The organism is Microbacterium oxydans (genome assembly GCF_000956525.1).
Lineage (GTDB): Bacteria > Actinomycetota > Actinomycetes > Actinomycetales > Microbacteriaceae > Microbacterium > Microbacterium oxydans_A.
In genome coordinates this window covers 110,677-217,695 of sequence record NZ_JYIW01000022.1, presented here as the reverse complement: position 1 = coordinate 217,695, position 107,019 = coordinate 110,677, and the positions used below count along the sequence as shown (strand labels likewise).

Here is a 107,019-nt window from a genome sequence, read left to right as displayed (position 1 = left end):
AGATGTGGTATAAGAGACCGTCCTGGGTCCCTGAGCTTGTCGAAGGGCCCCATCCCCACGCGAAGGATCACCGCATGACCCGCTTCGACGCCCATGCCGCCGAGCTTCTCGACGGCCTGATCACCCTGCGGCGCGAGTTGCACGGGGCCGTCGAGGTCGGACTCTACCTGCCGGAGACGCAGCGGATCCTGCTGCGCGAACTCGCCGACCTCGGGCTCGAGGTCTCGGTGGGGGAGTCGTTGTCCTCGATCACGGCTGTGCTGCGCGGGGGTCGGCCGGGACCGGTCGTGCTGCTGCGCGGCGACATGGACGGGCTGCCGGTCACCGAGGCATCCGGTCTCGATTTCGCCGCTGTCTCCGGAGCGATGCACGCCTGCGGTCACGACCTGCACATGGCCGGGCTCGTCGGTGCTGCCCGACTGCTCGCTGCGCAGCGCGACGACCTCCCCGGCAGCGTGATCTTCATGTTCCAGCCGGCCGAGGAAGGGCCGGGCGGGGCTGAGCCGATGCTCGCGGAGGGCGTGCTGGATGCCGCGGGCGAGCGCCCTGTCGCGGCGTACGCGATCCATGTCGACAGCGCCGTGCCGTCAGGGCAGCTCGTCACGCGCGAGGGAGCGATGATGGCGAGTGCCAACGCGCTCGAACTCGTCGTTCGCGGCACAGGCGGGCACGCCGCCTTCCCGCATCTGGCGATCGATCCGGTGCCGGTGGCTGCGCAGCTGATCCTGGCGATGCAGACGTTCGCAGCGCGGCGGCTGCCGGCCACGGATCAGGCCGTGATCTCGGTCACGACGCTGTCGAGCGACGCCGAGGCCGGCAATATCCTTGCGGCATCCGTGAGCATGGAGGCGAACATCCGCACGCTCTCCGCCGCGACGCTCGAGGTGGTGAGCACCGAGCTTCCTGAGATGCTGACGGGCATCGCAGAGGCGAACGGATGCACGCTCGACACCGACTTCATCGCTGCGTACCCGGTCACGGTGAATGATCCGGCCGAGACGCGTGAGGTGCTCGCGGTGCTGGACGAGATCGTCGGTGCCGAGCGGGTCGTCCGCCGCGAGGCTCCGTACATGGCGTCCGAGGACTTCTCCTATGTGCTCGACGAGGTGCCGGGGGCGATGATCTTCCTCGGCGCAGCATCCGCCGATGGCCCGAAGCCGCTGCACTCCGACGACGCGATCTTCGACGACGGCGTGCTCGGGCTACAGGCGACGGTGCTCGCCGAGCTCGCCTGGCGGCGCCTCGCCCGCGGCTGACCCCCGCTCCCTGAGCCCTGCCCCCTGGGTCCCTGAGCCTGTCGAAGGGCCCGGCCCCGTGGGTCCCTGAGCTTGTCGAAGGGCCCGGCCCCGTGGGTCCCTGAGCCTGTCGAAGGGCCCTGCCCCGTGGGTCCCTGAGCCCGTCGAAGGGCCCTGCCCTCTGCGAGTTGTCCACACCCCCGTCTCACACCTCGATCTCGAGGGACCATGGCTGATGGCGTGGACGTACATTCTCCGATGCAGTGACGGCTCCTTCTACACGGGCAGCACGAACGGTGAGCTCGACTCCCGCGTGTGGCAGCACAATCACGACGACGCCTTCGCAGCGAACTTCACCCGCAAGCGGCGCCCGGTCGTTCTCGTGTGCGCCGAGCGCTTCGACACGGTGGATGCCGCGTTCTTCCGTGAGAAGCAGCTGCAGGGCTGGAGCCGGGCGAAGAAGATCGCGTTGATCGAGGAGCGCGGTCATGACCTGCCCGAATTGTCGAAGGCGCGTGGGCGGGACGCTTCGACAGGCTCAGCGACCCAGGGTGCACGGTCTCCGTTGGGTCCCTGAGCCTGTCGAAGGGTTGGGATGCGCTTCGACAGGCTCAGCGACCCAGGTGGGCTCAGCGACCCAGGTGGGTGCAGCGACCCAGGACGGTCCAGCGACCCAGGAGGTGCACCGGGTGTACACTCGCCGGGTGCTGAAATCGAGGAGCGCCCGTGGGGCGCAGAGCGGAGGCACCGGCGCGTTCTGCGTCGGTGGCAGAGGCTGACGACCAGCCGGAGGCGGATGCCGTCTCCGGGGTTCCGTCACATCCGGTGACCCGCTCGGGCGCCGACTCTCCTTCCCTCATCGACTCGCCGTCGCGGCGAGCACCCAAGAAAGCACTCTTCATCATGCGTCCCATCGACGAGCGCGCCATCCGCGCATCCTTCCGCAATGCCTCCCGCAAAGAGGTCTCCGACATGAACCTCCCTGCCGGCTTCGGCGACATCGACTTCGGGAAGCTCGACTACCTCGGTTGGTCCGATCCGAAGTCGCCACGTCGCGCCTATGTGGTCGTCGAGGTCGATGACGGTTTCGCTGGCGTGCTGCTGCAGCAGGCCGAGCAGCGTTTCGCGACACGTGCCCAGTGCTCGTGGTGCGATGACGTCACGCTCCGCAACGACGTGCAGCTGTTCACCGCCCGCAAGACCGGCCCGGCCGGACGAAAGGGCGACACCGTCGGCACCCTCGTGTGCGCGAACTTCGACTGCTCCACGAATGTGCGCCGGCTCCCGCCGCTCGCGTACGAGGGCTTCGACCGCGAGCTCGCGCGCGACCTGCGCATCCTGCGTCTCGGCGAGCACGTCAGGGCGTTCATCGACGGTCTCGACGCCTGACGCCTGACGCCTGACGCCTGCGGGTGCGGGCCCCCACACGGGCCTGCACCCGCCACCGCACGTCCACAATTCAGCAAGAACGTCCGACAACGGGCCGAAACGCTCCGGATCGGTCGCTTCGCGGCGCACTCTTGCTGAATTGTGAACGCCCGACCCCCGGCACCCCGGCCGGGTCAGACCGACGGCACGATCTCGATCGTCGTCACGGTCTCCTCGTGGTCGCACGCCTCGCCGACCCACAGCCGGATCCGCCCCGGCTCCACGCGACGAACGCCGTCGATTCCGGTGAACGCCAGGCAGTCCGACGGAATGTCGAACTCGACTCGCTGCTCAGCACCAGGCGCGAGCGCCACGCGACGGAACCCGATCAGCTGGGCGACCGGTCGCGCAACGCTCGCGACCTCGTCGTTGGCGTAGAGCTGCACGACGTCTGTCCCTTCGCGAGCGCCGGTGTTCCGCACGACGACCGAGACCCGGAACGTCGCGCCGGCCTCGACGGAGGGGTCCGCCTCCAGGTCGGCGTGCGCGAACGAGGTGTAGCCGAGCCCGAAGCCGAACGGCCGCACGGGAGTCGGGTCGACACTGGTCACGTCGGTGCGTCCGCCGAGGATCGGATGCAGATACGAGTACGGCTGCGCGCCGGCGGATCTCGGCAGCGAGACGGGCAGCCGTCCGGACGGAGCGGCCAGACCGGTCAGCACCGCGGCGATGGCGGGGCCGCCCTCCTCGCCGGGGAAGAACGACTGCAGCACTGCCGCAGGGAGTGAACGCTCGGCCGGTCGCGGCACGGATACCGCCGCCGGCGAGTTCACGGACCCGATGCCGGCGGTCGCGCCGCCCGGGGTCGCACGCTCCGGCAACGCCCAGTCGAGGGCGTACGGTCGCCCGGTGATCGCGACCAGGACGACGGGTGTGCCGGTGGCGATCACGGCCTCGACGAGTTCGCGCTGCACACCTGGCAGGTCGAGGGTGTCGACGTCGTTCCCTTCGCCGACTGTGCCTCGCCCGAAGAGGCCTGCACGATCGCCGACCACGACGATGGCCAGGTCGGCCGCAGCGGCATCCGCGACCGCAGCCGGGAATCCATGACGGTCGTCGCCCTCCGCATCGCAGCCGACGCTGTGCGTGAAGGTTGCAGCGGGAAGCTCCCTGCGAAGCCCGTCGAGCACCGTCGGGAGTTCGATGGCCGCCGGAACCTCCGGGTGATGCGCGAGCACGTGGTTCACGAACGAGTAGCAGCCCATCAGGGCTTCCGAGCTGTGCGCGTTCGGGCCGATCACCGCGATGCGCTGCGCCCCTGCGGGGTCGAGCGGGAGCACACCGCCGTCGTTGCTCAGGAGCACGATCGATTCCTCGGCGAGACGGCGGGCGATCGCACGGTGTCCATCGGGATCGAGGTCGATCGACTCCGGCGGGCTGGAGAAGTCGGCGTCCAGCAGCCCCAGGTCGTCTTTCTCGGTCAGCACGCGCCCGACGGCTCGGTCGAGGATGTCTGCGGACACCACCCCGTCGCGCACGAGGCCGGCGAGCGTCGTGTACGCGTCGGGGGAGGGCAGCTCGACGTCGATCCCGGCGCTGATCGCCAGCGTCGCGGCCTGTGCGGAGTCGGCGGCGACACGGTGCATGGTGCGCAGGAAGTCGACCGCGAAGTAGTCCGAGACCACCACGCCGTCGAATCCCCAGCGCTGGCGGAGCACCTCGTCGAGGTAGTGCGGATCGGCCCCGACGGGCACGCCGTCGATGTCGGTGTACGAGTTCATCACGCTACGGGCGCCGCCCTCACGCACCGCCATCTCGAAGGGCGGGAGCAGGATGTCTTCGATCTCGCGTCGTCCCGCATGCACCGGTGCGTGATTGCGCCCTGCTCGTGACGCCGAGTACCCGACGAAGTGCTTCAGGGTGGCGTGGACGCCCTGCGACTGCATGCCGCGGACGTAGGCCGTGCCGAGCGTCCCGACCACCAGGGGGTCTTCGGCGATGCACTCGTCGACGCGCCCCCAGCGCGGGTCGCGGATCACGTCGAGCACCGGCGCCAGGCCCTGGTGGATGCCGAGTGCGCGCATCGAGGAGCCGATCGCGACGCCCATCTCGTGCACGAGCTCAGGGTCGAACGATGCGCCCCACGCGAGCGGGGTGGGGAAGGTGGCTGCCTGCCACGCCGCCAGCCCGGTCAGGCACTCCTCGTGCACGATCGCCGGGATGCCGAGACGCGTCTCGCGTTGCAGGCGGGCCTGCTCCGCCCACAGCCATCGCGCCCGCTCGACGGGGTCGACGGGCCGCGTGCCGTACACCCGGGTGAGGTGCCCGATCCCGTGGGCGCTCGCCTGGTCGTACCGGGTCGACGTCTGCTTCTCGCCGGACATCGGCGCGACCACCTCGTCGCCCTGATCGACCCAGAACCCGACGAGCTGCGACTGCTTCTCCTCGAGCGTCATCTGCGCCAGGAGCGCCTCGACGCGGGGTGAGAAGCGGGTGCGGGACGGGGACTGCGACACGGTGGTCTCTTTCTGTGGGGATGCGACGGACATGGTCAGCCCTTGACCGCGCCGGTGAGTCCGCCGACGATGCGACGCTCGAAGAGGCTGAAGAAGATCAGTGCTGGGATCATCGAGAGCGACGTGAACGCCAGGACCTTCGCGGTGTCGACCGAATACTGCGAGGCGAACGACTGCACCCCGAGCGGAAGCGTGAACGCCGAGGCGTCGTTGAGCACGAACAGGGGGAGCAGGTAACCGTTCCAACTGCCGATGAACGCCAGGATGCCGGTCGTGATCACCCCTGGCAGCGACAGCGGGAGCACCATCCGCCAGAAGAAGCCGATCCGGCTGCATCCGTCGATGAAGGCCGCTTCCTGGATCTCGTCGGGGATGGCCCGCAGGAACGGGACCAGGATGATGATCGTCGTCGGCAGGGCGAACGCGATCTGAGGGAGGATGACGCCGCCGAGCGAGTTCATGAGCCCGAGGCTGCGGACCACGATGTACAGCGGCGTGATCGCGACCGTCAGCGGGAACATCAGGCCTGCGGCGAAGAAGGCGTAGAGCACTCCGCGTCCCGCGAATCGGTAGCGGGCGAGCACGTATGCCGCCATCAGCCCGAGTGCGACCACACCGATCGTGGTGGCGAGGGCGACGATCGTGGAGTTCAGCACCTGCCGCCAGAAGATGCCGCCGGTGATCACGTCGAGGTAGTTCGAGATCACCCACGGCTGCGGCAACCCTGAGGGGTCGGTCGTGATCTGCGAGTTCGTGCGGAACCCGCCGATGATGATGTACGCGATCGGCGCGAGCATGAGTCCGACGACGATCAGGGCGACGAAGTACACGGTCGGGTTGGCCCAGGGCAGTCGCGCCTTGGCCGGTCGACCCGGCCGCTGCGTGACGAGCAACGAGGTGGCGGTCATCGCGTGATCCTCTTCTTCCGTGCAGGGGTGCCGGTGATGGCTCCATCGGTGTCGCGCTTCAGCACCGCGCGCTGATAGATCAGGGCGACCACGAGCGAGATCAGGAACAGCACGACTGCGACCGCGTTGCCGTAGCCGAAGTTGCCGGCATTGCGGCCCTCCGAGACCATGTAGGTCGCCATCGTGGAGGTGCCGGCTGTCGAGGCGATGTACTGCCCCCAGATGATGTAGACGAGATCGAACAGCTGCAGCGAGCCGATGATCGACAGGAACGCCCAGATGCGCACGGTCGGTGCGAGCAGCGGCAGGGTGATGCGCCACTGGATCTGCCAGTATGAGGCTCCGTCGATCGCCGCCGCTTCGTGCAGCTCTTCCGGGATGCCCTGGAGCCCTGCGAGGAAGAGGATCACGGCGAACCCGACGTACTTCCAGGTGATGATCGCCATCAGGGTCCAGATGGCGATGCCTGGGTCGGAGAGCCAGTCGTTCGCCAGGAAGCCGAGTCCGATGTTCTGCAGCAGATCGTTGAAGGCGCCGCTGGTCTGCAGCATCAGGCTCCACCCGGTGCCGACGACGACCTCGGAGATCACGTAGGGGATGAAGATCAGGACGCGGATCAGTGACTGCCCCCGCATCCGCCGGTTCAGCAGCAGGGCGAGCAGGATCGCCGCGGGGCCCTGGAGCACGAGGGAGAGCACCAGGATGACGCCGTTGTGCGCCAGCGCGTCGTGGAACAGCGGGTCCTGCAGGATCGTGAGGTAGTTCTTCAGTCCGACGAAGTCCGTCGGCGGACCGTATCCCTGCCAGCTGAAGAAGCCGTAGTACGCGGCCATCAGCACGGGGAAGATGACGAAGGCGAGGAAGACGAGGAGGGCGGGCCCGGCCAGAAGGATCACTTCCAGCCGGGCGGCCGCCTTATGCCTTGGCTGCGGCATCCTGGACGGCCTTGACGAGGTCCTCCGGCGTTCCCTGGCCGGCGAGCATCGTGACCACGGCGACGTTCAGCGCGTTGCCGACGTTCTGGCCGTAGACCGTGTCGAGCCATTGGGTGGCGTAGGGGGCTGCGTTGTAGGCCGTGAGGATGTCCTGCAGGTACGGCTCGGTCACGCCCTCCTGGGCGACCGTGTTGACCGGAGGGGCGTTGAACGCCTTGTAGTAGGCGGTCTGCACGTCGGAGGTGCCGAGGTAGTTCAGGAAGTCGACGCAGGCTGCAGGTGCATCCACCGAGCAGGAGTAGCCGTCGACGCCGCCCATCATCGATCCCGGCTCGCCCTCGCCGCCCTCGACCTCGGGGAACGGGAACCAGGAGAGGTCGGCGAGCGGCTTCTTCTCGGGGGTCAGCGAGCCGATCACACCCGGGTCCCACGCGCCCATGAGCTCCATCGCGGCCTGGTGGTTGGCGATGAGACCGGCCGAGCTTGCTGCGCCCTGCTGGGCGGTGGTCGTCAGGAAGCCGGCATTGAACGGCTCGGTGGCCGCGAAGTCCTGCAGATCCTCGCCGGCGCGCACCCAGCAGTCGTCGTCGAAGCTCATCTCGTCCGCCGCCTTGGCGAGGGTGTCGGAGCTGCACTCGCGCAGCGCGAACCAGTAGTACCAGTGGGCCGCCGGCCACGCATCCTTCGCGCCGAGCGCGATCGGGTCGATGCCGGCGGTCTTGAGCGCCTCGGTCGCCGTCTCCAACTCGTCGATGGTGGTCGGGTTCTCGGTGATCCCGGCCTGGTCGAAGAGGTCCTGGCTGTAGAAGAGACCGCCGGGGAGCACTGCGACGGGCATCGCGTAGATCTTCCCGTCGAGGCTGCTCGCGGAGTACGCGGCATCCGAGATCTCCTCGGCGGCACCACCGGCGATCGAATCCGTGATGTCCTTCAGCTGGCCGGCCTTCACCATCGCCGCCATCTTGCCGCCGCCGCGCTGCAGGAAGATGTCGGGGGCGTCGCCGGAGTTCAGCGCCGTCTGGAGCTTGCCGTCGAGGTCTTCGTTCTGCACCGACTGGATGTCGATCGTGACGCCGGGGTTGGCCTTCTCGAAGTCGGCGACGGTCTGCTCCCAGAACTTCACGCCAGGGCCGGTGGTCGAGTTGTGCCAGAGCGTCATCGCCGAGTCTCCGCCTTCATCCGGAGTACTGGCCGTGCACCCACTGAGTGCGAGAGCTCCGACGGCCGCGATCGCGGCCACGGAGGCAAAGGAACGCCGTGTGCTGTTCATGTGATCGTTCTCCTCATCGAGACGGTGCGCTCCGCGTCGATGCGGGCGCCGCGGCTGGGGCGAGCCGCTTCGGGATGCAGTCTGCTGTCGATCCGGAAGCTCGTCAAACGTTTTCGAAAACAGTTTCCATCCACCGGTTCCGTGCGGTTACGCTGAGCAATCATGAGCGGGAGAACCACGATCCACGACGTCGCGAAGGCCGCGGGCGTCTCGGTGTCGACGGTCTCGAAGGCGGTCAACGGCCGGTACGGGATCGCGGATGCCACGGTCACCCGCGTCCTCGATGTGGTGCAGCGTCTCGGGTACGAATCGAGCCTGGTCGCGAGCAGCATGCGGGCCCGTCGCACCGGTGTGATCGGGGTGCTGCTCGCCGATTTCGAGCCGTTCAGCGCCGAGATCCTCAAGGGCGTCGGCGCCACCGTGCACGACACCGCCTTCGACCTGCTCGCCTACAGCGGCTCTCGGCATCGCGCGGGCGAGGGCTGGGAGCGGCGGTCGTTGAGCCGCCTCTCCGGCACCCTGATCGACGCCGCCATCATGGTCACCCCGACGGTCGTCGGCACATCGGCCGACATCCCCGTGGTCGCGATCGACCCGCACACCGGCCGCGCCGATCTGCCGACCGTCGAGTCCGACAGCTTCGGCGGGGCGCTGACGGCCACCCGGCATCTGCTCGAGCTCGGCCACCGCCGGATCAGCTTCCTCGGCGGTCGCCCCGATCTGCGTTCGGCGGGTCTGCGCGACGCCGGCTATCGACGTGCACTCGCGGATGCCGGCATCGCGGTCGATCCGGAGCTGATCCGTGCCGGACGCTACGAGCTCGGCACCACCAGGGATTCCGCGCGGATCCTGCTCGCCGGTCCGTCTCGCCCGACCGCCGTGTTCGCTGCGAACGACCTGTCGGCCATCGCGGTGATCGAGGTCGCGCATGAGCTCGGTCTCCGGGTGCCGGACGACCTCTCGGTGATCGGCTTCGACGACGTCCCGGAGGCATCGCGGCGGGCACTGCCGCTGACCACGATCCAGCAGCCGATGCGCCGGCTCGGTGCGGTCGCGGCCGAGATGGTCTTCGAGCTGCTCGAAGGGCGGCCGGTCGAGGAGATGCACGTGACGCTGCCGACGCGCCTCGTGGTGCGCGCGACCACGGCGCCGCTCAGGCCCGGCGCGGAGTGACGGCCACCGCCCGCACGTGCGCGAGCGCCGGACCCTCGAGCGCGGCGGACAGGCGTGCGAACTCGTCGAAGCTTCGTCGTCCAGGCCAGTCGGCAGGCAGCATCGTGGGCGGCAGGCCCGGGTCGACGTACGGCAGCACGCGCCAGCTGTCGATCAGCTGCACGTAGGCGGCGAAGGGCTCGGCCGGCAGGGTGGCGAGCGACTCCTGGAACGCCCGGTGCTCGGCCCGCAGCGCATCGAGGTCCCACCACGTCGCCGCAGCGTCGACCAGCGGCAACGCGGTCTGCGGCGTCGAGGCCTGGAACAGCGTGACCCAGGCGCGGGCGTCGAGCTCGTCGACGATCTGGGCGACCTCGTCCTGCAGGTGCCCAGGGCAGATCCAGAGCGCCGGCGACACGATGCCGGCGCCGATCCACTGCAGTCGTGTGCGCAGCCGATGACGAACGCTGCGGGCGCTCTCCGGGATCGAGAACGACACCAGGCACCACGGGTCGTCGTCGTGCATCTCGCGCATCTCGAAGATGCGACGGTCGCCGCGTTCCAGCATCCGTGCGGCCGCCGGGTTGAGTCGGTACCCGGCGACGCCGTCGCGTTCGGCGAGCAGCAGCCCCTTCTGCTTCAGGCGCGTGATCCCGGTTCGGGCCTGCGCGGTCGGGATGCCGAGATCCTCCGACAGCGTCACCAGATCGGCGGTCGAGATCCAGCCGCCGAGCGGACGCAGGAACAGCCCGACCACCGTGCGCAGCAGCGACGCCGTGCTGCCGGGGCGGGCATCGATGTCGTCGAGCACCGCATCCGCCCCGCGCGGATCGGTCGTCATGCCCGCAGCGCGTCGCGGATCGCCAGCACCCCGACGGCGGTCTCCGCGAATGAGGTGCTCAGCGGCGACAGTCCGAGACGGATGCCGTCGGGGAACCGGAAGTCGGGGATGATGCCGTCGTCCCACAGCCGTGCGGCCACGGCACGGAAGTCGGGGTGCCCGATCGTGACGTGACCGCCGCGCACCGCGGCGTCTCGGGGACTCAGCAGCCGCACGCCGAGCGGGGCGAGCACCTCGTCGTACGCCTGCACGGCGAAGTCCGTCAGCGCGATCGATTTGGCACGCACCGCACCGATCGACGCGTCCTCGATCAGATCGAGCATGCCCTGCATCGCGAGCATCGAGGTGACCGGCGGCGTGCCGCTCAGCAGCTGTCGGATGTCGTCGGACGGCACGTACTCCGGCCCCATCGCGAAGATGTCGGACGCACTCCACCACCCGTGGATCGGCTGCTGGAGCACTCCCTGCAGGCCACGGCGGAGGTACGCGAACGCGGGCGAGCCAGGACCGCCGTTCAGGTATTTGTACGTGCACCCGACGGCGAGGTCGACACCCCAGGCGTCCAGCTGCATCGGCACGACGCCGACCGAGTGGCAGAGGTCCCACATCATGAGCGCGCCGGCGGCGTGCACGGCATCCGTGATCGCCGGCATGTCGGCCAGGGCGCCGGAGCGGTAGTCGACGTGGCTCAGCGAGACGAGGGCGGTGCGATCGGAGACCACGGCCTGCACGTCGGCGACCGTGACGCCGTGCACCGGATCGGGCTCGATCCAGCGGACCGTCATGCCGGTCTCGGCGGCGACTCCGGCGACCAGGAAGCGGTCGGTCGGGAAGTTGCCCGCCTCCATCACGATCTCGTCGCGCCGCGTCTCACCGCTGGTCCCCTGAGCCGCCCCGCTGGTCCCCTGAACCGCGCCACTGGGTCCCTGAGCCGCCCCACTGGGTCCCTGAGCCTGTCGAAGGGCCGCCCCCCTGCTCCCCTGACCCGTCCCACTGGTCCCCTGAGCCGCCCCACTGGGTCCCTGAGCCTGTCGAAGGGCCGCCCCCCTGCTCCCCTGAGCCGCACCACTGGGTCCCTGAGCCTGTCGAAGGGCCGCGCGCAGCAGCTTGTAGATGAGCACGCTCGTCGAGTCGGCGACGACGGTCTGTCCGGGGGCGGCGCCGAGGGCGAGCGCGCCGATGCGGTCGCCGAGCTCCATGGGCAGTGCCATCCACTGCTCGTCCCAGGAACGGATGAGCCTGGTGCCCCAGTCCTCGCGCACGAACTGCGCGATCTTCTCGGGGATGTCTCGCAGCGGACGCCCGAGCGAGTTCCCGTCGAGGTAGGCGCTGACGCCGGGCGCGTCGACGAAGGCATCCAGGTGCGCGTGCAGCGGGTCGGCGGCGTCAAGTTCGCGGGCGCGGTCGAGGAGATCGGTCATGTCACACCTTCAGGTCGTCGGCGATGAGGGGGCGGGCGTGCAGTGGATCGGCGGTCTCGGGCGTCGAGCCTGGGAAGAACAGCAGGACGGATGCCGGATCGAGCGGGTCGACCGGGGCGAGGGCGCGCAGCAGCGCTGCATGGTCGAGACCCGCGTCGCGGAGGGCTGTGAGCTCGTTCGCGTTCAGGTCGACCGGCGTCGGGCCGTTGCCCATGTCGGTGCCGTAGTGGAGTATGCCGCCAGCGGCATGGAAGCGCCGCACATTGTCGAGGGCGATCGTCAGGTCGGCGCCGCTGTGGATCGCGAGCGTCGAGATCCAGGAGACGGATGCCGCCTGTGCGGCGATCTCCGCATCGTCGAGCCGTTCGGTGAACGGGGCATGGGCGAGCTGGGCAGCGCCGAGCCGCGCTGCGCGCTGTGCCTCGCCGCGGCCCTCCGCGTGGGCGACCACCGGCAGACCGCGTGCCGCGGCGAGCTCGACGATGGTGCGGAAGAGTGCGTCGTCGAACACCGGCCCCGCGTGCGCGTTGCTCGCGATCTTGATGCGGCTCGCACCGGCATCCGCCATCTCGGTCACGGCGGCCGCTGCGGCATCCGCATCCGCGATCTCCCGCACCGAGCCATCGGGCGCCCACTCCCGATCGGACGGATAGCCGCCCACCGGCGTCAGGAACGCCCCGGCGAACGCGATGTCGACCGCGGCCGGCGTTCGCAATTCAGCAAGAACGCCGTCGCCGCCGCCCGAATCGGCCTTCGAGGCCGTGTCCGATCGCGTTCTTGCTGAATACTGCACCGACAGGCGGGCGACCTCCTCGGGGTTCGCCCCCAGGTCGACCACCCGCCCGAGCGCCGAACCGGTCAGCAACGTGTGATCGACGAGCTGCAGGTGCACGTGGTGGTCGGCGAATCCGCCGGTGATCACGCCATCGAGGCGCGGCAGATCGGCCGTCGGCGCGAGGTCGTGCAGGCGGACCTGCCCATCGACGAGGTTGACTGCGCCCTCGCGCCAGGCATCGCCGTCGAAGAACGTGATGGCGTGCATCAGCCGCCGATCTCCGTCCGCACCGTGTAGAGCTCGGGGAAGAACGTGAGATCGAGGGCGCGCTGCAGGAAGCCGACGCCGCTGGATCCGCCGGTGCCGACTTTCATGCCGATCGTGCGGGCGACGGTCTTCAGGTGGCGGAAGCGCCAGAACTGGAAGTTGTCCTCGAGGTCGACGAGGTCTTCGCAGGCTTCGTAGAGGTCCCAGTGCTCCTGGTGGTGCTGGTAGATCTCGCGGATCGCCGGCACCAGGTCGGGCGTCTCGCGGTAGGGCTCGCGCACGTCGCGGTCGAGGACGGATGCCGGGATCGGGAGTCCGCGGCGCGAGGCGTAGCGCAGGAACTCGTCGTACAGGGTCGGCTTCTCCCACTCGGCGGTGAGCAACGCGAGGTTCGCCGGGTGGTCGCTGAAGACGCTGAGCATCTTCGCGTTCTTGTTCCCGAGTGCGAATTCCACCGCGCGGTACTGCACGGATTGGAACCCCGACGAACTGCCGAGCGAGCCGCGGAACTGCGCGTATTCGGTGGGGGTGAGCGTCGCGAGGATCGCCCACTGCTGCGTCATCACGTCCTGGATCTTCTTCACGCGTGCCACGCGCTTCAGCGCTTCGCGCAGGTCGTCGCTCGCGAGCAGTTCGCGCGCCGACGACAGCTCGTGCAACAGCTGCTTGAGCCACAACTCGGTGGTCTGGTGCTGGATGATGAACAGCAGCTCGTCGTGGTGCTCCGGGACGCTGACCGGATGCTGCGCCGTGAGCAGCTGGTCGAGGGACAGGTACGAGCCGTAGCTCATCCGCCCCGACATATCGGTGACGATGCCGGCTTCGAGTGCGCGCTCGTTCTCGGTGCTCATGGGTCGCTTCCTGTCGTGACGGGCAGATAGAACATATAACAAATCTGCCGACCGTCACAATGGTGAAATATGGGAAGCCTTCCTCGACGAGGTGGCGTCGGGTGGATACCGTCGGGCTATGGGTGACAGCATCGAGGCGCAGACGTTCACGCGCCAGGACCGCACGCAGTTCCGCGCCAAGGCCGAGCGGTGCCTCGACGCCCTGGCAGCCATGCTGGCTGATGGTCGATTCGCAGCCGTGGACGCCCCGGACTCGCAGCTCGGTCTGGAGATCGAGTTGAATCTGGTCGACGAGCATGGTGCTCCGGCCCGAGGGAACGATGCGGTGCTCGATGCGATCGCTTCGCCGGCGTTCCAGACGGAACTCGCGCGTTTCAACGTCGAGATCAATGTGGCGCCGCGACCGATCGGAGGCAGGCACCTTCAGGAGCTCGAGACCGTGCTGCGCGGCTCGCTCGAGGTCGCCGATCGCCGGGCCCGGTCGGCCGGCAGCGGCCTGGCCATGATCGGGATGCTCCCGACGCTCGACGAGACGCACTTCACCGAGCGCTGGTTCTCGGCCGATCCCCGATACAGCCTGCTCGGTCAGCAGATCCTCTCGGCGCGGGGCGAAGACATCGAGCTGCAGCTCGACGGGGTCGCTCTGAGCGACGATCAGCAGGACGAGCAGCTCGCGATGGTCTGCGACACGATCCTGCCCGAGGCCGCCTGCACCTCCGTGCAGTTGCACCTGCAGGTCGCCCCGGAGTCGTTCGCCGCGTACTGGAACGCGGCGCAGGCGATCGCCGGTGTGCAGGTGGCACTGGCAGCGAACTCGCCGTTCTTCGCCGGCAAGGCGTTGTGGCACGAGACGCGGATCCCGATGTTCGAGCAGGCGACCGACACCCGTCCGCAGGAACTGAAGAATCAGGGTGTGCGGCCTCGCGTCTGGTTCGGCGAGCGGTGGGTCACGTCGATCTTCGATCTGTTCGAAGAGAACTCGCGCTACTTCCCTGCGCTGCTGCCCGTGTGCGCTGACGAGGATCCCTTCGAGGCGCTCGAGGAAGGACGCGCCCCGCAACTCGCCGAGCTGCGCATGCACAACGGCACCCTCTATCGCTGGAACCGTCCGATCTACGACGTCTCGGATGGCACCGCGCATCTGCGCCTCGAGAACCGGGTGCTGCCGGCGGGACCGAGCGTCGTCGATGTGGTGGCGGACGCCGCGTTCTACTACGGGCTGGTGCGCAGCATGGCCGAGGCGGAGCGTCCGATCTGGACCCAGATGACGTTCGACGCAGCCGCCGAGAACCTTCGCGCGGCTGCACGCGGCGGCATCGACTCTCGGCTGTACTGGCCGGAGGTCGGCTGGATCAGCCCGAGAGAGCTCGTGCTGCGGCGGCTGCTGCCCGCGGCCGCCGAGGGACTGGATGCGTACGGCGTCGACCCTGAGGTGCGCGATCGGTATCTCGGCATCATCGAGCAGCGGTGCCTCACCGGTCGCAACGGCGCGGTCTGGCAGCGGGAGAACGTGGCGGCCCGCGAGCGATCAGGCGCGTCACGACCCGAGGCTCTACACGGCATGCTCGCGGACTACCTGGAGCGGATGCAGGCCGGCGAGCCCGTGCACACCTGGACGCACTGACACGCTGACCCTGCGCGGCGGGGTGCGGCGGGGCTTGGGGTGCATCGGGTGCGGGGGTGTCGCATGTGGTCGCATCAGGAGCCGTGATGCGGCCATCTGTGACACCTCCGCAGAGGCAGGTGCCGCGAATGGTCGCCTCGTTGGGAAGGATGCGGCCATCTGTGACACCTCTGGCCCTTCGACAGGCTCAGGGACCCAAGGGGTGGGGGTGGATTGGCCTTCGACAGGCTCAGGGACCCAGGGCGTGGGGGTGGCTTGGTTGGCCCTTCGACAAGCTCAGAGACCCATGGGTGGGGTGGCTTGGTTGTCCCTTCGACGGGCTCAGGGACCCATGGTGGGGGTGGCTTGGTTGTCCCTTCGACAGGCTCGGGGACCCGGGGGATTCAGGGGCCCCAGGGGCTATGCCAGCGGAGGGGTGCGCGGGGGAGGAGTGCGGCGTTCGCCGGGGGCGCCGGCCGCCTCGAATGCGGCGGCGAGCCGGAGCAGCGCCGTGTCGTCATATGCGCGCCCGGCGAAGGTGAGCCCGATCGGCATCTCGATGTCACTCATCGTCCCCATCGGGACCGTCACGGTCGGGATGCCGAGGTGCCGCACGGCGAGGTTGCCGTTCGCGATCCACACACCGTTCCGCCAGCCGAGGTCAGCCGATGCCTCGTGCACGTCCATGTCGGCCGGGCCGACGTCGGCCACCGCGGGGAACACGACCGCGTCGAGCCCGAGCCCGTCCATCCACTCCTCGAGGTCTCGTCGCCGGGTCTCCTCCAGGCCGCGCAGCCCATCAGCCAGCTCGGGCATCTCGGTGAAGGAGGCGTCCGGATGCGTGCGCACCCAGTCCGGGTACTCCGCGATGTCGTCATCGAACCCGGTGTAGCGGTCGGGGAGTGCTCCGTCCGGATGCGGGAAGATCGCGAGGCCGTCGACCTCGGCCAGCGTCGACAGGGCCGGGTCGCCGTTCGCCTGCAGGAAGTCCTCCCACGCCCATGCCGACAGGTCGACGATCTCGCGGTGCAGGTACTCGGGCGACGCGAGTCCTCGGTTCGCGATCGTCGGCGCGCCTGGGCGGTCGCCCTCGTAGTTGGAGACCACAGGGAAGTCGACCTCCACGACGGTCGCGCCGGCTGCTTCGAGGTCGCGTCGTGCCGACTCCCAGCGTTCCATGATCGATGCTCGCGTCTCGATCCGCTGCCCGGTCGGGCCGCCGATCCCAGGGGTCGGGGCGGCCCCGGCATCCGGATCGGCGTTGATGTACATCCTGGGGATGCCGATGCGGGCGCCGTCGAGGGACGCATCCGCTGCCAGCGCCCGGTACGACTCCGGCCGCACTGACGAGGAGCGCGGCAGCGACACCCACGGCTGCGCGCGCCAGAAGTCGCCGCGGGTCTCGGCGTCGTCTGCGACGATCACGTCGAGCACCTCGAGCAGGTCGGCCATGGAACGGGTGTGCGGCACGACCACGTCCATCGTCGGCACGAGCGGCCAGTTGCCCCGCACCGAGATCACGCCGCGGGAGGGTGTGTAGGCGCAGAGCGCGTTGTTCGTGGCGGGGCCCCGGCCGCTCGACCAGGTCTCCTCGCCGAGACCGAAGGCAGCGAAACTCGCCGCAGTCGCGGTGCCGGAGCCGTTCGAGGAGCCGGACGCGAAGGGCGCGGTGAGGAAGTCGCCGTTGTACGGGCTCTCGGCGCGGCCGTAGACCCCGCGCTGCATGCCGCCGTTCGCCATCGGCGGCATGTTCGTCAGCCCGAGGCAGATCGCTCCGCCCGCGCGCAGCCGCTCGATCGTGAACGCGTCGCGCTGCGCGACGAGGTCGGCGAACGCTGGGCTGCCGGCTGCGGCGGTGAGCCCGCGCACGAGGTAGCTGTCCTTCGCGGTGTACGGGATGCCGTCGAGGGCACCGAGTGTCTCGCCGTTGGCACGTCGGGCATCGGATGCAGCGGCCTCCGCCTCCGCCTCGGGATTCGCGACGACGACTGCGTTGAGCGCGGTCGCGGTGTCCGGCGCGTCGAAGGCTGCGATGCGCGCCCGATACGCGGCGACCAACTCGACCGCGGTCGTCTCGCCACGCTCGAGTGCGCTGCGCAGCTCGGCGATCGATGCCTCCGCGACCTCGAAGGCGGTCATGCGACGGCCGGCTGCTGCTGCGTGATGCAATGGATGCCGCCGCCGCGGTCGAAGAGCGGACGGGCGTCGACCGTGACCACCCGGCGCCCGGGATACGCGGCCGCGAGGATCTCGCGCGCCGCGGCATCCGCCCGCTCCTCGCCGAAGCCGCACGCGACGACGCCGTCGTTTGTGACGAGGTGGTTGACGTAGCTCCAGTCGACGAAGCCCTCGGCATCGCGCAGCGTCGCTGGGGCGGGCAGCGCGAGCACCTCGAGGCGGCGGCCGGCGGCATCCGTCTGCTGTTCCAGATGCGCGCGAAGGTCGCGCGTGACCGCGTGGTCGGGGTGCTCCGGGTCCTGCTGCTCGTGCAGCAGCAGTGTGCCGGGCGAGGTGAAGGTCGCGACGATGTCGACGTGCCCGTTCGTGCCGAAATCGTCGTAGTCGCGGGTGAGTCCGCGGGGGAGCCACACCGCTTTCGTCGCGCCGATCGTTCGCGCCATCTCGGCTTCGACGCGCTGTCGGTCGGCGAAGGGATTGCGCCGAGGGTCGAGCTGCACGGTCTCGGTCAGGAGCACGGTGCCCTCGCCATCGACGTGGATGCCTCCGCCCTCGTTCACGAGCACGGAGCTGACGAGCTCGGCGCCGACGGCGCCTGCCACGACGCGCGCATGCTCCGCGGCCTTCTGCCACTCTGCCCAGTCGGGCGCGCCCCAGCCGTTGAAGATCCAGTCGACGGCGCCGAGCACTCCCGGTCGCTCGTCGTCGACCACGAAGGTGGGTCCGGAGTCGCGCATCCAGAACTCGTCGACCGGCGCTTCGACGATCTCGATCCCGCCGCCCAGCATCCGCCTGGCGCGAGCGACCTCGCTCGGATCGACGACCATCGTGACCGGCTCGAACTCGGCGACCGCGTGTGCCACGGCCGTCCAGGTGGCGTAGCCCTCTTCGCGCTCGGCGTCGGTCTCGCCCAGCGTCTGGCCCTCGGCGGGGAACGCCATCCAGGTGCGCTCGTGACGTGCTGTCTCTGCGGGCATTCGCCAGGCCATCGTGGTCTCCTCGCAACGGATCCGGTTATTGAACATGCGATCAACAGGTGCTACGGTAGCCCGTGATGAACACGACGTCAAGAGTCCCGAGCCCCCGGCGCATGTCGCCAGAGCAGCGCGACCGATCGATCCTCGACGGGGCGATCGGCCTCGCCCGCGAGAGCGGTCTGGAGAGCCTGACGGTCCGCGCGGTCGCCCAGCGAGTGGGCGTGACGCCGGCGTTGATCGCGCACTACCGCCCGGTGATGGACGCATTCCTCGGCGACGTGTTCGGCGAGATCGTGGGCGCCGAGCGCGTCGAGGTGATGGCCGACTTCGACCCCGACCTCGGCGTGCGCGACAACCTCTTGCACATGGTCGAGACACTGCTCGACGGCGACCGCGACGACGTCACGCTCGTGTGGGTGCAGGCCTGGGCGCTCGGCGTGCGCAACGAGACGCTCGCAGCACGCGTGCGCACCGAGATGGACCTGTGGCAGAGCGCGATCGAGCAGCGCCTCGCCGCGGCCGTCGCCACCGGGGAGCTCGCGGCATCCCGCACCGACACCGCCGCCTGGCTGCTGCTCGCGATGGTCGACGGCATGAACGCTCACTCGCTCGTGAAGTGGGCCCCGCACGACCGCGCCGACCTCGCGCGCCGCGCGCTCTCGGTCGCGCTCGACCACGCAGACGATTCACTCACCCCTCCGAGAACCTAAGGAACGCATCATGGATGCTGTGCGCATGCACGCGGCCTCTGCCGAGTCGACCGCGATCATCGACGCCGTGCTCGACTACTCGCGGCGACGGATGCTGGCCGCCGACGTGCCGCTCGACAAACCGCAGACCGAGGCGGAGCTGAACCGGCTCATCGGCGCCACCATCACGGATGCCGGACTCGGGGCGAACCGGGCGCTCAGTCTGTTCGAGCACGTGCTCGCCCCGGCCTGTCTGACGACGAGCCATCCGCTCTACCTGTCGTTCATCCCGACCGCGCCCACCATGGCGGCGATCGCGTTCGACCTGGTCGTGTCGGCATCCGGTCTCTACGGCGGCAGCTGGCTCGAGGGCGCCGGGGCCGTGCATGCCGAGAACGAGGTGCTGTCGTTCCTCGCCGCCGAGTTCGGGCTCCCGGAGACCGCCGGCGGTGTGTTCGTGCAGGGCGGCACGATCGGCAACCTCTCGGCGCTGGTCGCCGCCCGTGAGGCCGCGAAGGCGCGACTGCTCGAGGCCGGGAAGGAGTTGCCGCGGCGGTGGAAGATCGTCTGCAGTGTCGAGGCGCACTCCTCGAACAAGTCGGCAGCGCGGGTGATGGATGCCGACGTGCTGCTCGTGCCGGCGGGCGACGACGGTGTGCTGCGAGCGGATGCCGTGCGCGCGGCGCTCGCCGAGCATGGTGACGAGATCTGCGCTGTGGTCGCGACCGGCGGCTCGACGAACTTCGGGATCGTCGACGACATCGCAGGCATCGCCGCGCTGAAGGACGAGTTCGACTTCTGGCTGCACATCGATGGCGCGTACGGTCTGACCGCCATGCTGGCGCCGGAGGCGAGGCACATCTTCGCCGGTGTCGAACGCGCCGACTCGGTCATCGTCGACCCGCACAAGTGGCTGTTCGCTCCGTTCGACTGCTGCGCCCTGATCTACCGCGACCCCGAGAACGGGCGTCGCGCGCACACGCAGCATGCCGAGTATCTCGACATCCTCACCGACGTCGACGAGTTCAGCCCCTCGGACTACTCGATCCAGCTCACGCGGCGCCCGCGCGGCCTGCCGATGTGGTTCTCGCTCGCGACGTACGGCGTCACTGCGTACCGCGATGCGGTCAGCGCCACGATCGCCCTGACCGCGCGTATCGCCGACGAGATCGCCCGCCGCCCCGAGCTGCGTCTCGTGCGCGACCCGCAGCTGTCGGTGGTCGTGTTCGAGCGCGACGGCTGGGAGCGTGCCGACTACGATCGCTGGTCGGCCGCACTGCTCGACACGCAGCACGCCTTCGTGGTGCCGAGCTCGCACCAGGGCCGTCCGAACACGCGCTTCGCCATCCTGAACCCGCTCACCACCTTCGAAGACCTCGTCGGCATCCTCGACACGATGAAGTAGGCGGGGCGTCCGGCTCAGGGCGATCTGACAGTCTCGGCGGGTCGGGGATCAGCATGCCCCCAGCGCATGATCACGGGGCTGGTGACGTCCGCGTAGTCCACCAGGATGGTTGCCGAGTCGCGCGGGCGGCATTCGTCGAGGTAGATGCGCTGGCCGCCGACATACCGCGCATTCTCAGGGGAGTCTGGGTCCGGCGGCGACCCGTCGCGTCGACTCATCCGGCGCGCTGACTCGTGGAATGGCACATCGAGGTACACCGTGAGATCCCAGATGTCTCGAAGCTCGGGTCGGTGCAGGAAGATTCCGTCGACGACGAGCACGGCCTGACGAGGAACGTCGTGGCGAGGTGCCCGCAGAACGGCATCCGTGTCGACATCATGGGTTGCTGCGAGGTAGGTGCCTGATCCGGCGCGGAACGGCTCAGTCAACTCTCGGTGGAAGGCGACGTAGTCGTACGAGTCGAGCCAGAATCCCTCGGGTGATGAACGGCCTCGCTGATATCGCCGGTCCCGAGTGTGGTGAAACCCGTCAATGGAGACCCGCACGGCGGCCCGCGTCTTGCGAAGTTGCTCGACGAGTCGCTCAGCCAGAATCGTCTTGCCTGCGCCATCCACGCCGTCGATGCCGACGATCACGTTCGCGGCGCCTGGACCGTCGGGCGGCAGGAACCCGGCGAGTCGCTCGACCAGGCTCGAATTCGTCAGTGGCTGCGTCATCATCGTCTCCCTCTCGGCAGCGAGCCTGCCAGGCGCGGGTGCGACGGTTCTGCAGGCTCGCGCGACGTGCAGGGAGAAGTGCGGGTTGCAGGAGTATCCGCCCCGATTCTCCCTGCAGGTCGCACATCTTCCTGCACGTCGCGCGAGCACAGAGTACGCCAGGCAGACCGACTGAACGGGTGCCGTCAGCGCGTGGTGTGCGCGTTCAGGAACTCGATCGTCTGCTGCAGCGCGGTCTGCGCATCCGGCAGGTCGAGGTGGAACTGGTATTCGTGCGGCAGCTGCGGCTCGTGCGGCGCCGGCCAGAACTGGGTGGTCACGTCGACGCCGAGTTCATCGAGGCGCTGCGCCATCGGGATCGACTGCAACCAGGTGAGGCCGTCGCCGTTGCCACCCGAGATGTACGTCGTCGGGAAGTCCTTCGTGATCCAGTCGACCGTCGACATCGTGGCGCCGGTCGAGTCCTCGGCCCAGGTCTTGGTGCCCGAGTACGCCCACATCGCCGACTTGAAGCCCCAGCCGGCGATGCCGTCGAGCCTGGCGAGGGCGGCGAGGTCGTACACGCCGCAATTCAGCACGGTGGCGACGAGCTGATCGGCGGTGATCGCGGGCGCGATGTCCATGATCTCGGCGTAGTCGGTGCTCGTGATGAGCGTCGCCATCTGGCTGGCCAACTGCGCGCCGGCCGAGTCTCCCGCGAGCACGATCTGGTTCGGGTCGACGCCCAGCTCCTCGGCGTGCGCGTCGATGTACGCGAGTGCGTCATTGAGCTGATGCACGGCGAGCGGATACACGCCCTCCGGTCCGATCGTGTAGTTCACGGCAATGGTCGTGTACCCCTCGGCGGCGAGGATGCGCAGGTACGGGTCGACGTTCTCCTTCGCTCCCGAGATCCAGGCGCCGCCGTGGATCCAGACGACGGTCGGCAGCGGGCCGGTGGCGGATGCCGGAGCGAAGACGTCCATCGTGGTGTCGGCGCCCGCATCGCCGTATGCGACGTCGAGCTGCTCGGTGAGCTCGGTGTCGGGGACGTGTTTCTCCATCTCGGCGGCGGTCTCATCGCCGCCCTTCGTGAACACGGCGCGGATCAGCATCGCCGACGGCCATGGGGTGAGCGACCCGATGATCGCGACCACGGCCGCGATGGCGACCACGATTCCGACGGCGATCTTCGTGCGTCGCCACGGTCGACGGGCCTTCTTCGGGTGCTCGGACCCTTCGGCGTGCGCGCTGCTGCTCAATGGAACCCCTCCCTGCGCATCAGTGTGCCAGTATTCCGGCCGCGCGCACGAGCAGAGGACGAAGGGGCATATATTGCACTTCAGGCGATAGAGTGCAAGAATGCACTCTATGAACGACAGTGCAGGTTCACTGCGGGACATCCGCAAGCGCGAGACGATCCGCTCACTCACCGATATCGCGCGACGGCTGACGATCGAGCACGGCTTCTCGGGCTTCACCGTCGAAGACCTCTGCGCCGAGGCCGGGATCTCGCGCCGCACCTTCTTCAACTATTTCGAGAGCAAGGAGAACGCGGTCTTCGGCTTCACCGAGATCGATCCGCGCCTGCTCGAACTCGATGAGGAGTTCGTGGCGATGGAGGGCGATCTGCTCGACGACTTCGTCGCGCTCATGCTCCGCCGGTGGGCCCTGATCGATCCGCTGTCGGATGCTCCGGCGCTGATGTCGGTGATCGAGAACGAACCGCGGCTGCTCCGAGGCGCCTTCGATCGCCTGGCCGAGACCGAGCGGCGAGACGTCGCGCTCATCGTCCGTCGCGAGGGGGAGGACGAAGCGCTGCGCGCCGAGGTCGTCGTGCACGTGACAGGCGCCCTGGTGCGCATGTGCGTCGACCAGCTCCTCCACCACCACTCCACCGAGTCCATCGAAGACCTCATCGTGCGGCGCCTCGACGTCGCGCGAGCAGCCTTCGCGGCAGCATCCGCCGCCTCATCCGTTCCAGCATCCGCACCGAGATCCCCTCAGCGCTCCGCGCCGACCTCCGCCCCGAAAGAAGACTGAATGTCCGCCACCGCAACCAAGGATGCGCCGTTCCTGCTCACCAAGCGCCGCATCTGGATCATCTTCAGCGCCCTGATCGCCGGGATGCTGCTCTCCAGCCTCGACCAGACGATCGTCTCGACCGCCATGCCGACCATCGTCGGCGAGCTCGGCGGCGTCGACCACCAGGTCTGGATCACCACCGCCTACCTGCTCGCGACCACGATCGTCATGCCGATCTACGGCAAGTTCGGTGATGTGCTCGGGCGTCGCAACCTGTTCCTCATCGCGATCGCGCTCTTCACGCTCGCCTCGGTCGGCTGCGCCTTCGCTGGCGACTTCTGGATGTTCGTCGTCTTCCGCGCCCTGCAGGGACTCGGCGGTGGCGGTCTGATGATCCTCTCGCAGGCGATCATCGCCGACATCGTGCCGGCCAACGAGCGCGGCAAGTACATGGGTCCGCTCGGTGCGGTCTTCGGCCTCTCCGCCGTCGCCGGCCCGTTGCTCGGCGGATTCTTCGTCGACCACCTGACCTGGCAGTGGGCGTTCTACATCAACATCCCGGTCGGCATCGCGGCGTTCATCATCGCGCTCGTCGCCCTGAAGCTGCCGAGCAAGAAGGCCCAGAAGCCGATCGACATCTTCGGCGTGATCTTCCTCTCGATCGCCACGACCTGCCTCATCTTCTTCACCGACTTCGGTGGCGACAAGGAGTTCGGCTGGGCGTCGATGGCCACCTGGGCGTGGGGTGCCGGCCTGGTCGTCGCCGCCACCGCCTTCGTGATCACCGAGTCGCGTGTACAGGACCCGATCATCCCGCTGAGCCTGTTCCGCAACCCGATCTTCATCAACGCGACGGCGATCGGACTCGTGCTCGGCATCGGGATGTTCGCTGCGATCGGCTTCGTGCCCACCTTCCTGCAGATGTCGTCGGGCACCTCGGCCGCCGAGTCCGGCCTGCTGATGATCCCGATGATGGTGGGCCTGATCGGCACGTCGATCTTCTCGGGCATCGCGATCTCGAAGACCGGGAAGTACAAGATCTACCCGATCGTCGGCACGATCCTCACCGGCATCGCGATGGTCTCGATGACCACGCTCTCGGCCGAGACGCCCATCTGGTTGATCTGCGTCTTCCTGTTCGTGTTCGGCGCCGGCCTCGGCCTGATCATGCAGGTCGTCGTGCTGGTGGTGCAGAACGCGGTCCCGTCGAACGAGATCGGCACCGCGACGAGCACGAACAACTACTTCCGCGAGGTCGGTGCATCGCTCGGCACTGCGGTGTTCGGCACGCTCTTCACGACGCGTCTGACCGAGAACCTCGTGGGGGTGTTCGCGGGCGCCGGAGCATCCGCCGATGACGCAGCCCAGTCGGCCGCGACGATCGACCCGGCCACGCTCAACGCCCTCCCCGACGAGGTGCGCGACGGCATCGTGACGGCATATGCGGATGCGCTGGCCCCCGTGTTCTGGTACCTCGTGCCGTTCATCGGCCTGGCGCTCGTGCTCTCGCTGTTCCTGAAGCAGATCCCGCTCTCCGACCAGGCGGGTCTCGTGGCCCGCGGCGAGGCGATCTCGGGTGAAGAGGCGGAGCGCCTCGAGGCCGAGCAGCGGTCGGGTTCGGGCGCTGGCTCGACGCTGACGGCCACACGGCCGGATGCGGCGACCGAGCGGAGCGACCACGACGGCGGCCCCGAACGGACGGATCGCTGACGGCATCCGTCTCCGCTGACGCCTTCGGCTCCGCTCACTCCGGTGGGCGGGGCCGAAGCCGTCTCAGCCTGCGAGCCCTGCGATGAGCCGCCGCAGGCCGTAGTCGAATGCGCGGTCGACGTCGCCGCCGAGCCGGAAGGCGCCGGACAGCTCCATCTGCAGGAACCCCGTCGCCCACGCGGTGAAGAGACGGGCGGCGTCGAGGGCGTCGTCCTCGCCGACGACGGCGGTGGCCGCGCGGATGAGCGGTGCGGCTGAGCGCTGCAGTGCGTCGTGCGGAGCGGCAGCGCTGAACATGAGGCGGAACGCCTCCGGATGCTGCTGCGCGAAGCCGCGGTACGCCCGGGCGATCTCGGTGATGTCGGCATCCGTGGCATCGAGGCGAGCGGTCAGTTCGTCGATCGCGGACTCGGCGATCGCGGTGAGCAGGGCATCGCGGTCGCGAACGCGCTTGTAGAGCGAGGGCGCACGCACGCCCACCTTCGTGGCGACGGCCTGCATCGTGACGCTCGCTGGTCCGTTGGCGTCGAGGATCTCGCGGCCGGCGGCGATGATCGCATCGAGCGAGGTGCGGTCGGGTGTCGGCATGACGTCTCCTTGATAGCTATTGACAATAGCCATGATAGCTACGTAACGTAGCCATCGCAATCATCCTGAGAGGATCCGTCATGAAGCTCGCACCGCACCTGCACCGTCTCGGCAACGACATCGTCGCCTCGTACCTCATCGATCTCCCCGAGGGCGTCACCCTGATCGACGCCGGGTTGCCCGGCCACTGGAACGACCTCACCCGCGAGCTCGCCGAGCTCGGGCGCCCGATGTCCGACATCCGCGGGGTGGTGCTGACGCACGGCGACGGCGACCACATCGGGTTCGCCGAACGCCTGCGCCGAGAGGCGGGGGTGCCGGTGTTCATCCACGCCGCCGATGCCCACCGGGTCCGCACCGGAGAGAAGCCGAAGACGCCGATGGGGCCCGCGCGGCTCGGGCCGACGCTCGGGTTCTTCGCCTACAGCATCCGCAAGAACGCACTGCGTACGCCGCACGTGTCCGAGGTGACCGAGGTCGCCGACGGGGACGTGCTGGATCTGCCGGGCGCACCCGTCGTGATCGGGATGCCCGGACACTCGCCGGGGAGCATCGCGGTGCACGTGCCGGCCGCGGATGCCGTGTTCGTCGGTGATGCGCTCACGACTCGTCACGTGCTCACCGGGCGGACAGGCGCTCAGCCCGCACCGTTCACCGACGAGCCTGCCGACGCCCTGGCATCCCTCGATCGGCTGGCCGAGGTCTCCGCGTCATGGGTGCTGCCGGGGCATGGGGCGCCGTGGCACGGAACGCCAGCCGATATCGCGGCCGCGGTGCGCGCAGCGGGCTGACGAACGCGGGGGATGGCTCAACGCCCGGCGAGTACCGCAGCCGTGTCGGTGACCGTGATCTGCGGCGGGTACAGCCCCATCACGTGCAGGGCGGCTGCGTGGTTCTCGGCGCTCGACCCCGCGCAGGCATCGGCGGCGATGGTGACGTGTGCGCCGGCGTCTGCTGCGGCCAGCGCCGTGGAGATCACGCAGCAGTCGGTCGAGACACCGGCCAGCACGACGTGCGCGCCATGCCCGACGATCGCCTCGATCTCGGAGCCCCACTTGCCGAAGGTCGGCAGATCGAGGGTCGGATGCTGCGACAGCGCGACCGCATCGGGAACCAGGTCGAACAGCGCATCAGTGGGAGGCTGGTCCGCGAACGGCCATGCGGCGAAGTACTCGCCCCACGAGGTGGAGCGGTCGGCCGTCGGCATCCACCTGGTCACGAGCACGCGCTCGCCGAAGCTCTCGGCGAGTGCGGTGATGCGCGGCATGGCTTCCGCGAAGAACGGTGATCCCCACGCGGAGTCGGGCGAGGCGAAGATCGCCTGCGGGTCGATCACCACGAGCCACCCCGCCCCCTGGGTCGAAGGGCCCGCCTCTTGGGTCCCTGAGCTTGTCGAAGGGCCCGCCCCGGCCCCTTGGGTCGAAGGGCCCGACCCTTGGGTCCCTGAGCCCGTCGAAGGGTCCGACCCTTGGGTCCCTGAGCCTGTCGAAGGGCCGGTCACACCTGCTCCTGCCGCCGGATCTTCCCGGCCCGCGCGACGTACGTCACGATGAACGACAGCACGAGTGCGAAGAAGACGCCGAGGTTCGCATACGCCCACTCGCCGTCCTTGCCGCCGATCAGGAACAGCAGGTAGCCCTGCCAGTTGTTCCACGGGGCGTCCGCGGCGAAGTTGTTGACGACGAGACCCCACCCGATCACGCTGGTGACGACCATGGTGCCGATCGAGGTCCAGTCCCAGGCGCCGTATCGGCCCCGACTGTCGAAGAGGGCTTCCTCGTCGTAGTCCTTCTTCCGGCGCAGGATGTCGGCGATCAGGATCCCTGCCCACGAGGCGAGCGGCACGCCGAGGGTGATCAGGAAGCTCTGGAAGGGTCCGAGGAAGTCGGTCGCGAAGAACACGACGAAGATCGTGCCGATCGTGAGGATGACGCCGTCGATCGCGGCCGCCGACGGGCGGGGGATGCGGATGCCGAGGCTCAGCAGGGTGAGCCCCGAGGAGTAGATGCCCAGCACGGCGCCCGAGACGAGCGCGAGCACGGCAGTCAGCAGGAACGGCACGAGCACCCAGACCGGCAGGATCGAGGCGAGTGCACCGATCGGATCGGCGGCGATCGCGTTCATGAGGTCGTCGTTCGAGCCACCGAGCAGCAGGCCGAACACCACGAGGATCACGGGGGCGACCGAGCCGCCGATGGTGTTCCAGGCGACGATCGCTCCGTCGGATGCGGTGCGCTTCTGGTACCGCGACCAGTCGGCTGCGATGTTGATCCAGCCGAGCCCGAAGCCGGTCATCACCATGACGAGGGCGCCGATCACCTGGCCGATGCCGCCGTCGGGGCGCGCCAGGACTGCTGCGAGGTCGATCTGCGGTGCCGCGAGGATGATGTAGAGCACGGTCACGGCGCCGGTGATCCAGGTCAGCACCGACTGCATCCGCATGATCGTGTGATACCCGAGCACGGATGCTGCGACGATCAGCGCCGCGACGATCATGGTGGCGATGATCTTCACCACGACGCTGTCGCCGTCGCCGCCGAGCTGCGTGATCACGGTCGCGGTCGCGAGCACGGCGAGGATCGCGAGGAAGGTCTCCCAGCCGATCGACGTCAGCCACGAGACGATGCCGGGCACCTTCTGCCCCTGCACGCCGAACGCCGCACGCGACAGCACCATGGTGGGTGCCGAGCCGCGCTTGCCGGCGATCGCGATGAGCCCGCAGAGCAGGAACGACACCACGATGCCGATGATCGACACCACCGTCGCCTGCCAGAACGAGATGCCGAAGCCGAGCACGAACGACCCGTACGACATGCCGAACACCGAGACGTTCGCGGCGAACCACGGCCAGAAGAGGTCGCGCGGCTTCGCGGTGCGCTCGGATTCGGGGATGATCTCGATGCCCGCACGCTCGATGAGAGCCGGCTTGATGTCCGTCATGAGCAATATCTTGGCACTGCGCGGGGTGGCCGGAGCGCGTGAGAGGTCAGAACACGCCGCTGATCCCGGCCGGGCGGCGGCGTGTTCTGACCTCTCGCCGGCGTCAGGCGGTGAAGAACGACTCCGCTGTCCTGGCGAGGTCGTACAGGTCTGAGACGCCGGCGAGCTCGCGGGCGGAGTGCATCGACAGGATCGGGATGCCGACATCGACCGTGCGGATGCCGAGGCGCGTCGCGGTGATCGGGCCGATCGTCGAGCCGCAGGGCACCGCGTTGTTCGACACGAACTCCTGCGCGTTCACGCCGACGCGGTCGCACCAGGTGCGCCAGGCTGCGGTGCCGACGGCATCCGTCGCATAGCGCTGGTTGGCGTTGATCTTGAGGATCGGCCCCGACCCGAGCACCGGCTGCACGACCGGGTCGTGCTTCGCAGCGTAGTTCGGGTGCACCGAGTGTCCGACGTCGCTCGACAGGCACCACGACGAGGCGTAGGCCTGCCGGCGTGCCGATGCGTCGGCGCCCAGCCCGGCGTACATCCGCTCGAGCACGTCTTCGAGGAACGGGCCGGCCGCGCCCGAGCGCGACCCCGACCCGAGTTCCTCGTGGTCGAAGGCGGCGAGCACCGCGATCGGAGCCTTCGTGCGGGGCGTCCGATCGGCGATCTCGACCATCGCGACCACGCCGGCATGCACCGACGCGAGATCGTCGAGGCGGCCGGACGCGAAGAAGGCGTCGTCCTTGCCGAACACGGCGCCCCTGGCGGAGTCGGCGATCACGACGTCGTAGCCGCGGATATCGGATGCCGAGACGTCTGCCGAGGACGCGAGCTCGGCGAGGATGTCGGCCTGCGTCGGGTCGCCGAGGCCCCAGACGGGCTGCGTCTCGTTCTGCTTGTCGAGGGAGAGGCCGTTGTTGACCCCGCGGTCGAGGTGGATCGCGAGCTGCGGCAGGCGGAGCAGGGGGCCGGTGTCGGCGAGCACGACGCGGCCGTCGGCGAGAGCGAGGCGGCCGGACAGCCGCAATTCACGGTCGAGCCAGGAGTTCAACAGCGGACCGCCGTAGACCTCGACGGCTGCCTGCAGCCAGCCTCGCGAACCGGTCGTCGGCTGCGGCTTGAGCTTGAAGCCGGGGGAGTCCGTGTGCGCGCCGAAGATGTGCGACGGCGTGGTGGCCGCGGCATCCGTCGGCACGACCCAGGCGATCGTCGCTCCGTCGCGGACGACGACGAATCGTCCACCGGCCTGCGCGGGCCAGGCCTCCTCCTCCTGCAGTCGGGTGAAGCCGGCCGCTTCGAGACGGCGGGCGACCTCGGCTGCGGCGTGGTAACTCGATGGTGAGGCGGCGACGAAGTCGGCGAGGTTCTCTGCGTGGGCGAGGGCGACCGGGGTGACTGGCATGGGTGCCTTCCTGGAGTTCGGGCGTGCTTCGAGCGTAGTCGCGGAGGCTGTGCGATCCGTGCCGAGCGGCGCGCGCCGAGGGCGTTTGCCTCGCGTTCACATCCCGGGGGTATGGTGATCCCGATAGCGCCTAGGGTTCCGGGGTTCGCGCCCGACTGGTCCGAGCGGCGCCACGGTTCTCCTCCGCAGGGGAGCCGTCATCTGACAGGACAAAAGCCCGGAGGACCCTGTTCGTCGCGCCCCGCGTCGGATGGAAGGGTCTGCACCGTGTCTCCTCTCGCCTTCGTCCTCGTGTTCGGTGCCGCGCTGTCGCACGCGGCGTGGAACATCGTCGCCCACGGCATCAGCAGGGCGGGGGCCGCGTTCCTCTGGTGGGGAGCCGTCGCGAGCACGGTCGTCTGGATCGGCGCGGTGCCCTTGACCGGCGGACTCGGCACGGACGACCTCGGGTCATTCGCTCTGGGCGTCTCGGTGTCGGCGGTGCTGCACGTGGCGTACATGGCTGTGCTGCAGCGCGGCTACCGCGAGGGCAACCTCTCGACCGTCTACGCGACCGCCCGCGGGACCGGGCCGTTCCTCTCGGTGATCGTCGCCGTGCTGATCCTGGGGGAGCGGCCCTCGGGGGTCGCGCTGATCGGCGTCGCCGCGGTGATCGCCGGGGTGGTCGCGATCGGTCTGGTCGACCGTGGTCGGGGCGACGGCACGAGGCGCGGTCTCGACCTCGGCCTCGTGTTCGGTCTGCTCACCGGCGTCGCGATCGCGACCTACACGATCTGGGATGCGCACGTCGTGCGCACCTGGGAGCTGTCGCCCGTCGCCTTCATGGTGGGGACGACGCTGCTGCAGGTGCCGTTCTACTCGATCGCGGTGCGACAGCGATGGGATGCCGTGTGGGCGCTGGGTCGAACGCAGTGGCGGCGGATCGTCGTGTTCGGGGTGCTGTCTCCGCTGTCGTACATCCTGGTGCTGACCGCGATCCAGATCGCTCCGGTCGCGCTCGTCGCGCCGCTGCGAGAGGTGAGCGTCGTGCTCGTGAGCCTCTTCGGCGTCGTCGTGCTGCGCGAGTCCCGGCCGGGGTGGCGGATTGCGGCGTCGCTGGTCGTGGTCGGTGGGATCGTGCTGCTGGCTGTGTGAGGTGGGTATCAACTGTTCGCTGATCGTATTCCGGAATATCGGTTTGGTCTGGGGTTTTCAGGGTCTGAATGTCGGTGGCCCCGGGTTGAATCGGAGGTATGAACAGCACTGAGGAAGCCTTGGAGCGGGTCGTCGCCGACCTGGATCTGGTGCTGTCCGAGGCTGCGTTCGGCCTCCTGTCGGATGACGCGAAGATGCGCGTGTTGCGGCTCGCTGGTGCGGCGCAGCGGCGGGTGGACGCGGTGGTCGTTGAGACGGTCGCATCGGTGCCCGCTCGCCCTTCGGGATCGGGCGATCTGGCGTTCTGTGGGCTGTTCGGATGTCGGACGATGAGCGAGTTGTTGCAGCGGGTGTTGCGGGTGGACGCGTCTGGGGCTGGGCGGGTGGTGAAGGCCGCGTCGTCGGTGTTCCGGGAGGTGGACCTCTCATCGGGCGGATGGCAGGCAGCCAGGTGGCCGCGCCTGCGGGAGGCGTTGCTGGACGGGACGATCGGGGTGTCGGGGTTGTTGGCGGCGGTGGGCCCGGTGGATGCCGCGCAACGGCGGGTGAGTGAGCAGTTGCGGTGGCGGGCGGATGCCCAGCTCGCGGCACTTGCACGGGGGATGGTCGCAGTGGATGACGGGGAAGATGTCGCGGACCCGGATGCTGCGGTTGGCGACGCTGATGTCGCGGGCGATCCGGGTGCTGCGGGGGGTGGGCCGCCGGCGACGCCGGAAGACCTGCGGGCGTATGCCCGGGTGATCATGGCGTACCTCGACCCCGACGGGGCAGAGCCCGCGGAAGAGCTCGCGATGCGTGGGCGGGGGATCCGGTTCGGGCGTGCCAAGCACGGCCTGGTCCCGATCCACGGTGACCTGCTCCCGGAGACCGCGGGGGCGTTGCAGCGGCAGTTCGACGCGTACTTGAACCCGAAAGTCGACGGGCCACCGGTGCCCGGGGTGCGGTTCGTGCCATCCGGCGACACCGCCGATGCCACCACAGCGGGTGCGGGTGCTGGTGCCGACAGTGGCGGGTATGTGCGAGGCAGTGACGAGCGGCGTGATGATGACGTGTTGCCGTCGGGGGATCCGGGCGGGATGGTCGACACCCGCACCCGGCCACAGAAGCAGCATGATGCGTTCGCGGCGATCCTCGGCATCGCCGCCCGTCACGATGAGACGCCGAAACTGGGTGGTGCGGCGCCGACATTGCTCGTGTCCGTCACCGCGGACGACTATGCGACCGGCCGCGGATGGGCGTATGTCGACGGCATCGACACCCCCGTCTCCGTCGCGACCGCCCGGCACACCGCCTGCGGGGGGACGGTGCAGCGGGTGCTGTTCGACCCCGAAGGACGCATCATCGGCATCGGGACCACCGACCGCATCTTCACCACCCACCAACGGCGGGCGATCGCTCTCCGTGACAAGGAATGCTTGATCCCCGGGTGCCACGTGCGCGCGTCGTGGTGCGAGATCCACCACGTGCACGAACACGCCAGAGGCGGACCCACCCATACGGACAATGGTGTCGCGTTGTGTTGGCATCATCACCGCACCCTCGACACGAGCGGGTGGGAGATCCGTATGGGCAACGGGACACCCCAGGTTCGCGGACCGGCCTGGTGGGACCCCGCCCGACGATGGCGCACCCCACAACCCGCCCTCACCCACGCACTCACCGGCTGAACCCCGATGGTCGGAGTTGCGCGGTGCTAGAAGATGCTGATCACGAGGTGCTTGCCCTCGTCGACTGCGCGACGGTGCACGCCGTCCAAGGCATCCCAGGCCGCGGCCAGCTCGGCACGCAGCACCGCGGGGTCGTCGCGCCAGATGTTCGGGTAGATGCCGGCATCCGAGAAGGCCGTGAAGTCCGCCGCAGCGATCACAGCATCCCGATCCAGCGCATCGAGCGCCTCGATGATCGGGAGCAGCTCATCGTTCTCGGTGCATCCGACGAAGTCGTCGCCGCCGAACACGTGCACGCCGACGATCGATTCGCTCAGCGGGTCGTCATCCAGAGGAGACGCCGCAGGTGCGCCGGCGAGCAGGAAGTGCAGCCCGTCCCACATCTTGTCGAGGTACACGGTCGGCGCCCCACCGGACTCGAGATCCTCGAGCGTCGACACCAGCACCTCCGGCGCGAGCGACACGAGTCGGTCGAGCGTCAGCTCATCCACGAGCGTGTACGCCGCACGCATGCCCATCAGCAGACCCCCCGGAGTGCATTGTCGATCGATTCGATTTTAGGCGCACGACTCCGCACGCTCGAATCCGGCCGTCACGTGCCGACCGCTCGCATGTAATGTCCATCGGTCGAGATGCCGGATGCCGCCACCGTGAACCGCACGACCTCACTGAGGTAGCGGTCCTCCGAAGCCTCGAAGATCACGCCGTCCGCGTCGCGCGATGTGCGACTCAGCCGCAGGATCGGCGTGCCCTGCGGCACACGCAGCAGGGCGGCATCCTGCTCATCCGCGGCAACCGCGTCGATCACGTGCTGCAGGCCGACGATCGGATGCCCCTGCGAACCCAGGTACTCCGTGATCGACACCGCATCGAGATCGACCTCGAACAGTCGCCGTCCGACGGCCTCGGTGTAGAAGAGCCGCTCGAGCATGGTCGGACGCCCGTCGAGCAGCCGGAGCCGCACCACGCTGACGATCGTGTCGTCAGGCCCGACGCCGAGTGCCGCGCCATGATCGCCGGCCCGCCGCAGGCTCAACTCCTGCGTCTGCGCCCCCGGGGTCACGCCGATGTCGCGCGCCCAGCGCGTGAACGGCACCGACACATCGACCGCCTGACTCGCCTTGCGGGCGACGACGCGCGCCGGCCTGCCGCGACTGGTCTCGATCAGACCCTCGGCGCGAAGCGCAGCCAGGGCGTTGCGGATCGGTCCGCGAGAGGTCTGCCAGCGCGCGGCCAGTTCCGCTTCCGTCGGCACGTCGTCGCCCGGACGCAGCGCCCCGTCCGCGATCTCGCGCCGCAGGTCGTCGGCGATCTGAGTGTAGACAGCTTCGGTCACATAGGTACATTACTTGATCAGCTCGGGCTGCGGGCTCGCATTCGCGCAGCGTTCATCCAAGGAAATGCTTGGTGAACGCGCCCTGAACTCTTCCGAGTTAGGTATATTTCTCGGCCTTCCGCCTGAGAGAGTCTTCCGTGGATCGCCCCTCCCACCTCTGAAAGGTCCTCATGAAGCTTCGTGCTCTGCCCGCCCTCGCGGGTGTCGCGCTCCTCGCCCTCGGCCTCGCCGCCTGTTCCGGCGCAGCCGATGCCACCAGCACCCCCGGCTCCGACGAGTCGTCGTCGGCAGCCGGCGGCTTCGCGGTCGACGAGAACACGCTCGTCTTCGGCGTCGTGCCGGACTCGGTCGACACCGAGACCAACTACCAGCCGCTCATGGACTACATCGCCGAGATCACCGGCAAGACCGTCGAGTACCACGAGTCCACCGACTACGCGGCCCTCATCGAGGCAGCCGTCGCCGGCAAGGTCGACGTCGCCTCGTTCTCCGGCTTCACCTACGTGACCGCGACCAACAACGGCGCGAAGCTCACCCCCATCTCCTCGATCGTCACCGACGAAGGCCAGGAACCCGGCTACTTCTCGCAGGCGATCGTGCCCAAGGACAGCGACATTTCCAGCATCGAGGACTTCAAGGGCAAGAAGGTCTGCTTCGTGGATCCGTCCTCCACCTCCGGCTACCTCTTCCCGTCGTACAACCTGCTCGAGGCCGGCATCGACCCGAAGACCGACATCACCCCCGTGTTCGCGGGCAAGCACGACGTGAGCGTGCAGAAGGTCGGCGAAGGCGTCGAGTGCGAGGTCGGCTTCGCCGAGGACTCCGAGGTCGAGAAGTCGGATGCCGTGAAGGTCATCGACGAGACGATGGTCCCCGGTGCTCCGCTGGTGTACTCATCGACGCTTCCCGACGACGTCTCGAAGAAGCTGATCGACGGCCTCGCCGAGATCACGATCGACGACATCATCGCCGCCGGTATCGACGGCGCCGACACCGACGCGTTCCGCAGCGTCTTCTATGCCACGAAGCCGGTCGACGACGCCTACTACGACGTCATCCGCGACATCTGCAAGGAGACCGAAGCGGAGCAGTGCAAGGCCTGACGGCCTGAGCACCACCGCTTCACCCGGCACTTCGACAGGCTCAGTGACCCAGACCTGGGTCCCGCACTCGGGTCCCTGATCCGCACCTGGGTCCCTGAGCCGCCCTTGGGTCCCTGAGCCTGTCGAATGGCCCCCGGTTCCGCCCTTGGGTCCCTGAGCCTGTCGAAGGGCCCCCGGGTCCCTGAGCCTGTCGAAGGGCCCCCGATTCCGCACTCCACCACCCCGTAGGAGCCCGACATGACCACGCCAGCCCCTGACGCCCTCGTCCGCCTGAGCGGAGTGACGAAGACCTTCGGCTCCACGACCGCCCTCGACGACGTCTCGCTCGAGGTGTCACGCGGCGAGATCGTCGTGCTGCTCGGACTCTCCGGGTCGGGCAAATCGACCCTGCTGCGTCACCTCGACGGCCTGGAGCTCCCCACCTCGGGCGAGGTCGAGGTGCTCGGCTCCCCGGTGCCGGCCCTGCGCGGACGCGCACTGCGTTCGCTGCGCAGCCGCGTCGGGTTCATCTTCCAGCAGTTCGAGCTCGTGCCATCGCTCACGGTGCTCGAGAACGTGCTCACCGGCTCGCTGTCCCGAGTGCGGGGCCCGCGCCTCGGCCTCTGGGGCTACTCGAGGTCCGCGAAGCTGCAGGCGCTCGAACACCTCGACCGCGTCGGCCTGCTCGACCGGGCCTACCAGCGCAGCGACACGCTCTCGGGCGGACAGCAGCAGCGCGTCGCGATCGCCCGCGCGCTCATGCAGAAGCCCGACATCCTGCTCGCCGACGAGCCGGTCGCCTCACTCGACCCGGAGTCCAGCGACCAGGTCATGGCTCTCATCCGCGAGATCGCGGCCGACGAGGGGCTGACGGTCGTGTGCAGCCTGCACCAGGTCGACCTCGCGATCTCGTGGGCCGACCGCATCGTCGGCCTCCGCCACGGCGCGGTCGTGCTCGACACCCCGACCGGCGACCTCACCAAGGCCGAAGTCATGGAGATCTACGGCCGCGTCGCCACCACCACCGCCGAGATCACGGCGGTCGCGATGGAGTTGGCGGATGCGTCGACGCAGGTGCACGCCTCATGACGGTCATCGGCGGCGCTTCGACAGGCTCAGCGACCCAGGGGAGTGGCGCTTCGACCCAGGGTGGTGGCGCTTCGACAGGCTCAGCGACCCAAGGGGGTGGCTCAGCGACCCAGGGGGGTGGCTCAGCGACCCAGGGTGGTGGCTCGGCGACCCAAGGGGGTGGCTCAGCGACCCAAGGGGGTGGCTCAGCGACCCACGGGGGTGGCTCGGCGACCCAGAGGGGTCGGGTGCCGAAGCGTCCGATCTCGCCCGAGCGCATCGCGGCAGCCCTCACCCTCGTCGCACTGGTCGTGCTCGGCATCCTCGCCGTCGGCGAAGTCGGCATCTCGATCCCCGCGATGGTGCAGAGCTGGGGCAACGCCGAGAACTTCATGGTCCGCGTCGGCGGGCTCTCGTTCCCCGAGCCCGGCGACCTGCTGTGGCTGATCGCCCTGACCGTCGGCCTCGTGCTGGTGGGCACCCTGCTCGCCGCCGTGCTCTCGGTGCCGATCGCCTATCTCGCCGCCTCCAACACCGCACCGGGCAACGGCTGGCGCGCGGCGGCACGGTTCATCGGCGTGCTCACCCGCGCCCTCCCTGACGTCGTGCTCGCGATGGCCTTCGTGCTGATGTTCTCGCTCGGCACGCTCCCCGGCATCCTGGCGATCGGCATCCACTCGATCGGCATGATCTCGAAGATGTTCGCCGACGCCATCGAGCAGATCGACGAAGGTCCTCGCCTCGCGATCCGCGCAGCCGGCGGCTCGAAGATGCAGGAGTTCAGCGCCGGCATCCTGCCGCAGGTGCTGCCCAGTTGGGTCGCGACCGTGCTGCACCGCAATGACATCAACCTGCGAGGCAGCGTCGTGCTCGGCTACGTCGGCGTCGCCGGCCTCGGCCTCGAGATGTCGTACGCCTTCAAGGCGCTGAACTACGGCAAGGGTCTCGGCATCGCGCTCGTCATCTTCGTCCTGTGCGTCGTCATGGAGATCGTGTCGAGCCTGGTGCGTGGTGCGATGCTCGGCCAGGAACGGCAGACGCGGTCGTGGATGGACCGCATCGTGCACCCGCGACTGCGGGCGAAGCGCGACGCCGCAACGGACCGTGTGGCCTGGGCCGCGAGTCCGCAGTCCGCAGTGCGCCGCCCGTGGACCGCCCAGCGCGTCCGGAACACCACGGCCGGCGGCATCGCCGTGCTCGTCGTGCTCGGCAGCGTCGTGGTGAGCGACATCAACTGGATGGACTTCGTCACGTTCTGGGCCAAGCTCCCGGAGACCGCGGCGAAGTTCTGGCCGCCCTCCTTCGGCAACTACGACGCCTCGGCGATGTTCACCGCCATGCGCGACACGGTCGCGATCGCGCTCGCCGCGACCGTGCTGACCCTGCTGCCGTCGTTGGTGCTCGGCTCGCTCGCCGCGAGCAACGTCGCACCGAGCAGGGGAGCCCGCGGCATCGCCCGGTTCCTGCTCGTCGGCATCCGTGGCATCCCCGAGCTGATCCTCGCGATCGTGCTCGTCGTGATCACCGGTCTCGGACCGCAGGCGGGCGTCATCGCACTCGCGATCGGCGGCATCGGACTCCTCGGCAAGCTCATCGCCGACTCCTTCGAAGAAGTCGACCGCGGGCCCGAGCGTGCGCTCCGCGCCGTCGGCGCCACTCGGCTGCAGACCTACGCCTCGGCGACGGTGCCGCAGGGGATGCAGGCGCTGATCGGGCACAGCTTCTACATGCTCGACACGAACATCCGTGCGGCGACGATCCTCGGCATCGTCGGCGGTGGCGGCGTCGGCTACTACCTGCTCAACGCCAGCCAGGGGTCGCGCTACGAGACGGTCACCGCGATCGTGCTGATGATCCTGGTCACGGTCCTGGTGGTCGAGGGCCTCGCGATGTGGATGCGGAAGGTGTTCCGATGAACCCTGCACCGGACGCACGCGCCGCCACGGCTGATGTCGTCGTGGTCGGCTCCGGCATCGTCGGACTCGGCGCGGCCTATGCGGCGGTGCGCCGCGGACTCCGCGTGATCGTGGTCGACCGCACGGACGGGCCGAGCGGCGCGACGATCCGCAACTTCGGCCACCTCTGCATCGGTGCGCAGACCGGCGAGGCCCGCCGCTACGCCGACCTCTCCCGCGAGCTCTGGCTGCGGCTCTCCGCCGATGCCGGGTTCTGGCTGCGCGAATCGGGCACGCTCGTCGCGGCACGGCACGACGATGAGCTCGCCGTGCTCGAGGCTGCCTCGCTCCACGAGGACCCCCGCGGCGGCATCCGGATGCTGGATGCAGACGAGCTGCTGCGCCTCGCCCCGCTGCGGCGCGAGGGCATCGTCGGCGGCGCGCACATCGCGACCGACCTGCAGACAGATCCGCGTGCCGCCGCCGGAGCGATCGTCACTCACCTCGCGGCGCTCGGCGTCGAATTCCGGTTCCGCACCGCGGTCACCGCGCTCGCCGCAGGCCGGGTCGACACCACGCGCGGTGCGATCTCGACCGAGCACACGGTCGTCGCCGTGAACCACGACATCGACCAGCTGCTGCCCGAGATCGCCGAGCGCCGCGGCATCCAACGCTGCGCGCTCGACATGATACGTGCCGCGGTGAGCCTGCGGCATTCGCTGCCTGCCCCGCTGCTGACCGGCTGGTCGCTGGTGCGCTACGGCCGCTTCGCCGATGCGCCCGAGACGGCGCAGCCGACCGCGCGTCTGCGCGAGCGCCTGCATGCCGAGCGGCCGGACCTCGCGGCCCTCGACCTCAACCAGATGTACACGCAGCTGCCGGACGGCTCGCTCATCATCGGCGACTCGCACGCGACAGCGACGACGACGTCGCCGTTCCAGCCCGAGGCGGCGTTCAGCGCCTTCCTCGCCGAGGCGGAGGCGCTGTTCGACATGCCGGCTCCGCGCGTGCTGGAGCGGTGGCAGGGCGTCTACGCGAAGGGCTCCACGGAGTTCCTCGTCGAACGGGGTGACGACGGGGCGCTGGTGCTCGCCGCGACCACCGGCATCGGAATGACCACGGGTCTGGGGCTCGCAGAAGAGAATCTCACCGCCGCCTTCGGGTGGGCACCCGCACTGGAAGGAACATCATGACCACTCCGCTCGACCTCGCCCCGATCGAACTCGTCGTGCTCGACATGGCCGGAACCAGTGTGCTCGACGACGGTGTCGTGGAGCAGGCGTTCCAGCGTGCAGCAGCACGCACCGGCGTCGCGGATCGGATGCCGTGGGACGAGGCGCTCGACCACGTGCGCGTCACCATGGGGCAGTCGAAGATCGACGTCTTCACGCACCTCGCCGGCGGCGATGTCGCAGCGGCCACCAGGGCGACCGCCGCGTTCGAAGACGCGTACGCCGAGATCGTCGCCGAGCAGGGGGTCGCCGAGATCCCCGGTGCGGCCGACGCGATCCAGGGGTTGAAGGATGCCGGTCTCACGGTCGCCCTGACCACCGGGTTCGCTCCGGTCACCCGGGACGCGCTCATCGACGGGCTCGGCTGGCACGACCTGGTCGACCTCGTCCTCTCTCCGGTGGATGCCGGACGCGGTCGCCCCGCCCCCGACCTGGTGCTGACGGCGTTGCTGCGCACGCGGACCTCGTCGGTCGGTGCAGTCGCGGTCGCCGGTGACACCACGAGCGACGTCGAATCCGGTCGCCGCGCCGGTGCAGGCTTCGTCGCCGGCGTGCTCACGGGTGCACACGATCGTGCCGCGTTGACCGCAGCCGGTGCGGACGCCGTGCTCAGCGACATCACGGGTCTCCGGTCCGCCCTCGCCGAGCGCGGACTGCTCGGCACCGTGGTGGCCGGCGCCGCCGCGACCGCCTGAACCGGTCGACGACATGGGCACGCTGCTGATCCGTCCCCCAGGCCATCGACGTGACGTCACGCTGCGGCCGGCAGCCACGGCGATGGTGTGGACCGGCGTCGATCACCCGCACGAGACGATCGCGGTGCCCGGCGTCGCGCTCGGCGACCGCGACGTGCTGGTCGCGATCGAGATGTCGACGATCTGCGGCTCCGACGTGCACACGGTGCGGGGGCGCCGGTCCGCGCCGACGCCGCTCGTGCTCGGCCACGAGAGCGTCGGCCGCGTGATCGCGGTCGGCGACGAGGGTGCGCTCGCCGTCGACGGGAGCCCCCTGCGCATCGGCGACCGTGTCGTGTGGTCGATCACGATCTCGTGTGCGAGCTGCGACCGGTGCCTGCGCGGGATGCCGCAGAAGTGCCGCACGCTCGGCAAGTACGGCCACGACCGCGTCGGCGCGCACGGCGACCTGACCGGTGCGTTCGGCAGCCACATGCAGCTGCGCGCCGGCACCGCGATCGTCCGGGTGCCTGAGGCGCTGCCCGCCGCCGTGCTCGCCCCGGCGTCCTGCGCGACGGCCACTGCCTGGGCCGCCGTCGCCCGCGCAGCGCGGTGGCGAGACCTCGAGGGCGCTGCGGTGCGGATTCACGGCGCCGGACTCGTCGGACTCTCGGCGGCGGCGATCGCTGCCGAGTTCGGTGCCGACGTCGAGGTGCGCGACCCGAACCCGCAGCGCCAGGCGCTCGCCGCCAGGTTCGGTGCCGAGGGCCTGGATCGCGAGCCCGATGTGGTGATCGAGGCATCAGGGCATGCGGTGGCCGATGCGCTGGAGGGTGTCGCGGTCGGCGGCATGGTGGTGCTCGTCGGCAGCGTGTTCCCGGCCGACCCGGTGCCGTTCGACGCCGAGAGCATCGTGCGACGGCTCGTCACGATCGCCGGCGTCCACAACTACACCGGCGCCGAACTCGTCGAGGCGGTCGCCTTCCTCGCCGGTCGCGGTCGGGCGTATCCCTTCGCGGATGCCGTCGGCGCCGTGCGCCCGCTCACCGACATCGATGCGGCGCTCGCCGCGGCATCCGAGCGGGACGCACCGCTGCGGATCGGACTCGTGCCGGGGCGCTGACCCGTCCTGGGGTGCGGTTGCACTCGCGATATGGTCGCATCGACCCGGAACGCCCCCGTTCATATGTGTCCTGGGCACATATCCCTGCGATGGCTGCGCTGGAAAGCTGGATCGACGACCACATCGCCGCTCCACCATCGACGCCGGAGCGCGCGTCGCAGAAGGGACCCCACGATGATCGATGACGAGCTCCGCGCCCGACTGGAAGCACTGGGCGGGATGGATGCCGGTCCAGGCTCCCTCGCCGGCGTCGTGGTGGTGGACGTCACTCGCGTCGTCGCGGGTCCCTACTGCTCGATGATCCTGGCCGACCTCGGCGCGACCGTCATCAAGGTCGAGCACCCCGACGACCCCGACTACACGCGCACCTTCCCGCCGCTCCTCGAGCGCGAGGGCGGCGAGGGCTTCAGCGGATTCTTCGCGCAGTACAACCGCAACAAGCTCGGCGTCTCGCTGAACCTGCGCCACCCCGAGGGGAAGACGGCGCTCGAGCGGTTGGTCGCGAAGGCCGACGTGCTCGTCGAGAACTTCCGCCCCGGCACCATGGACCGCCTGGGCCTCGGCCACGAGCACCTGGGCTCGATCAACCCGCGCCTCGTCTACGCGGCGCTCAGCGGCTACGGGCAGACGGGTCCGTACCGGGGGCGCCCCGCCTACGACAACAGTGCCCAGGCGACCGGTGGCCTCTGGTCGATGAACGGCCCGGCCGGCGGTCCGCCCACGCGCGTCGGCACGATCATCGGCGATCTCGCCGCCAGCCTGTACGGCGTGATCGGCGTCCTCGCCGCCGTGCGTCACGCCGAGCGCACGGGGGAGGGTCAGCTCGTCGACGTGTCGCAGCAGGACTCCGTGCTCACCCTCACCGAGAACGCGGTGGTCTCGTACACGACCGAGGGTGTCGTACCGGTGCCGCTCGGCAACCAGCATCCGTTCGTCCGCCCCTATGAGCTGTTCGCCTGCCAGGACGGCTACGTGTTCTTCGGCGGGTACACCGACAAGTTCTGGAAGATCTCCTGCGAGACGTTCGGTTCGGCCGACGACTACGCGGCCAATCCAGACCTGCACCGGATGGCTGACCGCTTCGACGCCGTCGTCTACGCGCAGCAGGTGAAGCCGATGGTCGAGCGCTGGTTCGCCGGACGCACCAAGGCCGAGCTCGAGGCGCTCGCGGGAGACCTCGTGCCGCTGAGCGCTGTGAAGGACATCGCCGAGGTCGTCGCCGACCCGCAGATCGCGGCGCGCGACATGGTCGTCGAGGCGGAGTACGAGGGCTACGGCCCGCTGCGCACCTTCGGTTCGCCGGTGAAGCTCGACCGCACGCCGCCGCGCGCTCGCGGTCTTGCGCCGGACACCGGCGAGCACACCGACGCGGTCTTCCGCGACCTGCTCGGCTATGCGACCGACGAGATCGAGGCGCTGCGCACCGCCGGGACGATCTGATGGCGGGCATCCGTCTCGACCGCGACGGCGCACTCGCCGTCATCACGATCGATCGACCCGAGAAGCTCAACGCACTCACGCTCGCGATGTACGAGCAGCTCGGCGAGGCGTTCGCGGAGGTGCGCGACGACGCGCGCATCGGTGCGGCGATCCTCACCGGCGCAGGGGAGCGGGCGTTCTGCGTCGGTGCCGACCTCGGCGAGTCGATCCCAGCGCTCACGGAGGGCCGCTTCGACATCAGCGAGTGGGACGCCGCCCACCAGAAGCACTCGACGCTCGACAAGCCGGTGGTCGCAGCGGTCAACGGCCTGTGCCTCGGCGGCGGCTTCGAGATCCTGCTGTCGACCGACATCCGCATCGCGTCGGACGAGGCGCAGTTCGCGCTGCCGGAGACGGGTGTCGGCGTCGTGCCGGCCGGCGGCACGCTCGTTCGCCTGATCCGACAGATCCCCTACGCCTGGGCCATGGACCTGATGCTGCGCGGCACGAGGATCGATGCCGCGACGGCGCTGCGCTACGGCATCCTGAACCAGGTCGTCCCGGCCGTCGAGCTGCAGTCGACCGCCGTGTCGGTGGCCGAGGAGCTGCTGTCACGCAGCCGTACCGCGATCGCGACGGTCAAGCGCGCGGTGCGCGAGCTCGCCGATCTTCCCAAAGGCGAGGCGTTCGTGCGTGAGGCCGAGCTCGGCCAGCTGGCGTTCGACAGCGACGATGCCCGCGAGGGCCTCGCCGCATTCGCCGCGCGTCGCCCTCCGGTGTTCCCCTCGCACGAGGTCTGACGCGGCATCCTGTTCCGGTCGCAGTTCGTGCTGCCGGCATCCTCTTCCGGTCGCAGTTCGTGCCGCCTGCATCCTCTGCAGGCGGCACGAATCGCGACCGGAACGAGGTCCGGCGGTGGCTCAGCGCTCGAAGTCGTCCGGCGCCGGCTCGGCCTGCGGGGCTCCGGATTCGGCGGTCTCGGATGCCGCTGCCTCGGCCGTGTAGTCCGGACGCGGCGGCTGCAGGCGCTGGTCGTTGAACTCGCCGCCCTTGCGTCCGCCGAACGGGCGGCCGTGGTCAGCCGACTCGTCGCGGGCGAACACGAAGCTCCAGGGGCCGGCCGTGAACTGCGCGCCGGTGCGGAGCGTCTGAGTGTCCTCGCCCGGGTGCGTGGCGTCTGCGCTGCCTGCCGCACTGCGCTCGCCCTCGCCGTGCAGCGTCAGCACGTACTCGTCGCGGTCGTCGTGCTGGATCGTCGCGTGCAGCGGATCGGTGTCCGCGATGCGCAGCTCGTTGCCCTCTGCCGATCCGATGCGCACGAGGTCGACGTCGAGCGCGAACTCGGTGCGGTCGTCGTCGCGCGTGATGCGCAGGCGGGGGTTGCCAGCGCCGAACTCGGCGTGGGTCGTGGTGGGGGTGTACCCCTCAGTCGTCTCTTCAGTCATGCTGCTCGCCTCCCAGAACGTGTGGCTCCGAGCCTAGGTGCGTTCGTGGGTGCCGAGGAAGGGGTTGACTTCCGTGCTGCGTCACCGGAGAAACCGATGACGTGGCGCGCACAGGTGAGCGCGCACAGCTGCGGGAGTACCCGAATCGGGGGAACGGAGGAATACTCTAGGGAGAGGGACGATTCCGACAGCCCTGTCGGACCAGGACTGAATCGATCCGAGGAGTGGGACACATGGGAAAGTTCGTCTACGAAGGCGGCGTCAAGACCGAGATCGAGGACCGCGCACTCACGCACCTCCAGCTCGTGATCACGGCCAAGCTCCGTCGCGGTGAGCCGTTCCCGTTCAGCTGGCGCGAAGACGCCAGCGTCGGCGGCGGACGCGTCACCGTCTGGGTGCAGCCGGGCAGTTCGCTCGTCTTCAAGTACTTCGGCAGCCGCCAGCCGGCGATCAACCGTGCGTGGATCGAGGCCCTGGCCTTCACCGCCAACGCCCCGAGCGGCCTGTATCTCGTGCCAGAGCCTGCCGAGAGCAGCGACTCGGCCGGCGCCGCCGACGTGCACGTCGCCGTTCCGAGCTGACCCGGGAACGGCCCGCACGGCTGTCAACCCCCTTCGCAGGTCGAGGCGGGTGCGGCATCGTCGGCCTCTCCGACGCGAAGAGAGGCGAACCGATGACCGACACCGCTCCCGACCCCCGCACGGCCCACCGCACGGAGGGTTTTCCCGACCAGCAGCAGGATCAGCCCGGTCTCACCGAGCGGACCACGCCACGGCCGGACCACGGCGAGTCCAGCTATGTCGGCAGTGGTCGGCTCGAGGGCCGGAAGGCCTTGATCACGGGTGGTGACTCCGGCATCGGCCGGGCCGTCGCGATCGCCTTCGCCCGTGAGGGGGCGGATGTCGCGATCGCGCACCTCCCGGAGGAGCAGCAGGATGCGGATGCCACGGTCGAACTCGTGCGAGAGGCAGGGCGCACCGCGGTGAGCCTCGCCGGTGACCTGCGCGACGAGGACTTCGCCGAAGCCGTGGTCGCCGAGACGCGACGTGCGCTGGGCGGACTCGATGTGCTCGTGCTCAACGCCGCGTACCAGCACGACATCGACGGCTTCGAGAACCTCCGCACCGACGACATGCGGCGCGTGTTCGACACGAACCTGGTCGGCATGGTGCACTCGGCGCGTGCCGCCTATCCGCTCCTGGAGCCGGGCGCGAGCATCATCGTCACCTCCTCCGTGCAGGCGTACAACCCCTCGCCCGGCCTGATCGACTACGCCATGACGAAGGCCGCGCAGGTCGCCTTCGTGCAGGCGCTCGCAGAGGAGGCCGGCCCGCGCGGCATCCGGGTCAATGCGGTCGCACCGGGCCCGATCTGGACGCCGCTCATCCCGGCGGCGGGTTGGGATGCCGAGCGCCTCGCGACCTTCGGACAGGACACGCCGCTCGAGCGAGCGGGCCAGCCGGCCGAGCTCGCCGGTGCCTACGTGTACCTGGCCTCGAACGAGTCCTCGTACACCTCTGGAGCGATCCTGCCGGTGACCGGCGGCAAGCACCTCTGAGCGGCACGACCCCTGCCGCGTCCGGGGTGTGTCGACTGGACGCGGCAGGGGCTGATGCCTCACGCTGAGAGGCGTGCAGCAGTCCCCGTCGTCCCGTTCCCTCACGGGCGTCGCGCTCGTCATCGGCTCCTGCCTGTCGCTGCCCTTCGGGGCGGCCGTCGCGGCGCAGCTGTTCCCGGTGCTCGGGCCGTGGGGCGTGACCTCGCTGCGTGTCGCGATCGCGGCGATGCTGCTCGTCGTGATCGTGCGCCCGCGCCCCGGCCGGTGGACCAGGCAGCAGTGGATCGCGGCGGTCCTGTTCGGCGTCTCGCTCGCCGCCATGAACGGCTCCTTCTACGCCGCGATCGACCGCATCCCGCTCGGCCCGGCCGTCGCGATCGAGTTCCTCGGGCCGCTCGTGCTGGCCGCCCTGCTCACGCGTCGCGTGGCCGATGCGGTGTGGGTCGGCGTCGCGCTGATCGGCATGGCGTTGCTCGCGGTCGACGGGCTGCTCGGGGCTGCGCCGCTGGATCCGCTCGGTGTCGTCTTCATCCTGATCGCCGCGGCCTTCTGGGCCATGTACATCCGGATGAGCGCACGCGTCGGCACACTGATCCCCGGCGCCGGCGGACTCGCGATGGGACTCGTCATCGCGGCGGTGCTGCTCATCCCGGTTGGCGTGCCGGCAGCGATCACGGTCGCGGGCGACACACAGCTCCTCCTGCTCGCCGCGATCACCGCGGTGCTGTCGTCGGTGATCCCGTACAGCTTCGAGCTCGCGGCGCTGCGCCGTCTGCCCGAGCGCGTGTTCGGTGTGCTGCTGAGCCTCGAGCCGGCATTTGCGACGCTGGCCGGATGGCTCGTGCTCGGCCAGAGCGCGACACCGCTGCGGATGCTGGCTATCGCCCTGGTCGTCGCCGCCAGCGTCGGCACGACCCTCGGCATCCGTCGTCGTCGCCGCGCGGATGCCGCACGCGACGACGACGAGGATCCGCCAGGGGTCTTCACCGCGCCGATCCCACTGCCGGAGTGATCAGGCTGCCACGCGCTTCGGCGCAGGGGTTCGGTTCGCGGCGACCGCGGTCGTCGGCAGCGGGTAGCGGCGGCGCAGCAGCGCGCGCTGCACGAGCGTCCAGATCACGGTGACCGTGAGGTAGAGCGCGGCGGCGAGCGGCACGAACGCCGCGAACACGGCGGTCACGTAGTGCATCGCGCTCATCACCCGCAGCATCGTCGGCGAGTTCAGCGGCGAGTCGCCCTCGACCGGCGCCGGACGGAACACGCGACGCGTGATCTCGGCGACGACGAGCATGATGACGAGCAGCACACCGAAGACCAGGAACGTGGCCGGCGTCGCCGTACCGCCGAACAGCGCCGACACCAGGCTCGTGCCCAATGGTGCGCCGAACAGGTCATGGGTGAGCAGGTCGTTCGGATGCCCGGCGATCTCGGGACGGATGAACAGCGTGTAGAGGATGCCGACCACCGGCGCCTGCGCGAGCACCGGCAGCATCCCGGCGAAGGGCGAGGTGTTCTCCGACCGGTACAGCTCGAGCGTCTCGCGCTGCAACCGCTCCGGGTTCTTCTTGTGTCGGCGCTGCAGTTCGCGCAGGCGAGGAGCGAGACGGGCTCTGGTCTGCTCTGCCTTGGCCTGCGAGAAGCCGACGGGGATGAGTAGTGCGCGCACGAGGAGCGTCACGAGGATGACGGCCGCAGCAGATGCCGCGCCGCCGGCGAAGGGTTCGAGCAGGGTGGAGAGGCCGGCCAGGGCGCCGTAGGCGGCGTCGAGCAGGGCGGTCAGCGGTGGGAGGGCAAAGGGGTCCATTGGGTGTCCGTTCGAGAGGTCGGGATGGGTCGGCGAATGCCGCGCGATCCCGGTCGGAACGGAGGTTCCGTCGACAGGACTACGCGGCGGTCGCGACTCCCGGCGCTCGCGGACGCGGGTGCCCTGCGGCATCCGGATCACTCTGCGAGAGGAGGGTGGAGGCGTCGATCGCGCGCCAGGGATGCGGCGCGCTGCTGGCGGTGGCGGAGTGCAGACTCAGCACCAGCGCGAGCGTGAGGGCCGTCACCGCCAGCAGGGCGATCGCGAGGCCCAGGGCCGCGGCGTCGGGGACGGAGACGAGACCGAGCGCGGTCAGCACGATGCTCAGCATCTGCCCGAACCACTCGCTCATGTGCGTCTCCCTCTCTCCTGCGAGGGTAGCACCGGCCGCTGGGCCCGCGGCCGGGCGTAGCCTCGAAGCATGAGTGATCTGCGTGCGCTGTTCGGCATCGAGCATCCGATCGTCCTCGGCCCCTTCGGCGGCTTGTCCTCCGTGCCGCTCACTGCGGCGGTGAGCGACGCAGGCGGCCTCGGATCGTTCGGGCTCTATGGCTACGACGGCGATCGGATCCGCCGGACCGGCGCCGAGCTGCGCGCAGCCACCTCGCGGCCGTTCGCACTCAACATCTGGGTGCCGACCGGCGACGAGGTCGTTCCGAACGCACAGCACATGATCTTCGCGCAGGCACTGCAGCCGTTCTACGACGCGGTCGGTGTCGAGATGCCGGCCAGGCCCGAGCAGTACATCCCATCGCACGAGGAGCAGCTGGACGCGATCTGGGACGTCGCGCCGGCTGTGCTCAGCGTCGTGTTCGGTGTGCCCTCCGGTGCGGTCGTCGAGGAGGCGCATCGCCGTGGCATCCGCGTCGTCGGCACCGCCACGACGGTGGCAGAGGCCGTGGCACTGGCAGACGGCGGCGTCGATGCGGTCGTGGCGACCGGGTTCGAGGCCGGCGGACACCGTGTGTCGTTCGTGCGTCCCGCCGAGGATTCGCTGGTCGGCACCTTCGCGCTCGTGCCGCAGGTCGTCGATGCGGTCGACGTGCCGGTGATCGCCGCCGGCGGCATCGCGGATCGCCGCGGGGTCGCCGCCGCGTTCGCGCTCGGCGCCGAGGCGGTACAGGTCGGCACCGCCTTTCTCGTCACCCCGGAGTCGGCCGTGAACGACGCGCACCGCGAGGCGATCCGGCGGACCCCGGCTGACGGCACGGTGCTCACCAAGGCGATGAGCGGTCGGCTCGCACGCGGCGTGCGCAACCGTGCGGTCCGGGCCATCGAGGCGAGCGGCACGATCGCGCCGTTCCCGATGCAGAACTGGCTCACCGGGCTGTTCCGCACGGCTGCCGGCCGACAGGAGCTCGGCGAGCTGCAGTCGCTGTGGATGGGGCAGGCTGCCCCGCTCGCGCGCGCGGGCTCGGCCGCTGAGGCGTTCGCCGAGCTGGTCGCCGGGGTGCCTGTGGAATGAACCATCCGGTTAGCCAGGTATCTGGCTAGGATGGCGTCATGTCGACCTACAGCGTGTTGGATGCGCGGAACAATCTGTCCCGTCTGATCGCCGATGCGCGCTCGGGGATCGAGGTCGTCATCACGAACAGGGGAGTTCCCGTGGCGCAGATCACACCCATCACCGCAGTCGACGTGCCGCTCACCGGACCGGCCCTCGTGGAGTGGATCGACGCGAACCCGCTCCCGGATCGCCTCGCCCGCTCCGCCGACGACATCGAAGCGCAGATCCGCGAGCTCAGGGACGCCTGGGAGTGATCTCCCTCGACGCCTGCATCCTCATCTACGCCCTCGAGGACCGAGGGGAGGCGGGCGATCGCGTTCGACAGGCGCTGGCGCGGACCGACGACCGGATCGCGGTGAGTCCGCTCGTGCTGCACGAGTGCCTCATCAAGCCGCTGCGCGACGGAGATCTCGAGACGCGTTCGAGACTCCTGTCCGCATACGCACGTATGGTGCACCTCGAGCTCGACGAGACCGTCTTCCTGCACGCCGCCGAACTGCGGGCGCGGCACGGGCTGAAGACTCCGGATGCGCTGCACCTCGCCGCCGCGCAGCTCAGCGGCTGCCGCGAGTTCTGGACGAACGATGCCCGCCTGGTCACGGCCTCCCGTGGCCTCGCGGTCGACGTGGTCTCGGCCTGAGCGACCCGACCCGAGCGCGTCCGGCTACAGGATGACGGTCGAGCGGCCGTGCACGATCACGCGGTCCTCGGCATGCCACTGCACGGCGCGCGCGAGGACCTGACGCTCGACGTCGGCACCGCGGCTCTGCAGCTGGGCGGCCGAGTCGGCGTGCGTCACGCGCGTGACGTCCTGCTCGATGATCGGCCCCTCGTCGAGGTCGGCCGTCGCATAGTGCGCGGTCGCCCCGATGAGCTTCACGCCGCGGTCCTTGGCCCTGGCGTACGGGTTCGCGCCGATGAATGCCGGCAGGAACGAGTGGTGGATGTTGATGACCGGCGCCTCGACGCGCTCGATGAAGTCGTCGGTGAGGATCTGCATGTAGCGGGCGAGCACGACCAGGTCGACGTTGCCGCGCAGCAGGTCGAGCTGGCGCTGCTCCATGAGCTGCTTGTCGCCGGAGGGGATGTGCACGAACGGCACGCCGAACGAGCGCACCGACTCGGCGAGATCGGGGTGGTTCGACACGACCATCGTGATGTCGATGTCGAGCTGGCCGCGCTGCGTGCGCCACAGCAGCTCCATCAGGCAGTGGTCGTACTTCGACACGAAGATCGCGACGCGCTTGCGACGGGCGGTGTCGTGCAGCGACCACTCCATGCCGAAGCGCTGCGCCACGGCGTCGAGGTCGGCCTCCAGAGCGGGGCGCGCTGCCGCGAGTCCGTCGAGATGGATCACCGTGCGCTGGAAGAACCGGCCGCCCTCGGAGTCCGTCGAGTGCTGGTCCAGCGAGATGATGTTCGCGTCATGGGCGGCGAGCACCCCTGCGACTGCCGCGACGATGCCTGGTTGGTCGTCGCAGGCGATCAGAAGACGGGCGGTGTCGGGCTGAGACATGGATGCTCCTCGGGGGTGTTCCTCGATTCTGCCGTGCCAGCGCTCCGACGGACGAATCGCCGCGGCGAGTGGATACGCTGACTGGTGGCGCGAAGCGCCGCGAGGAGGACTGCCATGACAGCATCCGCTCTGCTGACGCAGGCCGTGCAGGATCTCGCCGGCGCCCCGAAGGAGGGGCTGGGCGAGCAGCGGGACTCCCAGTGGCGGGGTCGGCGCATCGTGCGGGTCGGGGCGGCCTGGCACCTCGGCGTGCTGCTGCTGACCGACACCCATGCGCTCGCGACCGCCGAGGTGCTGCGTGCGGCGGATCCTGGTCGCCGCGGCTACACCGCCGAATCAGCGCGTGAGCGGGCGGCTCGACGCGAGGAGGCGCTGCGCGGCGGATTCGACGAGGGCGAGGTCGTGCACGTCGGGTGGAGTGTGATCGACGTCGATGCGGTGGATGCCGGTGGTGCATCCGGTCCGCTCGCGTCGATCGACGGCGTGCCCTCGGTGCGCTGGAGCGCGGCCGGCGGGTTCATGCCGCTGGAGTCGTATCTGCGGGAACGCGTCGAGCTGCTGCGTGCATCGGACTGACCGAGCCGGACGCTCAGACGAAGGTCTCGGCGAAGCGGCGCAGCAGCGCGGTGCCCTCGGTGACGGATGCCGACAGCACCTGATCCTGCACGTGGTCGAACTCGTCGGGGTCGAAGTACCCGGTCGTGCGGTAGAACGTCATCCGATCGGCGAAGTCGCGCGGCGTGGGCTCCGGGTGGAACTGGGCCGCGTACAGGTGCGTGCCGACGCGGTAGGCCTGCACGGGGCAGTCCTCGTTCGTCGCGAGCAGTTCGGCACCGGCCGGCAGCGCCACCGAGCTCTCCTTGTGCGCCGTGAACACCGTGAGCGCGGGCGAGCTGGGGCCGAAGACCGGGTCGGATGCGCCGACCGGTGTCGTGCGGATCACGGTGGCGCTCGCGGCCTCCGGTGTCTCGGTGGTCACGTCGCCGCCGAGCATCCGTGTCACCACACCGATGCTGAAGCAGGTGAAGAAGACGGCGACCTCGGCGTCGATCGCGCGCTGAGCGATCGTGCGCAGGTCGGCCTCGACCCGCAACTGCTCCGGGATCTTCTCGACGTCGCTGACGTTGAACGGCGAGCCGCCGACGACGATGCCGCGGTAGCCGCGCAGGCGGGCCGGATCGAGCGGTCCGTCGAGGAGGTCGAGTCGGTCGACGACGTCGGCACCGAGTGCCCGGCGGAAGGACGCGTGCTCCGCGTCGGCCGCGCCGCGCTCCGGGCGCACGCAGACGTAGAGAAGCGAACCCATCAGGCGATCCTATCGAGGCTCGGAGGTCGCCGAGAAAGCGGGTGACGCCCCGTGACGCCCGAGGTGCGCGGTCTCAGCGCGAGGAGTTCGAGGTGCGGCCGCGCACGATCCCGACGAAGGTCTCGACGTCGGGCGTGGTGCGATCGCGCGGCCAGACCAGGGCGACCGTGGAGGTCGGACCGTCGAGCAGTCGACGGTGTCCTGCGTCTTTCCGGTGGTGCAGGCGTGCGAGCGACATCGGCACGATCACGATGCCGACACCGGATGCCGCGGTCACGATCGCCTCGGCGGTGGGCAACGGCTCGAAGGTGGCAGGCGTGGTGCCCGGCAGGTCGATCGGCCCGAGCACGTCGTCGGACGGCACGATCACGACCTCGCCGGAGAGGTCGGCGATCGAGAGCTCGTCGACCGCGAGCAGGTGCGAGTCCGCCGCGGCGACCACGACCGGCACCTCGTCGTACAGCGCGATGATGTGCAGGCTGTCGTCTTCGAGCGGGAGGCGGAGCAGCGCCGCGTCGACGTCGGCGAGGATGCTGTGCCGGTCACCGGCCTCGACTCCCGCTTCGGCTCCCGCTTCGACGGGGACGAGCTCGAGCCGCACATGCGGCATCCGCTGCTTCCAGGCGTCGACCCACTTGCCCGGGGTCGTGCCGGGGACCGTGGCGAGCCGGAACACGCGGGGTTCTTCTGGAGCGTCGCGCGGGGCGTCGAAGACGACCTTGGCCTTGGCCGGTGTCCGCTTGCCCTTGGGCTGCGCCCCCTTGCCCTGCTGCTTGCCCTGGCGTGCAGGGCCGCCGGTGGTGCGCCGCGCCGGTCGCCGTCCCTGAGTCGCCATGTGATCCAGGGTATCCGGCGCCGGGCGGCGCACCTGCGTCAGGGCCGCGAGGCGGCGGCGCGGCGCTGGGCGTGGCGGACGAGTCCGACAGCTCCGGAGACGAGCACGAGCACGCCGAGCGCGAGCAGCCCGAGGGCCACGACCGTCCCGGGCGTGAGCGTCGTGATGGCATCGGCGGCCGCCGAACGCCGGTCGTCGCCGGTGAGCGTCCAGATGCCGGCGAACGCGATCACCGCGAACAGCAGACCCCAGATGATCGCCGCACCGCGCACCCGCGGCGCGGTGGGTTCCACGGCGACCGCGGCGGATGCTGCAGGCGAAGCCGGGGGAGCAGGCGGGGCCGGCTGCGCTTCGGCGACGTCGGTGGGCGCGGTCTCGTCGAGCGGCGTCTCCGTGATCGGCGTCGTCTCGTCGTTCCGGTCGGCGGGTGCCGCCGGGGGCGTCATCTCGGTGCTCATCGTGCGTCCTCCGCTGCTTCGTAGATCGTGACGTAGACGTCGCCGGAGGTCTGGGTGACCGTGACCGGCTGGCGAGTGGTGACCGGTGCGTTCTCAGCCGCTGCGCTCTCGGTCGCTCTGGGCGCCCCGCCCTGTTCGGCGACGAGCGGCCAGGTGCCGGAGTCGAGGATGTTCCCCGTGTCCGGCTCGATGCGGATCCAGCTCACGGTTCCCGAGGTGATCGTCGCGTCCAGCTGGAGCTCGACCCCCGGCTGCACGTCGATCCGGGTCTGACCGGTGCCCTTGTCGATCACGATCGGGCGCTGCCCGCCGTCGTGCGGGGTGAGCGTGATGCTCAGATCGCCGAACGGCTGCTGCACATGCTGGGGCTCGTTGTTCGACACCGACGCCCATCCGAAGGTGAGGTCATCGAAGGTCGCGACGTACCCGGCCGTCAGCCCGCCGGCGAGGGTGATCGCGGTGAGGAAGGCGAGGAAGCCGCTGCGGCGGCGCAGGAGACCAGCGATGATCATGCCGAGGGCGAGCACGAGTGCTGCGCAGAGGAGTCCGAGTGCCGCAGACGTGGGGCCGCCGGTCAGGCCGACGCCGGCGCCGACGGCGAGTGCGAGCCCCATGACGGATGCCACGAGTGCGAAGCTCGCGCGGGGCTTCGACGCCCGGCGCACGCGGCGACGCTCTGCAGCCTCGGCGGCGAAGGTCGCCCCGACCGCCTGCCGCTCGCGGCGAGCCTGTTCGCGGGCCGCGCGCTCTGCATCCTGCTGCTGTCGACGCCAGGCCTGGTCCTGCTCGCGCCAGGCCGCATGCTGGGCACGCCAGGCCGCGAGCTCCGCGGGGTCGGTGGTGCCGGAGGGCAGCGGCGTCGGTGCGGCGGGTCGGGCGTCGGGTGCGAACGGCTCAGTGGCGGGGAACGGTGAAGCCGTGGGGAACGGGCGGTAGCCGGAGACCCCGTCGGCGGAGAAGGCGGTCGGAGTTGTCGCATCCGCGCCCTCGGCGGTACCCGAACCGCCGAGGGTCGCGGATGCATCCGGGGCCGCGGAGCCGGTCGGAGCCACCGACACGCTCGACGCTGAGGCGCCCGGGGTGCGGCTCGCAGCGCGCACGATGAGGAAGAGCAGTCCGCCCACCAGGATCAGGCCGACGATCCAGCTGAAGACCGACAGCGCCGACCAGCTCTCGTAGCCGAGGCCGAAGAGTCGACCGGTCAGCGGGGCGGTGGGGATCAGTCCGATCGCGGCCATCGCGAGGATGCCGAGCTGCACCGGCTCGTAGTCGCGGTTGAGCAGGTCGCGGGCGTGGATCCGTCCGTCCGCGTCGGGCAGGAGCGCCCAGGCGGCGGCGTAGAGGAAGATCGCGGGGAGTCCGAACAGGGCGGCGATCACGAGCACACCGCGCACGATCAGCGGGTCGATGCGCAGGCGGGCGGCGATGCCGGCGGCGACACCGCCGAGCCAGCCGTCGGAGCGTGCGACGCCGAGGCCGGAGACCCACAGGAAGAAACGTTCTGCCGGAAGGGAGGGGGCGGTCGTCGTCGTGGCGGAGGCGGCCGGATCGGTCGCATCGGCGGCAGGCGGAGGCGCTGTCGGAATCGTCATGCTTCGATACTGTCCGCCCGGCGGTGCCGTCGACCATGGGGTGAACCCCTGAGCGACCCCTGATCTTGTCCGCGGGAATCCCCTCAGCGGTGCCGTGGGTGATTGGATTGCGACATGTCCTCCTCCGCGCCATCGGTCTCCGCGCGCCCGACCCGTGTCGCGCCGCCGCCACGGCCTGCGCTCGTGCGGGACCGCGAATGTTTGGTGTCCGGTGTGAGTGCGGGCCTCGCCAGGCACCTGGGCGTGCCGGTCTGGATGATCCGCGCCCTGTTCATCGCGCTCACGCTCTGCGGGGGTGCCGGTGTGCTCCTGTACGCCTGGTGCTGGGTCTTCACACCGTGGGCGGATGCCGAGACGGCGCCCTCGCGCCGGGTGCCGGTCGCATGGATGCTGCTCGCGCCGGCCGCGGTCGCTGCGCTCGTCGTGAGTTCGTTGACGCTCGGCAACACTCCTGGCAGCGTGCTGTCGCAACCCCCTGCCGTGATCGGCGCGGTGGGAGCCGTCGTGCTCGCCACCGCCGCAGGACTGTGGGCGACGTTGATCGATCGCACCGACACGGCCCGCGGCCCGCGGCACACGACCATCGTGCGCATCCTCTCGGTGGCACTGCTGGTCGCGCTCTTCGCGGTGCTGCTGGCGCGTGCGGTCGGTGGCGTCGAGTTCCTGCTCGCCCTGCTGCCGCTGGCTGGCGTGCTCGCGGTCACCTCGTCGACGCTCATCCACCGCTGGCGGGAGCTCGCCGGTGAGCGCACCCGTCGCATCCGCGAGGAGCAGCGCAGTGAGATGGCGGCGCATCTGCACGACTCGGTGCTGCAGACGCTCGCGCTGATCCAGAACAGGGCGGGAGCGTCGAGCGAGGCCGCTCGGCTCGCCCGCGCGCAGGAGCGCGAGCTGCGCGCGTGGCTGTACGACGGCGATGCGCCGGCCGACAGTGATCTGCCGACCGACCTGCGCGACCTCGCCGGAGCGCTCGAGCTCGACTACCCCGTGCGGATCGAGGTGGTCTCCGCCGGGCTCTCGGCCGAACGCGCGAGCGGTGAGCTCGCCGCCGCCGCCCGCGAGGCGATGCTGAACGCGGCCCGGCATGCGGGCGGCGAGATCTCGGTGTACATCGAGGGCAGCGTCGCCGGGGTCGATGTCTTCATCCGCGACCGCGGGACGGGCTTCGATCTGGCCGAGGTGCCCGACGATCGGCTCGGTGTGCGACAGTCGATCATCGGACGGATGCGACGTGCCGGCGGATCAGGCAGCGTCCGCAGCGACGAGAACGGCACAGAGGTGCATCTCAGCATCGCGACGACAGGAGACAGCCGTGGCTGACCGCATCCGCGTGGTGATCGTCGACGATCACTCGATCTTCCGCTCCGGTCTGCGCGCCGATCTCGACGAGAGCGTCGACGTGGTCGGCGAGGCCGACGACGTGCCATCGGCGATCGCCGTGATCCGCGAGACGGCGCCTGACATCGTGCTGCTCGACGTGCACCTGCCAGGCGGTGCGGGCGATGATGCGAGCGGCGGGGAGTCGGTCATCCGCGGCTCTGCACCGACGGCTTCACGGTTCCTCGCATTGAGTGTGTCGGATGCCGCTGCCGACGTCGTGCGCGTGATCCGCGCCGGAGCGCGTGGCTACATCACGAAGGGCTCGTCCGGGGGCGAGGTGAGTCGCGCGGTGCATGCGGTGGCCGGTGGCGACGCCGTGTTCTCGCCGCGTCTGGCCGGGTTCGTGCTCGACGCCTTCGGGGCGGTGTCGGGTGAGACGGCCACCGCCAGCGACGAACTCGACCGGCTCTCGGCGCGCGAGCAGGAAGTCATGCGCCTGATCGCCCGAGGGTACGCGTACAAGGAGGTCGCCGCCGAGCTGTTCATCTCGATCAAGACCGTCGAGACCCATGTCTCGGCGGTGCTGCGGAAGCTCCAGCTGTCGTCACGGCACGAGCTGACCGTGTGGGCATCGGAGCGCAGGCTCCTGTAGCAGGGCGACCGGAGGGTGCCGGGCCGAGCGGCCTCAGACCTCAGGCGGCGAGCCAGAGGCCCTTCGGGTTGGTCGCGATGGTGAGGCCGGCTGCAACCGTCTCGTCATCGCCGATGCGAGCACCGCGGACGATGCGCGCGCCGGCGCCGACCTCGGTGCGGACGCCGATGTAGGCGTTGTCGCCGACTGCGGCTCCCTGGCCGATGTGCGCGTGCGCTTCGATGTGCGCACCTTCGCCGATCACAGCATCAGGTTCGATCCATGCGCCGCGTGCGATCGTCGCCCCGGCGCCGATGCGGGCCCCGGGTTCGATGTACGCACCTGCTTCGATGTGCGCTTTCGGATGCACCTTCGCGCCGTGCGCGACGAGACCTCGACCGTTCGCGTGCTTGCGGTACCGCAGCGTCGCTCCCTGGTCGTTCTCGATGTCGACGTAGTTCTTTCCCACGATTCCTCCCGTGTCCCGGAGATTCCCCGGATATATGGACAACCAGGAGGTGGGTGGATTCATTCCCTCGGATGGATGCAGTTCACCGCTGGCACGACGGGCACCAGAACGTGATGCGTTCGCGGGTCGGATCGGCACCCTGTTCGCCCCTCCGGATCAGCGTTCCGCAGCGTCGGCACGGCTTGCCGGCACGGCCGTAGACCCAGGTCGCCTGGCCGGGTCGATCGACGCCCGTGAACGTGCGCCGAGAGCGATCGCGGTTGGCTCGGATGGTGCGCACGCCGAGTTCGATGAGGGCGGCGGCATCGACCTCAGGCGTCGGCCTGGTCGGGAGGATTCCGCGCAGGAACAGGAGTTCTGCGGCGTATTCGTTGCCGAAGCCAGCGACGTTGCGCTGATCGAGCAGGGCGACGTGGATGCTGCGGGTGTCGGCAGAGAGACGGCGGACGGCCTCAGCGGGGTCCCAGTCCTCGGCGAGCGGATCCGGGCCGAGATAGCCGACCAGCTGCGCTTCGTCGCGCGTGGGCACGACCTCGATCTCGGCGAGGTCGACGCCGACCGCATCGCGCTCGGCGGTACCGACGATCGCGCGCACCTTGAAGGCCGGGTGCCGCCACTTCTCGCCAGGGCGGTAGATGAACCACGCGCCGTCCATGCGCAGATGCGAATGAAGCGTGCTGTCGCCGACGCGCAGCAGCAGATGCTTGCCGCGGGACACGGCGCCGTGGATCGGCTGGCCGGTCAGATCGATCGTCGCTGCCTGCGGCACGCGGAGGTCGAAGCGGGTGGCGTCCGCGCCGGCCAGCGCCTCGTCGAGACGACGTGCGGTGCGGAAGACGGTGTCACCCTCGGGCATCAGCGGGTCCGGTCTGAGCGTCGGGTCCCTGAGCGGGGCACCCCTCCTTGGGTCCCTGAGCGGGGCACCCCTCCCTGGGTCCCTGAGCTTGTCGAAGGGCCCGACGGCACCCCCGGCATCCGCTCCAGCATCGTGCGCGCGAGCATCGTGGCCCCTGCGACGGCGGCCGGCATCACCGCGACCGCGCCGCCGGGGATCAGGAAGCACAGCTGCGTCGCGACCCCGAAGCCGAGCACCCTCGCGCGGCTGCCGCGGAACAGGACGGCACGGTCGGCCGGCGTGAGGTCGCGGGCATCGAAGGCGCGTCCGGTGAGCTCTCGTGCCAGCATCCGCCCGGAGAGGAACACACCGGCGATCGGCGCGAGGATGCCGCCGATCAGTGGGAGCAGCCCGAGCAGCAGCACTGCGATCGCGATCAGGATGCCCAGCAGCACGAGCCTCAGACCTTCGCCGACCGAGGTCCAGAAGCTGCCGCCGTCGGCAGGAGGTGCGTCGCCCAGGTCGGCTTCGACGGCGCGCCAGATCCGCTGGTAGAACGGGTCGCCGATCGTCAGGGTGAGCGCGCTGAACACGGCGCTCGCGAGCGCGAGGGAGGCGGCGATCACCACGAATCCGACCAGGCTGCGGAACAGCCCGCGCCACGGCTCGAGCCACCCTTCCGCGAAGGGTGTGAGCCACGTCGAGATCGATGTCATGCCGAGGAACACCGGCACCAGGGCTGCCGCCAGGAGCAGCACGGCGATGATCGCCGGCACCAGTCCGAGGTTCATGAGGCCGGGTCGGGTGCGCCACAGGGCGAATCCGCGCAGCAGGAGGCGGATGCCGGCGCCGAACTCTCGGATCATGCCTCCCACCGGAGGAGACGGCGGCGCGATGGGCGGTGGGGTGCGCGGATGCGGTTCGGCATCACACCGCCTTCCGTATCGTGTACCCGCGCGGCGTGGCCACGAACCCTGCCTCCTGCAGCGCGAGGGCGAGCTCGGTGCCGTACACGCCCTCGCCGTTGACCTTCTCGACCGTGAGCGTGTCGAGCCGGCGGGCGCGTGCGGTCGCAGCGAGGTCGGTCGCTGCGGCGCGGAGGACGTCGCCGTCGTCACTGAACGACAGCACGGTTCGTCCGCCGCGTTCGAGGGAGAGGACGAGGGAGCCGTCGACGAGCACGACCAGCCCGCCGGCCTTGCGACCGGGGCGGTGCGGGACGTCGAGCTTGGGCCACGCGAGCGCGGCACCGTACGGGTTCGCCGGGTCGGTGGCCGCGAGCGTCACGGCGTGCCGCGGCGGCGGGTCGGCCAGCCCGGCGAAGGTGCGGAGCCGGTCGACGGTGGCGGATGCCGCGAACTGCGCAGCACCGAGCTTCTCGATCACGTAGCCGCGACGGCAGTGTCCGGCCTCTTCGAAACCGGCGAGCACCCGGTACGCCTGCGCGAAGCCGCCTGGCACGCCTTCCGACTGCACCGCGCCTCGGGTCACGACGCCGTAGCGATCGAGCAGCAATCCAGCGGTCACCGTGGCCCGACGCGCGGGGTCGGACTCGACCTCAGGCAGCAGCGACCAGCGTCCGCCGATCGCGGTGGGCCGCGGTGCCGTGCGTGTGAGTGACATGCCGCGGTAGGTGCGCGTGCGCGGCGCCTTGCGCTTCACCCGGTGCGCCTGTGAGCCACCGGCCAGGAGCGAGCGGATCGGCGCGAACGTGTCGTTCGTGACGTGCCCCGACCAGGTCAACGACCAGAGGGCCTCGAGCACGGACTGCTCGTTCTCGGCCGCCGTCATCTCCTTGAGCTGTCCGGCGAAGAACGCGCCGCCGACCTGCAGCGCGGCGATGATCTTCGCCTCGAGCGAGTCGGCGCCGATCTCGGCATCCGGATCGGGGAGCGTGAACGGCGCGAGGTCTGCGGGATGCAGTGAGACCCATCCGTCGCGACCGGGGAGTGTGCCGTGGCCCGACCAGATGACCTCGCCGGCGGCCGTGAGCTCATCCAGCATTCCGGGGGCGTAGTCGCGCACCCGCGACGGCAGCACCAACGATTCCCATGCGCTCGCGGGGATCGGCACCCCGGCGAACTGCTCGATCACGCTCATGACCCCGTCGAGTCCTTCGAGCGGCCGTCGCAGGTGCTGCCAGTCCGGCAGGAACCGCGCATACGCCTCGGGGGAGACCGGCTCGACGCTGCCGCGGATCGCGGCGAGCGAGCGCATGCGCAGGCGTCTGAGCACCTCGGTGTCGCACCACTCGATGTCGTCGGCGGAACCGGCGGCTTCGGGCAGGAAGTAGCCGCTCGTGAGGCGACCGGCGTTGTCGAGTCGCTGCAGGGTGTGGCGCGCGACCGCCGCGCCGATGCCGAAGCGGGTGGCGATCGCGTCCGTCGTGAACGGACCGTGCGTGCGGGCGTATCGGGCGACCAGGTCGCCGAGCGGATCGGCGAGCGGTTCGAGGAACGCGACCGGGATGCCCGTGGGCAGTGCAGCGCCGAGCGCATCGCGCAGGCGGCCCGCGTCTTCGATCGCGGCGATGCGCGTGACGCCGGCGATCGTCACGGGGATCGCACGGCGGGCGGTCACGAGCGCGTCGAGGTGGGCGGCAGCTGCCGCCTCGGTGGTGGGCGCAGCCGGGGCATCCGTATCCGCATCGGTCTCGGCGTCCGCGGACAGCCGCGCGGCGACCTCTGCGGCGTCGAGCGGGCCGAGCATCCGCAGCAGATCTGCGACGCCTTCGAGACCGCGAGCACGCCGCTCCGGATCGAGCCGCTGGGCCTCGCGCTCGAACTGGGCGATGATCGCCGGATCGAGGAGCTCGCGCAGCTCGACCGTGCCGAGCAGCTCGCCGAGCAGCGCGGGATCGACCGACAGCGCGGCGGCACGGCGCTCGGCCAACGGCGAGTCGCCTTCGTACATGAATGCGCCGACGTACCCGAAGAGCAGATCGCGGGCGTACGGCGATGGCTGGCCCGGCTGGGTCTCGACGAGCCTGATGCGTCGGTCGGCGATCGACGTCGCGAGCCGGCGGAGGGACGGCAGGTCGTAGACGTCCTGCAGCACTTCGCGGAGCGTCTCGAGGATCACCGGGAAGGTCGGATGCCGCCGGGCCACCTCGAGCAGCTGCGCCGAGCGTTGGCGCTGCTGCCACAGCGGAGACCGCCGATTCGGGTTCGTGCGGGGCATGAGGAGCGCCCGCGCCGCGCACTCGCGGAAGCGTGAGGCGAACAGCGCAGAGCCGCCGACCTCCTCCGTGACGAGGCGCTCGAGCTCGTCAGGGTCGAACACGAACAGCTCAGCGCCAGGCGGCTCTGCATCGGCATCCGGGATGCGCACGATGATGCCGTCATCGCTCGCGACAGCGGAGCCCTCGACGCCGAGCCGCTCGCGCACCCGCGCGTTGATCGCGAGCGCCCACGGTGCGTGCACTTTCATGCCGTATGGGGAATGCAGGATGACGCGCCAGTCGCCGACCTCGTCGCGACCCCGTTCGACGGTCAGCGTCCGGTCGGTCGGGAGGGTGCCGGTGGCCTCGCGCTGCTCGGTGAGGTGGGCCATCAGGTTGCCTCTGGCCTGCTCGTCGAGCCCGGCTTCGATCAATCGCTGCGTGGCCTTCTCGGGGGTCGCGGTCGACACCTCGCGGGAGAACTTCCCGAGCGCCTCACCCAGCTCGAACGGGCGGCCGATGCCGTCGCCGTGCCAGAACGGCACCTTGCCGGGCTGTCCGTACGCGGGGAGCACGTTCACGCGGTCGTGCGTGATCTCGGCGATCCGCCAGCTCGTGGTGCCGAGCGTGAACACGTCGCCCACTCGGGACTCGTAGACCATCTCCTCATCGAGCTCGCCGACCCGGCGGCCGGCGCCCTCACCGGCGACGAAGACGCCGAACAGGCCGCGGTCGGGGATCGTGCCTCCGCTCGTCACCGCGATGCGCTGCGCGCCGGGGCGACCAGTCAGGGTGCCGGCGTCGCGGTCCCACACGAGGCGAGGGCGCAGCTCGGCGAACTCGTCGGACGGGTAGCGACCGGCGAGCAGATCGAGCGTCGCCTCGTACGCCGATCGGGGGAGCGCCTGGAACGGTGCCGACCGCCGCACGGTCTCGAACCACTCCTCGACGCTGATCGCACCGAGCGCACTCGCCGCGACCGTCTGCTGCGCCAGGATGTCGAGCGGGTTGCGGGGCACCTGGATCGCCTCGATCTTGCCGGCCAGCATCCGCTCCGTGACGATCGCCGTGTGCAGCACGTCGCCCCGGTGCTTGGGGAAGAGCGCCGCGCGGCTGATCTCGCCGACCTGGTGACCGGCGCGACCGACGCGCTGCAGACCGGATGCGGCCGAGGGCGGAGCCTCGACCTGGATCACGAGATCGACCGCGCCCATGTCGATGCCGAGCTCGAGGCTGCTCGTCGCGACGACGCAGCGCAGCACACCCGACTTGAGCTCCTCCTCGACGAGCGCCCGCTGCTCCTTCGACACCGACCCGTGGTGCGCCTTCGCGAGCACCGGATCGGCACCCGCTGTGGAGCCGGCCTGGGCCATCATCGCGGCCGGCACAGCGGCATCCGGGACGGGCACCCCGATGCGCTCGGAGTAGATCTCGTTGAGCCGACCGGTGAGGCGCTCGGCGAGGCGGCGGGAGTTCGAGAACACGATCGTCGAGTTGTTCTGCAGGATGCGGTCGACGATCGCCTCCTCGACATGCGGCCAGACGGAACCGGTGACCTCCGTGTACTCGGCGTCATCGCCCGATGTCTCCGCCGGTGCGCCGGGCGGCGGTGGCGGATTCGTCATGTCGTCCATCGGCACGACGACCGAGAGTTCGAAGGTCTTGGATGCCGGCGGTGCCACGATCTCGACCGGCGCGGAGCCGCCGAGGAACCGGGCCACCTCGTCGATCGGGCGCACGGTGGCCGAGAGACCGATGCGCTGCGCGGCAGTGACGTCGCTGGGGTTCTGACCCTGTTGGAGGGCGTACGAGGCGCGCAGGGCGTCGAGTCGTTCCAGGCTCACCGCGAGATGCGCGCCGCGCTTGGTGGCCGCGACCGCGTGGACCTCGTCGATGATCACGGTGTGCACGTCGCGCAGGGTCTCACCCGCACGACTGGTGAGCATCAGGTACAGCGACTCGGGCGTCGTGATGAGGATGTCGGGCGGATCGGAGACGAGTTTGCGCCGATCGCTCGAGGTGGTGTCGCCGGAGCGCACGCCCACCGTGACGGAGGGGGCGGGGAGCCCGAGGCGTCTGGCGGACTGGCCGATGCCGATGAGCGGCGAGCGGAGGTTGCGCTCGACGTCGACGCCGAGCGCCTTGAGCGGGGAGATGTAGAGGATGCGGGTGCGCGAAGCATCCTTCTTCGTCTGCTGGGTCGCTGACTTCGACTGCTGAGTCGCTGAGCTCGACTGCTGGGTCGCTGAGCTCGACTGCTGGGTCGCTGAGCTCGACTGCTGGGTCGCTGAGCTCGACTGCTGGGTCGCTGAGCTTGTCGAAGCGTCCAGACGCTCGCGGAACACCCGGTCGATCGCCCAGAGGAAGGCCGACAGCGTCTTGCCCGATCCGGTCGGCGCCACGACCAGCGCGTGCTTGCCCGCCGAGATGGCGTTCCATGCTCCGGCCTGCGCCGGGGTGGGCGCGGGGAACGCACCCCGGAACCAGTCCTGCGTCGCGGGGGTGAATCGGTCGAGCACGTCGCTCATCCCTCCATCTTGGTCGAGGCCACGGACATCGGGGCCACCGTTGTCCGCGGGGAGGAGCATGCTGTAGGCATGACGGCGCACACCACGAACTACGTCGACACCTTCATCGAGGTCGCTGAGGACTGTCCGGCCGATGATGCGGTCGAGCCGCCGCTGACCGACGAGCCGACGATCGCGGCGCTGCACTACCGGCTCATCGCGGAGCATCCGTATGCCCGCACGTCCGACGAGGTCGTGTTCGAGACCTACGCGCTGCGTCACGGCATCGCCGTCGACGACGAGGCTGCACGTGCGGCCTTCTTCTCGAAGGGGCAGCCGTGCCTGCGGTCGTCACCCCTCGGCAAACGCTACGGCTGGGGGCTGCACCACGACGCCGATGGCCGGGTGGCGCTGGTGCCTCGCGGTTCCACCGAGTACGCAGCGCTCGCGGCAGACCCGCAGCTCACCCACACGCGAGCGATGCGGAGCCGGCGCGCCTGATCCGAGGACCAGGCGCGCCGCATTCTCACCCCACCTCCTGCAGCGCGCCGTCCGCGCCGATCTCGAGCGTCAGATCGAGGTCGAGCCGCGCGAGGAACGCATCGTCGTGGCTGACGATGAGCACCGCTCCGCGATACGCCCGCAGCGCCTCGACCAGCTGATCGACCGTGTCGAGGTCGAGGTTGTTGGTCGGCTCGTCGAGCACCACGAGGTGCGGTGCCGGATCGGAGAGCAGCAGCGTCGCAAGTGCCACCCTGAACCGCTCGCCGCCCGACAGTGCCGCCACCGGACGATCAGCAGTCGTGCCGCGGATCAGGAAGCGGGCGAGTCGATTGCGCAGCTCCTTCTCGGGGACGTGCGGCGCAGCGTCGGCGATGTTCTCGAACACCGATCGGCGCTCATCGAGCCCGTCGACGCGCTGCGGCAGGTACCCGACCAGGTCGGTGTGGGCCACGGCCTGCAGTGGGAGCCGTGCGCAATTCAGCAAGAACTCGTCGGATCCGGCCGAACGCTCGGGTTCCGGGCCGCTGGGCTCGATTCTTGCTGAATTGTGAACGCCGACCTCCGCAGCACTCGCCACCAGGCGCTGCAGCAGCGTCGTCTTCCCGACGCCGTTGCGCCCGATCAGGGCGACGCGCTCCGGTCCCTGGAGCGTCCACGACCGTTCGCCGTCGCCGATCGTGGCGATGCGACGGCTCCGCGAGACCTGCGGATCCGGCAGCTCGATCTTCATCGAGGAGTCGGAGCGGATGCGGCGGCCGGCCTCCTCGCGGGCGATGCGCGCGGCATCCTCCTTCGCCCCGACCTCGGTGCGCAGCTTGCCGGCCGACACCTCGGCAGCCATCTTGCGGCCGTGCGCGATGATCCGAGGCACGCGCTTCTCGATCTCGGCCTTCTTCGCCGTTCGAGAGCGATGGGCGAGCTTGGTCTCGGCCTCGATCCGCTGCCGCTTCTCCTTGCGGAGCGCCTGCGCTGCGGTGACCTCGGCCTGTTTCGCGGCATCCTGTTCGGCATCCAGCCAGGTCCGCCACTCGGAGTACGGACCACCGAACACGCTCAGGCTGTGCGCGTAGAGCTCGGCAGTGTCGTCCATCAGCTCGAGCAGCGACACGTCATGGCTGACCACGATGAGCGCCCCCTTCCAGGCGGTGATCATCGCGGCGAGCCGCGCTCTGGCGTCACGGTCGAGGTTGTTCGTGGGCTCGTCGAGCAGCGTGATCGGTGCGCGACGAAGGCGGATGCCGGCGATCGCCACCAGCACGGCCTCGCCGCCGGACAGCTCACCGACTCGACGGTCGAGGAACTCGGGCGCGAGGCCCGCTTCGGCGAGGGACGCCTCGGCTCTCGCCTCGATGTCCCAGTCGTCGCCGACCGCGTCGAAGTGCGCCGGGTCGACGTCGCCTCGGGCGATCGCCCGGACGGCATCGAGCGCCGTCGCGACGCCGAGCAGCTCGGCGACCCGACGATCGACGTCGAGCGTGAGCTGCTGCGGCAGGTACGCGACATCGCCGGTCGCATGCATGACGCCCGAGGTGGGCTCGAGCGCTCCGGCGATCAGGCGCAGCAGCGTGGACTTGCCTGAACCGTTGCGGCCGACCAGCCCGGTGCGGCCGGCGCCGAAGGAACCGGACACCTCGCTGAGCGCGGTCGACCCGTCGGGCCAGGTGAAGGTGAGACGGTCGAGTGTGACCGATGCGTGCGGGGTCGGGGTTGACATGGGGTCTCCTGTCGAGTGCGTGGGGTGCACTGACACCGGACCTCGGTCACGAGCCGCGAAGGGTCGGAGCGGAGGCGGATTGTCCACGAGAAGCGGGACGGTCCCAGAACGGGATTGGTCCCTGACAGGGCGTTCCCTGGAATGGGATGGTCCCTGACAGGGCGTTCCCTGGAATGGGATGGGTCCCTGAGCCTGTCGAAGGGTCGTCGGGTCAGCGCGCTGAAGAATGGGCGCGGAGGCGACGGATCAGATCAAAGGACTTCCAGACACGGCGGACAGGACTCCACGACGATACCCGGGCGTGTCGTGCGTCGCAACCCCGGGCGTGTCGCCTACGCCTGCTCGATCCCGTCGACCCATTTCGTCAGGAACAGCCGCACGTCGGCGAGCTCGTCTTCCGAGATGCTGTGCGTGAGGCCGGGGTACACCCGGCCGGAGAGCTCAGAGTGGTCGGGCAGCCATTGCGCGGTGTGATCGATCAGCGCGGGCGGGATCACATCGTCGTGCGAGCCGCGGCCCCAGAACACGGCCGGTCGCAACTCGCGCAGGTCGTCGTCTCTCGGCAGTTCGCCCGTGGCCGCATAGCCGCTCAGCGCGACCACGGAACCGAACCGCTCGGGGTCGAGTCGAAGGGCCTGCAGCGCGACGGCCGCACCCTGCGAGAAACCGAGCAGTGCCACGGAGGATGCCCCCACGGATGCGGCGTCGAGCCAGCGCAGGAACGCCTCGGCTGCGGTCGTCACGGCTTCAGGGCTGCGACCGTCGAGTCCCTCGATCGCGTACCAGGAGCGGCCAGGCATCGGCCACGGCGGCGCGAGCGGTGCGGCGACGGAGGCCACCGCCACCTCGCTCGGCAGGTACGGCACGAGTCCGAACAGGTCGTGCTCGTCGGCACCGTATCCGTGCAGCAGGACGAGCAGCGGCATCCCGTCGCGCTGGTCGGTGGACCACCGTGTCGCGGCGTCGTCGATCGTCAGGTGCTCGCTCATGCGGACCAGTCTGCCAGTGGCCGCCGACGCGGGCCCGGTGCCGGCGAGCGAGCGCGGCTGGTAGAAAGGACACATGGCCGTTCGCACACCTGATCCCGATCCTGAGCCCGACGACGGCCTCGGCGGTTTCGGCGATGCGCAGCCGCCGTCCCGCGACGCGAATCCCGGCTGGCTGAGCGACTTCGAGCTGGAAGAGGCGCGGCGTCACCTGCCGATGCTCTACGTCGAGGCGATCCCGGTGCGCGTCGATGGCTCAGGCGTGGTGACCGAGATCGGCATCCTGCTCCGCTCCACGCCGATGGGCGAGATGACGCGCACGATCGTGTCGGGTCGCGTGCGCTTCGGCGAGACGATCCGCGACGCCCTGTTCCGTCACGTCGAGAACGATCTCGGACCGATGGCCTTCCCGCTGCTGCCGCCGCAGCCGCTGCCGTTCACGGTGGCCGAGTACTTCCCGATGCCGGGACTCAGCGCGTACCACGACGACCGGCAGCACGCGGTGTCACTGGCGTTCGTGGTTCCGGTCACCGGCACCTGCGAGCCGCGTCAGGATGCGCTCGAGGTCACCTGGTTCTCGGCGGAAGCCGCAGGGTCCGACGCGGTCGCGGCTGAGATGGAGGGCGGTCGGGGCACCCTCATCCGTCTGGCCCTGGCGAACCTGGGTCTGCTGCGCTGAATCCGGGCCGAGCCCACGCCGCATTCGGCGACGTGGGCGTGCGGCTCAGGCGCCGGTGAGGCGTGAGAGCTCGGCGACGAACGCGTCGACGTCGTCTTCGTGGGTGTCGAAGCTGCACATCCAGCGGACCTCGTTGCGCGCCGCATCCCAGTCGTAGAACCGGAACGATTCGCGCAGGCTGTCGGCGACGCCGTCCGGCAGGGTCGCGAAGAGTCCGTTCGACTGCGTCGGCTGCGTGAAGGTGACGCCGTCGATCGAGCCGTCGGCGATGCCGGCCTCGACCGCTGCCCGCAGGCGGGCGGCCATGGCGTTGGCGTGGCGGGCGTTGCGCAGCCACAGGTCGCCGTCGAGCAGCGCGATCAGCTGGGCCGACACGAAGCGCATCTTCGACGAGAGCTGCATGTTGAACTTGCGGGAGTAGATGAGCCCATCGGATGCCGCGGGGTTCAGCACCACGACGGCCTCGCCGAGCATGGCACCGTTCTTGGTGCCGCCGAAGCTGAGCACGTCGACGCCGGCATCCGTCGTGAATGCGCGCAGCGGCAGGTCGAGCGCAGCCGCCGCGTTCGACAGGCGTGCGCCGTCGAGGTGCAGCTTCATGCCGCGCTCGTGCGCGTGATCGGCGATCGTGCGGATCTCCTCGGCCGTGTAGAGCGTGCCGAGCTCGGTGGACTGGGTGATCGACACGACCAGCGGCTGGGCGCGGTGCTCATCGCCCCAGCCCCACGCTTCGCGGTCGATGAGTTCGGGGGTGAGCTTGCCGTCGTCGGTCGGAACGGTCAGCAGCTTGAACCCGCCGATCTTCTCCGGGGCACCGCCCTCGTCGACGTTGATGTGCGCGGAGGATGCCGCGATCACGGCGCCCCAGCGCGGCAGCATCGACTGCAGGCCGGTGACGTTCGCCCCGGTGCCGTTGAACACCGGGAACGCCTCAGCGCCTTCGCCGAAATGCAGCTGGATGACCTCCTGCAGGCGTGCCGTGTAGGCGTCGCTGCCGTATGCGCCCTGGTGCCCGTCGTTCGCCCTGGCGATGGCCGCGAGGACCTCGGGGTGGATGCCGGAGTAGTTGTCACTGGCGAAGCCCCGGATCGCGGGGTCATGCTGAATGCTCACCTCCCAAGCCTACGGCCCGGCGGAGGGGCTTCCGGATGTCGGAGGGGCGCTCTACCCTCGGATCATGCAGCGCACCGCGGCGAAGACGGCCTTCGCGAATGTGCTCGTCAACACGTTGATCGCCAACGTGACGACGAGCTTTCTCTGGTTCGCGCTCACGTTCTGGGTGTACATCGAGACCCAGTCGGTGCTCGCCACCGGGATCATCGGCGGCGCCTACATGTTGATGGTGGCGTTCTTCGCGATGCTGTTCGGCACGATCGTCGACCCGCCACCGCAAGCACACGGTCATGCTGCTCTCGAGCGTGATCTCGGCGGTCGCCTTCCTGCTCGCCGGCGTCGTCTACGTCTCGCAGCCGGAGAGCGCGCTGCTCGATCTCGGTGGCCCCTGGTTCTGGCTGTTCTCGGCGGTCATCCTGTTCGGCGGGGTGATCGAGCAGCTTCGCAACATCGCGCTCTCGACGACGGTCACGCTGCTCGTCTCTGACGAGAAACGCGCGAACGCGAACGGCCTCGTCGGCACCGTGCAGGGCCTCGCCTTCCTCGTGACGAGCGTGTTCTCCGGCCTCTCCATCGGGTTCCTCGGCATGGGATGGACGCTCGCTATCGCAATCGTCGCGATGGTGCTGACCTTCGTGCATCTGCTGTTCATCCGCATCCCGGAGGGCACGCCGAAGGCCGACCCCGATGCCACGAGCGCACTCGACTTCCGAGGGAGCGTCCGCGCGATCCGGCTCGCGCCCGGACTATTCGCGCTGATCATCTTCTCGACGTTCAACAACCTGATCGGCGGCGTCTACATGGCGCTGATGGATCCGTACGGCCTGACGCTCTTCGACGCTCAGATGTGGGGATTCGCGCTGGCGTTCGCGTCGACCGGCTTCCTGATCGGCGGCGGGCTCGTCGCGAAGTTCGGGCTCGGCAGGAAGCCGATGCGCACCATGCTGCTCGTCGTGATCGCGATGGGCCTGCTCGGCTCGGTCTTCATGCTGCGCGAGTGGTGGCCGCTGTACGTGCTCGGCATGTGGGTGTACATGGCGCTGGTGCCTCCGGTCGAGGCGGCGGAGCAGACCGTGATCCAGAAGGTCGTGCCGTTCGACCGGCAGGGGCGGGTGTTCGGCGTCGCTGTTGCGATGGAAGCGGCTGCCGCACCGATCACAGCGTTCCTGATCGCGCCGATCGCCGAGTTCCTGATCATCCCGTACATGAAGACGGCAGACGGTCAGCGGCAGTGGGGCTGGTTGCTCGGCGAGGGGGATGCCCGCGGCATCGCTCTGATCTGTCTGTTCGCCGGACTCATCATGGTGGTCGTCGGCACGCTCGCGTTCTTCACGAAGTCGTACCGGCAGCTGACCGACCTCTACGCGCACGCGCCGGAGCAGCACATCGAGGGGCAGGACGACGCGGCGGGGCAGGACGACCCGGCGGGGTCGAACGCGGACGGGCACGAGGCACGCGGCAGCAGGACTGCCGACGCGCCACCGATCGTTCCGGGGGCGTCGCAGCTCTGACGGCGGCGCTGCTCAGTCGAGGTCGAAGACCCGGTCGTTGAGGTCGGCTGCTTCGGTGTTCCAGAGCGCTCCGATGCGTGCGGCCAGCGCCCCCGGATCGAGGGCCTTGGCGCGGAAGACGACGGATGCCGCGCGCAGCGGTTCGCCGGACTCGCGCGCGGCCTTCGCGAAGCCCTGCGCCACCGCCCTGGCCCACGCCTCGCTCGCGGCCTTCACCGCCGCGTAGTTCGCACCGCCGGCGAGCGGACGCGCGACCGCGGTCGATGACACGATCGCGAAGCGTCCGGCATCCGATGCCTGCAGCGCCGCATCGAACGCGCGGCTCGTCGCGCGCACCGCTTCGAGCGCGGGGAGCAACGCGGCGAAGTCCGCATCCGACTGCCCGGCGAGGCCGCCGCCACCGCGCCAACCGCCGACGAGCGGCATGACGGCATCCACTGACCCGAGCCGGGCGGCGAGTGCGGTCATGTCGGCGAGCGAGGTCGCGTCCGCGACCTCGACCTGCGCTCCGGCATCCGCCAGCTCCTGCAACCGCTCCGCGGAGCGTCCGGTCGCGACGACGTGGGCGCCGGCGTCGAGCAGCGTCCGTGCGACAGCGAGGCCGGATGCGCTGGTGGCCCCGGCGAGCACGATGGTCCGTCCTGCACTCATCGCCGAGCCACCCCCTTCTGCGCGAGCCACCCCTCTGTGCGCGCACAGAAGAGGGTGGCTCGACCGAAGAGGGGTGGTTCGGCGGAGGGGAGGCGGGTCACCTCAGTCGTCATCGCCGCGGATGCCGACGGTCGACTCGATGACCGGCTTCATCTTCTTGTCGAGCGCCTCGAAGAACATCGACAGCGGGAACTCGTCGTCCAGCACGGCGTCGGTGTACCCCTTCGGGGCGCCGGAGAGGATCTCGTCCGACAGACCGCGAGCCCAGTTCGAGGCCGGGTGCGGCGTCAGCACGCTGCGGACCAGGTCGTAGGCGGCGAGCCAGTGCGCGGTCTTCGGGCGGTCGATCGAACGCCAGTAGAGCTCGTCGATCGCATCGCCCAGGGCGACGACCGCATCCGGCACGCCGTCCCAGTCGAAGGCCAGCGCCGTGTCGGTCCAGTGCAGCACGCCGCGCTGGTGCAGCCAGGCGAACAGCAGTTGTCCGCCGAGGCCGTCGTAGTTGCGCACGCGGGAGCCCGTGATCGCGAAACGGAAGATCCGGTCGAAGATCACCGCGTACTGCACGAGCGGTGCGTGCTCGAGCATCTCCTGCTCCGAGGTGGTGAGGTCTTCGCCGGCCTCGGACCGCGCAGACAGCGAGCGCTGGATCTTGACCGACTCGCGGAACGCGGTCAGGTCGCAGCGCAGCTCTTCCAGCGAGTACAGGAAGAACGGCATCCGCTGCTTGATCATGAACGGGTCGAACGGCAGGTCGCCGCGCATGTGCGTGCGGTCGTGGATGATGTCCCACATCACGAACGCGCGCTCGGTGAGCGCCTGGTCATCGAGCATCGCCGCGGCGCGCTCCGGCAGTTCGAGCTTCGTGATCTCGGCGGCCGCGCGGGTGACACGACGGTACCGAGCGGCTTCGCGGTCCTGGAAGATCGCGCCCCAGGTGAAGCTCGGGATCTCGCGCATCGCGACGGTCTCAGGGAACAGCACGGCCGAGTTCGTGTCGTAGCCGGGCGTGAAGTCGACCAGGCGCAGCGAGACGAACAGCTTGTTGCCGTAGTCGCCGGCTTCGAGGGCGCCGATGAACTCCGGCCAGATCGTCTCGACGATGAGTGCCTCGACGAGACGGTCGCTGGAACCGTTCTGCGTGTACATCGGGAACACGACGAGGTGACGGATGCCGTCGATGCGGTGCTGCTGCGGCTGGAAGGCCATGAGCGAGTCGAGGAAGTCCGGCACGCCGAAGTCCGACGCCGCCCAGCGGTCGAAGTCGACGACGGAGGCAGCGAGATACTCGGCGTCGTGCGGGAAGGCGGGGGCGAGTGCCCGGATGCTTGCTGTGATCGCGGCGACGAGCTCGGTGGCCTTCGCGTGGTGCCCGGCCTCCGGAATGGAACCGTCCTTGACCTGCAGCTCGCGGATCGCGATCGCCGCATCCTTCAGCTGCGCCCAGGCAGGCGACTGCTCGGCGCCCTTCGACAGGCTCAGGGAGTCATCCTCGACGACCTCGGGTTCGCCGACGATAGCCTGTGCAGCGGTGCTGTTGGCGGAAATGATGGACATCGGGACCTCCGATCGTGCGGCATGCCGGAAATTTTCCGGTCATAACGGAATACTCACGATAATCTTACATCCATGGATGACTCTGTCGACCGCGCGATCGTCGCGGAGATCGCGCGCGACGGGCGTGCCACGCTCTCCCACCTCTCGGATGCCGTCGGGCTCTCGGTCTCGGCAGTGCAGTCACGGTTGCGGCGGCTCGAGACGCGCGGCGTGATCACGGGCTACCGCGCCATCCTCGACCCCGAACTCGTCGGCACGCCGCTGTCGGCGTTCATCGAGATCACCCCTCTCGATCCAGCGCAGCCCGACAACGCCCCCGAGCTGCTTGAGCACCTCGACGCGATCGAGGCCTGCCACTCGATCGCCGGCGACGCCAGCTACATGCTGTTCGTGCGGGTCGCCTCGCCGCGCGCGCTCGAGGAGCTCGTGCGAGACATCCGGACCGCGGCGAACGTCAGCACCCGCACGACGGTCGTGCTGCAGACCTACTACGAGCACCGGCCGATCCTCCCGGTGGAGTAATCTCGCGAGCACCGCGCAGCACTCACCCTCGGCAGGAGACAGCATGTCGTTCCAGGCGTACCTCGACAAGGTCGAGACCCAGACCGGACTCACCCCGCGACAGTTCATCGCACTCGCGAAGGAGCAGGGCTTCGACGAGACGACGAAGTCCACGGTCGTCCTGAACTGGCTCAAGGAGGAGTACAGCCTCGGGCACGGTCACGCGCAGGCCATGGTGCACGTGATCCTGAAGGGACCGAAGATCAGCGACAAGCACGTCGGCAAGAGCGGTTCGCACGGCGATGCATCCGACACGCTGTGGCTCGACGGCAAGGACTCGAACCCGAATCCCTGACGCCTCGCGCGTCCTGGGTCCCTGAGCCTGTCGAAGGGCCCGGCGCGTCCTGGGTCCCTGAGCCTGTCGAAGGGCCCGGCGCGTCCTGGGTCCCTGAGCCTGTCGAAGGGCCCGGCGCGTCCTGGGTCCCTGAGCTTGTCGAAGGGCCCGGCGCGTCCTGGGTCCCTGAGCTTGTCGAAGGGCCCTCATCGCCACGCCCAGTAGGATTCCCAGCGTGGCAGCATCGTCGAAGCGCAAGAGCACAGCGCGCACCAAGAGCCCCCAGCGCACCCCGAGTCGTTCGAGCGGCAACCCCGCCAAGCGGCCGGTGATCGAGGCCGGTCCGGTGACGGCCGGCGACTGGATCGGTGCCGCCCGCCTGCGCACGCTGCCCCTTGCGATCGCCCCGGTGCTGATCGGCACTGGCGCCGCGCGCAGCACGCAGCCGGAGTTCCACTGGGTCATCGCGCTCGCGTGCCTCGCGGTCGCGGTGCTGCTGCAGATCGGTGTGAACTTCGCGAACGACTACAGCGACGGCATCCGCGGCACCGACGCCGTGCGCGTCGGTCCGGCTCGCCTCACGGCATCCGGTCGGGTGCGGGCCCGCACCGTCCTGATCATCGCGTTGGTCTTCTTCGCGCTCGCCGCGGCCGTCGGCCTCGCGATCGTGATCCGTACGGAGCAGTGGTGGATGCTGGCGGTCGGCGCCGCCTGCATCGTCGCAGCCTGGTTCTACACCGGCGGCAAGCGCCCGTACGGGTATGCGGGCCTCGGTGAGGTCTTCGTCTTCATCTTCTTCGGCCTCGTCGCGACCCTCGGTACGACCTGGGTGCAGATCTTCGATCTGCCGCAGCAGGCGTGGCTCGGCGCGATCGCCGCCGGACTGTTCGCGTGCGCGGTGCTGCTCGCGAACAACCTCCGCGACATCGATCAGGACCGCGCCGTCGGCAAGCGAACGCTGACCGTGCTGATCGGACGCCGTGCGACGCAGGTGCTGTTCACGGTGTTCCTGCTCGCGCCGTTCGGGATCGCCGTGGTCCTCGCCCTGCTGTTCCCGATCGCCTGGATCGCGCTGCTCGCACTCCTGGCCGGTCTGCCGGCGGTGCTCATCGTCTGGACCTACCGGCAGCCGCGCGAGCTCGTGATCGCGCTCGCGCTGACCTCGCTCACCGCGCTGCTGTACGCGGGGGCGCTGTTCTGGGCCTTCGTCGGCTGAGTCGGACAGTCCCTCCCAGCCTCTGTGCATAGGTGCAGGCTGCCTCTGAGCGCCCTGCCTCGGGGAATCCCTCGCGTCTGAGCATCCTCTTCCGGCGGGGAGGGGTCGCATCTGGCCGCGACCTCCAGCTGGTTGCGGCCATCTGCGACACCTGCGCCAAGGGAGGGGACGCGAATGGTCGGCTCAGGGCGGAGGATGCGGCCATCTGCGACACCTGCGGGACCGCCGAGCAGGGGGCATCCCGCCGAGCTGGGGGCAGCTCGCAGAGCAGGGCTCAGATGGTGAACCAGGCCCCAGGCCCCAGGCCCTAGCCCAGCCCCTGGGCCCCAGCCCAGCCCTCAGGCCTTGGTGTCGGGCTCAGCAGCCTCAGCCGAAGCAGCACCCGCAGCATCCTCGGCGCCGTCGAGCACGGAGTCCTCGGCATCGGCATCCGCCTGACGTGCCGACTCGCCGCGGCCCTCGCGGCGTTCGTGGATCACGGTCGAGGCCTCTGACAGCGGGCGCCGCAGGAAGAGCATCGAGATGCTGGTGCCGATCAGTGCGGCGAAGATCGCGGCCAGCCACCAGAACTCCCGGAAGATCGGGAAGAAGAACCAGAGGATCGCGAGGGGGACGAGGAACGCCAGCAGCCGCAGCACGGTGTAGACGAGGAGGGGCGCAGGCTTCACCCCCTCAGTCTAAACGCGCCTCCTGTCGGCCACGTCCGAGTCCGATCAGGGCGAAGGGGATGCCGCGCACCACCCGCCGACGCGGATGCTCGCCCAGCGACCACAGCATCTCGGCATCCGGATCGAGCGCGAGGTCCTCGCATCCGACGGGCAGCGGATACGAGTGCCTCGTGAGGTCGTCGCGGGTGCCGCTCCACAGCCGACCGGGTTTCATCAGGTTCGACTGCGACACGAAATGCTGCTCGCCCCAGCGCACGACGCCCTGCATGCGGGCGATCCCCGGCATGACCCGCGCGTGCTCCTCGAACGAGTCGTCCGCCCCCTCGGGGATCGAGAACTCCGCGATGCGGCCCTGGTCGTCTCGTCGGTACTCGCCGATCAGCACGCGCCGCAGCGGGGTCCCGTCGTCGTCGAAGGCCCGGCCGAGGAACGAGCAGCGCAGTGCGACCGGATGCACCTTCGAGCGCACCGCGACCAGCGCGGTCGTCGGACGCCAGCGACCTGCGACACCACGGAGCCGACGGGCGACCGCTCCGCGCACCTGGCGGGTGTCGCCGAGATCGAACTCCCAGATGCCCTGGCCGGTCGCCGCGACGAACAGCCGATCCTCGAACCACGCGAGTCCGCCGGTGTGGATGCGGGCCGGCTGCAGCTCGCCGTCGTCGTCCGTGAACGCGAGCGCGACGTCGAGGTGCCGTGACCGTTCCGGGTCGATCAGCACCACCCGGGACGCGAGGTGCGTGCCGGTCTTGTCCTGTCGGAACCAGCTGACGGCGAGCGTGCGGCGGCCGCGCCAGGACCCGATGTCGATGCCCTGCGGGTACCACTTCGTGGTCCAGGCGCGCGCGGTGAGCCACCGGAGGTCGGCGGTGTCGCGCATCCGCCGTCGCATCGGTCGCCAGTGCGATCCACCGAACCAGAGCATCTGACCATCGTCGCCGATCCCGGCGTGCTCGTGTGCGAAGACACCCCGCGTTCACCTCGGGGTCGCCGACGCGCAAGGATCGCCTGCGACCATGCATGACGTCGTCCACCCCCGGGAGATCCGTGCGCAGTCCCCTCGTCACCGTCATCCTTCCCGCGAAGGACGCGGGGCCGTACCTTGCGACCGCGCTCGAGACGCTGACCCGCCAGTTCGATGACCCGGCCGCGCTCAAGCTCGTCGCGATCGACGACGGCTCGCGCGATGACACCGGTGCGCTGATGCGTCGCTACGCCGACCGGTTCCCGCACGCCGAGCTGCTCGTGAACGCCGAGCCGCAGGGACTCGCGACGGCCCGCAACCAGGGGCTCGCGCGTGTGGAGGGGGAGGCGTTCTGCTTCCTCGACGGCGATGACTGGATGCAGCCGCAGCGCCTGCAGGTGCTTGCCACGCGCCTTCGCGAGCTGGACGCCGACTTCCTCCGCACCGATCACGTGACGGTGCGCGGCGGCGTGCGGACGCTGGTGCGGGCCCCGCATCCGTGGCGCGAGCAGCCGGGCAGCCCCCGCGAGGCGATCCTGCCCGAGACCGAGAGCACCATGGTCGACTACCCCTTCGCGTGGGCCGGCATCCTGCACCGACGGATGCTCGACCGCGGCCTCGCCGAGTTCACGCCAGGACTCTTCACCGCTGAGGACCGGCCGTGGATCTGGCGGCTGCACCTGCAGGCGGCATCGTTCGCGGTGGTCGATGCGCCGGCGCTGCTGTACCGGCGCGGGGTGACGACCTCGCTCACGCAGGTGCGTGATCGCCGTCAGCTCGATTTCGCCCGCGCGATGACCGAGGTCGTCGAGATCGTGGAGCAGGATGCCGAGGCCGAGCGGTTCCTGCCCAAGGCGGTGTGGACGGCGCTGGCGCTCAGCTCGCATCACGTCGTCCGTTCCCGGCGGATGCAGCCGGGGCTGCGCGGTGAGATGCGCACCGCGATCCGCGACCTGCTCCGACGACTCCCGGAGGCGCAGGTGACCGACGCGGTGCGTCGGATGGACGGACCGCGTCGACGCGTGCTCGCACGCTCGCTTCGCCGGGCGGGGTATGACGGATGACCCAGCTGTTCGCGCTGCACAGCGCCTATGGGCTCGCGACCGCGGCCGCCGCGATCGACGAGGGGCTCCTCGGGGCATCCGTCGACCGCATCCTCGTGCCGTTCGTCTCCTCGTCGGTGCCGGAGACGGTCGTCGGGATCGCCGTTGATCCCGCGCTGCGGACGCTCCGAGCGCGCTTCGACCGCATCGAAGACCTCGGTGCGCTGCTCGGGCCGCTGCATCCGAGTTCCTGGGAGCCAGAGCCGGTCGACCTTCCCCTGCTCGAACGGCTGCTCACGCGCGCCTGGGGACTCGACCCGGACGACCTGGAGCTGCTGGTGCAGAGCCCGCAGGTGGCGCCGGCCCGCACGCTGCTGTCGATCTTCCCCCGCGCGCGCATCACGATCGTGGGTGACGGGTTGATGACCTACTCGCCGATGCGCGTCGCCCTCGGGCACCCGGTCTCGGCGCGCATCCATCGTGTGGTGCACGTGGATGTGGTGCCGGGGGTGCGGCCGCTCGTCGGCGGGACCGCCGCGGCATCCGTGCCGCTGTCGTCCGACGCCTTCCGTCGTGTGCTGCTCGAGACCGACCATGGCGAAGCGGTGACGGATGCCGCCGGCGCACCGCTCGACGACGGCGCATCGACCGTGCTCGTGCTCGGTCAGTACCTCTCGGCGCTGGGGCTGATGACGCAGCGCGAGGAGATCGCGCTGCAACGCGACCTGATCGACCGTGCTGCGCAGTGGTCGCCGGAGCGGATCGTCTTCAAGCCGCATCCGGCCGCCCCGCCCCTGCTCACCCATGCGGTGCGCGAACGCGCGCTGTCCCACGGGTGCGAGTTCGTCGAGTACCGCGGCGCGCTCGCCGCCGAGCTCCTCGCCAGCCGGCTCGATGCCCTGGCCGTGGTGGCGGGATTCTCGACCGCGCTGCCGACCGTGCACGCGCTGTTCGGCACGGCCATCGGGTCGAGCGGCACCGCGGCGATGCTCGCACGCCTGACGCCGTACGAGAACAGCAATCGCGTGCCGATGACCATCGTCGACGCGCTCACCCGCGTGGAGACGCCTGACGTCGACCCGGATCACCTGCAGCTGCTGATCGATGCGGTCGGCTACGCCATGCAGCCGGAGATCGCCGGGCACCTCCGCGAGCGTGCGGAGCAGTGGCTCACGGCAGCGGATGCTGAGGAACGCGACCGGTACTTCGCGCCGGCCCGGCTCGCGGCCCTGCGGCTGCCTGGAGCACCGGTGGCGGGGCGACTGCAGCGGGCGCTGCGACCAGGCGGTGGCACCGGACGCGTCGAGGAACTGCGACTCACGGCGCTGGGTGCCAAGCGTCGCGCCGGACGCGCATGGCGAGCGATTCGAGGACGATGATGACGGACACGACGACGGTGACCGCGGTGGCGATCATCCCTGCGAGGGGCGGATCGAAGGGCGTGCCTCGCAAGAACCTGCAACCGGTCGGCGGTGTGCCGCTCGTGCAGCGGGCGATCCATGCCGCGCAGGCAGCTGAGGGCATCGACCTGGTCGTGGTCTCCACCGACGATGCCGAGATCGCCGCCGTGAGCGAGGCGGCCGGGGCCAGGGTGGTGCACCGACCGGCCGAGCTCTCCGGCGACACGGCCTCGTCCGAGAGCGCGATCCTGCACGCACTCGACCACCTCGAGCTCGAGGGGGTGACGCCGCAGATCGTCGCGTTCCTGCAGGCGACCTCGCCATTCATCCCCAGTGCGGCGCTCGCGACGGCCGTGAGCGACATCCGCGCCGGCCGCGCCGACAGCGTGTTCTCGGCGTTCGAGACCTACGGATTCCTCTGGCGCCGCGGCGCCGACGGCGAGGGGATCGCGATCAACCACGACGCCTCGTTCCGACCGCGTCGACAGGACCGGGAGCCGCATCACCTCGAGTCGGGTGCCTTCTACGTGTTCCGCACCGAGGGTTTCCGCGAGAGCCGCCATCGGTTCTTCGGCCGCATCCGGATCGCCGAGGTGCCGGAGTGGACGGCGATCGAGATCGACGACGAACAGCAGCTCGGCATCGCGAGGGCGCTCGCCGCACGGCAGGAGCAGCCGCATCCGATACCGGCGAACGCAGTCGTGACCGACTTCGACGGCGTGCACACGGATGACACGGCGATCGTCGACGCAGACGGACGCGAGCAGGTCCGCGTCAGTCGTGAGGACGGCATGGGCGTCGCGATGCTCCGCAGAGCGGGTGTACCGATGCTGATCCTCTCGACCGAGGTGAACCCGGTCGTCCGGGCGCGGGCCGAGAAGCTGCGCGTGCCGGTGCTGCACGGCATCGACGACAAGGAGTCGGCGCTGCGGGCCTGGGCCGAGACGACCGGCGTGGCCCTCGACGACATCGCGTACCTCGGGAACGACGTCAACGATCTGCCGGCGATGCGCATCGTCGGGTGGCCGGTCGCCGTGGCGAACGCGCACCCGAAAGTGTTGGAGCAGGCCCGCGTCATCCTGTCGCGATCGGGGGGCGATGGTGCGGTGCGGGAGCTGATCGAACGGGTGTTGTCGAGCTGACCGATGCCGGTCACCCGCCGGTCGCACGATGTTCACCGTCGAGGCGTACTCAGGAGGGGAGGGGACTTCCTGACCGCTCGACGACCGGAGGATTCATGACTGTCAGCATCGGATCGCACGTGATCGGAGGCGGTCACCCCGCCTATGTGATCGCGGAGATCGGCCTGAACCACAACGGCGACGTCGAGATCGCGAAACGCCTCATCGACGTCGCGGCGCGGGCCGGCGCCGACGCGGTGAAGTTCCAGAAGCGCACGCCGGAGATCTCCACGCCGGAGCACATGCGCGACGTCCCCCGGGAGACGCCTTGGGGCACCATGAGCTACCTCGACTACCGCCGCCGGGTCGAGTTCGGCCGCGATGAGTACGTCGAGATCGGCGATCACGCCACGCTGCTCGGCCTCGACTGGTTCGCCTCGCCGTGGGATGTGCCGAGCGTCGACTTCCTGGAAGAGCTGCACGTGGTGGCGCACAAGGTCGCCTCTGCGAGCCTCACCGACACCGAACTGCTGCAGGCGCTCCGCGCGACCGGGAAGCCCGTCATCCTCTCCACCGGCATGTCGACCATCGCGCAGATCGACCGCGCCCTCGACACGCTCGGCACCGACCGTGTCGTGCTCATGCACGCGACCTCGACGTACCCGCTGGACCCCGAAGAGGCGAACCTCCGCGCGATCGCCACCCTGCGCGACCGGTACCCCGGCATCCCGGTCGGCTACTCCGGCCACGAGCGCGGTCTGCAGATCTCGCTCGCCGCCGTCGCGATCGGCGCGGTCGCGGTCGAGCGCCACATCACGCTCGATCGCACGATGTGGGGCTCCGACCACGCGGCATCCCTCGAGCCGGGCGGGCTGGAGCACCTCGTGCGCGATATCCGGGTGATCGAGTCGGCGCTCGGCGACGGCGTCAAGCGCGTGTTCGACAGCGAGCGCGCACCGATGGCGAAGCTGCGCCGCGTCTCCGCATGACACGAGACCGTGTGGCAGGAGACCCCATGCCAACGGGTCGGGACGGCCTACGGGTCGTCGCGATCGCCGACGCCGACTCGTTCGTGAAGTGGGCCGCGTCGCTGCTCGGCGGCGTGCCCGGCATCCGATCGCACCTGCTGCTGGTGCGCACGCCGCTCACGGCGAGCATCGAGCAGCAGCGCACGGCGCTCGCCGGAACAGGGATGCTGCCGGAGCAGGTGACCAGGGTGCGGTTCGCCGAGACGTTGGCGTGGCTGGAGGGGCAGCGGCCCGACGTCGCGCTGCTCGCCGGCCGCGGACCGTTCGTGCGACTGATGGGGCGCGTGATCGACGCGCTCTCGCACCGACCGGTCACGGTCTCGGGTCTGCCAGGCATGGCCATCCCTGCCCAGCGCGGGGCACTGGATTCCCGCCGGCACACCGACCTCATGATCGTCCACTCGCACCGCGAGGCGCGCGCCTTCGACGAGCTCGGACACCGTATCGGCGTGCAGCTGCCGACGGCCCTCGCGACGCTCCCCTTCGCGAGGCGTCGACAGCGGATGCTGCGCCCCGAGCACATCCGGGTCGATGCCGTCTCCGGTGGCCGGAACGCCGTGGCGGTGGCCGAACGACCCGAACCCCTGACGCCGGTGCGACCGCCCGCGACCGACATCGTGTTCGCGGCGCAGGCGCTCGTGCCCGTCGGGGTGGACGAGCGTGCCGAGATCGCGGCGATGCTGGTGCGCGCCGCCGAGGTCGACCCGGGTCGACGGATCGTCGTGAAGCTGCGGTCGAGGCCGGGGGAGGCGGAGACCCACCTCGAACGCGCGCCCTACGCGGAGCTGCTGCCGACCAGGCGCCCGGACAACCTCGTGTTCTCGTACGAGTCGATGGCCACCGCCCTCGACAGTGCGGCCGGTCTCGTGACGGTGAGCTCGACGGCCGCGATCGAGGCGACGGCCCTCGGCATCCCGGTGATCGCGCTCGACTCGTTCGGCGTGAGCAAGAGCCTGCTGAACACCGTGTTCGTCGGCAGCGGTCTGCTCGGCGGTCGCAGCGAGGTCGTAGCCGGCCGGTTCCGGCATCCGCATCCCGACTGGCTGCGCGACAACTACTTCCACCCGGAGGCGGAGTCGACGTGGTGGGATCGGGTCGAGCAGCTCGTCGCGCTCCGCAGGGCCGGCGCACTGCCGCCGAAACGTGTGCCCGCCGCTCGCGGTGGCTCGATGCACGAGGCCTGGCACCGTGCGAGCGTGCTCGGCGCCGAGGACCGGAGCCTGCAGGGCGGGCTCGCCCTCGCGCTCGGTGTCCCGGCGACCGCCGCGCTCGCCGCGCTGCGCCGCCGCCGTCAGCCGACTGCAGGCGGTACCTGGGCTGATGCGACGACCGACTTCACGCTCGAGGCGAACCCGTTCAACGACTCGATCCGGCGCTGAGCCGAGCTAGCGTCCGAGCAGCGTTGCCACCTGCGCGCGGACGTCCTGCGCGATCTCGTCGACGGTCATGGTCGCGTTGATGCTCGCCGCCATCGTCAGGAACATGATGGCCGACAGGATGCGGGCGCTGGTCGCCGCCTGCTCCTCGCCGATGTCCGGGTCGCGCTGCAGGATGGCGGTCGCCGCGTGCTCGGTGCCGCCGACGATGCGGAGCGCTTCGGCATGGTTCGCGTCGGACGGATCCCCGAACACCATCTCGCGCAGGTACACACGGCCGTTCTCGATCTGCACCCGGTTGCACTCGATGATCGGTCGCAGCAGCGCCATGATCGCGTCGAGGGTGTCGGCGATCCGCGCGCTCGCAGCGATCCCATCCTGCAGGGCGACCGCATAGTGCGCGTTCTGCACGAGCAGGAGCAGCTCGCCCTTGGTCTTCGCGTAGAGGAAGAGCGTGCCGGTGCCGACATCCGCCCGCTCGGCGATCTGCTGGGTCGTGACGTCGTCGATGCCGTGCTCGGCGAAGAGCTCCGACGCGGCGGCGGTGATGCGCTCGAGCTTCTGCTGCTTGTTCCGCTCGCGGCGGCCGACTGAGACTTCGGTCGACATGGCATCCTCCGGGAATAGAAACTGAGCGGCCTCAGTTATGAGTGAAGTCGCTTATGCGCACGCTCAGTATCCATTGTCGCAAAGAAGAGAGAACAGTCCATGCCTGCACTCACCGGAGCCGTCGTCCTGATCACCGGAGCGAACGGAGGCATCGGCTCGGCGTTCGTCGCCGAGGCACTCGCGCGCGGCGCGGCCAAGGTCTACGCCACCGCCCGAACGCCGCGCACCTGGGATGACGAGCGCGTCGTGCCGCTCGCCCTCGACGTCACCGACCCCGCGTCGATCAGCGCCGTCGTCGAGGCAGCGCCCGACGTGACCGTGCTGATCAACAACGCCGGCGCATCCGTGCCGACGGCTGGGATCCTGACCCACTCGGATGAGGACATCCGGCGGAACGTCGAGACGAACTTCCTCGGACCGCTGTTCTTGACGAGGGCATACGCCCCGCTCCTGTCCGGGCGCGCGGGTGCGACGATCATCGACATCCACTCAGCGCTCGCCTGGTTCGCGGTCGGCGGCATCTACAGCGCCACCAAGGCGGCCCTGTGGTCGGTCACGAACTCACTGCGCCTCGAGCTCGCGCCCGCGGGAGTGCACGTCGTCGGCGTGCACGTCGGATACGTCGACACCGCGATGGCCCAGCACGTCGACGACCCGAAGACCGACCCGGCCGATCTCGTGCGCGCCGTCCTGGATGCGACCGAGCGGGACGAGTACGAGGTGCTCGCGGATGATGTCTCGGTGCAGGTCAAGGCCGGGCTCAGCGCGCCGCTGGAAGCGCTCTACCCGCAGCTGCGGACCGCGACGGCCTGACGCACCGAGCATCCGAAAGGGAAGCGGCATGCGAGCGTTCGTCGTCGAGAAGTACGCCCAGCCCCTGGTGCAGCAGGAGGTTCCGGAGCCGGAGGTAGGGGAGGGAGACGTGCTGGTGCGGGTGGAGGCGGCCGGCCTCAACCAGCTGGACGAGAAGATCCGTCTGGGGGAGTTCGCTCAGATCCTGCCCTACCGACTGCCCCTCGTCCTGGGGAACGATGTGGCGGGGACGGTCATTCGCGTCGGACGACTCGTGCAGCGGTTCCGGCCTGGTGACCGTGTCTTCGCGCGGCCGGACGCGGCTCGGATCGGCACGTTCGCGGAGCGCATCGCGGTCGCCGAGAGCGACCTCGCGATCGTGCCGGAGCGCATCTCGATGGTGGAGGCCGGATCGCTGCCGCTCGTCGCACTCACGACCTGGCAGGCACTCGTCGAACGCGGGAACGTGCAGCCTGGGCACAGGGTGCTGATCCATGCGGGCGCCGGTGGCGTCGGTGCGATCGCGATCCAGCTCGCTCGGCATCTCGGCGCGACGGTCGCCACCACCGCGAGCGCTGCGAATTCCGACTTCGTGCGCGAGCTCGGCGCCGACATCGTGATCGACTACCGCAGCGAGGACTTCGCGGCGGTGCTGTCCGGCTACGATCTCGTGCTCGACAGCCTCGGCGGCGAGAATCTGAAGAAGTCGCTGCGGGTGCTGCGACCGGGTGGAAAGGCGATCGGCATCTCCGGGCCGCCCGATCCGGCGTTCGCCAGGCGGCAGGGGATGAACCCCGTGCTGCGTCTCGCGATCGCCGCTCTCAGTCGCAGGATCCGCGCGCAGGCGAACAAGCTCGGCGTCACCTACGAGTTCCTGTTCATGCGCGCGGACGGCGAGCAGCTCGCCGAGGTCGCGGCCCTCGTCGACGCCGGCATCATCCGGCCGGTGGTCGCGAAGACGTACCCCTTCGATCGGCTGCCGGATGCCCTTGCCGATCTCGCCGGCGGGGGACACCGGGGGAAGCTCGTGGTGACGCTCGACGACTGAGTGATCCCACTCGCCCCAGCCCGCCGACCGTCAGAGGAGGGTCGGCGGGTTCGCGTCGTCCCACCGCTGGAACGTCTGCACCCACCAGAACCAGGCGAACAGGCTGAGCGCCACCGCCTCGCCGATCAGCACGAGCGGGAAGGTGCCGAGCTCGTCGCGGAAGATGAAGGCGGCCAGCAGGAGCAGGAGGTCGGCGATCAACAGGCGGGCGACCCAGCGATAGATGCTGCGCTGCCGCGGGGTCGGTGGCGTCTCGGTCTCGTCGACCGGCCCGCGCGAATGCAGGACCGGCACGGCGACGAAGGTGCCGAAGAACAGCAGCGTCACGAGGAAGTGGATGCTCGGAGGATACGGCCAGAAATTGAACGGGAAGTCGGCGTTCAGCCCAGGGATGAAGGCGAGCGCTGCCACTACGACCGCCGCCAGCACCGCGATGCCCGAGACGAGCGCCGCGCCCGGCGTCACGATCTGCTTCTTCGCACGGACCGCGGCCATCGTGACGACGACCAGGAGCACGACGACGACGTAGATCGCGACCCCGGCGCGCACCTCGCCGATATACCCGGTCGGGATGCAGTCGTCGGTGCCGGGGCACCGCAGGTCGCCGATCGGATGCTCCGGAGCGATGCCGGTCGGCACGATCGCGATCAGCGGCGCGAAGACGGCGGCGATGTCGAGCAGGATGGCTTCGCGACCGCGACCGGAGAGGGCGAGCATGGCGAGCGACGTGGCGATCAGCGCACCGACGAACACCGACCGCACCGGCGTGTAGAAGGCATGGCTGATCGAGGGGAGCGGGTTCCACCCCAGCATGAACGGGTCCCACGACACGACGACCATCTCGATCGCGACGCTCGCCAATAGCGCGACGACCACGAACACCAGCGACAGGCGCAGGTACCGGTGCGTCTTCTGCCCTGTGGTGGCGGGATCAACGGCAGCGACGGTCATCGTCGTCCCCTTCCTGGCGTCTCGCCACGGTACCGCCACCGGGATGCGTCGTCATCCTGTGACGCAAACGGTTATCCCGGGGAACCTGCTGGCCAGGGAAGCCAGGGCCGGGTAGCGTCGTGCACATCGCGGCGATCCGGGCGGTCCCGGGCCTCAGCTCATACCTGATGGCGTTGCGGGTTCGACTCCCGCCGTCGCGTCCACTTCGGACGCACCGTCCGTCTCCGCAAGATTGCCGACGATGACGGCGGCCGCGCAGAGCAACACGGGGCCGCCGTACCGTCGTTCGCATGACGTCGACATCGGATTCCGCACATTCCTCCTCCGCGTTCGAGACCCTGCAGCACGAGGCGGTCGAGCTCACCCGCAGCCTCCTCCGCATCGACAGCGTCAACACCGGGATCGCTGAGACGATCGGTGATGGCGAGACCCGTGCCGCGCGATTCGTGCAGGAACGGTTGACCGAGGTCGGGATCGAGTCCGAGCTGATCGAGCCCCGATCCGGCCGCGGTTCGGTCGTGGCCCGACTGCGCGGCTCCGACCCGTCGGCGGGCGCCCTGGTGGTCCATGCGCACCTCGACGTGGTGCCGGTCGAGGGGCAGGAGTGGACGCATCCGCCCTTCGGCGGCGAGGTGCACGACGGCTGGCTGTACGGCCGCGGCGCCGTCGACATGAAGAACTTCGCGGGCACGATCCTCGCCGTCGCGCGGCACTTCGCCAGGCACTCGATCACCCCGCGTCGCGACCTGATCTTCGCGTTCCTCGCCGATGAGGAGGCCGGTGGCGTGTGGGGTGCGAGCTGGCTCGTCGACAACCGTCCCGAGCTGTTCGCGGGTGCGACCGAGGCGCTGAGCGAGGTCGGCGGCTTCTCGATCCCACTCGACGAAGGACGGCGCGCGTATCTCGCGGCCACCAGCGAGAAAGGCGTGGCCTGGGCCACGCTGACGGCGCGCGGCCGCGCAGCGCATGGCTCACGGCCGACGGAGGACAACGCGGTGGTGCGTCTCGCGAAGGCGGTGGCCGCGGTCGGCGAGCACTCCTTCCCGGTCGTGCGCACGCCAGCGCTGCAGGCCTTCCTCGACCGGTTCGGTGCGGCGCGCGGGCTCGCATTCTCGAATGACAGCCTGGAACACGACCTCTCCCAGCTCGGGTTCGTGTCGTCACTGATCGGCGCGAGCCTGCGCAACACCGCAACCCCGACGGTCCTGTCGGCGGGCTCGAAGACCAACATCATCCCCGGCGAGGCGACGGCGTGGCTCGATATCCGGGTGCTGCCGGGGCAGGACGAGGCCCTCAAAGAGGGGCTGCGCGAGGTCGTCGGCGACGACATCGACATCCGCTGGGGCCGGTGGTGGTCCGCAACCGAGGCTGCCGTCGATGCGCCGTTGCTCGCGGTGCTGCAGTCGGCGATCACCGAGCAGGATCCCGACGGACTCGTGGTGCCGTACCTGCTGCCGGCCAGCACCGACAACAAGCACTTCGCGCGCCTCGGCATCGCCGGCTACGGTTTCGTGCCGCTGCGAGTACCGGAGGGATTCGACGTCTTCGGACAGTTCCACAGCGCCGATGAACGGATCCCCGTCGAGAGTCTCGAGTTCTCCGCCCGGGTCACCGAACGCGTCCTCCGGGAGGCGTGAGGCATCCTGCTCCCCGCAGTGTTACGGCCCGTGACCGGCCGTTGCGCCGTGTGTTGAGCGAGAGGCGCTCGCCGTCGTCGCTTTCTAGGTTTGCTGATCATCCGTGGTCATCCGTCCACGGGCTCGGACCGAAGAGAGCAGCAGATCATGAGCACGACGACAACCACCGCGCCGGTCGCAGTGCGCGATCCAGCGCACACCGGCCTCGACGGCGCACCGGAGCGCGATCGCGTCGACCTCGCCAGCATCCGGGTCGTGCACACGCGGCACTGGTTCCGGTGGGCGCTGAGCGCGATCCTGATCTTCGCGATCGCGCAGTTCGTGTGGTCGCTGTTCACGAACGAGAACTACGAGTGGAACGTCTTCGCGACGTACTTCTTCTCCGAGCCGGTGCTCGCCGGTATCGGCTACACGCTGTCGCTCAGCGCCATCTCCGCCTCGGTCGGCTTCATCCTCGGCACGGTCCTCGCGCTCGGCCGGCTGTCGAAGTCCCCGCTGCTGAACGCCATCTCGTGGTCGTACATCTGGTTCTTCCGCTCGGTGCCGCTGGTCGTCCAGATCATCGTCTGGTACAACCTCGGCTACCTGTATCCGACGCTCGGTCTCGGCACGCCGTTCACGACCGACTTCTGGATCGTGGAGTTCCCGACCGTGCAGCTCATCAGCGCCGTCGCCGCCGCGATCCTCGGACTCGGCCTGCACCAGGCGGCGTACTCGGCCGAGATCATCCGCGGTGGGCTCATCGCGGTCGACCAGGGCCAGCAGGAGGCCGCTGCCGCCCTCGGCATCCCGGCGCACAAGCGCCTGTTCCGCATCATCCTCCCGCAGGCAATGCGGTCGATCGTCCCGAACGCGACGAACGAGGTGATCGGTCTCGTGAAGGGCGCCTCCGTGGTGTTCGTGATCGCGATCCCCGAGCTGTTCTACGCGGTGCAGGTGATCTACAACCGCAACAGCCGGGTGATCCCGCTGCTGCTCGTGGCGGTGGTCTGGTACACGATCATCACCACGATCCTCAGCATCGCCCAGTACTACATCGAGCGGTACTACGCCCGCGGATCCGTGCGCACGCTGCCGCCGACACCCCTGCAGCGCGCCCGCCACTGGGTCGCCGTGCAGTGGAACCGACTGGGTGACGGCGCACCCGCACCGCCGCCCCTGCACGGGGCCGAGGTCGCGCCCACGCTGGGCGTGACCCAGCAGGGCTCACGCAACGACGCGAAATTCGGAGGAAACGCATGAGCGCCGTCGCATCCGAGACCACCACTGGTCTCGTCGAGATCCACAACGTCCACAAGGCCTACGGCGGCGTCGAGGTGCTGAGCGGCATCGACCTCACGATCGCACCAGGCGAGGTCGTGGCGATCCTCGGCCCCAGCGGCTCAGGCAAGTCGACGCTGCTGCGCACGATCAACCACCTCGAGTCCGTCGATCGCGGCTCGGTCACGGTCGACGGCCAGCTGATCGGCTACGAACGGAGAGGCGACCGACTCTACGAGCTGCGCGAGAAGGAGATCCTCAAGCGCCGCACCCAGATCGGCATCGTCTTCCAGAACTTCAACCTGTTCCCGCACCTGACCGCGCTCGAGAACGTCACCGAGGCGCCGATCGATCTCGGTCTGCTGAACAAGGATGCTGCGCGCGAACTCGCGCTGTCGCTGTTGGAGCGCGTCGGGCTCAGCGACAAGGCAGGGCATTATCCGCGGCAGCTGTCCGGAGGGCAGCAGCAGCGCGTCGCGATCGCCCGAGCGCTCGCATTGCAGCCGAAGGTGCTGCTGTTCGACGAACCGACCAGCGCGCTCGACCCCGAGCTCGTCGGGGAGGTGCTCGATGTGATCCGCGACCTGGCCCGCAGCGGCACGACGCTCATCATCGTCACGCACGAGATCGGCTTCGCCCGCGAAGTCGCCGACCGCGTCGTGTTCATCGACGGCGGTGTCGTCATCGAACAGGGCACACCAGATGTCGTCCTCACCAACCCGGAGCATCCGCGCACGCGGGAGTTCCTCGCCAAGGTCCTGGCCTGACGCCCCGCGTCGGATCCGACCAGCATCACTCCAAGAGAAAGAGACACCACAGCATGGCACTCAGCAAGAAGCAGGGCATCACGATCGGCGTCGGGGTGGTCGCGGTCGCGGCGATCGTCGGCGGCGTGTTCGCGGCCGTCAACCTCAACAGCGCCTCCGCCGAAGCGGCTCCGGCATCCACCGAGAAGCCGGCCGAGGGCAACACGACGACCGACGAGATCACCTGGTTCCACACCGACCCGGTGCCGGAGGCCATCGAGGCGCTGAAGGCGAGCGGTTTCGAGCCCATCGAAGCGGGCAAGCTGACCGTCGCGATCGGCGCCTTCGTGCCGCCGCTGAGCTATCAGCCCGACGGCACCTCGGCTGCCACCGACGTCGCCGGCACCGAGCCGAACCTCGGCTCGCTCATCGCCGAGGGACTCGGCCTCGAGTACAAGCCGCAGGTCGTGGCGTGGGCTGACTGGCCGCTCGGCATCCAGTCCGGCAAGTACGACCTGATCACCTCGAACGTGACGGTCACCGAGGAGCGCAAGGAGCTCTACGACTTCGCCAGCTACCGCGAAGACCTGCTCGGGTTCGCCGTGAAGGCCGACAGCGACATCGACTCGATCACTGAGGCAGCCGACATCTCGGGCCTCAAGATCATCGTCGGCTCCGGCACGAACCAGGAGCAGGTGCTGCTGCGCTGGAACGAAGAGCTGGAAGCCGACGGAAAGGCGCCGGCCGAGCTGCAGTACTACGACGACACCGCGGCGGCGACGCTCGCGCTGCAGTCCGGTCGTGCCGACGCGAGCTTCGGACCGAACGCGACCGCTGCGTGGGCAGCGCTCGAGACGGGCGACACCAAGCTGGTCGGCATCGTGCCGGGCGGGTGGCCCGAGACGGCCAGCATCGCGGCAGGCACGGCCAAGGGCAACGGCCTGATCGAGGCGGTCTCGATCGTGATCAACTCGCTGATCGAAGACGGCACCTACGGCGACCTGCTCAAGGAATGGGGCCTGGAGTCGGAGGCCGTGACCGAGTCGCAGGTCAACCCGGCCGGGCTGCCCAAGCCCTGAGCATCCATCGCGTGGGTGGGACCCGACACTCCGGGTTCCGCCCACGCGACCCTGTTCGACTCCACAGAACGAGACACCATGACCATCCCGCTCGCCATCCTCGACCTCTCCCCGTTCGGCCAGGGTCAGACACCGGCCGAGGGACTCCGAGCCAGCATCGCGCTCGCTCAGCGCGCGGAGCAGTTGGGCTACGCGCGGTACTGGCTCGCCGAGCACCATCTGAATCCGGGTGTGGCCGGCGCGGCTCCGCACGTGCTGCTCGCCGCCATCGCGGCGGCCACCTCACGCATCCGCATCGGCACGGCCGCCACCATCATCGGCAACTCCACACCGCTCCAGGTCGTCGAGGCCGCCGGAGTCGTCGCCGCCCTGCATCCGGGCCGCCTCGACCTCGGCATCGGGCGGTCGGGCGCGACGAGCTCGGCGCAGACGCCGGTGTTCCCGAGCCGGCCGGAGGACCGCGAGGTCGACGGACTCCTGCTTCCCGCCTCGCGAACCGTCGCCTTCGACGCCGCACGTTTCGCCGCGCAGGCCCGCCTGCTCGGACGCACGCCCGGCGACGCCGACCGATTCGAGCAGGATGTCCTCGACATCCTCGACCTCATCTCCGGCAGCTACCGCGCCCCGGAGGGCGTGCCCATCCACGCGATACCCGCCGAGGGCCAGGACATCGATGTCTGGATCCACGGCAGCACCGCTGGAGCGAGCGCTGCGCTCGCAGGTCGACTCGGTCTGCCCTTCGGCGCGAACTACCATGTGGCGCCGAGCTTCGTTCTCGACGCTGTGGCCGCGTATCGCGAGGCGTTCCGGCCCGGCGTGCGCACGGCACCGTCCGTGACGGTCTCGGTGGACGTGCTCGTCGCGGAGACGGATGCCGAGGCACACCGCCTCGCCGAGGGATACGCTCCTTGGGTGCACAGCATCCGCGCCGGAGACGGCGCCATCCCGTACCCGACCCCGGCCGATGCGATCGCGAACCCGCTGGATGCCGACCAGCTCGAGGTGGTGCGAGATCGACTCGCGACGCGCTTCGTCGGCGCGCCCGAGGCCGTGGCCGAGCGACTCGACGTGCTCCGACGAGCGACCGGGGCCGATGAGCTGCTGGTGACGACGATCACCCACGACCCGCGCGATCGGGAGCGCTCGTATGAACTCCTCGCCGATGTCTGGGGTGTGACGCCGCGCGCCGATTCCCTCGACGCGGCGCGCTCGACCGAGGCGGCGTTCGCGTGAGCGCAGCGCTGATCATCCGTCCGGTGCGCCCGGAGGAATACGAGGAGGCCGGGAGGGTCACCGCCGACGCCTACCTGGCCAGCTACGGCGACCTGTCGGAGTCCTACCTGTCGTCGCTCCGCGATGTCGAGGGACGCCTCCGCGAGGGCGACGTGCTGGTGGCGACCGATCAGGGCGGGGCGATCCTCGGCAGCGTGTGGGTGGCGGCCGACGGCCGACCGCTCTCGATCGATGCGCAACCCGGCGAGACCGACTTCCGCCAGCTGGCCGTCGCACCCACCGCGCGTGGACGCGGCGTCGGTGAGGCGCTCACCCGTCACGTGATCGCGGTCGCCTCAACGCGCGGCTCGCACCGCGTCTTCATGAACAGCGGCCCGCAGATGACCGGTGCGCACGCGCTGTACGCCAAGATCGGCTTCCGCCGGCTGCCCGAACGGGAACACCCGATCGAGGTCGAACCAGGTCGATGGATCGACCTGCTCGCGTTCGGCCTCGACCTCGATCCTGCCTCGGCCTGACTGCGGCGCTCGTCAGCCGAGGGCCGTGATCGTGAGCGGCTTCTCGAAGCACTGCGAGAAGGTGATCTCGAGGTACGGCGGATAGATCGGGATCCGCGTGTAGCCGATCCGCTCATACAGCGCGACGGCCTCGGGCTGCCGATCGCCGGTCTGCAGGATCAGACGCTCAGCCCCGAGGTCTGCCGCGATGCGCTCCAGCTCGGCCATCAGCAGACGGCTCACACCGGTTCCTCGCGCGCCGGGAGCGACGAACACGCGCTTGACCTCGAGCGCATCCGCGAGGGCGCCGCCGAGGGTGCGGAGCGCCGCATGACCGACCGGCATGCCCGCGGCATCCGTCACGATGATCGTCGCGACGATCGAGTCCGGGACCACCGAGAGTGCCGTTCCGATCCGAGCGGCCGTCTCGGCGGCGACGCCATCGAGCTTGTCGGCGTATCGCGGGCCGATCTCGGCATCCATGTCGGCGCGCAGCGCTTCGGCACGCGGGTCGTCCCACGAGACGGCTTCGACGATCCATTCGGTGACAGTGTCGGGCATGGTGTCAGTATCGCCCGGGGGACGGTCGGGTGGACGCGGATGCGGCAACACGGCGTAACCCCCGCGGCTCTGGCGCTCCCGGCAGCGCGGGAGGTGTCGCAGATGGCCGCGTCCCTCGTCGCGACGCGGCCATCTGCGCCCCCTGCTCGACAGGAGGGGGCGCGAACAGCCGCCTCGGCGCTGGGGATGCGGCCACCTGTGCCACCTCCCCGCTGCGCCACCTCCCCGCTGCGCCACCCACGTGCAGCCGGGCGCTACGCCGGCGCGGCCACCGCTTCCTCCGCCTGCACGCGTGCGAGCGGCGTCTGCTCGCCGGCCTCGATCGCGATCCGCAGCCGGTTCTCCGCCGGAGGCAGCGGGCACGTCGCGAAGTCCGTGTACGCACATGGCAGGTTGACCGCACGGTTGAAGTCGACGACGGTCTGACCGTCCTGGCCCGGTGCCGGCACGATCAGGCTGCGGTTCGCCGCATAGGTGGTGACGCCGCTCGTGGCATCCGAGAAGAGCAGCAGCAGCTCGCCCGGTGCATGCGCTGGGAACGCCACGAGGCGCAGGGTCTCGTCGTCGAGGCTGAGTTCGAGGTATCCGGGTGCGTCGTACACGTGGGTGAGCCCGTCGACGGCCGCGCCGACCTCGGTGGGCCGCGGCGCGACGTACTCGACGAACCTCGCCGGCACGCGCCAGCGGGAGTCTGCGGGATACGACGGCGTGCCCTCGTATCCGGCGAGATACGGATGGTCGGGTCGACGCGGACGCACGATGTCGTGACCGCCGCGCTTGGCGACCTCGGCGACACCGCCGTCGAAGGCGACGGTCAGCCCGCCGCGCTCGACGATCGGCCCGAACTCGTGGCGGCCGCTGAGGGGCTGGCCGTTCGACGACAACCGCTCATCGCCCGCCAGGTGGACGACAGGACCCCCCGGACCCGTCGTCCACCACCCGGGCACGCCGGTGATCCGCTGGGGGTCGCCGCTCAGCCAGTGCAGTCCGGTGACCGCCAGGAATCCGTGCGGATCGGCGCGGCGCGCCTCGTGAGCGCGATGCCACTCCTGCCACTCGCGATCGAACTCGGCCTGATCGGCCTGGTCGAGCGCTGATACGTCTGTCGTCCCGGACATGGTCGACCCCTCACGCCGTCGCCGCGAGTGCACCGCGGCGCTCGGGGATCGGAAGGCCGAGGTTCTCGCGCAACGTGCTGCCCGTGTACTCGGTGCGCAGCGAACCGCGTTCCTGCAGCAACGGCACCACCTTGTCGACGAACTCGTCGATGCCGCCGGGGGTGATGTGCCCGCCCAGCACGACGCCGTCCGCTCCATCGTTCTGGATGAAGTCGTCGAGCGCGTCCGCCACCTGCTGCGGCGTGCCGATGTAGTCGGTCCTGGTGGAGACCTCGGCTGCGACACCGCGGATGCTGAGCCCTTTGGCTTCAGCCAGTGCGCGCCAGCGCCGCACGGTCTCGAACCGATCCTGGTGGATGAACGCCCTGCCCTGGATGATGGGCGGTGCGTCGGGATCCGGCTCGATCTCCGGCAGCGGGCCGTCGAGGTCATAGGCCGACAGATCGCGGTTCCACAGCTGCTCGAACTGCACCTGCACTGCACGGTCGCTGAGCTGCTGCTCCTGGATGAACCTGGCCTTCTCCTCGGCATCCGCTCGGGAATCTCCGAGCACGAAGCCCGCCCCAGGGATGATCTTCAGGTCGTCGGGGTTGCGCCCGAACCCGCGCGCTCGCGCCTTCACGTCGATGTAGAACTCCTGAGCCTCGGCCAGCCGCGAGAACGGCGAGAAGATCAGGTCGGAGTTCGCCGCCGCGAAGTCGCGGCCCTGCGGTGAGACTCCCGCCTGCACGATCACCGGGCGCCCCTGCGGGCTGCGCGGGACGGTGAAGGTGCCGTCGATGTCGAACTGGGCACCCGTGTGCGCGAACTCGCCGGCGTTGTCGTCGAGGAGGAATCGTCCGCTCGCCTTGTCGGCGAGGATGGCGTCATCCGCCCACGAGTCCCACAGCTCACGGACGGTATCGACGAATTCCTCAGCCCGTGCGTAGCGCTCCTCGCGTGACAGGAATCCGCCTCGACGGAAGTTCTGCCCCGTGAATGCATCCCAGCTGGTGACGACGTTCCAGCCTGCGCGTCCGCCGGAGAGGTGGTCGAGGCTCGCGATCTGACGCGCGAGCTCATACGGCTCGTTGAAGGTCGCGTTCAGCGTGCCGACCAGGCCGATGTGCGAGGTGACGGCTGCGAGGGCGGCGAGCACCGGCAGCGTGTCGGGCCGGCCGGCGATGTCGTGCTCGAACACCCGACCTGCGCGCTCGCGCAACGCGAGTCCTTCCGCGAGGAAGAAGTAGTCGAACCGTCCGCGCTCGGCGGTCTGGGCGACGTGGCGGAACGTGTCGAACGCGATCTGGCTGCCGGCATCCGGATGCTCCCAGGCCGTGTGCTCGTTGACCCCGCCGACGTACGCGGCGAGGATGATCTGCTTGCGAGGTGTCGTACTCATGGTCGGCTCCGATGTGACTCAGCCGGCGAGTGCCGGGGCGTAGCGGTTGGGGACGGTGGTGGGGAGGCCGAGCACCCCGCGCAGGGAATCGGCGTCGCTGTCGGCGAGCAGTCCACGACGCCGCAGCTCTGGCACGAGGTCGTCGGCGATGCGCGGGAGATCGTCGGTCACGACGCCTGGTCGCAGCCGCACGCCCGCGTAGCCGAGCTCACCGAGTGCCGCGATCTCGTCGGCCAGGGCCGAGGCCGAGCCGGCGAAGATCCGGGCGTCGGAGTGCAACTGACGCGCGAGTCCGTCGAGCCGCTCGAGCCGGGCAGTGCCCGTCTCACCGGTGCCGTCGAGGAACACGACGATGTCGGCATACACCTGCAGCGGCTCGCCCTCGCGGCCCACTGCGGTCTCGGCCGCGCGCACCTCGGTGAGGATGCCGGCGGCGTCCTCGATGCGCAGCGGGGTGATGAAGACCAGATCGGCGGATGCCGCGGCGAACCGGTACGGCACCTCGGCGTGGGCGAGAGCGGCGACCACCGGCTGGCCCTGCGGCGGGCGAGGCGTGATCGACGGGCCGCGCACCCCGAACCACCGGCCATCGAAGTCGATCGTGTGCACCTTGTCCGCATCCAGGAACCGATCGGTCGCGGCATCCCGGATCTCGGCGTCGTCCTGCCAGCTGTCCCAGAGCCGCCGGACGACCTCCACGACGTCATCCGCCTCGGCGAACAGCGTCGAGATGGCTTCCTGCACGCGCGGGTCCTGCAGGTCGTCGAACGCGGGGACGTCGCGGCGCCCGAAGTGGCGCGCCTCGTCGGAGCGTCCAGAGACCTTGGGCTGCCACCCGGCGCGGCCGAGGCTGGCGTGGTCGAGCGTGGCGACCGCCTTGGAGATGTGGAACGGCTCGGTGTGCGTCGTGGTCACCGTGGGGATCAGCCCGATGCGTCGGGTGACCGGAGCCACGCGCGACGCGATCAGCAGGGCGTCCAGGCGGCCGCGCACCTCGTCGGTGCGCTCGTCCGGCCCGAACGGGCGGCCGGACTGCACCGCGAACGAGTCCTCGATCGTGGCGAAGTCGATGCCGGCGGCCTCGGCCTGCTGCACGACGTCGACCCAGTACTGCGGGGTGAAGAGGTCCTTCGGACGTGAGGACTCCTCGCGCCACGCTGAGGGGTGCCAGCCGGCCCCCTCGAGCGCCACGCCGAGATGCAGTCGGTCAGTGTCGGTCATGAGTGCTCCTGTTCGTCGGGGTGTGTCGCCAGCTTCGCGGTGCTTCGGCCGATCCGTCTGCCCGTGCGTCAGCGGAAGTCATGCGACTTCACGCGAGGTAATGAGCGGCTCGTCGACGCGTGCATCTGCGGGCGTCCAGCCGAGTTCGGGGAGGATCGCGTACCTGATGTCGGAGAAGATCTGGCGGTACTCGTCCTCCGAGAAGCCGTAGGGCAGCGCAACGCGCACCTCCGTGCGACCGTCGATGGAGGGGTCGTCGCGCAGCCTGTCGACGATCTCCTCGGCGCTGCCGACGAGATCCCGCTGGAACACGACCCGACGCGTGCCGAGCTCGGCGGGTCTCGCCGTCCTGGCTTCGCGCGCCTCGGCATAGGCCCGGTAGTGCTCGCGCTGCTCGGCGGTCGCGCTGGTCGTCGGCACGATCACGCGCTCGACGCCGACCGTCGGGACACCGTCGCCGACGAACTCGGAGTGGTAGAGATCGAGGTGCACCCGCTGAGCCGGTTCGAACCGGTCGTGTCCGCCGGCGTCGCTCAGGTTGCCGAGGAGCAGCTTGAGACCGTGCTGTGCGGCCCAGCGCACTGATCGCTCCGAGCCGCCGCCCAGCCACACGCGATCACGCAGGCCGGGGATGTGCGGCTCGATACGAGGGATCTGCGGACCGTAGGGCGTCGAGAGCGGCTCCGCGGCGAGTGCGTGCCCTTCCAGCGCCTCGAGGAATCGCCCGACCAGCACGTACGGTTCGGCGGCGGCGTCACCGCGGCCGAGATCGCCGAGCAGATCGCCGTGCGGGGACGAGGTGCTGATCCCGACGTTGATCCGGCCGCCGGAGAGCGCATCGACCGTGCCGAAGTCCTCGGCCAGTCGGAACGGCGTCTCGTAGCCCAGCGGCACGACCCCCGTCTCGAGGCGGATCCGCTGCGTTCGCTGGCTCGCCGCAGCCAGGAACGGCAGGGCGGAGGAGATCCCTCGTTCGAGGTGGCGCTGCCGGATGCCGGCGACGTCGTAGCCGAGATCCTCTGCGAAGGAGAACAGGCGCAGCGTCTGCTCGAGTCCCGCCCTCGGGTCGCCTTCGGGATGACTCCCGGCGAGGATGAGTCCGGCGTTGGGGATGAGCTGATCAGCCATTATTCTGCGTCCTTCCATGCGGTCACGAGCGATTCGAGGCGGGAGTCCGCACCGAGGGTGATGCCGTGGACGCCTGCGCCGATGCCGAGGATCGAGGTGAGCTCGTGCACCGGGATCTGGTAGTACCGGCTCGCGATGCGTGCCTGCGCCTCGGCGAGGATCTCGGTGCGGGCAGCGGGATCACCGGCTGCGAGCTGCCCCTGCAGCAGCGACTCCAGCTCCGGATCGTCGATCCTGGCGGTCGTGGTCGCCTTCGAGAACTGGGTGCGCAGCACGTCGCCGTCGGCGCGGGAGAGGTTGCCCCACGCGATGTCGAAGTCGCCGGCAGTCTGCTTCTCGAGGAAGTCGGGCACGACGCTTCCCGAGAGGTTCAGCTCGACACCGATCTGCTTGAGCTGCTGCTGGATGAGTTCGAGACTCGTCTGATTCGGACCGAAGTTGGTGATCCAGATCAGGTCGAGCGCGAGGCGCTGGCCATCCTTCGCGCGGATGCCGTCGTCGCCGGTGACCCAGCCGGCGTCGTCGAGCAGCTCGCCCGCCCGGTCGGGGTCGAATTCGAAGAAGGCGCTCTGATCGGCCCACGACGGGGTGTTCTTGGCGAGGGCGCTGGTGCCGACGTTGAAGAGGTCGTTCAGGGAGGTGTCGCGCACCTCCTCGGCGTTGATGCCGGCGGCGATGGCTTCGCGCACCGCGATGTCGGACGCGATGGGGCTCGCCTCGTTGAAGGTCAGTCCGAAGCTCAGTCCAGGGTTCGCCCTGTGCACCAGCGGAATGCCGGCGGCTTCGAGCACGGCGACGTCGGTCGGCTGCACGCCGCCGATCGCATCGAACTGATCGGACTCGAGCCCACCGGTGCGCACGCTCGCCTCCGGCACGACCTGGAAGGTCACGCTGTCGAGATGCGCGGCGCCGTCGTTGTCCCGCGATGCCGGGGCCCAGGCGTAGTCGTCGCGCTGCGCGAGCACGGTCGACACGTCCTTCGTGTAGGTGTCGAGCGTGAAGGGGCCGGTGCCGATCACCGACTCGCCGTCCGCCCGCTTCTCGAACGGCACCGCGAGCGTCGAGGCACTCACGATACCGAGACCGACGGCGGCGGTCGCGTTCGGGAACGCCGCGTTCGGCGAGGAGAACCGCACCTCGACGGTGTCGTCGTCGACCACGACCGTCTGGTCGTACCCGATGAACGAGCTCACCGACTGGCTCAGCGCACCGGCCGCGATGATGTCGTCGAACGTCGCCTTGACCGACTCAGCCGTGAACGGGGTGCCGTCAGAGAACGTGACGTCGTCGCGGAGCTCGAAGGTGAACACGGTCGCGTCGGCGTTCGCCGTGTACGACTCGGCCAGCCACGGCTCCAGTTCGCTCGTCTCCGGGTTCTGGTAGAGCAGCGAGTCGACGAGCTGCCGCGTGACGTACAGGGTGTCGTTGCCGGAGCCGATGCCGGAGGGGTTGAGCGAGATCGGGTCGTTCGCGATCGCGAGCACGAGGTCGCCGCCGTCGACGGGACTCGCGTCGGTATCGGTCGGCGTCGATCCCTGGGGTGCACTGCTCGCGCAGGAGGCCAGGACGAGGGCAGCGCTGAGCACTGCCGCGGCGGAGAGGACGGAGCGGGTTCGCATGATGGGTTCCTTGCTGTGGAGCGGGCGGGTGTCAGGGGTGGAGGGATGTCAGGGGGAGCTCGGCCGCGGCGCGACCGGGGATCGCGTCGATCAGTGCCTGTGTGTACTCGTGCCGCGGGCGGTCGAAGACCTCGTCGGCTGCGCCGGATTCGACGATGCGACCGCGGCGCATGACGGCGACCCGGTGCGCGATCTGCCGCACGACGGCCAGGTCGTGGGAGATGAACAGGTAGGTCACGCCGAGTTCGCGTTGCAGTCCGGTCAGCAGCGTCAGGATCTGGTCCTGGATGAGCACGTCGAGCGCCGATACCGGTTCGTCGAGCACGATCAGCTCGGGGGAGATCGCCAGTGCACGTGCGATCGCCACGCGTTGGCGCTGCCCGCCGGACAGCTCTGCCGGTTTCCGGCGCAGCGCCGAGAGCGGGAGCGCCACGACGTCGAGCAGCTCTGCAGCCCTCGCCGACCGCTGCCTCCGATCCCCGAGACCGAAGGCGCGAAGGGGATCGGTGACGATCTGCTCGATCGTCTGCCTCGGATTGAGCGTCGCGTAGGGGTTCTGATGCACGAGCTGGAGGCGACGCCGCAACTCCCGCAGCTGTGATCCGCGCGCCGTCGTGATGTCCTCGCCGTCGAGTCGGATGGATCCGGCAGTGGGGTCGGTCAGCCGCAGCGCGAGTCGCGCCGTCGTCGTCTTCCCGGAGCCTGACTCGCCGACCAGGGCGAGCGTCTGCGCCCGGGGGATCGTGAAGGAGACGCCGTCCACGGCGCGCTGGCTTCCCGCCCCCGAGCCTCGGGGGAGCGCGAACTCCTTCACCAGGTCGACGACCTCGAGCACGTGCGGCGTCTTCGGCTCGGACGGCTGCTCCTGCCCTGAGGCGAACGGGTCACCCGGTCGGCCGCTCAGCCGCAGCCGCGGAGCATCCGCCGGCAGTACCGGGGAATCGGATGCCGCATCGCGCCGGATGCTGAGGCTCGGCGCAGCTGCGATGAGGCGCTGGGTGTACGGGTCGCGGGGATCCGTGAGCACCTGCGCCGGGGTCCCGGTCTCGACGATGCGCCCTCGATTCATGACGACGATGCGATCGGCGCGGTCCGCGGCGACGCCGAGATCGTGCGTGATGAGCAGGATGCTGGTGCCGGTGCGCTCGCGGAGAGCATCGAGCTGATCGAGGATCTGACGCTGCACCGTCACGTCGAGGGCGCTCGTCGGTTCGTCGGCGACGATCAGCTGCGGCGCGGCGATCATGGCGATAGCGATCAGCACGCGCTGCCGCATCCCGCCCGACAGCTCGTGCGGATACTGCTGGGCCCGCGCTTCCGGGTCGGAGAGACCGGCGAGCGCGAGCGCCTCGATCGCACGATCGGCGGCCGCATGCCGGTCGGCGAGCCCGTGCACGACGAGCACCTCCGCGACCTGCGCGCCGATCCGCATCACCGGGTTGAGGCTCACGGTCGGATCCTGGGGGACCAGTCCGATCCGGCGGCCACGGATCGCGGCGAGCTCAGCGCCGGTCGCCGTCACGAGGTCGTCGTCGCCGAGCCGCACCCGGCCGTTCGGGATCTCGGATGCCGCCGGCAGCAGCCGCACGATCGCGTGCGCCGTCGTGGACTTGCCCGAGCCGGACTCGCCGACGATCGCGACGGTCTCGCCTGCGCCCACCTCGAACGACACGTCCTGCACGGCATCCACCGGGCCGCGAGCCGTGCGATAGCGCACGGACAACCCCTCGACGCGCAGCACGGGTGCGGTCCCGGCCGCCTGCTCGCGGCTCATCGCACACCTCGATCCGAGTCGAGCGCTCGCGACAATCGGTTCGCCGACAGCACGGTGAGCGCGATCGCGATGCCGGGGAAGGTCGTCAGCCACCAGGCAGAGCGCAGGTAGTCCCGACCGCCGGAGACGAGCGATCCCCACTCGGCGAGCGGCGGCTGCGCGCCGTACCCGAGGAAGCTCAGCGAGGAGACGGCGAGGATCGCGCCGCCGAGCTCCAGCACCGAGAGCACGACCACCGGTCCGAGCGAGTTCGGCAGCACGTGCCGACCGAGTACCCGCAGCCATCGGTTGCCCGACGCCTGCGCTGCCTCGACGTATGGCGCGGAGCGCACGCGGAGGACCTCGGAGCGCATGATCCGGGCGACGGATGCCACGCTGGCCGCGCCGACCGCGATCGCGACGTTCACGGTGCCGAAGCCGAGCGCCGTGATGATCGCGAGTGAGAGGAGCAGGCCGGGGATCGCCAGGAGCACGTCCGCGCCGCGCATGATCAGCTCGTCGATCCGACCTCCGGCGAAGCCGGCGATCACGCCGAGCAGTGCGCCGACCAGCATCCCGCCGCCGACCGCGATCGCGGCGGCCGACAGTGTGAGCTGCGTGCCGTGCACGACGCGCGTGTAGAGGTCACGGCCGATCTGGTCGGTGCCGAACAGGTGTGCGGCCGACGGGGCCTGCAGCTTGTCGGCGGGAACACCGAGCAACGGATCGCCGGGGGCGAGGAGCCCCGGCCAGAGCGCCGCGATCACGATGAGGGCGAGCCACACCGTCGCGAGCAGCACCACCGGACGACGCAGCAGTCCGATCAGACGGCGCGCGCGGGGTCGGTGCGCCCGGTCGGCGACTGCGTCTTCGAAGCGGTCGGCGGAGGTCAGGGCGAAGGTGTCGACGGCGCGTTCGGCGGCGTCCGGCAGCAGGGCGGTCGTCTCGCTCATCGTGCGCCTCCGGTCGGTTCGAGGGTCTGCTGATCGGGAAGAGACGTGGCCTCGGATGCCGGGTCGGCGCCCGTGGATGCCGGGCCCCGCCGCTGTCGGGCACCGGCGAGCACGATCCGAGGGTCGAGCAGCGGATAGATCAGGTCGACGACGAGGTTCGCGAGCACGAAGACCGCGGCGGCGAACAGCACCACGCCCTGCACGACGGGGATGTCCTGCTGCTGCACCGCCGTCGCGGTGACCCTGCCGACGCCTGGGCGGGAGAAGACGGTCTCGGTGACGACCGTGCCGGAGAGCAGTTGCCCGACGATGAGTCCGGTCATCGTCAGCGCAGGCAGCGCCGCATTGCGGAGTCCGTGACGCACATGGACTCGCGTGCGAGACGCCCCTTTCGCCCACGCGGTGTCGATGTACGGCTCGCGCAGTGTCGTGTCGAGGCTCTTGGCCAGCAGCTGGGCGATCGTGGCCGACGTCGGTACCGCCAGTGTGATCGCCGGCAGCACGATCGAGATCGCCCCGCCATCGCCGACCGCAGGGAAGATCGGGATCGCGAATGAGAACCACTGGATGAGCAGCAGTCCGAGCCAGAACGATGGAACCGCGACGCCCAGCGGCGGCAGCCCGATCAGGACATCGGCCAGGGCGCGACTTCTGGTGAAGGTGGCGAAGAAGGCGATCGCCCCGCCGACGACGAGCGCGATGACGAACCCGACGGCGGCGATCTGGACCGTCGGCGGAATCGCTTCGGCGAGGATGGTCGTCACTGGTCGGCCGGTGCCGATCGAGGCGCCGAGATCGCCGCGGAGCACCTCGCCCAGCTTCTGGATGTACTGCACCACGAGCGGCTGATCGAGCCCGAGTCGCTCGCGCAGCGCGTCCAGCTGCTCGGCGGACACATCGGTCGCGTCGCCGCCGGCGAGCAGGCGGACCGGGTCGGCAGGCAGGGCGTAGAGCACGAGGAAGGACACGGTGTACGCGGCCCACAGCACCGCGACAGCCTGCAGCAGACGTCTGCCGATGTAGCGCTTCATGTCGATTCCCGTCCCGTCGTCGATCGCCGCAGGTCGCGGCAGACGGCTACGTTCGCAGTTCCGGAAACAGTGCGAAGGGTGCGGGTCACCGACGTTCATCCGATGTCACCGGGCGTCATACGGGGCCGGGTCAGCGGCCGTCAGCCCCGGTGTGAACCGCGAATGTGAACTCCGATGACGGCATCGGCCCTGCGGGGGTTCGCGGTGGCGCAAGCTCGTCGAGAGCACACTCACGAAGGATTGAAGAATGAGCCAGACCATCTCCGCGCATCAGGATGCTGCCGTCCTCGACAACCCGGCGTGGCACGCGCTGACGGGCCCGCACGCCGGGTTCGCGATCGGGGACGACCTCGTGCGGCAGTACCCGGCCGATGTCGCACCGTTCGTCGCCGTCCGCACGTGGGACGACCCTCGCGTGTGGGATGCGCTGGCCGAACTCGTCGGTCCCGGTGCCGAGGTCGGGCTCTCCAGCACGGAGGAGCTGCCGCCTGAGGGCTGGGAGACGCTCGGACGCGGTGACGGGGTGCAACTGGTCGAGACGGATGCGCTGCGGCCGCGCCCGGACGACGAGGCGATCGTGCTCGGCGCCGATGACGTGCCCGAGATGCTCGCGCTCGTGGAGCGGAATCAGCCGGGCCCCTTCCGCCCGCGCACCTACCAGCTGGGACGCTACATCGGCATCCGCCGGGACGGCGCGCTGATCGCGATGGCCGGTGAGCGTCTGCATCCGGAAGGCTGGACCGAGATCAGCGCTGTCGCGACCGATGCCGCCTTCCGCGGGCAGGGACTGGCGTCTCGACTCGTGCTCGATGTTGCCTTCCACATCCAGGAGCGCGGCGACCGGGCGCTCCTGCACGCGGCCGCCACGAACGTCGGCGCGATCGCCGTGTACGAGCGACTGGGCTTCACGCTGCGTCGCCACACGACGTTCTCGTCAGTGCGCACGCCGGTGGAAGGAGCCTGAGATGACCGATCGACTGCACCTCTCCGTCGCGTTGGCCGGAGCCGGCTGGCACCCGGCCGCGTGGCGCGAGCCCACCGCACGGCCGGGCGAGCTCACCTCCGCCAGGTACTGGCGCGACCTCGTCCGAGCCGCTGACGACGCGGGGATCACCTTCGTCACGATCGAGGACGCGCTCTCGTTCGGTGACCGGGGGAGTGATGACGCCGAGCCCCGCACGGATCGCGTGCGCGGCCGCCTCGACGCGGTGCTGCTGGCCTCGTACCTGGCACCGCTCACGCGCCGCATCGGACTGGTGCCGACCGTGACGACGACGCATCCGGAGCCGTTCCATCTCGCCACCGGCCTCCAGACGCTCGATCACGCCAGCGGCGGGCGAGCGGGCGCACGCATCGTCGCCGGATCATCCGCTGCCGAGCGTGCGAACTTCGGTCGTCGCAGCGACGGACCGGACGGGTTCCCGGCATCCGGTCGTGTCGAGGACGACGCTGCTTGGACCGCCGCCTTCCGCGAAGCCGGCGAGGTCGTCGAGGCCATCCGCAGACTCACCGACTCCTGGGAGGACGACGCGATCATCCGCGACCTCGCGACCGGGCGCTTCCTCGACCGCGAGCGCGTGCACAACATCGAGTTCGAGGGCGAGTTCTTCTCGATCACCGGTGCATCGATCGTGCCGCGCTCGCCGCAGGGGCAGCCGCTCATCACCGCGCTCGCCCACCAGACGATCCCGTACCGGTTCGCCGCCGAGCACGCCGACCTCGTCTTCATCACGCCGTCCGACGCTGCCGAGACCACCGGCATCCTGTCCGAGATCGGGACGGCGATCGACGAGGTGCGCAGCGAGTCTGAGCCACTGCGCGTGTTCGTCGATCTCGTGGTGCTCATCGAGGACACGGCGGATGCCGCGCGCGCCGCGTGGGCTCGACTCGAGGCGCGCGACGCGCTGAGCACCGATGCCCGTGTCGTCGTCGGCACCGCTGACGACGTGGTGGACGAGTTGCGCGCATTCGCCGAGGCCGGTGTCGACGGCATCCGCCTGCGTCCGGCTCGATTGCCGGCCGACCTCGACGCGATCGTCGACGGCGTCGTGCCGCGCGCGACCGCGGCGGGCGTGCTCCACGAGGACAACGGCGCATCCACACTCCGCGAACGACTCGGGCTGCCGCTGCGCGCGAGTCGCTACGCCCGACAGGAGGTCTCGGCATGACCAGGCAGATCCATCTCGCTGCGCACTTCCCCGGCGTGAACAACACGACCGTCTGGACCGACCCGGCCGCCGGCAGCCAGATCGACTTCTCCTCGTTCGAGTACTTCGCCCGCACGGCCGAGCGCGGGGTGTTCGACTACCTCTTCCTCGCCGAGGGGCTGCGGCTGCGCGAGCACCGGGGTCAGATCCACGAGCTCGACGTGCTCGGACGCCCGAACACGCTCGCGATCCTGGCGGCGCTCGCAGCGGTCACCGAGCACATCGGCCTGGTCGGCACGTTGAGCACCACGTTCAACGAACCCTTCGAGCTGGCTCGTCAGCTGGGCACGCTCGATCTGCTGTCGGGCGGCCGTGCCGGCTGGAACGCGGTCACGAGCTCGGATGCGTTCCACGGAGCGAACTTCCGCCGGGGCGGCTACCTCGACCATGCCGACCGCTACACGAGGGCGTCGGAGTTCGCCGAGCTCTCCAAGCAGCTGTGGGCGTCCTGGCGGCCGGACGCGATCGTGGCGGATGCCGACACCGGCGTCTTCCTCGACGAGCGAGGTGTCTCCCGCGTGAGGCACGACACCCGGCTGTTCGACGTCGATGCGCTGTTCGACGTGCCGGCTTCGCCGCAGGGGCGGCCGGTCATCGTGCAGGCGGGCGACTCGGCCGACGGCCGGGACTTCGCGACAGCGCATGCCGACGTGATCTTCTCGCTGCACACCGAGTTCGAGGATGCCCAGGAGTTCTACCGCGACGTGAAGGGGCGGCTCGCAGCGCACGGTCGCACGGAGGAGTCGCTGAAGATCCTGCCCGCCGCGACCTTCGTGCTCGGCGACACCCTTGCCGAGGCGCAGGAGCGCTCGCGGGAGATCGCGCTCGCGCAGGTGCGGCCGGAGACCGCGATCACCTACCTCGAGCAGGTGTGGAATCGCGACTTCAGCGGCTACGACCCCGACGGGCCGTTGCCCGACGTCGAGCCAGACACCGGCCCCGAGTCGGCGCAGGGCTTCGCGAACCGCCATGCGGCGGTGCGCTCGCGCATCACGAAGCTGCGCGAGACCGCGGTGGCCGAGAACCTCAGCATCCGCGAGCTGGTCATCCGGCTGACGGCGAACCACACGTTCGTGGGGACCCCCGACGTCATCGCGTCCGAGATCGACCGATACGTGCAGGAGCGCGCGACCGACGGGTTCACCGTGGTCGGTCACGTGACCCCGCACGGCCTCGACGAATTCACCGACCGGGTGATCCCGTTGCTGCAGGAGCGGGGCACGTACCGGGAGTCCTACGAGGATGGCGCGACGCTGCACGATCTGCTGGGTCTGCCGCCGGTCACACCGGCGGTGCCGCTCCCCGTGGGCGGATGACCGTGTCGGATGCCCCGCAGCGGGTCGTGTTCGTCGGCGCCGGTCCGCGGGCCGTCATGCTGCTCGAGCGACTGTTCGCGCGGTTCGGCGAGCACGCGCCGGCGCTCGACGTGACCCTCGTCGACCCGCATCCGCCCGGCGCCGGCCGCATCTGGCGGCGCGATCAGTCGGCGCTGCTGAAGCTCAACTCGATGGCGCAGGACGTCACGGTGTTCACCGACGACACCTGCACGATCGACGGTCCCGTCCGCCCTGGTCCTTCGCTGATCGAATGGGCTGAGCTGGTGCGAGATGGACGGCTGCCGGAGGTCGGGATCGAGGATCCGCAGGTCTCGGATGAGCTGCGGGCGTTGCAGGGCACGAGCTTCCCGACCAGGCGGCTGCAGAGCCACTACCTCGACTGGTTCTGGCGGAGCACGGTCGCGGACGCCCCATCGGGGGTCACGGTGCGCTGGGTCGAAGACACCGTCGTCGGGGTCCGTGATGGCGGTGGCGGACACGTCGTCTCGCTCGTCTCCGGCGACGAGCTGTCGGCCGATCTCGTCGTCTACGCGCTCGGCCACACCGGACGCCAGCCTGCCGGGCAGACCGCTGCCCTGATCGATGCCGCTGGTCGTGCGGGTCTGACCTACGTGCCACCGGCCTTCACCGCCGATGCCGATCTCTCCGCGTTGGCGCCGGGGCAGGATGTCATCGTGCGCGGAATGGGCCTCGCCGCCGTCGACCTGGTCGTGCTCCTCGCCGAGGGGCGCGGCGGTCGGTTCGTGCGCGAGGTCGACGGATCCCTCCGGTACGAGCCCTCAGGGGCCGAACCGCGGCTGCACATCGGCTCGCGCCGCGGTGTGCCGTATCGCTCGAAGGTGTCATCCGTGATCCAGGGTGATGCACCCCGGCTCGAGGTGGTGACGAAGGAGACGATCGCACGGCTGCTCGCCCGGCCGGGGCCCGTCGACTTCGCCCAGGACATCTGGCCGCTCATCACCGAGGAACTGGCCTGGGGGCACTATCGCGAACTCTTCACGGGGCATCCGGAGCGCGTCGTCGGGACATGGGCGGAGTTCCGCGAGGTCCTGCGCGCGCACGCGGCCGATGTCGGCGCGCTGCGGCTGGCTGTCGAGCGGTTCGTGCCGGATCCGCTCGACCGCTTCGACGTTCCAGCCCTCGACCGACCGTTCGGCGATGAGGTCTTCGCGAC

Annotated in this window: 99 protein-coding genes, 1 tRNA gene and 1 pseudogene (1 of these 101 only partly in view); 53 read left to right on the top strand and 48 right to left on the bottom strand. The window is 69.8% G+C overall.

The window, feature by feature from the left end:
- The first annotated feature begins 74 nt into the window (after nt 1-74).
- The 3 genes from RS83_RS07430 to RS83_RS07420 all read left to right on the top strand — a co-directional run bounded on the left by RS83_RS07430 (nt 75) and on the right by RS83_RS07420 (nt 2,624).
- Nucleotides 75-1,256: a M20 metallopeptidase family protein gene (locus RS83_RS07430; RefSeq protein ID WP_045278866.1), complete on the top strand. Its 1,182-nt coding sequence runs from the start codon at nt 75-77 to the stop codon at nt 1,254-1,256.
- Nucleotides 1,257-1,470: 214 nt separating this feature from the next.
- Nucleotides 1,471-1,812, top strand: a complete 342-nt coding sequence (locus RS83_RS07425; protein ID WP_045278865.1) for a GIY-YIG nuclease family protein — start codon at nt 1,471-1,473, stop codon at nt 1,810-1,812.
- A 149-nt stretch (nt 1,813-1,961) separates the two neighbouring features.
- Nucleotides 1,962-2,624, top strand: coding sequence for an FBP domain-containing protein (locus RS83_RS07420; protein WP_231587739.1), 663 nt, complete (start codon nt 1,962-1,964; stop codon nt 2,622-2,624).
- A 173-nt stretch (nt 2,625-2,797) separates the two neighbouring features.
- On the opposite strand, the gene RS83_RS07415 is transcribed toward RS83_RS07420, so the two are convergent.
- The 4 genes from RS83_RS07415 to RS83_RS07400 are packed head-to-tail and all read right to left on the bottom strand — an operon-like array spanning nt 2,798 to nt 8,232.
- A complete protein-coding gene (locus RS83_RS07415; RefSeq protein ID WP_082071567.1) occupies nt 2,798-5,152 on the bottom strand; it encodes a beta-glucosidase family protein in 2,355 nt (784 codons plus the stop codon).
- A 2-nt stretch (nt 5,153-5,154) separates the two neighbouring features.
- The gene (locus tag RS83_RS07410) at nt 5,155-6,027 is read right to left on the bottom strand and encodes a carbohydrate ABC transporter permease (protein WP_045278864.1); all 873 of its coding nucleotides are present in this window, start codon (nt 6,025-6,027) and stop codon (nt 5,155-5,157) included.
- A complete protein-coding gene (locus RS83_RS07405) occupies nt 6,024-6,962 on the bottom strand; it encodes a carbohydrate ABC transporter permease (protein WP_045278863.1) in 939 nt (312 codons plus the stop codon). The genes RS83_RS07410 and RS83_RS07405 overlap by 4 nt, the downstream gene beginning before the upstream one ends.
- The gene (locus tag RS83_RS07400) at nt 6,943-8,232 is read right to left on the bottom strand and encodes an extracellular solute-binding protein (RefSeq protein ID WP_045278862.1); all 1,290 of its coding nucleotides are present in this window, start codon (nt 8,230-8,232) and stop codon (nt 6,943-6,945) included. Before RS83_RS07400 ends, RS83_RS07405 begins: the two co-directional genes overlap by 20 nt.
- Before the next feature lie 162 nt (nt 8,233-8,394).
- On the opposite strand from RS83_RS07400, the gene RS83_RS07395 reads away from it, so the two are divergent.
- Complete coding sequence (locus tag RS83_RS07395; protein WP_045278861.1) at nt 8,395-9,405, top strand: LacI family DNA-binding transcriptional regulator; 1,011 nt, start codon at nt 8,395-8,397, stop codon at nt 9,403-9,405.
- Here RS83_RS07395 and RS83_RS07390 read toward each other — a convergent pair.
- The 4 genes from RS83_RS07390 to RS83_RS07375 are packed head-to-tail and all read right to left on the bottom strand — an operon-like array spanning nt 9,386 to nt 13,539.
- Entirely contained in the window at nt 9,386-10,225 is an 840-nt protein-coding gene (locus RS83_RS07390; protein WP_045278860.1) for a PaaX family transcriptional regulator C-terminal domain-containing protein, read from the bottom strand. The two genes, RS83_RS07395 and RS83_RS07390, sit on opposite strands and share 20 nt — an antisense overlap.
- Nucleotides 10,222-11,646, bottom strand: coding sequence for a kynureninase (locus RS83_RS07385; protein ID WP_045278859.1), 1,425 nt, complete (start codon nt 11,644-11,646; stop codon nt 10,222-10,224). Before RS83_RS07385 ends, RS83_RS07390 begins: the two co-directional genes overlap by 4 nt.
- Before the next feature lies 1 nt (nt 11,647).
- A complete protein-coding gene (locus RS83_RS07380) occupies nt 11,648-12,688 on the bottom strand; it encodes an amidohydrolase family protein (protein ID WP_052678944.1) in 1,041 nt (346 codons plus the stop codon).
- Nucleotides 12,688-13,539 carry a tryptophan 2,3-dioxygenase gene (locus RS83_RS07375; protein ID WP_045278858.1) on the bottom strand — a complete coding sequence of 284 codons (852 nt, stop codon included), beginning with the start codon at nt 13,537-13,539 and terminating at the stop codon, nt 12,688-12,690. The genes RS83_RS07380 and RS83_RS07375 overlap by 1 nt, the downstream gene beginning before the upstream one ends.
- Before the next feature lie 118 nt (nt 13,540-13,657).
- On the opposite strand from RS83_RS07375, the gene RS83_RS07370 reads away from it, so the two are divergent.
- Complete coding sequence (locus RS83_RS07370) at nt 13,658-15,163, top strand: glutamate-cysteine ligase family protein (protein ID WP_045278857.1); 1,506 nt, start codon at nt 13,658-13,660, stop codon at nt 15,161-15,163.
- A 399-nt stretch (nt 15,164-15,562) separates the two neighbouring features.
- Here the strand turns inward: RS83_RS07370 and RS83_RS07365 are convergent, their stop codons facing one another.
- Together RS83_RS07365 and RS83_RS07360 are read right to left on the bottom strand one after the other, a co-directional pair.
- Nucleotides 15,563-17,281, bottom strand: coding sequence for an amidase (locus RS83_RS07365; RefSeq protein WP_045278898.1), 1,719 nt, complete (start codon nt 17,279-17,281; stop codon nt 15,563-15,565).
- Entirely contained in the window at nt 17,278-18,309 is a 1,032-nt protein-coding gene (locus tag RS83_RS07360; RefSeq protein ID WP_045278856.1) for an agmatine deiminase family protein, read from the bottom strand. The genes RS83_RS07365 and RS83_RS07360 overlap by 4 nt, the downstream gene beginning before the upstream one ends.
- Nucleotides 18,310-18,374: 65 nt before the next feature.
- Here RS83_RS07360 and RS83_RS07355 point away from each other — a divergent pair, with 65 nt between their 5' ends.
- Together RS83_RS07355 and RS83_RS07350 are read left to right on the top strand one after the other, a co-directional pair.
- Nucleotides 18,375-19,007, top strand: coding sequence for a TetR/AcrR family transcriptional regulator (locus tag RS83_RS07355; RefSeq protein WP_045278855.1), 633 nt, complete (start codon nt 18,375-18,377; stop codon nt 19,005-19,007).
- A gap of 10 nt (nt 19,008-19,017) precedes the next feature.
- Nucleotides 19,018-20,391, top strand: a complete 1,374-nt coding sequence (locus RS83_RS07350) for a pyridoxal phosphate-dependent decarboxylase family protein (RefSeq protein ID WP_045278854.1) — start codon at nt 19,018-19,020, stop codon at nt 20,389-20,391.
- Nucleotides 20,392-20,405: 14 nt separating this feature from the next.
- Here RS83_RS07350 and RS83_RS07345 read toward each other — a convergent pair whose 3' ends face one another.
- A complete protein-coding gene (locus tag RS83_RS07345) occupies nt 20,406-21,107 on the bottom strand; it encodes a hypothetical protein (RefSeq protein ID WP_045278897.1) in 702 nt (233 codons plus the stop codon).
- Between the two features lie 185 nt (nt 21,108-21,292).
- Entirely contained in the window at nt 21,293-22,348 is a 1,056-nt protein-coding gene (locus RS83_RS07340; RefSeq protein ID WP_045278853.1) for an alpha/beta hydrolase, read from the bottom strand.
- A 109-nt stretch (nt 22,349-22,457) separates the two neighbouring features.
- Here RS83_RS07340 and RS83_RS07335 point away from each other — a divergent pair, with 109 nt between their 5' ends.
- On the top strand, nt 22,458-23,129 hold the full coding sequence (locus RS83_RS07335; RefSeq protein WP_082071566.1) for a TetR/AcrR family transcriptional regulator: 672 nt from the start codon (nt 22,458-22,460) through the stop codon (nt 23,127-23,129).
- The gene (locus RS83_RS07330; RefSeq protein ID WP_045278852.1) at nt 23,130-24,821 is read left to right on the top strand and encodes an MDR family MFS transporter; all 1,692 of its coding nucleotides are present in this window, start codon (nt 23,130-23,132) and stop codon (nt 24,819-24,821) included. It begins immediately after the preceding gene.
- 63 nt (nt 24,822-24,884) lie between these two features.
- Here the strand turns inward: RS83_RS07330 and RS83_RS07325 are convergent, their stop codons facing one another.
- On the bottom strand, nt 24,885-25,409 hold the full coding sequence (locus tag RS83_RS07325) for a TetR/AcrR family transcriptional regulator (RefSeq protein WP_045278851.1): 525 nt from the start codon (nt 25,407-25,409) through the stop codon (nt 24,885-24,887).
- A gap of 80 nt (nt 25,410-25,489) precedes the next feature.
- On the opposite strand from RS83_RS07325, the gene RS83_RS07320 reads away from it, so the two are divergent.
- Nucleotides 25,490-26,200, top strand: a complete 711-nt coding sequence (locus tag RS83_RS07320; RefSeq protein WP_045278850.1) for an MBL fold metallo-hydrolase — start codon at nt 25,490-25,492, stop codon at nt 26,198-26,200.
- Nucleotides 26,201-26,217: 17 nt separating this feature from the next.
- On the opposite strand, the gene RS83_RS07315 is transcribed toward RS83_RS07320, so the two are convergent.
- The 3 genes from RS83_RS07315 to RS83_RS07305 form a co-directional block, all read right to left on the bottom strand.
- Nucleotides 26,218-26,748: a cysteine hydrolase family protein gene (locus tag RS83_RS07315; RefSeq protein ID WP_045278849.1), complete on the bottom strand. Its 531-nt coding sequence runs from the start codon at nt 26,746-26,748 to the stop codon at nt 26,218-26,220.
- Nucleotides 26,749-26,906: 158 nt separating this feature from the next.
- Nucleotides 26,907-28,349, bottom strand: a complete 1,443-nt coding sequence (locus RS83_RS07310; protein WP_045278848.1) for a purine-cytosine permease family protein — start codon at nt 28,347-28,349, stop codon at nt 26,907-26,909.
- 103 nt (nt 28,350-28,452) lie between these two features.
- On the bottom strand, nt 28,453-29,745 hold the full coding sequence (locus RS83_RS07305; protein WP_045278847.1) for a M18 family aminopeptidase: 1,293 nt from the start codon (nt 29,743-29,745) through the stop codon (nt 28,453-28,455).
- A 267-nt stretch (nt 29,746-30,012) separates the two neighbouring features.
- Here RS83_RS07305 and RS83_RS07300 point away from each other — a divergent pair, with 267 nt between their 5' ends.
- Together RS83_RS07300 and RS83_RS07295 are read left to right on the top strand one after the other, a co-directional pair.
- Nucleotides 30,013-30,879, top strand: coding sequence for an EamA family transporter (locus RS83_RS07300; RefSeq protein WP_045278846.1), 867 nt, complete (start codon nt 30,013-30,015; stop codon nt 30,877-30,879).
- 98 nt (nt 30,880-30,977) lie between these two features.
- Nucleotides 30,978-32,546 (top strand): HNH endonuclease signature motif containing protein, encoded by a 1,569-nt coding sequence (locus tag RS83_RS07295; protein WP_045278845.1) that lies wholly within the window; start codon nt 30,978-30,980, stop codon nt 32,544-32,546.
- 26 nt (nt 32,547-32,572) lie between these two features.
- On the opposite strand, the gene RS83_RS07290 is transcribed toward RS83_RS07295, so the two are convergent.
- Both RS83_RS07290 and RS83_RS07285 read right to left on the bottom strand, forming a co-directional pair.
- A complete protein-coding gene (locus RS83_RS07290) occupies nt 32,573-33,064 on the bottom strand; it encodes a YfbM family protein (protein ID WP_045278844.1) in 492 nt (163 codons plus the stop codon).
- Nucleotides 33,065-33,138: 74 nt separating this feature from the next.
- Complete coding sequence (locus tag RS83_RS07285; protein WP_045278843.1) at nt 33,139-33,882, bottom strand: GntR family transcriptional regulator; 744 nt, start codon at nt 33,880-33,882, stop codon at nt 33,139-33,141.
- Nucleotides 33,883-34,052: 170 nt separating this feature from the next.
- On the opposite strand from RS83_RS07285, the gene RS83_RS07280 reads away from it, so the two are divergent.
- The 8 genes from RS83_RS07280 to RS83_RS07245 all read left to right on the top strand — a co-directional run bounded on the left by RS83_RS07280 (nt 34,053) and on the right by RS83_RS07245 (nt 43,175).
- The gene (locus tag RS83_RS07280; protein WP_045278842.1) at nt 34,053-34,985 is read left to right on the top strand and encodes a phosphate/phosphite/phosphonate ABC transporter substrate-binding protein; all 933 of its coding nucleotides are present in this window, start codon (nt 34,053-34,055) and stop codon (nt 34,983-34,985) included.
- Nucleotides 34,986-35,222: 237 nt separating this feature from the next.
- On the top strand, nt 35,223-36,053 hold the full coding sequence (gene phnC, locus RS83_RS07275; protein WP_045278841.1) for a phosphonate ABC transporter ATP-binding protein: 831 nt from the start codon (nt 35,223-35,225) through the stop codon (nt 36,051-36,053).
- Nucleotides 36,054-36,280: 227 nt separating this feature from the next.
- Complete coding sequence (gene phnE / locus RS83_RS07270) at nt 36,281-37,948, top strand: phosphonate ABC transporter, permease protein PhnE (protein ID WP_045278840.1); 1,668 nt, start codon at nt 36,281-36,283, stop codon at nt 37,946-37,948.
- Entirely contained in the window at nt 37,945-39,120 is a 1,176-nt protein-coding gene (locus RS83_RS07265; RefSeq protein WP_045278839.1) for a TIGR03364 family FAD-dependent oxidoreductase, read from the top strand. The genes phnE and RS83_RS07265 overlap by 4 nt, the downstream gene beginning before the upstream one ends.
- On the top strand, nt 39,117-39,854 hold the full coding sequence (locus RS83_RS07260) for an HAD family hydrolase (RefSeq protein ID WP_045278838.1): 738 nt from the start codon (nt 39,117-39,119) through the stop codon (nt 39,852-39,854). Before RS83_RS07265 ends, RS83_RS07260 begins: the two co-directional genes overlap by 4 nt.
- Nucleotides 39,855-39,867: 13 nt before the next feature.
- Nucleotides 39,868-40,956 (top strand): alcohol dehydrogenase catalytic domain-containing protein, encoded by a 1,089-nt coding sequence (locus RS83_RS07255; RefSeq protein WP_045278837.1) that lies wholly within the window; start codon nt 39,868-39,870, stop codon nt 40,954-40,956.
- A gap of 174 nt (nt 40,957-41,130) precedes the next feature.
- Nucleotides 41,131-42,396 carry a CaiB/BaiF CoA transferase family protein gene (locus RS83_RS07250; protein ID WP_197072081.1) on the top strand — a complete coding sequence of 422 codons (1,266 nt, stop codon included), beginning with the start codon at nt 41,131-41,133 and terminating at the stop codon, nt 42,394-42,396.
- Nucleotides 42,396-43,175, top strand: coding sequence for an enoyl-CoA hydratase/isomerase family protein (locus tag RS83_RS07245; RefSeq protein ID WP_045278836.1), 780 nt, complete (start codon nt 42,396-42,398; stop codon nt 43,173-43,175). The genes RS83_RS07250 and RS83_RS07245 overlap by 1 nt, the downstream gene beginning before the upstream one ends.
- Before the next feature lie 120 nt (nt 43,176-43,295).
- Here RS83_RS07245 and RS83_RS07240 read toward each other — a convergent pair whose 3' ends face one another.
- On the bottom strand, nt 43,296-43,820 hold the full coding sequence (locus RS83_RS07240) for an FHA domain-containing protein (protein WP_230114908.1): 525 nt from the start codon (nt 43,818-43,820) through the stop codon (nt 43,296-43,298).
- Between the two features lie 233 nt (nt 43,821-44,053).
- On the opposite strand from RS83_RS07240, the gene RS83_RS07235 reads away from it, so the two are divergent.
- The 3 genes from RS83_RS07235 (at nt 44,054) to RS83_RS07225 (ending at nt 46,390) form a co-directional block, all read left to right on the top strand.
- On the top strand, nt 44,054-44,401 hold the full coding sequence (locus RS83_RS07235; RefSeq protein WP_045278835.1) for a hypothetical protein: 348 nt from the start codon (nt 44,054-44,056) through the stop codon (nt 44,399-44,401).
- A 92-nt stretch (nt 44,402-44,493) separates the two neighbouring features.
- The gene (locus RS83_RS07230) at nt 44,494-45,378 is read left to right on the top strand and encodes an SDR family oxidoreductase (protein WP_045278834.1); all 885 of its coding nucleotides are present in this window, start codon (nt 44,494-44,496) and stop codon (nt 45,376-45,378) included.
- Between the two features lie 73 nt (nt 45,379-45,451).
- A complete protein-coding gene (locus tag RS83_RS07225; protein ID WP_045278833.1) occupies nt 45,452-46,390 on the top strand; it encodes an EamA family transporter in 939 nt (312 codons plus the stop codon).
- Here the strand turns inward: RS83_RS07225 and RS83_RS07220 are convergent, their stop codons facing one another.
- Nucleotides 46,391-47,182 carry a YidC/Oxa1 family membrane protein insertase gene (locus RS83_RS07220; protein ID WP_045278832.1) on the bottom strand — a complete coding sequence of 264 codons (792 nt, stop codon included), beginning with the start codon at nt 47,180-47,182 and terminating at the stop codon, nt 46,391-46,393.
- Nucleotides 47,183-47,261: 79 nt separating this feature from the next.
- Nucleotides 47,262-47,534 (bottom strand): DUF6412 domain-containing protein, encoded by a 273-nt coding sequence (locus RS83_RS07215; RefSeq protein ID WP_045278831.1) that lies wholly within the window; start codon nt 47,532-47,534, stop codon nt 47,262-47,264.
- 69 nt (nt 47,535-47,603) lie between these two features.
- On the opposite strand from RS83_RS07215, the gene RS83_RS07210 reads away from it, so the two are divergent.
- From RS83_RS07210 to RS83_RS07200, 3 genes are read left to right on the top strand one after another with little or no spacing between them, the layout of a single operon-like run.
- On the top strand, nt 47,604-48,647 hold the full coding sequence (locus tag RS83_RS07210) for an NAD(P)H-dependent flavin oxidoreductase (protein WP_045278830.1): 1,044 nt from the start codon (nt 47,604-47,606) through the stop codon (nt 48,645-48,647).
- A gap of 38 nt (nt 48,648-48,685) precedes the next feature.
- Nucleotides 48,686-48,943, top strand: coding sequence for a type II toxin-antitoxin system Phd/YefM family antitoxin (locus tag RS83_RS07205; RefSeq protein WP_045278829.1), 258 nt, complete (start codon nt 48,686-48,688; stop codon nt 48,941-48,943).
- On the top strand, nt 48,940-49,329 hold the full coding sequence (locus RS83_RS07200; protein WP_052678939.1) for a type II toxin-antitoxin system VapC family toxin: 390 nt from the start codon (nt 48,940-48,942) through the stop codon (nt 49,327-49,329). Before RS83_RS07205 ends, RS83_RS07200 begins: the two co-directional genes overlap by 4 nt.
- A 24-nt stretch (nt 49,330-49,353) precedes the next feature.
- Here RS83_RS07200 and purU read toward each other — a convergent pair whose 3' ends face one another.
- Nucleotides 49,354-50,205, bottom strand: a complete 852-nt coding sequence (gene purU, locus RS83_RS07195; RefSeq protein ID WP_045278828.1) for a formyltetrahydrofolate deformylase — start codon at nt 50,203-50,205, stop codon at nt 49,354-49,356.
- 114 nt (nt 50,206-50,319) lie between these two features.
- On the opposite strand from purU, the gene RS83_RS07190 reads away from it, so the two are divergent.
- Nucleotides 50,320-50,781: a hypothetical protein gene (locus RS83_RS07190; RefSeq protein WP_045278827.1), complete on the top strand. Its 462-nt coding sequence runs from the start codon at nt 50,320-50,322 to the stop codon at nt 50,779-50,781.
- A gap of 13 nt (nt 50,782-50,794) precedes the next feature.
- Here RS83_RS07190 and RS83_RS07185 read toward each other — a convergent pair whose 3' ends face one another.
- The 4 genes from RS83_RS07185 to RS83_RS07170 all read right to left on the bottom strand — a co-directional run bounded on the left by RS83_RS07185 (nt 50,795) and on the right by RS83_RS07170 (nt 54,396).
- Nucleotides 50,795-51,511 (bottom strand): glutamine amidotransferase-related protein, encoded by a 717-nt coding sequence (locus RS83_RS07185; RefSeq protein ID WP_045278826.1) that lies wholly within the window; start codon nt 51,509-51,511, stop codon nt 50,795-50,797.
- 73 nt (nt 51,512-51,584) lie between these two features.
- A complete protein-coding gene (locus RS83_RS07180) occupies nt 51,585-52,346 on the bottom strand; it encodes a LysR family transcriptional regulator substrate-binding protein (protein ID WP_045278825.1) in 762 nt (253 codons plus the stop codon).
- A gap of 38 nt (nt 52,347-52,384) precedes the next feature.
- A complete protein-coding gene (locus tag RS83_RS19100) occupies nt 52,385-52,804 on the bottom strand; it encodes a hypothetical protein (protein WP_231587738.1) in 420 nt (139 codons plus the stop codon).
- Nucleotides 52,801-54,396 carry a PspC domain-containing protein gene (locus RS83_RS07170; RefSeq protein WP_045278824.1) on the bottom strand — a complete coding sequence of 532 codons (1,596 nt, stop codon included), beginning with the start codon at nt 54,394-54,396 and terminating at the stop codon, nt 52,801-52,803. The genes RS83_RS19100 and RS83_RS07170 overlap by 4 nt, the downstream gene beginning before the upstream one ends.
- Before the next feature lie 204 nt (nt 54,397-54,600).
- On the opposite strand from RS83_RS07170, the gene RS83_RS07165 reads away from it, so the two are divergent.
- Both RS83_RS07165 and RS83_RS07160 read left to right on the top strand, forming a co-directional pair.
- Nucleotides 54,601-55,716, top strand: coding sequence for an ATP-binding protein (locus tag RS83_RS07165; RefSeq protein WP_052678937.1), 1,116 nt, complete (start codon nt 54,601-54,603; stop codon nt 55,714-55,716).
- Nucleotides 55,709-56,368: a LuxR C-terminal-related transcriptional regulator gene (locus tag RS83_RS07160; RefSeq protein WP_045278822.1), complete on the top strand. Its 660-nt coding sequence runs from the start codon at nt 55,709-55,711 to the stop codon at nt 56,366-56,368. The genes RS83_RS07165 and RS83_RS07160 overlap by 8 nt, the downstream gene beginning before the upstream one ends.
- 40 nt (nt 56,369-56,408) lie before the next feature.
- Here the strand turns inward: RS83_RS07160 and RS83_RS07155 are convergent, their stop codons facing one another.
- The 4 genes from RS83_RS07155 to RS83_RS07140 form a co-directional block, all read right to left on the bottom strand.
- On the bottom strand, nt 56,409-56,816 hold the full coding sequence (locus RS83_RS07155) for a DapH/DapD/GlmU-related protein (protein WP_045278821.1): 408 nt from the start codon (nt 56,814-56,816) through the stop codon (nt 56,409-56,411).
- Between the two features lie 82 nt (nt 56,817-56,898).
- On the bottom strand, nt 56,899-57,672 hold the full coding sequence (locus RS83_RS07150; RefSeq protein WP_045278820.1) for a DNA-formamidopyrimidine glycosylase family protein: 774 nt from the start codon (nt 57,670-57,672) through the stop codon (nt 56,899-56,901).
- Nucleotides 57,672-58,517 carry an EI24 domain-containing protein gene (locus RS83_RS07145; RefSeq protein ID WP_045278819.1) on the bottom strand — a complete coding sequence of 282 codons (846 nt, stop codon included), beginning with the start codon at nt 58,515-58,517 and terminating at the stop codon, nt 57,672-57,674. The genes RS83_RS07150 and RS83_RS07145 overlap by 1 nt, the downstream gene beginning before the upstream one ends.
- Before the next feature lie 61 nt (nt 58,518-58,578).
- On the bottom strand, nt 58,579-63,339 hold the full coding sequence (locus tag RS83_RS07140) for an ATP-dependent helicase (protein WP_045278818.1): 4,761 nt from the start codon (nt 63,337-63,339) through the stop codon (nt 58,579-58,581).
- Nucleotides 63,340-63,408: 69 nt separating this feature from the next.
- Here RS83_RS07140 and RS83_RS07135 point away from each other — a divergent pair, with 69 nt between their 5' ends.
- A complete protein-coding gene (locus tag RS83_RS07135) occupies nt 63,409-63,819 on the top strand; it encodes a DUF6157 family protein (RefSeq protein ID WP_045278817.1) in 411 nt (136 codons plus the stop codon).
- Nucleotides 63,820-63,844: 25 nt separating this feature from the next.
- Here RS83_RS07135 and RS83_RS07130 read toward each other — a convergent pair whose 3' ends face one another.
- Both RS83_RS07130 and RS83_RS07120 read right to left on the bottom strand, forming a co-directional pair.
- The gene (locus tag RS83_RS07130) at nt 63,845-65,536 is read right to left on the bottom strand and encodes an ABC-F family ATP-binding cassette domain-containing protein (RefSeq protein WP_045278816.1); all 1,692 of its coding nucleotides are present in this window, start codon (nt 65,534-65,536) and stop codon (nt 63,845-63,847) included.
- Between the two features lie 332 nt (nt 65,537-65,868).
- Nucleotides 65,869-66,525, bottom strand: a complete 657-nt coding sequence (locus RS83_RS07120; protein ID WP_045278891.1) for an alpha/beta hydrolase — start codon at nt 66,523-66,525, stop codon at nt 65,869-65,871.
- Between the two features lie 73 nt (nt 66,526-66,598).
- On the opposite strand from RS83_RS07120, the gene RS83_RS07115 reads away from it, so the two are divergent.
- Nucleotides 66,599-67,201: a DUF4916 domain-containing protein gene (locus RS83_RS07115; RefSeq protein WP_045278814.1), complete on the top strand. Its 603-nt coding sequence runs from the start codon at nt 66,599-66,601 to the stop codon at nt 67,199-67,201.
- A 45-nt stretch (nt 67,202-67,246) separates the two neighbouring features.
- Here RS83_RS07115 and RS83_RS07110 read toward each other — a convergent pair whose 3' ends face one another.
- Nucleotides 67,247-68,314, bottom strand: a complete 1,068-nt coding sequence (locus RS83_RS07110) for a threonine aldolase family protein (RefSeq protein WP_045278813.1) — start codon at nt 68,312-68,314, stop codon at nt 67,247-67,249.
- 127 nt (nt 68,315-68,441) lie between these two features.
- Here RS83_RS07110 and RS83_RS07105 point away from each other — a divergent pair.
- Nucleotides 68,442-69,825 (top strand): annotated as a pseudogene (locus RS83_RS07105) (MFS transporter).
- A 12-nt stretch (nt 69,826-69,837) separates the two neighbouring features.
- On the opposite strand, the gene RS83_RS07100 reads toward RS83_RS07105, so the two are convergent.
- Nucleotides 69,838-70,476, bottom strand: a complete 639-nt coding sequence (locus tag RS83_RS07100; protein ID WP_045278812.1) for an SDR family oxidoreductase — start codon at nt 70,474-70,476, stop codon at nt 69,838-69,840.
- A gap of 102 nt (nt 70,477-70,578) precedes the next feature.
- On the bottom strand, nt 70,579-72,033 hold the full coding sequence (locus RS83_RS07095; protein ID WP_045278811.1) for a DUF6421 family protein: 1,455 nt from the start codon (nt 72,031-72,033) through the stop codon (nt 70,579-70,581).
- Nucleotides 72,034-72,105: 72 nt separating this feature from the next.
- Between RS83_RS07095 and RS83_RS07090 the strand changes: the two genes are divergently transcribed.
- The 3 genes from RS83_RS07090 to RS83_RS07080 all read left to right on the top strand — a co-directional run bounded on the left by RS83_RS07090 (nt 72,106) and on the right by RS83_RS07080 (nt 74,084).
- Nucleotides 72,106-72,555, top strand: a complete 450-nt coding sequence (locus RS83_RS07090) for an Lrp/AsnC family transcriptional regulator (protein ID WP_045278810.1) — start codon at nt 72,106-72,108, stop codon at nt 72,553-72,555.
- Between the two features lie 43 nt (nt 72,556-72,598).
- Nucleotides 72,599-72,889, top strand: coding sequence for a DUF4287 domain-containing protein (locus RS83_RS07085; RefSeq protein ID WP_045278809.1), 291 nt, complete (start codon nt 72,599-72,601; stop codon nt 72,887-72,889).
- Nucleotides 72,890-73,103: 214 nt separating this feature from the next.
- On the top strand, nt 73,104-74,084 hold the full coding sequence (locus tag RS83_RS07080; RefSeq protein ID WP_045278808.1) for a 1,4-dihydroxy-2-naphthoate polyprenyltransferase: 981 nt from the start codon (nt 73,104-73,106) through the stop codon (nt 74,082-74,084).
- A gap of 338 nt (nt 74,085-74,422) precedes the next feature.
- On the opposite strand, the gene RS83_RS07075 is transcribed toward RS83_RS07080, so the two are convergent.
- Both RS83_RS07075 and RS83_RS07070 read right to left on the bottom strand, forming a co-directional pair.
- The gene (locus RS83_RS07075; protein ID WP_045278807.1) at nt 74,423-74,752 is read right to left on the bottom strand and encodes a DUF4229 domain-containing protein; all 330 of its coding nucleotides are present in this window, start codon (nt 74,750-74,752) and stop codon (nt 74,423-74,425) included.
- Between the two features lie 4 nt (nt 74,753-74,756).
- Nucleotides 74,757-75,677, bottom strand: coding sequence for a hypothetical protein (locus tag RS83_RS07070; protein WP_045278806.1), 921 nt, complete (start codon nt 75,675-75,677; stop codon nt 74,757-74,759).
- A 122-nt stretch (nt 75,678-75,799) separates the two neighbouring features.
- Here RS83_RS07070 and RS83_RS07065 point away from each other — a divergent pair, with 122 nt between their 5' ends.
- From RS83_RS07065 to RS83_RS07045, 5 genes are all read left to right on the top strand, one after another.
- Nucleotides 75,800-76,780, top strand: coding sequence for a glycosyltransferase family 2 protein (locus RS83_RS07065; protein WP_197072080.1), 981 nt, complete (start codon nt 75,800-75,802; stop codon nt 76,778-76,780).
- Nucleotides 76,777-78,138, top strand: a complete 1,362-nt coding sequence (locus RS83_RS07060; RefSeq protein ID WP_045278804.1) for a polysialyltransferase family glycosyltransferase — start codon at nt 76,777-76,779, stop codon at nt 78,136-78,138. Before RS83_RS07065 ends, RS83_RS07060 begins: the two co-directional genes overlap by 4 nt.
- Nucleotides 78,138-79,301, top strand: coding sequence for an acylneuraminate cytidylyltransferase (locus RS83_RS07055; protein ID WP_045278803.1), 1,164 nt, complete (start codon nt 78,138-78,140; stop codon nt 79,299-79,301). The genes RS83_RS07060 and RS83_RS07055 overlap by 1 nt, the downstream gene beginning before the upstream one ends.
- Before the next feature lie 95 nt (nt 79,302-79,396).
- A complete protein-coding gene (locus RS83_RS07050) occupies nt 79,397-80,269 on the top strand; it encodes an N-acetylneuraminate synthase family protein (RefSeq protein WP_045278802.1) in 873 nt (290 codons plus the stop codon).
- Nucleotides 80,270-80,295: 26 nt separating this feature from the next.
- Entirely contained in the window at nt 80,296-81,687 is a 1,392-nt protein-coding gene (locus RS83_RS07045) for a DUF6716 putative glycosyltransferase (RefSeq protein WP_052678934.1), read from the top strand.
- Between the two features lie 6 nt (nt 81,688-81,693).
- Here the strand turns inward: RS83_RS07045 and RS83_RS07040 are convergent, their stop codons facing one another.
- Nucleotides 81,694-82,293: a TetR/AcrR family transcriptional regulator gene (locus RS83_RS07040; protein ID WP_045278801.1), complete on the bottom strand. Its 600-nt coding sequence runs from the start codon at nt 82,291-82,293 to the stop codon at nt 81,694-81,696.
- 99 nt (nt 82,294-82,392) lie between these two features.
- Between RS83_RS07040 and RS83_RS07035 the strand changes: the two genes are divergently transcribed.
- A complete protein-coding gene (locus tag RS83_RS07035) occupies nt 82,393-83,106 on the top strand; it encodes an SDR family oxidoreductase (RefSeq protein ID WP_045278800.1) in 714 nt (237 codons plus the stop codon).
- A gap of 28 nt (nt 83,107-83,134) precedes the next feature.
- Nucleotides 83,135-84,133, top strand: coding sequence for an NADP-dependent oxidoreductase (locus tag RS83_RS07030; RefSeq protein ID WP_045278799.1), 999 nt, complete (start codon nt 83,135-83,137; stop codon nt 84,131-84,133).
- Nucleotides 84,134-84,163: 30 nt separating this feature from the next.
- Here RS83_RS07030 and RS83_RS07025 read toward each other — a convergent pair whose 3' ends face one another.
- A complete protein-coding gene (locus tag RS83_RS07025; RefSeq protein WP_045278798.1) occupies nt 84,164-85,084 on the bottom strand; it encodes a hypothetical protein in 921 nt (306 codons plus the stop codon).
- A gap of 127 nt (nt 85,085-85,211) precedes the next feature.
- Here RS83_RS07025 and RS83_RS18735 point away from each other — a divergent pair.
- The 7 genes from RS83_RS18735 to RS83_RS06995 all read left to right on the top strand — a co-directional run bounded on the left by RS83_RS18735 (nt 85,212) and on the right by RS83_RS06995 (nt 91,557).
- Nucleotides 85,212-85,287, top strand: a tRNA-Met gene (locus tag RS83_RS18735).
- A gap of 87 nt (nt 85,288-85,374) precedes the next feature.
- Nucleotides 85,375-86,721, top strand: coding sequence for a M20/M25/M40 family metallo-hydrolase (locus RS83_RS07020; RefSeq protein ID WP_045278797.1), 1,347 nt, complete (start codon nt 85,375-85,377; stop codon nt 86,719-86,721).
- A 147-nt stretch (nt 86,722-86,868) separates the two neighbouring features.
- Nucleotides 86,869-87,963: an amino acid ABC transporter permease gene (locus tag RS83_RS07015; RefSeq protein ID WP_082071563.1), complete on the top strand. Its 1,095-nt coding sequence runs from the start codon at nt 86,869-86,871 to the stop codon at nt 87,961-87,963.
- On the top strand, nt 87,960-88,748 hold the full coding sequence (locus RS83_RS07010) for an amino acid ABC transporter ATP-binding protein (protein WP_045278796.1): 789 nt from the start codon (nt 87,960-87,962) through the stop codon (nt 88,746-88,748). Before RS83_RS07015 ends, RS83_RS07010 begins: the two co-directional genes overlap by 4 nt.
- 53 nt (nt 88,749-88,801) lie before the next feature.
- Nucleotides 88,802-89,806: an ABC transporter substrate-binding protein gene (locus RS83_RS07005; protein WP_045278795.1), complete on the top strand. Its 1,005-nt coding sequence runs from the start codon at nt 88,802-88,804 to the stop codon at nt 89,804-89,806.
- A gap of 78 nt (nt 89,807-89,884) precedes the next feature.
- Complete coding sequence (locus RS83_RS07000; RefSeq protein ID WP_045278794.1) at nt 89,885-91,039, top strand: LLM class flavin-dependent oxidoreductase; 1,155 nt, start codon at nt 89,885-89,887, stop codon at nt 91,037-91,039.
- Complete coding sequence (locus RS83_RS06995; protein WP_045278793.1) at nt 91,036-91,557, top strand: GNAT family N-acetyltransferase; 522 nt, start codon at nt 91,036-91,038, stop codon at nt 91,555-91,557. Before RS83_RS07000 ends, RS83_RS06995 begins: the two co-directional genes overlap by 4 nt.
- 12 nt (nt 91,558-91,569) lie before the next feature.
- Here RS83_RS06995 and RS83_RS06990 read toward each other — a convergent pair whose 3' ends face one another.
- From RS83_RS06990 to RS83_RS06950, 9 genes are all read right to left on the bottom strand, one after another.
- Nucleotides 91,570-92,097: a GNAT family N-acetyltransferase gene (locus RS83_RS06990; RefSeq protein WP_045278792.1), complete on the bottom strand. Its 528-nt coding sequence runs from the start codon at nt 92,095-92,097 to the stop codon at nt 91,570-91,572.
- A 254-nt stretch (nt 92,098-92,351) separates the two neighbouring features.
- Nucleotides 92,352-93,215: a DUF1684 domain-containing protein gene (locus RS83_RS06985; protein ID WP_045278791.1), complete on the bottom strand. Its 864-nt coding sequence runs from the start codon at nt 93,213-93,215 to the stop codon at nt 92,352-92,354.
- Nucleotides 93,216-93,225: 10 nt separating this feature from the next.
- On the bottom strand, nt 93,226-94,596 hold the full coding sequence (locus RS83_RS06980) for an NtaA/DmoA family FMN-dependent monooxygenase (protein ID WP_045278790.1): 1,371 nt from the start codon (nt 94,594-94,596) through the stop codon (nt 93,226-93,228).
- A gap of 18 nt (nt 94,597-94,614) precedes the next feature.
- Nucleotides 94,615-95,817, bottom strand: coding sequence for an LLM class flavin-dependent oxidoreductase (locus RS83_RS06975; protein ID WP_045278789.1), 1,203 nt, complete (start codon nt 95,815-95,817; stop codon nt 94,615-94,617).
- Nucleotides 95,818-95,895: 78 nt separating this feature from the next.
- The gene (locus RS83_RS06970; protein WP_045278788.1) at nt 95,896-96,945 is read right to left on the bottom strand and encodes an LLM class flavin-dependent oxidoreductase; all 1,050 of its coding nucleotides are present in this window, start codon (nt 96,943-96,945) and stop codon (nt 95,896-95,898) included.
- A complete protein-coding gene (locus RS83_RS06965) occupies nt 96,945-98,564 on the bottom strand; it encodes an ABC transporter substrate-binding protein (protein WP_045278787.1) in 1,620 nt (539 codons plus the stop codon). Before RS83_RS06965 ends, RS83_RS06970 begins: the two co-directional genes overlap by 1 nt.
- Before the next feature lie 31 nt (nt 98,565-98,595).
- Nucleotides 98,596-100,338, bottom strand: coding sequence for a dipeptide ABC transporter ATP-binding protein (locus tag RS83_RS06960; protein WP_045278786.1), 1,743 nt, complete (start codon nt 100,336-100,338; stop codon nt 98,596-98,598).
- Nucleotides 100,335-101,270: an ABC transporter permease gene (locus tag RS83_RS06955; RefSeq protein ID WP_052678931.1), complete on the bottom strand. Its 936-nt coding sequence runs from the start codon at nt 101,268-101,270 to the stop codon at nt 100,335-100,337. Before RS83_RS06955 ends, RS83_RS06960 begins: the two co-directional genes overlap by 4 nt.
- Nucleotides 101,267-102,301 (bottom strand): ABC transporter permease, encoded by a 1,035-nt coding sequence (locus RS83_RS06950; RefSeq protein WP_082071562.1) that lies wholly within the window; start codon nt 102,299-102,301, stop codon nt 101,267-101,269. The genes RS83_RS06955 and RS83_RS06950 overlap by 4 nt, the downstream gene beginning before the upstream one ends.
- 247 nt (nt 102,302-102,548) lie before the next feature.
- On the opposite strand from RS83_RS06950, the gene RS83_RS06945 reads away from it, so the two are divergent.
- The 4 genes in view from RS83_RS06945 to RS83_RS06930 are tightly spaced (at most 1 nt apart) and all read left to right on the top strand, a layout consistent with a single transcriptional unit that may run on beyond the window.
- Nucleotides 102,549-103,265 carry a GNAT family N-acetyltransferase gene (locus tag RS83_RS06945; RefSeq protein WP_045278785.1) on the top strand — a complete coding sequence of 239 codons (717 nt, stop codon included), beginning with the start codon at nt 102,549-102,551 and terminating at the stop codon, nt 103,263-103,265.
- Between the two features lies 1 nt (nt 103,266).
- The gene (locus RS83_RS06940; RefSeq protein ID WP_045278784.1) at nt 103,267-104,469 is read left to right on the top strand and encodes an LLM class flavin-dependent oxidoreductase; all 1,203 of its coding nucleotides are present in this window, start codon (nt 103,267-103,269) and stop codon (nt 104,467-104,469) included.
- The gene (locus RS83_RS06935; protein WP_045278783.1) at nt 104,466-105,824 is read left to right on the top strand and encodes an NtaA/DmoA family FMN-dependent monooxygenase; all 1,359 of its coding nucleotides are present in this window, start codon (nt 104,466-104,468) and stop codon (nt 105,822-105,824) included. The genes RS83_RS06940 and RS83_RS06935 overlap by 4 nt, the downstream gene beginning before the upstream one ends.
- A protein-coding gene (locus RS83_RS06930) for an FAD/NAD(P)-binding protein (RefSeq protein WP_045278782.1) crosses the window boundary here: on the top strand, nt 105,821-107,019 show its 5' portion. Its footprint extends 721 nt past the window's final position; only the first 1,199 of its 1,920 coding nucleotides appear in the window; its start codon is at nt 105,821-105,823; its stop codon lies beyond the right edge, outside the window. Before RS83_RS06935 ends, RS83_RS06930 begins: the two co-directional genes overlap by 4 nt.

Excerpts from the sequence above, each read along its gene's own strand:
- RS83_RS07430 (WP_045278866.1), top strand. The coding sequence starts at position 75 with ATGACCCGCTTCGACGCCCATGCCGCCGAGCTTCTCGACGGCCTGATC.
- RS83_RS07425 (WP_045278865.1), top strand. The coding sequence starts at position 1,471 with ATGGCGTGGACGTACATTCTCCGATGCAGTGACGGCTCCTTCTACACG.
- RS83_RS07415 (WP_082071567.1), bottom strand. The coding sequence starts at position 5,152 with ATGTCCGTCGCATCCCCACAGAAAGAGACCACCGTGTCGCAGTCCCCG.
- RS83_RS07410 (WP_045278864.1), bottom strand. The coding sequence starts at position 6,027 with ATGACCGCCACCTCGTTGCTCGTCACGCAGCGGCCGGGTCGACCGGCC.
- RS83_RS07405 (WP_045278863.1), bottom strand. The coding sequence starts at position 6,962 with ATGCCGCAGCCAAGGCATAAGGCGGCCGCCCGGCTGGAAGTGATCCTT.
- RS83_RS07400 (WP_045278862.1), bottom strand. The coding sequence starts at position 8,232 with ATGAACAGCACACGGCGTTCCTTTGCCTCCGTGGCCGCGATCGCGGCC.
- RS83_RS07395 (WP_045278861.1), top strand. The coding sequence starts at position 8,395 with ATGAGCGGGAGAACCACGATCCACGACGTCGCGAAGGCCGCGGGCGTC.
- RS83_RS07390 (WP_045278860.1), bottom strand. The coding sequence starts at position 10,225 with ATGACGACCGATCCGCGCGGGGCGGATGCGGTGCTCGACGACATCGAT.
- RS83_RS07385 (WP_045278859.1), bottom strand. The coding sequence starts at position 11,646 with ATGACCGATCTCCTCGACCGCGCCCGCGAACTTGACGCCGCCGACCCG.
- RS83_RS07380 (WP_052678944.1), bottom strand. The coding sequence starts at position 12,688 with ATGCACGCCATCACGTTCTTCGACGGCGATGCCTGGCGCGAGGGCGCA.
- RS83_RS07375 (WP_045278858.1), bottom strand. The coding sequence starts at position 13,539 with ATGAGCACCGAGAACGAGCGCGCACTCGAAGCCGGCATCGTCACCGAT.
- RS83_RS07370 (WP_045278857.1), top strand. The coding sequence starts at position 13,658 with ATGGGTGACAGCATCGAGGCGCAGACGTTCACGCGCCAGGACCGCACG.
- RS83_RS07365 (WP_045278898.1), bottom strand. The coding sequence starts at position 17,281 with ATGACCGCCTTCGAGGTCGCGGAGGCATCGATCGCCGAGCTGCGCAGC.
- RS83_RS07360 (WP_045278856.1), bottom strand. The coding sequence starts at position 18,309 with ATGGCCTGGCGAATGCCCGCAGAGACAGCACGTCACGAGCGCACCTGG.
- RS83_RS07355 (WP_045278855.1), top strand. The coding sequence starts at position 18,375 with ATGAACACGACGTCAAGAGTCCCGAGCCCCCGGCGCATGTCGCCAGAG.
- RS83_RS07350 (WP_045278854.1), top strand. The coding sequence starts at position 19,018 with ATGGATGCTGTGCGCATGCACGCGGCCTCTGCCGAGTCGACCGCGATC.
- RS83_RS07345 (WP_045278897.1), bottom strand. The coding sequence starts at position 21,107 with ATGACGCAGCCACTGACGAATTCGAGCCTGGTCGAGCGACTCGCCGGG.
- RS83_RS07335 (WP_082071566.1), top strand. The coding sequence starts at position 22,458 with ATGAACGACAGTGCAGGTTCACTGCGGGACATCCGCAAGCGCGAGACG.
- RS83_RS07330 (WP_045278852.1), top strand. The coding sequence starts at position 23,130 with ATGTCCGCCACCGCAACCAAGGATGCGCCGTTCCTGCTCACCAAGCGC.
- RS83_RS07325 (WP_045278851.1), bottom strand. The coding sequence starts at position 25,409 with ATGCCGACACCCGACCGCACCTCGCTCGATGCGATCATCGCCGCCGGC.
- RS83_RS07320 (WP_045278850.1), top strand. The coding sequence starts at position 25,490 with ATGAAGCTCGCACCGCACCTGCACCGTCTCGGCAACGACATCGTCGCC.
- RS83_RS07310 (WP_045278848.1), bottom strand. The coding sequence starts at position 28,349 with ATGACGGACATCAAGCCGGCTCTCATCGAGCGTGCGGGCATCGAGATC.
- RS83_RS07305 (WP_045278847.1), bottom strand. The coding sequence starts at position 29,745 with ATGCCAGTCACCCCGGTCGCCCTCGCCCACGCAGAGAACCTCGCCGAC.
- RS83_RS07295 (WP_045278845.1), top strand. The coding sequence starts at position 30,978 with ATGAACAGCACTGAGGAAGCCTTGGAGCGGGTCGTCGCCGACCTGGAT.
- RS83_RS07290 (WP_045278844.1), bottom strand. The coding sequence starts at position 33,064 with ATGGGCATGCGTGCGGCGTACACGCTCGTGGATGAGCTGACGCTCGAC.
- RS83_RS07280 (WP_045278842.1), top strand. The coding sequence starts at position 34,053 with ATGAAGCTTCGTGCTCTGCCCGCCCTCGCGGGTGTCGCGCTCCTCGCC.
- phnC (WP_045278841.1), top strand. The coding sequence starts at position 35,223 with ATGACCACGCCAGCCCCTGACGCCCTCGTCCGCCTGAGCGGAGTGACG.
- RS83_RS07265 (WP_045278839.1), top strand. The coding sequence starts at position 37,945 with ATGAACCCTGCACCGGACGCACGCGCCGCCACGGCTGATGTCGTCGTG.
- RS83_RS07260 (WP_045278838.1), top strand. The coding sequence starts at position 39,117 with ATGACCACTCCGCTCGACCTCGCCCCGATCGAACTCGTCGTGCTCGAC.
- RS83_RS07255 (WP_045278837.1), top strand. The coding sequence starts at position 39,868 with ATGGGCACGCTGCTGATCCGTCCCCCAGGCCATCGACGTGACGTCACG.
- RS83_RS07250 (WP_197072081.1), top strand. The coding sequence starts at position 41,131 with ATGATCGATGACGAGCTCCGCGCCCGACTGGAAGCACTGGGCGGGATG.
- RS83_RS07245 (WP_045278836.1), top strand. The coding sequence starts at position 42,396 with ATGGCGGGCATCCGTCTCGACCGCGACGGCGCACTCGCCGTCATCACG.
- RS83_RS07240 (WP_230114908.1), bottom strand. The coding sequence starts at position 43,820 with ATGACTGAAGAGACGACTGAGGGGTACACCCCCACCACGACCCACGCC.
- RS83_RS07235 (WP_045278835.1), top strand. The coding sequence starts at position 44,054 with ATGGGAAAGTTCGTCTACGAAGGCGGCGTCAAGACCGAGATCGAGGAC.
- RS83_RS07230 (WP_045278834.1), top strand. The coding sequence starts at position 44,494 with ATGACCGACACCGCTCCCGACCCCCGCACGGCCCACCGCACGGAGGGT.
- RS83_RS07220 (WP_045278832.1), bottom strand. The coding sequence starts at position 47,182 with ATGGACCCCTTTGCCCTCCCACCGCTGACCGCCCTGCTCGACGCCGCC.
- RS83_RS07215 (WP_045278831.1), bottom strand. The coding sequence starts at position 47,534 with ATGAGCGAGTGGTTCGGGCAGATGCTGAGCATCGTGCTGACCGCGCTC.
- RS83_RS07210 (WP_045278830.1), top strand. The coding sequence starts at position 47,604 with ATGAGTGATCTGCGTGCGCTGTTCGGCATCGAGCATCCGATCGTCCTC.
- RS83_RS07205 (WP_045278829.1), top strand. The coding sequence starts at position 48,686 with ATGTCGACCTACAGCGTGTTGGATGCGCGGAACAATCTGTCCCGTCTG.
- purU (WP_045278828.1), bottom strand. The coding sequence starts at position 50,205 with ATGTCTCAGCCCGACACCGCCCGTCTTCTGATCGCCTGCGACGACCAA.
- RS83_RS07190 (WP_045278827.1), top strand. The coding sequence starts at position 50,320 with ATGACAGCATCCGCTCTGCTGACGCAGGCCGTGCAGGATCTCGCCGGC.
- RS83_RS07185 (WP_045278826.1), bottom strand. The coding sequence starts at position 51,511 with ATGGGTTCGCTTCTCTACGTCTGCGTGCGCCCGGAGCGCGGCGCGGCC.
- RS83_RS07180 (WP_045278825.1), bottom strand. The coding sequence starts at position 52,346 with ATGGCGACTCAGGGACGGCGACCGGCGCGGCGCACCACCGGCGGCCCT.
- RS83_RS19100 (WP_231587738.1), bottom strand. The coding sequence starts at position 52,804 with ATGAGCACCGAGATGACGCCCCCGGCGGCACCCGCCGACCGGAACGAC.
- RS83_RS07170 (WP_045278824.1), bottom strand. The coding sequence starts at position 54,396 with ATGACGATTCCGACAGCGCCTCCGCCTGCCGCCGATGCGACCGATCCG.
- RS83_RS07150 (WP_045278820.1), bottom strand. The coding sequence starts at position 57,672 with ATGCCCGAGGGTGACACCGTCTTCCGCACCGCACGTCGTCTCGACGAG.
- RS83_RS07145 (WP_045278819.1), bottom strand. The coding sequence starts at position 58,517 with ATGATCCGAGAGTTCGGCGCCGGCATCCGCCTCCTGCTGCGCGGATTC.
- RS83_RS07140 (WP_045278818.1), bottom strand. The coding sequence starts at position 63,339 with ATGAGCGACGTGCTCGACCGATTCACCCCCGCGACGCAGGACTGGTTC.
- RS83_RS07135 (WP_045278817.1), top strand. The coding sequence starts at position 63,409 with ATGACGGCGCACACCACGAACTACGTCGACACCTTCATCGAGGTCGCT.
- RS83_RS07130 (WP_045278816.1), bottom strand. The coding sequence starts at position 65,536 with ATGTCAACCCCGACCCCGCACGCATCGGTCACACTCGACCGTCTCACC.
- RS83_RS07120 (WP_045278891.1), bottom strand. The coding sequence starts at position 66,525 with ATGAGCGAGCACCTGACGATCGACGACGCCGCGACACGGTGGTCCACC.
- RS83_RS07115 (WP_045278814.1), top strand. The coding sequence starts at position 66,599 with ATGGCCGTTCGCACACCTGATCCCGATCCTGAGCCCGACGACGGCCTC.
- RS83_RS07100 (WP_045278812.1), bottom strand. The coding sequence starts at position 70,476 with ATGAGTGCAGGACGGACCATCGTGCTCGCCGGGGCCACCAGCGCATCC.
- RS83_RS07095 (WP_045278811.1), bottom strand. The coding sequence starts at position 72,033 with ATGTCCATCATTTCCGCCAACAGCACCGCTGCACAGGCTATCGTCGGC.
- RS83_RS07090 (WP_045278810.1), top strand. The coding sequence starts at position 72,106 with ATGGATGACTCTGTCGACCGCGCGATCGTCGCGGAGATCGCGCGCGAC.
- RS83_RS07085 (WP_045278809.1), top strand. The coding sequence starts at position 72,599 with ATGTCGTTCCAGGCGTACCTCGACAAGGTCGAGACCCAGACCGGACTC.
- RS83_RS07070 (WP_045278806.1), bottom strand. The coding sequence starts at position 75,677 with ATGCTCTGGTTCGGTGGATCGCACTGGCGACCGATGCGACGGCGGATG.
- RS83_RS07060 (WP_045278804.1), top strand. The coding sequence starts at position 76,777 with ATGACCCAGCTGTTCGCGCTGCACAGCGCCTATGGGCTCGCGACCGCG.
- RS83_RS07055 (WP_045278803.1), top strand. The coding sequence starts at position 78,138 with ATGACGGACACGACGACGGTGACCGCGGTGGCGATCATCCCTGCGAGG.
- RS83_RS07050 (WP_045278802.1), top strand. The coding sequence starts at position 79,397 with ATGACTGTCAGCATCGGATCGCACGTGATCGGAGGCGGTCACCCCGCC.
- RS83_RS07045 (WP_052678934.1), top strand. The coding sequence starts at position 80,296 with ATGCCAACGGGTCGGGACGGCCTACGGGTCGTCGCGATCGCCGACGCC.
- RS83_RS07040 (WP_045278801.1), bottom strand. The coding sequence starts at position 82,293 with ATGTCGACCGAAGTCTCAGTCGGCCGCCGCGAGCGGAACAAGCAGCAG.
- RS83_RS07035 (WP_045278800.1), top strand. The coding sequence starts at position 82,393 with ATGCCTGCACTCACCGGAGCCGTCGTCCTGATCACCGGAGCGAACGGA.
- RS83_RS07030 (WP_045278799.1), top strand. The coding sequence starts at position 83,135 with ATGCGAGCGTTCGTCGTCGAGAAGTACGCCCAGCCCCTGGTGCAGCAG.
- RS83_RS07025 (WP_045278798.1), bottom strand. The coding sequence starts at position 85,084 with ATGACCGTCGCTGCCGTTGATCCCGCCACCACAGGGCAGAAGACGCAC.
- RS83_RS07020 (WP_045278797.1), top strand. The coding sequence starts at position 85,375 with ATGACGTCGACATCGGATTCCGCACATTCCTCCTCCGCGTTCGAGACC.
- RS83_RS07015 (WP_082071563.1), top strand. The coding sequence starts at position 86,869 with ATGAGCACGACGACAACCACCGCGCCGGTCGCAGTGCGCGATCCAGCG.
- RS83_RS07010 (WP_045278796.1), top strand. The coding sequence starts at position 87,960 with ATGAGCGCCGTCGCATCCGAGACCACCACTGGTCTCGTCGAGATCCAC.
- RS83_RS07005 (WP_045278795.1), top strand. The coding sequence starts at position 88,802 with ATGGCACTCAGCAAGAAGCAGGGCATCACGATCGGCGTCGGGGTGGTC.
- RS83_RS07000 (WP_045278794.1), top strand. The coding sequence starts at position 89,885 with ATGACCATCCCGCTCGCCATCCTCGACCTCTCCCCGTTCGGCCAGGGT.
- RS83_RS06990 (WP_045278792.1), bottom strand. The coding sequence starts at position 92,097 with ATGCCCGACACTGTCACCGAATGGATCGTCGAAGCCGTCTCGTGGGAC.
- RS83_RS06985 (WP_045278791.1), bottom strand. The coding sequence starts at position 93,215 with ATGTCCGGGACGACAGACGTATCAGCGCTCGACCAGGCCGATCAGGCC.
- RS83_RS06980 (WP_045278790.1), bottom strand. The coding sequence starts at position 94,596 with ATGAGTACGACACCTCGCAAGCAGATCATCCTCGCCGCGTACGTCGGC.
- RS83_RS06975 (WP_045278789.1), bottom strand. The coding sequence starts at position 95,817 with ATGACCGACACTGACCGACTGCATCTCGGCGTGGCGCTCGAGGGGGCC.
- RS83_RS06970 (WP_045278788.1), bottom strand. The coding sequence starts at position 96,945 with ATGGCTGATCAGCTCATCCCCAACGCCGGACTCATCCTCGCCGGGAGT.
- RS83_RS06965 (WP_045278787.1), bottom strand. The coding sequence starts at position 98,564 with ATGCGAACCCGCTCCGTCCTCTCCGCCGCGGCAGTGCTCAGCGCTGCC.
- RS83_RS06960 (WP_045278786.1), bottom strand. The coding sequence starts at position 100,338 with ATGAGCCGCGAGCAGGCGGCCGGGACCGCACCCGTGCTGCGCGTCGAG.
- RS83_RS06955 (WP_052678931.1), bottom strand. The coding sequence starts at position 101,270 with ATGAGCGAGACGACCGCCCTGCTGCCGGACGCCGCCGAACGCGCCGTC.
- RS83_RS06950 (WP_082071562.1), bottom strand. The coding sequence starts at position 102,301 with ATGAAGCGCTACATCGGCAGACGTCTGCTGCAGGCTGTCGCGGTGCTG.
- RS83_RS06945 (WP_045278785.1), top strand. The coding sequence starts at position 102,549 with ATGAGCCAGACCATCTCCGCGCATCAGGATGCTGCCGTCCTCGACAAC.
- RS83_RS06940 (WP_045278784.1), top strand. The coding sequence starts at position 103,267 with ATGACCGATCGACTGCACCTCTCCGTCGCGTTGGCCGGAGCCGGCTGG.
- RS83_RS06935 (WP_045278783.1), top strand. The coding sequence starts at position 104,466 with ATGACCAGGCAGATCCATCTCGCTGCGCACTTCCCCGGCGTGAACAAC.